General features: G+C 71.4%; 91 protein-coding genes, 5 tRNA genes, 3 pseudogenes and 1 riboswitch (1 of these 100 cut by a window edge). Of the genes and pseudogenes, 28 read left to right on the forward strand and 71 right to left on the reverse strand.

Going from position 1 to position 111,295, the window contains the following annotated elements; genetic code table 11:
- Positions 1–296, forward strand: the final stretch of a protein-coding gene (locus KCH_RS12750; protein ID WP_035871778.1) for an ABC transporter ATP-binding protein. 1,603 nt of this gene lie to the left of the window's left edge; 296 of the gene's 1,899 nt are visible here — the last part of the coding sequence; its start codon lies off the left edge, out of view; its stop codon occupies positions 294–296.
- A gap of 7 nt (positions 297–303) precedes the next feature.
- Here the strand turns inward: KCH_RS12750 and KCH_RS12755 are convergent, their stop codons facing one another.
- On the reverse strand, positions 304–1,353 hold the full coding sequence (locus KCH_RS12755; RefSeq protein ID WP_084223542.1) for an EamA family transporter: 1,050 nt from the start codon (positions 1,351–1,353) through the stop codon (positions 304–306).
- A 104-nt stretch (positions 1,354–1,457) separates the two neighbouring features.
- Here KCH_RS12755 and KCH_RS12760 point away from each other — a divergent pair, with 104 nt between their 5' ends.
- The 3 genes from KCH_RS12760 (at position 1,458) to KCH_RS12770 (ending at position 4,234) form a co-directional block, all read left to right on the forward strand.
- On the forward strand, positions 1,458–2,006 hold the full coding sequence (locus tag KCH_RS12760) for a MarR family winged helix-turn-helix transcriptional regulator (RefSeq protein WP_035862700.1): 549 nt from the start codon (positions 1,458–1,460) through the stop codon (positions 2,004–2,006).
- A 172-nt stretch (positions 2,007–2,178) separates the two neighbouring features.
- Positions 2,179–3,081: an RNA polymerase sigma factor SigJ gene (gene sigJ / locus KCH_RS12765; protein WP_244305310.1), complete on the forward strand. Its 903-nt coding sequence runs from the start codon at positions 2,179–2,181 to the stop codon at positions 3,079–3,081.
- 82 nt (positions 3,082–3,163) lie between these two features.
- Complete coding sequence (locus KCH_RS12770; RefSeq protein ID WP_035871781.1) at positions 3,164–4,234, forward strand: NAD(P)/FAD-dependent oxidoreductase; 1,071 nt, start codon at positions 3,164–3,166, stop codon at positions 4,232–4,234.
- Between the two features lie 103 nt (positions 4,235–4,337).
- On the opposite strand, the gene lepA is transcribed toward KCH_RS12770, so the two are convergent.
- Complete coding sequence (lepA, locus tag KCH_RS12775) at positions 4,338–6,206, reverse strand: translation elongation factor 4 (protein ID WP_084223546.1); 1,869 nt, start codon at positions 6,204–6,206, stop codon at positions 4,338–4,340.
- A gap of 102 nt (positions 6,207–6,308) precedes the next feature.
- Between lepA and KCH_RS12780 the strand changes: the two genes are divergently transcribed.
- The 3 genes from KCH_RS12780 (at position 6,309) to KCH_RS37210 (ending at position 8,300) form a co-directional block, all read left to right on the forward strand.
- Entirely contained in the window at positions 6,309–6,614 is a 306-nt protein-coding gene (locus tag KCH_RS12780; protein ID WP_035862701.1) for an antibiotic biosynthesis monooxygenase family protein, read from the forward strand.
- 174 nt (positions 6,615–6,788) lie between these two features.
- The gene (gene rpsT / locus KCH_RS12785; protein WP_035862702.1) at positions 6,789–7,052 is read left to right on the forward strand and encodes a 30S ribosomal protein S20; all 264 of its coding nucleotides are present in this window, start codon (positions 6,789–6,791) and stop codon (positions 7,050–7,052) included.
- A 609-nt stretch (positions 7,053–7,661) separates the two neighbouring features.
- Entirely contained in the window at positions 7,662–8,300 is a 639-nt protein-coding gene (locus tag KCH_RS37210) for a hypothetical protein (RefSeq protein WP_157032027.1), read from the forward strand.
- A 67-nt stretch (positions 8,301–8,367) separates the two neighbouring features.
- Here the strand turns inward: KCH_RS37210 and holA are convergent, their stop codons facing one another.
- Positions 8,368–9,363, reverse strand: a complete 996-nt coding sequence (holA, locus tag KCH_RS12795; RefSeq protein ID WP_035862705.1) for a DNA polymerase III subunit delta — start codon at positions 9,361–9,363, stop codon at positions 8,368–8,370.
- A 151-nt stretch (positions 9,364–9,514) separates the two neighbouring features.
- Here holA and KCH_RS12800 point away from each other — a divergent pair, with 151 nt between their 5' ends.
- Positions 9,515–9,778 (forward strand): hypothetical protein, encoded by a 264-nt coding sequence (locus tag KCH_RS12800; protein WP_084223548.1) that lies wholly within the window; start codon positions 9,515–9,517, stop codon positions 9,776–9,778.
- 128 nt (positions 9,779–9,906) lie between these two features.
- On the opposite strand, the gene KCH_RS12805 is transcribed toward KCH_RS12800, so the two are convergent.
- The 12 genes from KCH_RS12805 to KCH_RS12860 all read right to left on the reverse strand — a co-directional run bounded on the left by KCH_RS12805 (position 9,907) and on the right by KCH_RS12860 (position 24,546).
- Positions 9,907–12,690, reverse strand: coding sequence for a ComEC/Rec2 family competence protein (locus KCH_RS12805; protein WP_063750143.1), 2,784 nt, complete (start codon positions 12,688–12,690; stop codon positions 9,907–9,909).
- Positions 12,691–12,968: 278 nt separating this feature from the next.
- A complete protein-coding gene (locus KCH_RS42485; protein WP_167574045.1) occupies positions 12,969–13,613 on the reverse strand; it encodes a ComEA family DNA-binding protein in 645 nt (214 codons plus the stop codon).
- 637 nt (positions 13,614–14,250) lie between these two features.
- Complete coding sequence (locus KCH_RS12815; protein WP_035862708.1) at positions 14,251–15,174, reverse strand: DegV family protein; 924 nt, start codon at positions 15,172–15,174, stop codon at positions 14,251–14,253.
- A 117-nt stretch (positions 15,175–15,291) separates the two neighbouring features.
- Positions 15,292–16,062: a hypothetical protein gene (locus tag KCH_RS12820; protein ID WP_035862710.1), complete on the reverse strand. Its 771-nt coding sequence runs from the start codon at positions 16,060–16,062 to the stop codon at positions 15,292–15,294.
- A gap of 488 nt (positions 16,063–16,550) precedes the next feature.
- On the reverse strand, positions 16,551–19,424 hold the full coding sequence (gene leuS, locus KCH_RS12825; RefSeq protein WP_035862713.1) for a leucine--tRNA ligase: 2,874 nt from the start codon (positions 19,422–19,424) through the stop codon (positions 16,551–16,553).
- Positions 19,425–19,844: 420 nt separating this feature from the next.
- Positions 19,845–21,137 carry an NsdA family TPR-like regulatory protein gene (locus KCH_RS12830; RefSeq protein WP_035862715.1) on the reverse strand — a complete coding sequence of 431 codons (1,293 nt, stop codon included), beginning with the start codon at positions 21,135–21,137 and terminating at the stop codon, positions 19,845–19,847.
- A gap of 92 nt (positions 21,138–21,229) precedes the next feature.
- Positions 21,230–21,302 (reverse strand) — tRNA-Ala (locus KCH_RS12835).
- A 158-nt stretch (positions 21,303–21,460) separates the two neighbouring features.
- Positions 21,461–21,533: transfer RNA gene (locus tag KCH_RS12840), tRNA-Ala, on the reverse strand.
- 38 nt (positions 21,534–21,571) lie between these two features.
- Positions 21,572–21,644: transfer RNA gene (locus tag KCH_RS12845), tRNA-Ala, on the reverse strand.
- A gap of 144 nt (positions 21,645–21,788) precedes the next feature.
- Positions 21,789–22,436 carry a histidine phosphatase family protein gene (locus KCH_RS12850; protein ID WP_035871787.1) on the reverse strand — a complete coding sequence of 216 codons (648 nt, stop codon included), beginning with the start codon at positions 22,434–22,436 and terminating at the stop codon, positions 21,789–21,791.
- A complete protein-coding gene (rsfS, locus tag KCH_RS12855; protein ID WP_035862717.1) occupies positions 22,433–22,870 on the reverse strand; it encodes a ribosome silencing factor in 438 nt (145 codons plus the stop codon). The genes KCH_RS12850 and rsfS overlap by 4 nt, the downstream gene beginning before the upstream one ends.
- A gap of 260 nt (positions 22,871–23,130) precedes the next feature.
- The gene (locus tag KCH_RS12860) at positions 23,131–24,546 is read right to left on the reverse strand and encodes a LytR C-terminal domain-containing protein (RefSeq protein WP_035862720.1); all 1,416 of its coding nucleotides are present in this window, start codon (positions 24,544–24,546) and stop codon (positions 23,131–23,133) included.
- A gap of 168 nt (positions 24,547–24,714) precedes the next feature.
- Here KCH_RS12860 and KCH_RS39530 point away from each other — a divergent pair, with 168 nt between their 5' ends.
- A complete protein-coding gene (locus KCH_RS39530) occupies positions 24,715–25,023 on the forward strand; it encodes a hypothetical protein (protein ID WP_035862721.1) in 309 nt (102 codons plus the stop codon).
- A gap of 259 nt (positions 25,024–25,282) precedes the next feature.
- Here KCH_RS39530 and nadD read toward each other — a convergent pair whose 3' ends face one another.
- The 3 genes from nadD to KCH_RS12875 all read right to left on the reverse strand — a co-directional run bounded on the left by nadD (position 25,283) and on the right by KCH_RS12875 (position 26,651).
- On the reverse strand, positions 25,283–25,948 hold the full coding sequence (nadD, locus tag KCH_RS12870; protein ID WP_035862724.1) for a nicotinate-nucleotide adenylyltransferase: 666 nt from the start codon (positions 25,946–25,948) through the stop codon (positions 25,283–25,285).
- A gap of 100 nt (positions 25,949–26,048) precedes the next feature.
- Positions 26,049–26,198, reverse strand: a complete 150-nt coding sequence (locus tag KCH_RS42490; protein ID WP_167574047.1) for a hypothetical protein — start codon at positions 26,196–26,198, stop codon at positions 26,049–26,051.
- A 240-nt stretch (positions 26,199–26,438) separates the two neighbouring features.
- Positions 26,439–26,651 (reverse strand): hypothetical protein, encoded by a 213-nt coding sequence (locus KCH_RS12875; protein WP_035862726.1) that lies wholly within the window; start codon positions 26,649–26,651, stop codon positions 26,439–26,441.
- Between the two features lie 284 nt (positions 26,652–26,935).
- Between KCH_RS12875 and KCH_RS12880 the strand changes: the two genes are divergently transcribed.
- Positions 26,936–28,006 carry a M48 family metallopeptidase gene (locus KCH_RS12880; protein ID WP_035862728.1) on the forward strand — a complete coding sequence of 357 codons (1,071 nt, stop codon included), beginning with the start codon at positions 26,936–26,938 and terminating at the stop codon, positions 28,004–28,006.
- 27 nt (positions 28,007–28,033) lie between these two features.
- Here KCH_RS12880 and KCH_RS12885 read toward each other — a convergent pair whose 3' ends face one another.
- From KCH_RS12885 to folC, 21 genes and pseudogenes are all read right to left on the reverse strand, one after another.
- A complete protein-coding gene (locus tag KCH_RS12885) occupies positions 28,034–29,095 on the reverse strand; it encodes an SCO2583 family membrane protein (RefSeq protein WP_035862731.1) in 1,062 nt (353 codons plus the stop codon).
- Positions 29,096–29,200: 105 nt separating this feature from the next.
- The gene (locus KCH_RS12890; RefSeq protein WP_035862733.1) at positions 29,201–29,767 is read right to left on the reverse strand and encodes an SCO2584 family spore wall biosynthesis protein; all 567 of its coding nucleotides are present in this window, start codon (positions 29,765–29,767) and stop codon (positions 29,201–29,203) included.
- A gap of 71 nt (positions 29,768–29,838) precedes the next feature.
- Positions 29,839–31,154: pseudogene (locus KCH_RS12895) on the reverse strand (glutamate-5-semialdehyde dehydrogenase).
- A gap of 72 nt (positions 31,155–31,226) precedes the next feature.
- On the reverse strand, positions 31,227–31,685 hold the full coding sequence (locus KCH_RS12900; RefSeq protein ID WP_035862735.1) for a hypothetical protein: 459 nt from the start codon (positions 31,683–31,685) through the stop codon (positions 31,227–31,229).
- Positions 31,686–31,765: 80 nt separating this feature from the next.
- Positions 31,766–32,902: a glutamate 5-kinase gene (proB, locus tag KCH_RS12905; RefSeq protein WP_035862737.1), complete on the reverse strand. Its 1,137-nt coding sequence runs from the start codon at positions 32,900–32,902 to the stop codon at positions 31,766–31,768.
- A 200-nt stretch (positions 32,903–33,102) separates the two neighbouring features.
- Positions 33,103–34,563 carry a GTPase ObgE gene (gene obgE, locus KCH_RS12910; RefSeq protein WP_035862739.1) on the reverse strand — a complete coding sequence of 487 codons (1,461 nt, stop codon included), beginning with the start codon at positions 34,561–34,563 and terminating at the stop codon, positions 33,103–33,105.
- Positions 34,564–34,665: 102 nt separating this feature from the next.
- Positions 34,666–34,923, reverse strand: a complete 258-nt coding sequence (rpmA, locus tag KCH_RS12915) for a 50S ribosomal protein L27 (RefSeq protein ID WP_014135732.1) — start codon at positions 34,921–34,923, stop codon at positions 34,666–34,668.
- Positions 34,924–34,962: 39 nt separating this feature from the next.
- Positions 34,963–35,280, reverse strand: coding sequence for a 50S ribosomal protein L21 (rplU, locus tag KCH_RS12920; RefSeq protein ID WP_035862741.1), 318 nt, complete (start codon positions 35,278–35,280; stop codon positions 34,963–34,965).
- Positions 35,281–35,516: 236 nt separating this feature from the next.
- Entirely contained in the window at positions 35,517–37,706 is a 2,190-nt protein-coding gene (locus tag KCH_RS47185; RefSeq protein WP_425268763.1) for an Rne/Rng family ribonuclease, read from the reverse strand.
- Positions 37,691–38,731, reverse strand: a complete 1,041-nt coding sequence (locus tag KCH_RS47190; protein ID WP_425268764.1) for a hypothetical protein — start codon at positions 38,729–38,731, stop codon at positions 37,691–37,693. Before KCH_RS47190 ends, KCH_RS47185 begins: the two co-directional genes overlap by 16 nt.
- A gap of 663 nt (positions 38,732–39,394) precedes the next feature.
- Positions 39,395–40,168: a TIGR03936 family radical SAM-associated protein gene (locus KCH_RS12930; RefSeq protein ID WP_035862744.1), complete on the reverse strand. Its 774-nt coding sequence runs from the start codon at positions 40,166–40,168 to the stop codon at positions 39,395–39,397.
- A gap of 133 nt (positions 40,169–40,301) precedes the next feature.
- On the reverse strand, positions 40,302–40,913 hold the full coding sequence (locus KCH_RS37220; protein ID WP_157032030.1) for a hypothetical protein: 612 nt from the start codon (positions 40,911–40,913) through the stop codon (positions 40,302–40,304).
- Between the two features lie 111 nt (positions 40,914–41,024).
- Positions 41,025–42,953 carry a TIGR03960 family B12-binding radical SAM protein gene (locus tag KCH_RS12940; protein ID WP_035862745.1) on the reverse strand — a complete coding sequence of 643 codons (1,929 nt, stop codon included), beginning with the start codon at positions 42,951–42,953 and terminating at the stop codon, positions 41,025–41,027.
- Between the two features lie 84 nt (positions 42,954–43,037).
- Positions 43,038–44,237, reverse strand: coding sequence for a rod shape-determining protein RodA (gene rodA, locus KCH_RS12945; RefSeq protein ID WP_035862748.1), 1,200 nt, complete (start codon positions 44,235–44,237; stop codon positions 43,038–43,040).
- Positions 44,234–46,471, reverse strand: a complete 2,238-nt coding sequence (gene mrdA / locus KCH_RS12950) for a penicillin-binding protein 2 (protein WP_035862749.1) — start codon at positions 46,469–46,471, stop codon at positions 44,234–44,236. The genes rodA and mrdA overlap by 4 nt, the downstream gene beginning before the upstream one ends.
- A gap of 21 nt (positions 46,472–46,492) precedes the next feature.
- The gene (gene mreD / locus KCH_RS12955; RefSeq protein ID WP_035862751.1) at positions 46,493–47,140 is read right to left on the reverse strand and encodes a rod shape-determining protein MreD; all 648 of its coding nucleotides are present in this window, start codon (positions 47,138–47,140) and stop codon (positions 46,493–46,495) included.
- Positions 47,140–48,075, reverse strand: coding sequence for a rod shape-determining protein MreC (gene mreC, locus KCH_RS12960; protein WP_035862754.1), 936 nt, complete (start codon positions 48,073–48,075; stop codon positions 47,140–47,142). Before mreC ends, mreD begins: the two co-directional genes overlap by 1 nt.
- Positions 48,076–48,154: 79 nt before the next feature.
- A complete protein-coding gene (locus KCH_RS12965) occupies positions 48,155–49,180 on the reverse strand; it encodes a rod shape-determining protein (RefSeq protein WP_035871794.1) in 1,026 nt (341 codons plus the stop codon).
- A gap of 347 nt (positions 49,181–49,527) precedes the next feature.
- On the reverse strand, positions 49,528–49,941 hold the full coding sequence (gene ndk / locus KCH_RS12970) for a nucleoside-diphosphate kinase (protein ID WP_035862756.1): 414 nt from the start codon (positions 49,939–49,941) through the stop codon (positions 49,528–49,530).
- A gap of 84 nt (positions 49,942–50,025) precedes the next feature.
- A complete protein-coding gene (locus KCH_RS12975) occupies positions 50,026–50,379 on the reverse strand; it encodes a DUF4233 domain-containing protein (protein ID WP_035862758.1) in 354 nt (117 codons plus the stop codon).
- A gap of 6 nt (positions 50,380–50,385) precedes the next feature.
- Positions 50,386–51,777, reverse strand: a complete 1,392-nt coding sequence (folC, locus tag KCH_RS12980) for a bifunctional tetrahydrofolate synthase/dihydrofolate synthase (protein WP_035871798.1) — start codon at positions 51,775–51,777, stop codon at positions 50,386–50,388.
- Between the two features lie 157 nt (positions 51,778–51,934).
- Here folC and KCH_RS12985 point away from each other — a divergent pair, with 157 nt between their 5' ends.
- Entirely contained in the window at positions 51,935–53,488 is a 1,554-nt protein-coding gene (locus KCH_RS12985) for a chitinase (RefSeq protein ID WP_035862760.1), read from the forward strand.
- 60 nt (positions 53,489–53,548) lie between these two features.
- On the opposite strand, the gene KCH_RS12990 is transcribed toward KCH_RS12985, so the two are convergent.
- Positions 53,549–54,067 carry a hypothetical protein gene (locus KCH_RS12990; RefSeq protein WP_035862762.1) on the reverse strand — a complete coding sequence of 173 codons (519 nt, stop codon included), beginning with the start codon at positions 54,065–54,067 and terminating at the stop codon, positions 53,549–53,551.
- A 276-nt stretch (positions 54,068–54,343) separates the two neighbouring features.
- On the reverse strand, positions 54,344–56,983 hold the full coding sequence (locus KCH_RS12995) for a valine--tRNA ligase (protein WP_035862764.1): 2,640 nt from the start codon (positions 56,981–56,983) through the stop codon (positions 54,344–54,346).
- 146 nt (positions 56,984–57,129) lie between these two features.
- On the opposite strand from KCH_RS12995, the gene KCH_RS37225 reads away from it, so the two are divergent.
- Together KCH_RS37225 and KCH_RS37230 are read left to right on the forward strand one after the other, a co-directional pair.
- Entirely contained in the window at positions 57,130–58,092 is a 963-nt protein-coding gene (locus KCH_RS37225; RefSeq protein WP_051653018.1) for a hypothetical protein, read from the forward strand.
- Positions 58,093–58,135: 43 nt separating this feature from the next.
- Entirely contained in the window at positions 58,136–58,945 is an 810-nt protein-coding gene (locus KCH_RS37230; RefSeq protein WP_051653019.1) for a hypothetical protein, read from the forward strand.
- 106 nt (positions 58,946–59,051) lie between these two features.
- Here the strand turns inward: KCH_RS37230 and clpX are convergent, their stop codons facing one another.
- From clpX to KCH_RS13030, 5 genes are all read right to left on the reverse strand, one after another.
- Positions 59,052–60,338 (reverse strand): ATP-dependent Clp protease ATP-binding subunit ClpX, encoded by a 1,287-nt coding sequence (clpX, locus tag KCH_RS13010; protein ID WP_035862767.1) that lies wholly within the window; start codon positions 60,336–60,338, stop codon positions 59,052–59,054.
- Between the two features lie 278 nt (positions 60,339–60,616).
- A complete protein-coding gene (locus KCH_RS13015) occupies positions 60,617–61,279 on the reverse strand; it encodes an ATP-dependent Clp protease proteolytic subunit (RefSeq protein WP_035862769.1) in 663 nt (220 codons plus the stop codon).
- A 44-nt stretch (positions 61,280–61,323) separates the two neighbouring features.
- Positions 61,324–61,953 (reverse strand): ATP-dependent Clp protease proteolytic subunit, encoded by a 630-nt coding sequence (locus tag KCH_RS13020; RefSeq protein WP_035871808.1) that lies wholly within the window; start codon positions 61,951–61,953, stop codon positions 61,324–61,326.
- Positions 61,954–62,177: 224 nt separating this feature from the next.
- Positions 62,178–63,575 carry a trigger factor gene (gene tig, locus KCH_RS13025; RefSeq protein ID WP_035862772.1) on the reverse strand — a complete coding sequence of 466 codons (1,398 nt, stop codon included), beginning with the start codon at positions 63,573–63,575 and terminating at the stop codon, positions 62,178–62,180.
- Between the two features lie 202 nt (positions 63,576–63,777).
- A tRNA-Pro gene (locus KCH_RS13030) sits at positions 63,778–63,851 on the reverse strand.
- 151 nt (positions 63,852–64,002) lie between these two features.
- Between KCH_RS13030 and KCH_RS13035 the strand changes: the two genes are divergently transcribed.
- A tRNA-Gly gene (locus KCH_RS13035) sits at positions 64,003–64,076 on the forward strand.
- 130 nt (positions 64,077–64,206) lie between these two features.
- On the opposite strand, the pseudogene KCH_RS46000 reads toward KCH_RS13035, so the two are convergent.
- The 3 genes and pseudogenes from KCH_RS46000 to KCH_RS13055 all read right to left on the reverse strand — a co-directional run bounded on the left by KCH_RS46000 (position 64,207) and on the right by KCH_RS13055 (position 67,523).
- Positions 64,207–65,200, reverse strand: a pseudogene (locus KCH_RS46000) (M23 family metallopeptidase).
- Between the two features lie 2 nt (positions 65,201–65,202).
- Positions 65,203–65,358, reverse strand: a riboswitch (cyclic di-AMP (ydaO/yuaA leader).
- 371 nt (positions 65,359–65,729) lie between these two features.
- A complete protein-coding gene (locus KCH_RS13050) occupies positions 65,730–65,924 on the reverse strand; it encodes a hypothetical protein (RefSeq protein ID WP_035862776.1) in 195 nt (64 codons plus the stop codon).
- A gap of 387 nt (positions 65,925–66,311) precedes the next feature.
- The gene (locus KCH_RS13055; protein ID WP_425268765.1) at positions 66,312–67,523 is read right to left on the reverse strand and encodes a PP2C family protein-serine/threonine phosphatase; all 1,212 of its coding nucleotides are present in this window, start codon (positions 67,521–67,523) and stop codon (positions 66,312–66,314) included.
- A 172-nt stretch (positions 67,524–67,695) separates the two neighbouring features.
- Here KCH_RS13055 and KCH_RS13060 point away from each other — a divergent pair, with 172 nt between their 5' ends.
- Positions 67,696–68,949 carry a GNAT family N-acetyltransferase gene (locus KCH_RS13060; protein WP_035862779.1) on the forward strand — a complete coding sequence of 418 codons (1,254 nt, stop codon included), beginning with the start codon at positions 67,696–67,698 and terminating at the stop codon, positions 68,947–68,949.
- 69 nt (positions 68,950–69,018) lie between these two features.
- Here KCH_RS13060 and KCH_RS13065 read toward each other — a convergent pair whose 3' ends face one another.
- On the reverse strand, positions 69,019–69,504 hold the full coding sequence (locus KCH_RS13065; protein WP_035862781.1) for a ribose-5-phosphate isomerase: 486 nt from the start codon (positions 69,502–69,504) through the stop codon (positions 69,019–69,021).
- 70 nt (positions 69,505–69,574) lie between these two features.
- A complete protein-coding gene (locus tag KCH_RS13070) occupies positions 69,575–70,171 on the reverse strand; it encodes a biotin transporter BioY (protein ID WP_035862783.1) in 597 nt (198 codons plus the stop codon).
- A 277-nt stretch (positions 70,172–70,448) separates the two neighbouring features.
- Between KCH_RS13070 and KCH_RS13075 the strand changes: the two genes are divergently transcribed.
- Positions 70,449–71,849: an amino acid permease gene (locus KCH_RS13075; RefSeq protein WP_035862784.1), complete on the forward strand. Its 1,401-nt coding sequence runs from the start codon at positions 70,449–70,451 to the stop codon at positions 71,847–71,849.
- Positions 71,850–71,906: 57 nt separating this feature from the next.
- On the opposite strand, the gene KCH_RS13080 is transcribed toward KCH_RS13075, so the two are convergent.
- Entirely contained in the window at positions 71,907–72,542 is a 636-nt protein-coding gene (locus tag KCH_RS13080) for a mycothiol-dependent nitroreductase Rv2466c family protein (RefSeq protein ID WP_035862786.1), read from the reverse strand.
- 191 nt (positions 72,543–72,733) lie between these two features.
- Here KCH_RS13080 and pepN point away from each other — a divergent pair, with 191 nt between their 5' ends.
- Entirely contained in the window at positions 72,734–75,301 is a 2,568-nt protein-coding gene (pepN, locus tag KCH_RS13085; protein WP_035862788.1) for an aminopeptidase N, read from the forward strand.
- 73 nt (positions 75,302–75,374) lie between these two features.
- Here pepN and KCH_RS13090 read toward each other — a convergent pair whose 3' ends face one another.
- The 5 genes from KCH_RS13090 to acnA form a co-directional block, all read right to left on the reverse strand.
- Entirely contained in the window at positions 75,375–76,313 is a 939-nt protein-coding gene (locus KCH_RS13090) for a carbohydrate ABC transporter permease (protein ID WP_035862791.1), read from the reverse strand.
- Positions 76,314–76,326: 13 nt separating this feature from the next.
- Positions 76,327–77,259, reverse strand: coding sequence for a carbohydrate ABC transporter permease (locus KCH_RS13095; RefSeq protein WP_035862794.1), 933 nt, complete (start codon positions 77,257–77,259; stop codon positions 76,327–76,329).
- A gap of 76 nt (positions 77,260–77,335) precedes the next feature.
- Entirely contained in the window at positions 77,336–78,742 is a 1,407-nt protein-coding gene (gene ngcE, locus KCH_RS13100; RefSeq protein ID WP_035862796.1) for an N-acetylglucosamine/diacetylchitobiose ABC transporter substrate-binding protein, read from the reverse strand.
- Positions 78,743–79,113: 371 nt separating this feature from the next.
- Positions 79,114–80,427 (reverse strand): glycoside hydrolase family 18 protein, encoded by a 1,314-nt coding sequence (locus KCH_RS13105; RefSeq protein WP_035862798.1) that lies wholly within the window; start codon positions 80,425–80,427, stop codon positions 79,114–79,116.
- 164 nt (positions 80,428–80,591) lie between these two features.
- On the reverse strand, positions 80,592–83,237 hold the full coding sequence (gene acnA / locus KCH_RS13110; protein WP_035862800.1) for an aconitate hydratase AcnA: 2,646 nt from the start codon (positions 83,235–83,237) through the stop codon (positions 80,592–80,594).
- Positions 83,238–83,542: 305 nt separating this feature from the next.
- Here acnA and KCH_RS13115 point away from each other — a divergent pair, with 305 nt between their 5' ends.
- The 4 genes from KCH_RS13115 to KCH_RS37240 all read left to right on the forward strand — a co-directional run bounded on the left by KCH_RS13115 (position 83,543) and on the right by KCH_RS37240 (position 86,150).
- Positions 83,543–84,061: a SigE family RNA polymerase sigma factor gene (locus KCH_RS13115; protein WP_051653020.1), complete on the forward strand. Its 519-nt coding sequence runs from the start codon at positions 83,543–83,545 to the stop codon at positions 84,059–84,061.
- Positions 84,062–84,119: 58 nt separating this feature from the next.
- Positions 84,120–84,983 (forward strand): hypothetical protein, encoded by an 864-nt coding sequence (locus KCH_RS13120; RefSeq protein WP_035862802.1) that lies wholly within the window; start codon positions 84,120–84,122, stop codon positions 84,981–84,983.
- A gap of 82 nt (positions 84,984–85,065) precedes the next feature.
- Positions 85,066–85,470 (forward strand): type II toxin-antitoxin system VapC family toxin, encoded by a 405-nt coding sequence (locus KCH_RS13125; RefSeq protein WP_035862804.1) that lies wholly within the window; start codon positions 85,066–85,068, stop codon positions 85,468–85,470.
- Between the two features lie 152 nt (positions 85,471–85,622).
- Positions 85,623–86,150, forward strand: coding sequence for a hypothetical protein (locus tag KCH_RS37240; protein ID WP_051653021.1), 528 nt, complete (start codon positions 85,623–85,625; stop codon positions 86,148–86,150).
- A 25-nt stretch (positions 86,151–86,175) separates the two neighbouring features.
- On the opposite strand, the gene argF is transcribed toward KCH_RS37240, so the two are convergent.
- The 3 genes from argF to KCH_RS39545 all read right to left on the reverse strand — a co-directional run bounded on the left by argF (position 86,176) and on the right by KCH_RS39545 (position 91,635).
- The gene (gene argF / locus KCH_RS13135; protein WP_035862807.1) at positions 86,176–87,177 is read right to left on the reverse strand and encodes an ornithine carbamoyltransferase; all 1,002 of its coding nucleotides are present in this window, start codon (positions 87,175–87,177) and stop codon (positions 86,176–86,178) included.
- Between the two features lie 136 nt (positions 87,178–87,313).
- Positions 87,314–89,929, reverse strand: coding sequence for a polynucleotide kinase-phosphatase (locus tag KCH_RS13140; RefSeq protein ID WP_035862810.1), 2,616 nt, complete (start codon positions 89,927–89,929; stop codon positions 87,314–87,316).
- The gene (locus KCH_RS39545) at positions 89,926–91,635 is read right to left on the reverse strand and encodes a 3' terminal RNA ribose 2'-O-methyltransferase Hen1 (protein ID WP_084223552.1); all 1,710 of its coding nucleotides are present in this window, start codon (positions 91,633–91,635) and stop codon (positions 89,926–89,928) included. Before KCH_RS39545 ends, KCH_RS13140 begins: the two co-directional genes overlap by 4 nt.
- A gap of 101 nt (positions 91,636–91,736) precedes the next feature.
- Between KCH_RS39545 and dapD the strand changes: the two genes are divergently transcribed.
- Positions 91,737–92,726, forward strand: a complete 990-nt coding sequence (gene dapD / locus KCH_RS13150; RefSeq protein ID WP_425268766.1) for a 2,3,4,5-tetrahydropyridine-2,6-dicarboxylate N-succinyltransferase — start codon at positions 91,737–91,739, stop codon at positions 92,724–92,726.
- A gap of 222 nt (positions 92,727–92,948) precedes the next feature.
- Here the strand turns inward: dapD and KCH_RS37245 are convergent, their stop codons facing one another.
- From KCH_RS37245 to KCH_RS13180, 6 genes are all read right to left on the reverse strand, one after another.
- Entirely contained in the window at positions 92,949–93,800 is an 852-nt protein-coding gene (locus tag KCH_RS37245) for a DUF6099 family protein (RefSeq protein ID WP_051653022.1), read from the reverse strand.
- Between the two features lie 200 nt (positions 93,801–94,000).
- Positions 94,001–94,327, reverse strand: coding sequence for a nucleotide pyrophosphohydrolase (locus KCH_RS13160; protein WP_035862813.1), 327 nt, complete (start codon positions 94,325–94,327; stop codon positions 94,001–94,003).
- Positions 94,324–95,676: an AAA family ATPase gene (locus tag KCH_RS13165; protein ID WP_157032032.1), complete on the reverse strand. Its 1,353-nt coding sequence runs from the start codon at positions 95,674–95,676 to the stop codon at positions 94,324–94,326. Before KCH_RS13165 ends, KCH_RS13160 begins: the two co-directional genes overlap by 4 nt.
- Positions 95,677–95,774: 98 nt before the next feature.
- On the reverse strand, positions 95,775–96,605 hold the full coding sequence (locus tag KCH_RS13170; RefSeq protein WP_035862815.1) for a putative RNA methyltransferase: 831 nt from the start codon (positions 96,603–96,605) through the stop codon (positions 95,775–95,777).
- Positions 96,606–96,720: 115 nt separating this feature from the next.
- Positions 96,721–97,134, reverse strand: coding sequence for a hypothetical protein (locus KCH_RS13175; RefSeq protein WP_035862817.1), 414 nt, complete (start codon positions 97,132–97,134; stop codon positions 96,721–96,723).
- Positions 97,131–97,367 (reverse strand): toxin-antitoxin system HicB family antitoxin, encoded by a 237-nt coding sequence (locus KCH_RS13180; RefSeq protein WP_035862820.1) that lies wholly within the window; start codon positions 97,365–97,367, stop codon positions 97,131–97,133. Before KCH_RS13180 ends, KCH_RS13175 begins: the two co-directional genes overlap by 4 nt.
- A 479-nt stretch (positions 97,368–97,846) precedes the next feature.
- Here KCH_RS13180 and KCH_RS47195 point away from each other — a divergent pair, with 479 nt between their 5' ends.
- Together KCH_RS47195 and KCH_RS13185 are read left to right on the forward strand one after the other, a co-directional pair.
- On the forward strand, positions 97,847–98,224 hold the full coding sequence (locus tag KCH_RS47195; protein ID WP_425268767.1) for a TniQ family protein: 378 nt from the start codon (positions 97,847–97,849) through the stop codon (positions 98,222–98,224).
- Between the two features lie 279 nt (positions 98,225–98,503).
- Positions 98,504–99,400: pseudogene (locus KCH_RS13185) on the forward strand (ISAs1 family transposase); the annotation flags it as partial.
- 811 nt (positions 99,401–100,211) lie between these two features.
- On the opposite strand, the gene KCH_RS39555 reads toward KCH_RS13185, so the two are convergent.
- Positions 100,212–101,324 (reverse strand): TniQ family protein, encoded by a 1,113-nt coding sequence (locus KCH_RS39555; protein ID WP_157032033.1) that lies wholly within the window; start codon positions 101,322–101,324, stop codon positions 100,212–100,214.
- 264 nt (positions 101,325–101,588) lie between these two features.
- On the opposite strand from KCH_RS39555, the gene KCH_RS13190 reads away from it, so the two are divergent.
- On the forward strand, positions 101,589–102,977 hold the full coding sequence (locus tag KCH_RS13190) for an IS1380 family transposase (RefSeq protein WP_035862832.1): 1,389 nt from the start codon (positions 101,589–101,591) through the stop codon (positions 102,975–102,977).
- A 312-nt stretch (positions 102,978–103,289) separates the two neighbouring features.
- Here the strand turns inward: KCH_RS13190 and KCH_RS13195 are convergent, their stop codons facing one another.
- Entirely contained in the window at positions 103,290–103,625 is a 336-nt protein-coding gene (locus KCH_RS13195; RefSeq protein ID WP_051653024.1) for a hypothetical protein, read from the reverse strand.
- A 25-nt stretch (positions 103,626–103,650) separates the two neighbouring features.
- Here KCH_RS13195 and KCH_RS41280 point away from each other — a divergent pair, with 25 nt between their 5' ends.
- On the forward strand, positions 103,651–103,794 hold the full coding sequence (locus tag KCH_RS41280) for a hypothetical protein (RefSeq protein ID WP_244305314.1): 144 nt from the start codon (positions 103,651–103,653) through the stop codon (positions 103,792–103,794).
- 96 nt (positions 103,795–103,890) lie between these two features.
- A complete protein-coding gene (locus KCH_RS13200; protein ID WP_035862833.1) occupies positions 103,891–106,053 on the forward strand; it encodes a GmrSD restriction endonuclease domain-containing protein in 2,163 nt (720 codons plus the stop codon).
- A gap of 130 nt (positions 106,054–106,183) precedes the next feature.
- Here KCH_RS13200 and KCH_RS37250 read toward each other — a convergent pair whose 3' ends face one another.
- The 3 genes from KCH_RS37250 to KCH_RS13215 form a co-directional block, all read right to left on the reverse strand.
- On the reverse strand, positions 106,184–107,527 hold the full coding sequence (locus KCH_RS37250; RefSeq protein WP_051653025.1) for a restriction endonuclease subunit S: 1,344 nt from the start codon (positions 107,525–107,527) through the stop codon (positions 106,184–106,186).
- Positions 107,524–109,971: an N-6 DNA methylase gene (locus KCH_RS13210; RefSeq protein WP_051653026.1), complete on the reverse strand. Its 2,448-nt coding sequence runs from the start codon at positions 109,969–109,971 to the stop codon at positions 107,524–107,526. The genes KCH_RS37250 and KCH_RS13210 overlap by 4 nt, the downstream gene beginning before the upstream one ends.
- A gap of 231 nt (positions 109,972–110,202) precedes the next feature.
- Positions 110,203–110,457 carry a hypothetical protein gene (locus KCH_RS13215; protein ID WP_035862835.1) on the reverse strand — a complete coding sequence of 85 codons (255 nt, stop codon included), beginning with the start codon at positions 110,455–110,457 and terminating at the stop codon, positions 110,203–110,205.
- Positions 110,458–110,568: 111 nt separating this feature from the next.
- Between KCH_RS13215 and KCH_RS13220 the strand changes: the two genes are divergently transcribed.
- Positions 110,569–111,295, forward strand: a 727-nt coding sequence (locus tag KCH_RS13220) for an IS5 family transposase (protein WP_035862081.1), incomplete at its 3' end; no start/stop codon positions are given.

Genomic DNA, 111,295 nt, shown 5'->3' on the forward strand with positions numbered 1-111,295 from the left:
TCGCCCGGGCCTTCCTGGCCCAGCCCTCGATCCTGGTGCTGGACGAGGCGACCAGCTCCGTCGACACCCGTACCGAGGTGCTGATCCAGCGGGCGATGGCGGAACTGCGCACCGGCCGCACCAGCTTCGTGATCGCCCACCGCCTCTCCACCATCCGGGACGCCGACGTCATCCTGGTGATGGAGAACGGTTCGATCGTGGAGCAGGGCAACCACGACGAGCTGATCGCCGCCGACGGCGCCTACGCCCGGCTGTACCAGGCGCAGTTCGCCCAGGCGGTGGCCGAGGTCGACTGACCTGCCGTCAGTTCGCCGCCCGGCCGACCGGCTCGGCGCCCAGGGGGAGGTCCGCACCGCGGGCCTCCCCCTCGCGTATCGCGGCGGGAGCGAGGGGCTCGGTGGTGCCGAGCGCGGGGGCGGCGGCTGCGGGGGAGGCGCCGCCGACGGCCGGGCTGCCCGCGCTGGTCGGAGCGGCGGAGGTGGCCGACGTGGCGACCACGGTGGTGGCGGGACGGCGGGCCGGACGCTGGCCGAGCAGGGTGGAGCTGAGGGCGAGAGCCATGCCCAGCAACTGCAGCGCGGTGAGGGACTGGCCGAGGGCGGCCCAGCCGATCACCGCCGCCGACACCGGGCTGAGCAGGCCCAGGAAGGCGACCGAGGTGGCGGGGAGGCGGCCGATGCCGCGGAACCAGACCCAGTACGCCAGGGCCGTGTTGGCCACCGCGAGGTAGCCGTACCCGAGCAGGTTGGCGCCGTCGAGCGCCGGCGGGGCACCCTCCACCAGCGCGGCGACCGGGAGCAGCAGCAGACCGCCCGCGGTGAGCTGCCAGCCCGTCAGGGCGAGCGGGCCGACGCCCTCCGGGCGGCCCCAGCGCTTGGTGAGCACCGTGCCGGCGGCCATCGCCCCGGCCCCGGCGAGGCCGGCGAGCACGCCTATGGCGTCCAGCCGGGCGGTGGCGCGCAGCACCACCAGGGCCACGCCGAACACGCCGACGGTGCCCGCGAGCAGGGCCCGCCGCCCGAACCGCTCCCCCAGCAGCGGCACGGCCAGCCCGGCGGCCAGCAGCGGCTGTATCGCGCCGAGGACGGCGGCCACGCCGCCGGGCAGGCGGTAGGCGGCGACGAAAAGCAGGGCGAAGAAGACGCCGATGTTGAGCGCGCCCAGGACGGCGGAGCGCCACCACCAGGAACGGCTGGGGAGCCGGCGGGTGACGGCCAGCAGCACCAAGCCGGCGGGCAGGGCGCGCAAGGTCGCGGTGAGCAACGGCCGGTCCGCAGGCAGCAGTTCGGTCGTCACGGCATAGGTGGAGCCCCACGCGAGCGGGGCGAGCGCGGTGAGAGCTACGGTTCGCATGGGAGATAGCTTAGCGTCAAGCTACTTGCTGTCGAGTCAATTAACGGGAGGAATCTCGGTTCTCGCCCACTCACTCCCGAACCGCCCTGTGCCACACTGGCCAGATGGACCGACTGGACCTTCGCAGCGCCGCGCACGACCCGGTGGACACCATCGCCGACCAGTGGCGGCACGAGCGCCCCGACCTCGCCGACCGGACCGAGGCGATGGCCGCGTTCGGCCGCGTGCACCGGCTCTCCCGCGCGGTCGGCGACCTGATGGAGCAGGCCTACGCGCCGTACGGGATCGGTCGCGGCGAGTTCGACGTCCTGGCCACGCTGCGCCGCGCCGGGGAGCCGTTCTCGCTGTCGCCGCGCGAGCTGACCGCCACCCTGATGCTCACCACCGGCGGGATGACCGGCCGTCTGGACAAGCTGGAGCGGGCCGGCCTGGTCACCCGCTCCCCCGACCCGAACGACCGGCGCGGTCTGCGGATCACCCTCACCGACTTCGGCCGCGAGACGGTCGACCAGGCGGTGGCCGCCGGCACCGCCGTCCAGCAGCGGATCATCGACCGGCTCGGCGAGCAGCGGCTGACCGAGCTGAACACCCTGCTCAGGGACTTGCTGCACAGCGTGGAGACCACGCCGCATCCCGCCTCGGCCCGCCCCTGATCCTTCCCCTCCGGCCTCCCGCCCCGACCGAAGCGCACCCTCGCCCGACGCGTGCCCTCGCCCGACGCGCGCCCCAGCCGCCCGCGCTCGACGCCGAGACCTGACCGCCCGCGCCTGACGGCCGGTCAGGACCGGCTGCCGCCCCGGCCGTTCGGCGCGCTACCGTGGATGCGTGCCCGAACCGACCACCCTCGACACCGCGCCGTCCGGCCCCGTGGACGCCTTCCAGGCCGAGCGCCGCTACCTGGGCTCGATCGCCTACCGCCTGCTCGGCTCGGTGGCCGACGCCGAGGACGTGCTGCAGGAGGCCTGGCTGCGCTGGCAGTCCGCCGACCGCTCGGGCATCGCCGAGCCGCGCGCCTACCTGACCACGGTGGTGACCAGGCTCTGCTACGACCAACTGGGTTCGGCCCGGGCCCGCCGCGAGGCGTACTTCGGGGAGTGGCTGCCGGAGCCGTTGCTGACCACCGAGGACTCCCCCGCCGAACTGGCCGAGGTCGGCGAGGCGGTGTCGGTGGCGATGCTGGCGGTGATGGAGCAGCTGAGCCCGGCCGAGCGGGCGGCGTTCGTGCTGCACGACGTGTTCGCGGTGGGCTTCGAGGAGATCGCCTCGGCGCTGGACCGCTCCCCCGAGGCGACCCGGCAGCTCGCCTCCCGGGCCCGCCGCCGGGTGCGTGACGGGGGCCGGCGCAGCACGGTCGACCCGGCCGAGCACCGTCAGGTGGTGACGGCGTTCATCTCCGCCGCGACCGGCGGCGACCTGGCGGCGCTGATGGACGTGCTCGACCCCGAGGTGGCCTGGCACTCCGACGGTGGCGGCATCGTCAGCGCGGGCCGCCGGCCGGTGCTCGGCGCGATCCACGTGGGCCGGCTGGTACGCAAGCTCTCCCAGCGCTTCATGGGCCCGGAGCACCCGCTGGTGCCGGCGCTCGTCAACGGCGAGCTGGGCGCGGTCTGGTATGCGGAGCCGGGCGTGATCGGCGGCGTGGTCGCCTTCACCGTCGCGGACGGCCGGATCACCGCCGCGTACGCGATGGTGAACCCGGAGAAGCTCGCCCACCTCTCGGGGGCGTGACCCGGCTCACGGTCACACTTCCGCGGGCTGCGTCGTCCCCCTTCCGTATCCGCCACCGGCGGAGTCCGTGAAGGAGGACGAGATGACCGGCAAGCACATCGTGGTGATCGGCGCGGGCTACGCGGGGCTGTCCGCCGCTGCCGGGATCGGTCGCGGCCCGGACCGGGTCACCCTGATCGCCCCGGAGCGGCGCTTCGCCCACCGGGTGCGCCAGCACGAGATCGCCGCCGGCCGCAGGGTCTCCCGTCCCGAGATCGCGCACGTGCTTCGCGGCCGCAAGGTCGCCCACCGGGCCACCCGGGTCGTCGAACTCGACCTGGCCGGGCGGAAGGTGGTCACCGAGGACGGCGAGCGGATCGCGTACGACACCCTGGTGTACGCGCTGGGCAGCCGGGTCGCCTGGAGCGGCGTGCCCGGCGCGGCCGAGCACGCGTACTCGGCGGACCGCGCCGAGGAACTGCACCGCCGGATCGCCGACGCCGCGGCTCCCGGGACGATCGCGGTGGTCGGCGGCGGCGCGACCGGCATCGAGCTGGCCGCCGAGTTGGCGGAGGCCCACCCCGGTTGGCAGGTCCGCCTGGTGGCGTCCGGCCAGGTCGGGGGCTGGCTGTCGGCCCGCGGCCGGGCGCACGTCCTGGCGGTGCTCGGCCGGCTCGGCGTCCGAGTGGACGAGGCGCACCAGGTCACCACCGTCACCACCGCCGGACTGGAGACCTCGGCCGGCCCGGTCCGCGCCGAGGTGGTGGTGTGGGCCGGCTCGCTGGAGCCGCACCCGCTGGCCGCCGAATCCGGCCTGGCGGTCACTGGGAGCGGCCGGGCCGTGGTGGACGACCACCTGCGCTCGGTGTCGCACCCCGAGGTGTACGTGATCGGGGACGCCGCCGCCGTCGAGGTGCCCGGCGTCGGGCAGCTGCGGATGGCCTGCGCCACCGCCCAGCCGCAGGGCCGCTACCTGGGCAGACTGCTCCGCGGACGCACCGACAAGCCGTTCTCCTACCGCTATGCCGTCCAGTGCCTGAGCCTGGGCCGCGGGGAGGCGCTGGTCCAGCTGATCCACGGCGACGACTCGATGCGGCCCGGGGTGGTGACCGGACTGGCCGGGCGGCTGGTCAAGGCGGCGATCGTCACCGGCCTGCCGCTGTCGCTCCGCTGACCCCCCGTCGGCCGCCACGCCCGGACCGCAGGGCTGCCGCCGGAAACGGCACCGGGCCGGGACCCCGTGTGGGGATCCCGGCCCGGTCGGGCGGCCGTGGGAGTTACTTCTTTTCCTTCGGCGTCTCGGCGTCCGTCGACAGCGCGGCGATGAAGGCCTCCTGCGGGACCTCCACGCGGCCGACCATCTTCATCCGCTTCTTGCCTTCCTTCTGCTTCTCCAGCAGCTTGCGCTTACGCGAGATGTCACCGCCGTAGCACTTGGCGAGAACGTCCTTGCGGATCGCGCGGACCGTCTCACGGGCGATCACCCGGGAGCCGATCGCGGCCTGGATCGGCACCTCGAACTGCTGACGCGGGATCAGCTTCTGCAGCTTGCCGGCCATCATCACGCCGTAGTTGTAGGCCTTGTCCTTGTGCACGATCGCGGAGAACGCGTCCACCGCGTCGCCGTGCAGCAGGATGTCGACCTTGACCAGGTTGGCGGTCTGCTCGCCGATGGGCTCGTAGTCCAGCGAGGCGTAGCCGCGGGTCTTGGACTTCAGCTGGTCGAAGAAGTCGAAGACGATCTCGGCCAGCGGCAGGGTGTAGCGCAGCTCCACCCGGTCCTCGGAGAGGTAGTCCATGCCCTGCAGGTTGCCGCGGCGGGACTGGCAGAGCTCCATGATCGCGCCGACGAACTCGTTGGGCGCCAGGATGGTGCCGCGCACGACCGGCTCGTACACCTCGGCGATCTTGCCGGTGGGGAACTCGCTCGGGTTGGTGACGGTGTGCTCGGTGCCGTCCTCCATGATCACCCGGTAGATCACGTTCGGGGCGGTGGAGATCAGGTCGAGGTTGAACTCGCGCTCCAGGCGCTCCCGGATGATCTCCAGGTGCAGCAGGCCGAGGAAGCCGCAGCGGTAGCCGAAGCCGAGCGCGACCGAGGTCTCCGGCTCGTAGACCAGCGCAGCGTCGTTCAGCCGCAGCTTGTCGAGGGCGTCACGGAGCAGCGGGTAGTCCGAGCCGTCCAGCGGGTACAGGCCGGAGAACACCATCGGGCGCGGGTCCTTGTAGCCGCCGAGCGCCTCGGTGGCGCCCTTGTTCTGCGAGGTGATCGTGTCACCGACCTTGGACTGCCGGACGTCCTTCACACCGGTGATGATGTAGCCGACCTCGCCGACGCCGAGGCCGTCGGCGACCTTCGGCTCGGGCGAGATGACGCCGATCTCCAGCAGCTCGTGGGTAGCGCCGGTGGACATCATGGCGATCCGCTCACGCTTGGTGAGCTGGCCGTCGACCACTCGCACGTAGGTGACCACGCCGCGGTAGGCGTCGTACACCGAGTCGAAGATCATCGCGCGGGCCGGGGCGTCCTTGATGCCGACCGGGGCGGGGATCTTCTCGACCACGTGGTCGAGCAGGTCCTCCACGCCGAGGCCGGTCTTCGCGGAGACCTTCAGCACGTCGTCCGGGTCGCAGCCGATGATGTGCGCGATCTCCGCCGCGTACTTCTCGGGCTGGGCGGCCGGCAGGTCGATCTTGTTGAGCACCGGAATGATGGTGAGGTCGTTCTCCAGCGCCAGGTACAGGTTGGCGAGGGTCTGCGCCTCGATGCCCTGGGCCGCGTCGACCACCAGGATGGTTCCCTCGCAGGCCGCGAGGGAGCGGGACACCTCGTACGTGAAGTCCACGTGGCCGGGGGTGTCGATCATGTTGAGGATGTGTGTCTTGCCCGCGTTCTCACCGGTCCGCGGCGCCCACGGGAGGCGGACGGCCTGGGACTTGATGGTGATGCCGCGCTCGCGCTCGATGTCCATCCGGTCGAGGTACTGGGCGCGCATCTGCCGGGGGTCCACCACGCCGGTGATCTGCAGCATCCGGTCGGCGAGCGTCGACTTGCCGTGGTCGATGTGGGCGATGATGCAGAAGTTGCGGATCACCGCCGGGTCAGTACGGCTGGGCTCTGGCACGTTGCTGGGGGTCGCGGGCACCTTGGTCCGATTTCTGATCCGATCAATATGGTTCCGTCCATCCTCCCATGCCCGAGGCCGACCGGTCTTTCCGCCCGGGCGGGCATGCGGCACGATCACCGCATGATCCTGGAAAGCGCCCTGCTCGACGTCCGCCCCGGCCAGGAGGACGGCTTCCTCGCCGCCTTCGCCGAGGCCCGCCCGCTGATCGCCTGCCAGCGGGGCTTCCGCTCGCTCGAACTGCGCCGCTGCCTGGACGACGGACGCACCTCGCGCTTCCTGCTGCAGGTCGGATGGGAGACCCTGGAGGACCACACCGAGGGCTTCCGCCGCTCCCCCGAGTACGGGCGCTGGCGCGAGCTGCTGCACCACTACTACGACCCGTTCCCGCTGGTCGAGCACTACGGCGAGCCGCTGATCACCGCCTGACGGGCCACCGGCCGCCCTGCGGCGGCCTTGCTCGGCCCTCCGGTTTGGGCCGGTCGGGGCGGCCCTGGTAGCGTGGGCGGCTGCACTCCGCCCTCGGCATGCCCTCTCAGCAGGTCGAGCGGCACTCGGTGCAAACCCGTTGAACTGCCGATTCACACAGACTGAGGCTCTTTCGTGGCGAACATCAAGTCCCAGATCAAGCGCAACAAGACCAACGAGAAGGCGCGCCTGCGCAACAAGGCCGTCAAGTCCTCGCTGAAGACCGCTCTGCGCAAGGCCCGCGAGGCCGCTGCCGCCGGTGAGAACGAGAAGGCCGTCGAGCTGGCTCGCGCCGCCTCCAAGGCCCTCGACAAGGCCGTCAGCAAGGGCATCATCCACAAGAACCAGGCCGCCAACAAGAAGTCGGCGATCACCAAGCGCGTCAACGTCGCTGCCTGATCCTGGTCCTTCCCGTACGGCCCGGCCGTACGACCCGGTGCTCCGGCACCACCCTCGGACGGCGTGAATAAGCGGCCCTCTACCCGCCACCGCCGACCGTCCGCTCCCGGGAATCCGGCCCTCTACCCGGATTTCCGACGAGCCGCACGACCCGTACCGCACGCGGCCTGCGTTCGCCACGCGGGTGCGGTACTCGATGAACCAACGGAGGCCCCCGTTCGGGGCGCTTCCCCAACTGCCCGCCCGGTCCCCACCGGGCGGGCAGTTCGCGTTTCCGGCGGGTCCGGTCTCTCCGTGCCGACCGGCCGCGGTGCTCAACCGCCTTGAGCGGAAAGGGGATCGGCGCGAACGGCAGGGCGGGGTAGGGTGCGGGGGTGCCTGACACTGCCCGTGCCTGACCAACTACTCGGGGGAACGATGTCGACTCCGCCGCCGCATCAGCTCCAGGGCCACCGCTCCACCAGCAGCTTCTCGCGCAATCCCGGCAGCTCCCGCAGCTCCTCGACAGCGGGCAACGGAGCGGGCCGGGTCACCAGGATCGGGCCCGACGGACCGATGGGCGGCGGATCCGAGCCGGGCGGAGACGGGCCGGGCCCCGCCGGGGAACGGGTGGGGCGGAAGCTGTGGTGGGCCATCGGCGGCGCGCTGGTGGCCTCCGCGGTGTGGGCGGCGGCCGTCCTGATGGTCCCCTCGCTGGTCCACGACGACTCGACGCCGAACAGGCCGCCCCTGGCCGGCTACCGCGTCGTCGACGACCTGTGCACCACCGCCCGGCTGACCGCCTTCGGCCAGCTGTATCCGACCCCGTCGGGCAGCCCCTACCACTATTCGACGCACCACCGGGCGCTGGACGAGATGTACTGCAGCCAGTACCGCAAGAAGGTCGGCGGCGACCAGGACTACTACACGCTCTACCTGCAGGTGCAGCTCCATCACGAGGTGGACCCGCGCCCGGAGTTCGAGGCGCAGCGCGAAGGCCTGGCCCAACGCCACTACCAGATCAGCCCGGTGGCCGGCCTCGGCGACGAGGCGTACGTCGGCTACCTCGACGACCCCGGCCAGGGCGCCCCCGACCAGCACTACCTCACCCAGGTCCTGTACGTCCGCCAGGGCGGCATGACCTGCTACACCAGCTGGTCCGCCTCCTACCAGGACGGCAGGGGCGGCGGCCCCGACCGCGAACAGGTCCGCACGGCACTCCTGTCCGACACCCGCGAACTCCTGCGCGCCCTCGGCGGATCGGCCTGACCCTCGCTGCCGCTGCCGGGCGCCCGAACACTCCTTGCCCGGGGTTCCGTGAACAGGATTCCCGAGGTCAGTAGGGGCGGGAGCCGGCCCGGGACGCCCGGGCCACCGCGACCACGGCACGTTCCAACGCGTACGCGGGGTCGTCGGAGCCGCCCTTGACGGCGGCGTCGGCCTCGGCGACGGCGGTGAGGGCGGCGGCCACGCCGTCGCCCGTCCAGCCGCGCATCTGCTGGCGGACCCGGTCCACCTTCCACGGCGGCATGCCCAGTTCACGGGCCAGGTCGCCGGGGCGCATGTTGCGGCCCGCGGTGGCGAGCCGGCCGATGCTGCGCACTCCGGAGGCGAGCGCGTAGGTGATGCCGGTGGGCGGCTGGCCGACCGCCAGCGCCCAGCGCAGCCGTTCCAACGCTTCGGCGGCCCGGCCGGTGACGGCGAGGTCTGCCACTTCGAAGCCGGTCGCCTCGGCCCGGCCGCTGTAGTACTTGGCGACCGCCGTCTCGTCGATCGGCCCCTCGATGTCCGCTGTCAACTGGCTGCAGGCGGCGGCCAGTTCGCGCAGGTCGCTGCCCAGCGAGTCGAGCAGCGCCTGACAGGCCTCCGGGCTGGCGGCGCGGCTCAGGGTGCGGAACTCGTTGCGGATGAACGCCAGCTTCTCGCTCGCCTTGGTGAGCTTGGCGCACTGGACCTCCCGCGCGCCCTTCTTCTTCGCCGCGTCCAGCAGCCCCTTGCCCTTGGCGCCGCCCGCGTGCACCAGCACCATGATCACTTCTTCGGCGGGCGACTCCAGGTACGCCTTGACCTCCTTGACCGCATCGGCCGAGAGGTCCTGCGCGGCCCGGACCACGATCACCTTCCGCTCCGCGAAGAGCGAGGGCGTGGTGAGCTCGGCCAACTGACCCGGCTGCAGCGCCCCCGGCGCGAGGTCGCGCACGTCGGTCTCCGGATCCGCCGCCTTCGCCGCCGCCACCACCTCCGCGACTGCGCGGTCGAGCAGCAGCTCTTCCTGGCCGACCGCAACGGTCAGCGGGGCGAGCAGGTCGTCGGGTGCACTCTTCCTGGCCATCGCCTACCAGGATCGCACGCCGTGCCGACACCCCTGCCCCGGCAGCTCCCCGTGCCTTCTCATCCGCTCGTCCCGTCCGGCCGACGCTCCGGGCCGGATCGTGAGGTGGGGTCGCCGCAGCACCGCCTTCCGGGCTGGGCAGAATGTTGGCGTGATCAAGAACAATGACCGTCAATTGCTCGTCCTTCCCGACCGTGACGCGGCGGAGGAGATCGCCGAGGAGTTGAGTGCGCGCTGGCCCGAGCTGGGCGACGTCGAGGTGGTCCGCGACTCCCTCGCCGGGGAGGACGACGCCGAGGACGCCCAGTGGATCGTGGTCGTCGAGGCCCCCGAGGACGACGGCTGGACGCCGCGACTGCTGACCGAAATCGACCGGCTCGTCGCCGAGCAGGACGGGTGGCGCGAACAGGACTGACCCGCCCACCGAACTCCGTTGGTCCCCGCCCGAGCGAGGCGCACCCACCCGCTCGGACGGGCGCTCTGCACCCGGCCGTCCGGACCGCGACCGCCCCGGCGACGGCCCCTGCTTCGGGTGCCGTGGCATCAGCCGTGGGAGGAGCGCAGGTGCGAGGCCACGGCCAGGGTTCGTACATCCCCCAGCACCGCGATGTCCCCCGCCCGGTCGGTGCGGACCACCGTCGCCCCCAGCGCCTTGAGCCCCGCCACCGTCTGCGGGGCCGGATGCCCGTACGGGTTCCCGGTGCCGCAGGAGATCAGGGCCAGCCGCGGACGGAGCGCAGCCATCAACGCCCAGTCCTGGTTGGCCGATCCGTGGTGCGCGACCTTCAGGACGTCCACCCGTCCCAGCCCGGGTGGACCGGGGCCGCCACCGCGCTGGTCGACCGGGTTGGCGGCACTCACCGCCTCCGTTCCCGTCCTGACTGCATGCCTGGCGCTCAGCACCGCCCTTGACGCCGTATCAACCGGCGCGGGCGGACCTCGCTCGTCCGGACGCGGGGTCGGTGGCAACCCGAGGGTGAGCAGCGCGGCCTGGGCCGGGGGCTCCAGGTCGCCCAGCAGCGCCACCCGGATCGGAGCCGTCGGTGGGCCGAGGCTGGCGATGATCGCGATGCTGGAGTTGTTGGGTCCGGTCGCGTCGGGGGCCTGCGACGAGGACGGCCACACCACTTGCCAGCTGAGCTCCGCACCGGCGGTGCGACGCTCGCCTCGCTGGGCCCGCAGCACCGGCACCCGGTCGTCGGCCGCCCAGCGCAGCACCCGGCTGTGCTCGCCTTCCGGTTCGTCCGAGGTGGTCACCTCGATCGCGCCGACCGAGCGGCCGCGCAGCACGCCCGGGATGCCCTCGGCGTGATCCGCGTGGAAGTGCGTGAGGATCAGGACCGGCACCCTGGTCACCCCGAGTTCCCGCAGACAGTCGTCCGCCGACCTGGGATCGGGCCCGGCGTCCACCACCACTGCGCTGCCCGGCTCGACCGGGAGAACGGTCATGTCCCCCTGCCCGATGTCGCACATCGCCAGCCGCCAGCCTTCGGCGGGCCAGCCGGTTGCCAGCCGGGTGACGGCCGGCGGGCGCAGCAGGATCACCGGCAGCAGTACGGCGACGGCGAGCACGGACCACACTCTGGGCCGCCGGTTCCTCGGCCGCCGCCCGCCCAGCAGCGGCGGCAGCGCCCAGACCAGCGCGACGATCGCCACGACCAGCAGGGCCGAGCCGAACAGCCCGCCGGGCCAGGCCAGTTCGGCACCGGGCAGTTCGGCGCCCCGCCGCGCGACGGTGGCCAGCCATCCGACGGGAAGCGCGGCGAGGTCCGCGAGGAACTCCGCGGCCCCCTTCGAGAGCGGGGCGACCGCGAGCGCGCCGAACCCGAGCAGGGTTGCGGGTGCGACCGCGATCTCCGCGAGCAGGTTGCAGGGCACTCCGACCAGGCTGACTCGCGGTGCCAGCAGGACGGTGACGGGTGAACAGAAGGCCTGCGCCGCCGCAGTGGCACCGACCGCGGAGGCGAGGTGGTGCGGCCAGTGACGCGCCCGCAGCGCGGCCGTCCACCTCGGGCCGAGGATCAGCAGCCCCGCCGTCGCGAGCGCGGAGAGCAGGAACCCGTAGGAGCGGGCCAGGTACGGATCCACCAGGATCAGGATCAGCACGGCGCCGGCCAGGGTGGGCACGCCCCGTCTCGGTCTGCCGGTAGCGAGGGCCAGCAGTCCGATCAGACCGGTGGCGGCGGCTCTGAGCACGCTCGGATCGGGTCGGCAGATGGTGACGAACGCGAGGGTCAGCCCGGTACCGAGGAGCGCCGTCGTGCGGAAGGAGAGCCCGAGCAGCCCCGCCAGTCCGCCGCGCCCGGGGGCGTCCGGGTCGCTCGGAGTGCCTCCGACCAGCACGGCCAGGATGATCGCCAGATTCGCTCCGCTCACTGCCACCAGGTGGCCGAGGTCGGTGGCGCGGAAGGCGTCCGCCAGATCGTCCGGAAGTCTCGTCACATCGCCCACCACCAGCCCGGGGAGCAGTCCGCGAACATCGGGCGACAGGTGGTCGCAGGCGTCGCGAAGTCCCTTGCGGAGCTGGGCGGCCAGGCGCTGCGGGAGGCTGGGCGGCGCGAGGATCCTGGGCTGCCCCTGCGGGGCGAGCAGGGCCGCAGAGTCGGTCCGGGTCGGCCCCGTCGAGCCGCCGCCTTCGGCCGGGCTCTCCGATCGTTCCGGCAGCACCTCGGCCTGGACCTCGAGCCGGGTGGAGGGGATCAACTGCTGCCACTGGTCCGCGTCCTGGGTGCGGACCAGCAGCGTGACGGGCGTTCTGGTGACGGTGGGGACCGCGTCCGGCTGCCCGGTGTCGGCCGGTGGGCGGACGCGGGTGACGAGGGCGGAAATGGTGAGAGTCGGCTGGGAGAGGGCGCTGCCGCGGGTGTGAGCCCCGTGCAGCTTGGGATCACCCGTGATGGTCGCTTCAACGGTGATCTCCGGGTTGGTTCGCCCACCCTCTGCGCGGGACGAACCGTCGTCCCGCGCCGCCGGCCGATCCGGACCGCCTGGGGAGTCCGGCTCTCCCCGGGCGGGCGGCCTGTCCGGATGGGCCAGGGCCGGCAGCGGGCCCCGGTGCAGGTCGGCAGTGTGGAGGACGGTGGTGGTCGCTGCTGCTGCCGCGGTGAGCAGGACGGCGGCGGTGAGTCGGTGAATCGAACGGCTGGGTCCTTTCGAGGTGAGGAGACCGAAGGCAGTCATGCCGCTCACCAGGGCGCACAGGAGCAGCGCCGGATGGTGTCTCGCTTCCAGACCGAGAACGGTGGCGGTGACCAGCCAGGCGGTGATTGCCGGAAGGAGGAGCCGGTAGTCGGTCCGGTCGGGGACGGCGGAGGGCGGGGCCGGCATGACGGCACCTCCTTTCGGTGTGCGCTCGTTGGTCGATTTGTTGATTTGGAGGCTGACGGGTCGATGGTGCAGCGGGGCGCCTCAACTCGGATGGTGCGAACGGCAATCCATCCGGGCGGGCATGGTGCGGGTGGCAGCGGGACGGCCCTCGGACAGAGCAGCGCGCGAGCGGTGGGCTCCTGGCGGATCCACGGGCAGGAGCTTCGCTCAGCAGGTCGGTGAGCTAGAGCATGGGGCAACCTCCGGGCGGGAAACGCGACATTGCGCGGATCAGAGGATCAGAGGGTCAGGAGCTGCTTGAGGTCCTCGTACTTGCGGGGACCGATGCCGGGGACATGGCGGAGTTGGTCGACGGATTGGAACGGGCCGTGCGTCAGGCGGTACTGCAGGATGCGCTGGGCCAGGGCCGGGCCCACGCCTGGCAGTGAGTCGAGTTGTTCGGCGCTGGAATGGTTGAGGCTGACGGGACCGGCGGGTGCGGCAGGGGCACCGCCGGCGAGGTTTTCGGCACCTACGAGAATCTGTTCTCCATCGGTGAGTTGGCGGGCGAGGTTGAGGGAGCTGGTGTCGGTCCCGGCGAGCGGGCCGCCGGCGGCGGTCAGGGCATCGGCGACCCGTGAACCTGCGGGGAGGGTTCGTAGGCCGGGGTGCTGGACCTTGCCGGCGATGTCGACGACCAGGGACGGTCCGGCTGGGTGGTGTGCGGGCGCTCCTTCCGTGGCGGGGTCGCTGGTGGACTCGGTGATGGAGATGGCGGGGACGGAGACGGGGTGCGGTCGGCCGAGCCAGAAGTGCTGCGCGGCGTAGCCGATGGCGAGAACGAGCAGGACGGTGAGGCCGAGGACGGCCCGGCGGTCGAGGGCGAAGGCCGCGGGAAGGCGGAACCGCAGTGGTAGGCGCGGCTGGTCGGTGTGGTGGGACACGGGTGGGGGTTCCGGAACTGACGTGGCGTCGGGCCAGGGCAGGTCCGGATCCGACTGGTGGTCGGCCCAGGTGCCCGGCGGGGAATCGGGTGCGGTCTCCGGCGGCGAGTCCGGGCCGGGTGCCGCAGCGGGTGGATCGCGCTCCGGAACGGTGCCGGGCTGACGACTGGGCCGCCCGAACTCCGGTTCGGTGGCCCTCGGAACGGCCACGTCGGCCGAGCGGGTCGGCGCCCCGTACCGCGCGAGAATGCGGGCCGAGGACAGTGCATGAGGTGGATCGGGAGCGGGTGTCGCCCGTGTCACCGCCTGCTCCGGTTCGGCTGCAGCGCAGACGCCCCCTGAGGTCGCGCCTGCCATCGCATCTGACATCGACTCGGATCGCGGCACGCCGGCCAAGGTCTCGACGGCCGGCTCGGAGTGTTCGTGATCGATGGGCACAGCGGGCGGGAAGAGCCGGCCGAGGCGGGCGCGCGTGGTGACGATGGCCTGACGACGGCGGGCCTGGGGTGTGGTGATGGTCCTCATGGCGAGGACAGTAGGGCGAGCCTGACGCGGACTCAGGAAATGTGCCCGCCCCTGTGGACAACCCGGGCCTGTGGATAACTCTCGTAGCTCGGACGAGTGAGTTTGGTAACGCTCAACCTGCGGAAGCAACGATCGGCGACACCACGACGGCCAGCAGGCCGGGCCCGACGTGCGCGCCGATGACCGCGCCGACTTCGCTGACGTAGAGCTCCTTCAGCGTCGGTACCCGCTCGCGCAGCCGTTCGGCCAGTGCCTCGGCCCGCTGCTCCGCGGCAAGGTGGTGGACGGTGATGTCCACCGGGCGATCCCCCGCGTGTTCGACGGCGATCTCTTCGAGCCGGGCAATGGCCCGGGAAGCTGTGCGGACCTTCTCCAACGGCTCGATCCGGCCGCCGGTCAGGTGGAGCAGGGGCTTCACGGCCAGCGCGGAGCCGACCAAGGCCTGGGCGGTTCCGATCCGGCCGCCGCGTCGAAGGTGTTCCAGCGTGTCGACGTAGAAGAAGCCGCTGGTGACCTCAGCACGTCGTTCGGCGGCGGAGGCCACCTGCTCCAGATCCGCCTCGGTGTTGTGGCTGGCATCGGCTTCGAGGCCACCGGCAGCCGCCGCCGACCAGGAGGCGTCCAAGGTTTCGGCGAGTTCGGCAGCGGCCAGCACACAGCTGCCCAGCGCCATGCCGACCAGTCGGCTGTCGACCACCCGCACGGGGATCGGCGCGGTGGCGGCTGCCAGGTGGGCCGCCTCCGCGGTGCCGGAGAGTTCCGCCGAGATGTGGATGGAGACGATTCCTCGGGCGCCGGCCTCGGCGGCCGCCCGGTAGGCGGCCGTGAACGTTTCGGGACTGGGCCTGGAGGTCGTCACCCGGTGCTTGGCTCGCAGGGCTTCGGCGACGTCTGTGGGTGAGATCTCGACGCCTTCCGCGAAGACGTCGTCACCGACCGCGACGCTGAGCGGTACCACCTGGATGCGGTGCCGGTCCACCGCTTCTTGGGGCAGATACGCGGTGGAATCCGTGACAAGTGCGAGGTGGCCGAGCATGAGGCGGAGGTTACCCGCCGCAGCGCCAGGATGACAGTGCCCGTCCTGTGGTGGTTTGACCTCCGCGACAGCGGGTAACTCTCACCGCACGGACAGCGACCGCCTCGTGACGCGGGGTCAGGGGCGGTTGGGTCCCGCCGGGTTCGGCTTGCGCAGGCGGTCGGCGAGGCGGGAGAGCGGTTCGGCGGCCAGACCGAGCAGTTCCTCGGCGGTGGTCTGGCGGCCGGACCCGAGGCCCTTGGGGCGATCGGCGGGGCCGTCGGCGGAGGCGGTCGCACTGCGGGCATCGGCAGGCGCGCCGGCAGCGGACTCGGAGCGATCGGCGGCGGGCTCGGCAGGGGTCCAGTGCCGCAGAGCTCCGGCCTCGTCCCGGCATTCTTCGCTGAGGCGGGCGAGTTCGTCGTCGGCGAAGCGGCGCATGCGGTCCTGGGCGGCCCACCGCAGGGAGTCCGCGGAGTGCGTGATGCGCTCGGCGCGCTCCCGAAGTTCGGGGAGCTTGGCGGTGACTCGGCTGCTCATCGGCTCGCGTTCCAGCAGGCGCAGTTCGGCATCGAGTTCGGCGGCGTGGGAGTCGAGCCGGGCCAGGAGCTGGAGTGCGTCACCGAGCTGGCTGTCCTGCGGGAGGCCGCTCTGCAGGACCTGGCGGGTCGAGTCGAGCGCGGTGCGCAGGGAGAGCCGGAGGCCGGCGATCCGGCCCTGGTCGCCGGGCTTGGTGATGCTCTTCGCCTTGAGGGCGGCGTTCTCCACCGCCCGCTGGGCGTTGGAGCTGTGCCGCTCGACCTTGGTGGCCACGGCCTTCGCCGCCTTGACCGTTCCGACCACCGCCATCACCAGCAGCGTCACGCCGAGCAGCGCGACCAGCGCCAGAACGACACCGAGCGCTTCCATCGGGAGCCCACCTTCCGCCCGTGACCGGCGGCGGTCCGCCGAGTGCGGCCCGCCCTGTCCACCGGTCTCCACCGTAGCTCGGCCCGGCAGTGGACAGCAGGCCTTCAACCGTCCGAAGAGAGGAGATCAGGGACAGCTCAGGGATTTCCCCCAAGCGATCTCCCGGAGACCGCCAGGACCTTCACCGCACCGTCGGTGCCCCTACGAAGAACGGAGCCACCTTGTTCGAGTTCCTTCTCCTCCCCTACTCCCTCTGCCGAGTGCCCCTTCTGGAAGGCACCCTTCCAGAAGGTGCCCGCCGCACCGATCCGGTCCAGCGCACCGATCCGGCCCGACGCGTCAGTCCCGACCGACGCACCGACGCCGCCCGGCCCCTCCGGCTCGCGGGGCACTCGGCCGGGCCCTCCCTGCCGACGGCGAAGGGCCGGCCACCCCGCGCTCGGGACGACCGGCCCTGCCGAACTGACGGCACCTCAGCAGAGGCAGCGTCAGCCGGTGACGATGTTCACCAGCTTCGGAGCGCGGGCGATGACCTTGCGCACCTCCGCGCCGCCGACGGCCGCGACCACGGTGGGGTCGGCCAGGGCCAGTGCCTCCAGCTCGGCATCCGAGATGGACGGCGAGACCTCCAGGCGGGCCTTGACCTTGCCCTTGATCTGCACGACGCAGGTCACCGTCTCGTCGACCACGTACGCCGGGTCGGCGACCGGGTAGTCGGCGAAGGCCAGCGACTGCTCGTGGCCCAGGCGGCGCCACAGCTCCTCGGCGATGTGCGGCGCCAGCGGAGCGATCAGCAGGACGATCTGCTCGGCGACCGAACGCGGCGTGGAGCCGCGCTTCACCAGGAAGTTGTTCAGCTCGATGGCCTTGGCCACCGCCGTGTTGAACCGCAGCGCGGCCATGTCGCCGCGGATGCCGTCGATGGTCTTGTGCAGCGCGCGCAGCGTCGCCTCGTCCGGCTCCTCCTCGGTCACCACCAGCTCGCCGGTGACCTCCGAGACGATGTTGCGCCACAGCCGCTGCAGGAAGCGGTAGGAGCCGACCACGGCGCGGGTGTCCCACGGGCGGGAGACGTCCAGCGGGCCCATCGCCATCTCGTACAGGCGCAGGGTGTCCGCACCGTACTCGTCGGAGATCTCGTCGGGCGCGACGGCGTTCTTCAGCGACTTGCCCATCTTGCCCGCCTCGCGGCGGACCTGCTCACCCTGCCAGTAGTACTGGCCGTCGCGCTCCTCGACCTCCGCCGCGGGCACCGGGAAGCCGCGGGCGTCGCGGTAGACGTCGGCGGTGATCATGCCCTGGTTGAACAGCTTGTGGAACGGCTCGACCGAGGACACGTGGCCCAGGTCGTGCAGGACCTTGTGCCAGAAGCGGGCGTACAGCAGGTGCAGCACGGCGTGCTCGGCGCCACCGACGTACAGGTCGACGCCGCCGGCCGGCTTGTCGGCGGTCGGGCCCATCCAGTACGCCTCGTTGGCGGGGTCGACGACCGAGCCGGAGTTGATCGGGTCGACGTAGCGCAGCTCGTACCAGCAGGAACCGGCCCAGTTGGGCATGGTGTTGGTCTCGCGGCGGTACGTCTTCACACCGTCGCCCAGGTCCAGCTCGACGTTGACCCAGGCCTCGTTGCGGGACAGCGGGGTCTTCGGCGAGGAGGTGGCGTCGTCGGGGTCATAGGTGTGCGGCGAGTAGTCGTCGACCTCGGGGACCTCGACCGGCAGCATCGACTCGGGCAGCGCGTGCATCGCACCGGTCTCGTCGTAGACGATCGGGAACGGCTCGCCCCAGTACCGCTGGCGGCTGAACAGCCAGTCGCGCAGGCGGAAGTTGACGGTGCCTTCGCCGATGCCCTGCTCGGCCAGCCAGGCGGTCACCCGGGCCTTGGCGTCGACCACCGACAGGCCGTTCAGCGACAGGCCGTCACGCTCGGAGTTGATCAGCACCGAGTCGTAGGTGTCGAAGGCGTCGTCCCAGGTGTGCGGGTCCTCGCCACGGCCGTCGGTGGGCCGGACGACGCAGCGCATCGGCAGGTTGAACGCCTGCGCGAAGGCGAAGTCGCGGCTGTCGTGCGCCGGAACGGCCATGATCGCGCCGGTGCCGTAGCCCATCAGCACGTAGTCGGCGATGAACACCGGGATCTGCTCGCCGCTGACCGGGTTGGTCGCGAAGGCGCCGGTGAACACGCCGGTCTTCACCTTGGCGTCGGCCTGGCGCTCCACGTCCGACTTGGCGGCGGCGGCCGCCCGGTACGCGGCGACGGCGTCGGCCGGGGTCGCAGCGCCGCCGGTCCACTCCTCGCGGGTGCCGGTCGGCCACGCCGCCGGGACGATGGTGTCGACCAGGGCGTGCTCGGGGGCCAGCACCATGTAGGTGGCGCCGAACAGGGTGTCGGGGCGGGTGGTGAAGACGGTGACGGTGTCGCCGCCGACGCCGAAGTCCACCCGGGCGCCCTCGGAGCGGCCGATCCAGTTGCGCTGCTGCAGCTTGATCGCCTCGGGCCAGTCCAGCAGGTCCAGGTCGCTGATCAGCCGGTCCGCGTAAGCGGTGATGCGCATCATCCACTGGCGCAGGTTGGACTTGAACACCGGGAAGTTGCCGCGCTCGGAGCGGCCGTCCGCGGTGACCTCCTCGTTGGCCAGCACGGTGCCCAGGCCGGGGCACCAGTTGACCGGCACCTCCTTGGAGTAGGCCAGCCGGAACTCGCCCAGCACCTCGTCGCGCTCGACGCCGGTCAGCTCGGCCCAGGCACGGCCGCCCGGCACCGCGCGCTCGCCGGACTCGAACTGGGCGACCAGCTCGGAGATCGGCCGGGCCTTCTCCGCGTCCTCGTCGTACCAGGAGTTGAAGATCTGCAGGAAGATCCACTGGGTCCAGCGGTAGTACTCGGGGTCGATCGTGGAGATCGAGCGGCGCGAGTCGTGGCCCAGGCCCAGCCGGCGCAGCTGGCGGCGCATGTTGGCGATGTTGTCCTCGGTGGACACCCGCGGGTGCACGCCGTGCTGCACCGCGTACTGCTCGGCCGGCAGGCCGAAGGCGTCGTAGCCCAGCGTGTGCAGGACGTTGTACCCGTTCATCCGCTGGTAGCGGGCGTACACGTCGGTGGCGATGTAACCCAGCGGGTGGCCGACGTGCAGGCCGGCGCCCGACGGGTACGGGAACATGTCCATGATGAAGCTGTGGGGCTTCGCGGCGACGTTCGACCCGTCGGCCAGCGGACCGGTCGGGTTGGGGGCGTTGAACGTCCCCTCCTTCTCCCACAGGTCCTGCCAGCGGGACTCGATCTCGGCGGCCAGCGCGGCGCCGTAGCGGAAAGGCTCGGTGGCGGCTTCGGCCGCGCCGGAAGCGGGGGTCGTCTCGCTCATGGTCCTTCAGGCTCCATCGTCATCAGTCAGCGAACAGGCCGTAGAAAGCAGAAAACCCCTCCACAGGAGGGGACGCCACGCCGACTCCGGCACCCAAGCCGGTCCTGGTCAGCGCGGCCGGCTAAGAAGCAGGCGCACAGTTCGCATGGGCTCAGGGTACCGCACCCCTTCAAGGCCCTTTCGCGTCACCGCGTCAATCCCCCTGCTGCACGCGCCGCCACACACCCGGCGACACCCGCCGACGCTCCCCCACCCACTCCCACGCCGCTCACGACCGCAGCCCCGCCCACGCCAACACCTACGCCCACACCCGCAGCCCCGCCCACGCAATCACCCGCGCCCACAGCAGCACCACCCCCCGCAGCCGACGCTCCGTCCGCTCTCCGGCCCGCGCCGTCCGGCCGGCCGGACGGACCTGCGCTACGCCTCCGCGCGCATCGCGGTGTCGAACTCGCGCAGCGCCCGCGCCACCCGGGCGGACTGCATGCCGGCGGCGAGGTGTCGTGCCCGGTCGGCGGTGTGCTCGGCCTCCTTGCGTTCGCCGGTCCGGCGGTAGGAGTCGGCGAGGCGCACCATCAGCAGCGCCTTGACCCGGGCGCGTTCCGCGGTAAGCGCCTCGATCGCGCTCTGCAGCAGCCCGCGGGCCTGCTCGTGCTCGCCGAGCAGCAGGTACCCCTCGCCGACCATGCCCTCCAGGTCGGCGCGTTCCTGGGTGTGCCCGTCCAGGCCCTCCAGCACCCGGAAGGCCCGCTCGGCGACCGCCTCGGCGCTGATCTGCTCCCCCTTGCGTCCGTGTGCCCGGGCGATCCGCCCGAGTTGCAGCGCGCGCTCACGGGGCGTCAGCACCCCGTCCGCGGCGCGCAGCGCGGTGGACAGCATCGCCACCGGATCCAGGCCCCGCCCACCGGAGTTGTACGTCGCCTGGACGGCGAGGCAGCCGACCACGCCGACGCCGAGCCGCGGGTCCCCGGAGACGTGGGCGGCGCGCAGGGCGGCGACGAAGGCGCGCTGCGCGGCGGCGTCGTTGCCCAGGTCGTAGTTCGCCCAGCCGACCAGGCGGGCCAGTCTGCTGGCGGCCCCGTACAGCTCGCGGCCGAGTGGTTCGTCGTAGCTGCCGAGCTCCAACAGCTTGCCGACCATCGCGAGTTCGGCCTTGGCCAGGTCGAGGATCAGGCCGCCGCCGTAGGCCCGCTCCAGGCGCTGCTTGGAGTCGTAGGACAGCCGCAGGTCGGCCAACTGCTCGGGGGCGATGCGCAGTGCGCCCTCGCCGCCGGTGACGGGCGGCGGCGGGGAGGCCCAGTGCCGGGCCGCCTGCTCCAGTTCGTCGCCGCGGAACAGGTCGGTCAGGCGCACCGGGGCCCCGTCCGTGCCGGCCTCGCGCAGGGCGGTCTGGGCGGTGTCGGCGGTCCACGGGTCGGTCAGCAGCCGCGGCGAGAGCATCTTCGCGCCGCGGTTGGAGCCCATCTGCCCCCAGAGCTGCTCGTACGTGACGGCGATGCCGACGCTGCGGCCGAGGACCTCGCAGACGGTCTGGTCGTGCGGGGAGCGCGGCACCATGCCCCGGTCGCGCCACTTGTAGGGCGCGGTCGAGCTGATCGCCATGCCCGCCGGCAGCACCGCGTTCACCTCGCGGGCCAGCCGCTCCGGGCTCCATCCGAGCTGGTGGAGTATCCGGGCGAGCTCGTCGTTCCGTTTTCGCACCAGATCGGCCATGGCACGACGGTAGCGGCCCCGTGCCCCGAGCGGCAGAGAAGTGGGGTGAACGCTCGAAGGCCGCCCCTCGCGGGACGGCCTTCGGACTGCTGTGGAGCTAAGGAGAATCGAACTCCTGACCTATTGCATGCCATGCAATCGCTCTACCAACTGAGCTATAGCCCCATGCTTTTACTGCTGTCACCTGCGGTTTCCCTTGGCGACATCGACAACTGTACACGGTTGGCGGTCGAGTCCCTAATCCGTTTCGAGCGCCCCACGAGCGGCCCCGGGAACGCCGAAGGCCGCCACCCGTCTCGGGTGGCGGCCTCGCGGAACTGCTGTGGAGCTAAGGAGAATCGAACTCCTGACCTATTGCATGCCATGCAATCGCTCTACCAACTGAGCTATAGCCCCGCAACACTGACGACCACTCACGGACCATCGGTGCGGAGTGGAGCTAAGGAGAATCGAACTCCTGACCTATTGCATGCCATGCAATCGCTCTACCAACTGAGCTATAGCCCCGCAGTCCCGCGACTCTCGCCCCCGGTTTCCCGTCTGCGTTCCTCGCTGCGAACGAGGAAGACTCTAGCTGGTCAGAGCCGGAACTGTGAAATCCGGGTCCGGAGACCCCTGGGTGGAGCCCCGGGCGTCACCCCGGGCCTCGCCTCAGGTCTCGTCGCCGATGACCGGCTGCGGGAGCGTGCCCGCGTTGTGCTCCTGCAGTCGCCAACCGCGCGCGTCCTGGCCGAGCACCGACCAGCAGCAGTTCGAGAGACCGCCGAAGCGCTCCCACAACTCCGGTTCCATGCCCAGCAGTCGGCCGATCATGGTGCGGATGGTGCCGCCGTGGCTGACCACCACGAGGGTGCCGCCCTCGGGCAGTTTGTCGACGGCTTCGAGCACCACCGGGACGGCCCGGTCGGCCACCTCGGTGGCGAGTTCGCCGCCGCCGCGCCGGACCGGCTCGCCGCGCGACCAGGCCTCGAACTGCTCCGGGTACCGCGCCCGGATCTCGGAGTTGGTGAGCCCCTGCCACTCCCCCGCGTACGTCTCGCGAAGGCCCTCGTGGTGGTGCACCTCCAGGCCGGTGAGCAGGGCCAGTTCGGCGGCGGTGCGCCGGGCCCGCGTCAGGTCGGAGGAGATCAGCAGGTCGGGCCGGAGCGCGGCGAGCAGCCGGGCCGCCCGCTGCGCCTGGAACACGCCCTGTTCGGTGAGCTCGACGTCAGTGGTGCCCTGGAACCGCGATTCGAGGTTCCAGGACGTCTGGCCGTGCCGCCAGAGGACGATGCGCGGCCCCGCCGCCGACCGGCTCAGAGGTCGCCGCCGGAGACGGCGTTGCCGGCGGCGTCGGTGACGGCGTTCTCCGGACGGTTGCGGGTCGCCAGCGCGTCCTCGGGCAGCGGGACCTCGGGGCAGTCCTTCCACAGGCGGTCGAGCGAGTAGAAGGAGCGCTCCTCGGAGTGCTGGACGTGCACCACGATGTCCAGGTAGTCGAGCAGGATCCAGCGGCCCTCGCGCTCGCCCTCGCGGCGCACCGGCTTGGTGTCGAGCTTCTCGCGCAGCTGGTCCTCGATCTCCTCGGCGATCGCCCGGACCTGGCGGTCGTTGGCGGCGGAGGCGATCAGGAAGGCGTCGGTGATCGACAGCACCTCGCTGACGTCGAAGGCGATGATGTCGTGCGCCAGCTTGTCGGCCGCCGCCTGCGCGGCGACGGTGATGAGTTCCTGGCTTCGGTCGGTGACGGTCACGATGCTCTTCCGGATCGGCTGTGGGGATACCCTCCCAGGATCTCACGAACGCGCCGGAGCCCCGGAGCGATTTCCGCCCCGGGGCTCCGACCCCCCGCAACCGTGCCGCGCCCGGCCACCGGGGACCACGGTCCGCCCGCACCCGAGCCGCCGCACGGGCCGACCCACCGCACGGGCCGACCCACCATGCCGGCCGACCCACTCGCACCGGCCCGCCCACCCCGCAGCCCACCGCGCGGGCCGGCCCGTACGCAGCGCGGTTACTGCGACTTCTGCGGCGGCTGGTAGTCCTTGCCGATCACCAGCACCAGGTCCGCGTTCTGCGATTCGGTGACCTTCTTCACCACGGAGTCCGGGAGCCCCAGGCTGGTCGCCAGGGAGAGCGCCGCGGGGTGCTTGGCGTCGTCGGTGTAGCGGATCTCCGAGGTCGCCTGCACGGCGGCCTTCGCGGTGGACGGCAGCGGGTCCATGCCCGCGTTGATGACGACCACCTGGGCGGCGGCCGCCTTGGGGTCGTCCCCGGAGGCGTTGACCACGGTGACGCGGGTGCTGCCGCCGGTGCCCTTGGCCTTGCCGATGGTGCCGCCGAGGATGTCCTTCACCTGCTTGCCAGTGGTGGCGTCGTCCAGGGTGCCGTCCGGCTTGGTGGTGAGCGCGGTGGTGGTGAGGTGGCCGGCCTTGGCCTGCTTGGCGAGGTTGACCAGGACGCCGGCCAGGGCGTTCTCCGGCAGCGACGGGTCGGCGACCGAGTTCATCCGGTGCACGTCGTCGGTGGCGTCCGCCATGGTGACCGGCATCGCGGTGATCACCGCGGCCATCACCTGCCCGAACCGGGCGAGTTGGGCGTCCCGGCTCTCGTTGGGGGCCTGCAGGGTGGCGTAGTCGACGGCGGCCCGGCCGGTCAGCAGGACGTCCTTGCCGACGGGGGCGAGCACCTTGCCGTCGGGCTTGTTGTTCTCGCGCACCTCGGCGTTGGTGTCCACCTTGATGCCGCCGAGCTGGGAGACCAGCAGCAGCAGGTAGGGGGTGTCCAGCCGCCAGGTGCCGGCCACCTTGGCGCCGAGCACGGAGGACAGGCCGTCGCGAGTGGAGGAGGCGCCGATCGCGTCCAGGGCCTGGCCGACGGTGGTGGTGGAGGTGTCGCCGTTGCTGGGCAGTTGCAGGGTGTCGGGGAGCAGCAGCACGGTCGCCTTCTGCCCGCCCTGGTCGTCGACCAGCAGTGCGGTGGTGACCTTGCCCTGCGGGTCGCGCAGGTGCACGACGTTGACGTACCGTCCGCCGGCCGCCTTGCTCGCGTCGTTGGCGTCGTCGAACTTGCCGGTCCACCACAGGTAGCCCAGCGCACCGGCCGCGAGCACCGCCAGGACGACCAGCAGCGCGATCAACCGGTTGCGCAGCCGTCGCCGCCGCTCGGCCCGGACCTCGCTGCGGGACTCGGCGAACTTCAGCCAGTCGATGGCGTCCTCGGACTCCTCCGTCTCCTCGTCGACGAAGTTGAACTCACCGGTGGTGTACGAGTCGTCCGCCCCCGCCTTGGCCCGGGCGGACGAGGCCGCGGCCCGCCCGCCGACCAGCTCGGACGGCTCCTCGGGCTCCGGAACCGGCGCCGCAGCGGGCGCGGCCGCCCGTCCCCGGGAGGCCGTCCCGGCGGCGGTCGGCGCCGCGACCGGACTCACCGCCGGCACCCCGCGCCCGGCGGCCCCGGGCTGCGGCGGAACCCGCTCGTCCTCGGTCGCCCGGTCACCGGCCGCCGGCCCGCCCGGAGTCTGGCCCGGTCCCTGCGGCTGCTGCTGGTAGAAAGCCTGCGCGGGCTGCTGCTGCCCGTAGTAGGTGTCGTACCCCTGGTGCTGCCCGTACGGGTCGGCGGCCGGCTGCTGCTGTCCGTACCCGCCCGGCTCGAACCCCTGCGCCTGCTGGCCGCGCTGCGCGTACCCGGCCTGCTGCCCGTACCCGGACTGCCCACCGCCGTAAGGGTCCTGGGTGTACGCCCCGGGCTGCTGCGCCGCGCCCTGCTGGTCGTACCGGCCGTACGCATCGGCCTGGCCGTACGCCTGTTGCTGCTGCCCGTACCCGGGCTGCGCGTGCCCCGCCTGGGCGTGCCCCGCCTGCTGCCCCTGGCCCGCCTGCTGCCCGTGGCCCCCTGCTGCGGGTAGCCCGGCTGCTGCCCGTACCCGGACTGGCCGTAGCCGGACCGGTCGTACCCGGGCTGGTCGAACGACTGCTGCTCGTAGGGCTGCTGCTCGAACGAGTGCTGCTGGTACGGCTGTTGCTCGTAGGGCTGCTGCTCGTACGGCTGCTGCTCCTGGCCCTGCGGAGGGTAGTAGCCGGGCTGCGGCTGGTAGGGCGGTTGGGGCTGGCGGCCGTACCACTGCTCGTCGTCGGAGTTTCCGGTCATGCCGTCCCTCCCGGGGATCAAGGCCGGGCCGACGCGTACAGCGCCCGCTTGTGGATGTAACGGACCACGCCGTCCGGCACCAGGTACCAGATGGGTTCGCCCTTGGCGACGCGCATCCGGCAGTCGGTGGAGGAGATGGCGAGGGCGGGGACCTCCACCAGGGAGACGCCGCCGACCGGCAGTCCGGTGTCGGAGAGAGTATGGCCCGGACGGGTACAGCCGATGAAGTGCGCGAGGTCGAAGAGTTCCTCGGAGGAGCGCCAGGAGATGATCTGGGCGAGGGCGTCGGCGCCGGTGATGAAGAAGAGTTCGGCGTCGGGGTGCAGGGCCCGCAGCTCGCGCAGGGTGTCGACGGTGTAGGTGGGGCCGTTGCGGTCGATGTCGATCCGGCTGACCGAGAACTGGGGGTTCTCGGCGGTGGCGATCACCGTCATCAGGTAGCGGTCCTCGGCCGGCGAAACGTCCCGGTCGGACTTCTGCCAGGGCTGCCCGGTGGGGACGAAGATCACCTCGTCCAGGTGGAAGGCGCTGGCCACTTCGCTCGCGGCCACCAGGTGTCCGTGGTGGATGGGGTCGAAGGTGCCGCCCATCACTCCCAGCCGCCGTCGCCCACGCGGCGCACCGGCCGGCGCGGGGGTGCCCGGCGCGGTGTCCGTCCCGGGGGTCTCGACCTGCTCTCTCATGGCGCCACACCTTACGCGACCCGGGTGGCCCGGGGGTTCCGCCCGTTCGCGGCCCCGGGCACTCCGTGCCCGCCGCCCCGGGGGCGGCGGTGCGGCCGGGTCAGCGGTCGCGGTTGAAGCGGGTGGTGACGAACAGCAGCAGCAGCAGGATGAACAGCGCCGCGCCGCCCGTCAGGAACGGGTTGAGGCTGTCGTGGTTTCCACCCTCCTCGGCGAGGCGGGTGAGGGCGGGCAGGGCAGCAGAGGTCATGATCGGCGGGACCTTCTCGGCTCGGTGAGGGACCAGGCGGTCACGGACCGTGCGGCCCGCGGGCTCATCGTACGGGGGCCTGACACGCAACCGCTCGGCGGCCCACCGCGTCTGACCACCCGTGAGCCGTCCCCGGCCGTCGGGCCGTCGGGCCCTCGGGCTCTCGCCCCTCGGCCTCATGGTCCCGGCGGCCGCCGGGTGCGGGGTCCGGCCCGCGGCCCGGGTGGCACGAGTCCGGGTTCAGCCCCGGTCGCCGGCCTCGACGCGGGCCTGCTCGCGCTCGGCCTCGCGCTGCGCGTCGCGCTTGGCGCCGTCGCGGCCGGCCCGGGCGAGTGCCCAGACCATCAGGCCGACTCCGACGAAGGAGGCGATCAGGATGATCCTCAGGAACAGGCCGGGGCCGTTCTCGCTGGAGATCGGTCCGGCGAGCTGGACCAGGTCGGCAGGGGACATCACGGGGCTCCTTTTCGGTACGGCACAGCCAGGGTAGACCCGTTTACCGCCGCCCCCGCCGCGCACCCCGCCGGACCTGCCGGACCTGCCGGACGTGCCGGACCTGCCGCACCCCGCCGGGACCTGCCGCGGCCCGCACCCGGCACGCACGCCCCGACCGGCCGCCGCGCCCGACGGCGTACCGTGTCGCCCGGGGACGAGTACGGACACAGCGACGTTAAGAGGAAAGCAGCGGGGGCCGGCCACGGGAGCCGGTGCCGGCGTCGATCCAGGAGAGGTACTCAATGACCGACATGACCAAGGGCACCGCGCCGAGCCGCCGCCGCCAGCGGTTCCCGGAGATCTCCACCCGCGCCTGGGAGCACCCGGCGGACCGTTCCGGCCTGGTGGCGCTGCGCAAGCTGAGCGGCTTCGACGAGATCCTGAAGAAGCTGGCCGGCCTGGTGTCCGAGCGCAGCGTGCGGCTGCTGTTCCTGGCCACCGCGGTCAAGGCGTCGGAGCGTCAGTTCCCGGAGCTGCACGACATGGTGCGCGACGCGGCGTACGTGCTGGACCTGGAGAAGGTCCCGGACCTGTACGTCACGCAGGACCCGGCGGTCAACGCCATGTGCATCGGCATGGACTCCCCGGTGATCGTGGTCACCACCGGCCTGGTGGACCTGATGGACGAGGAGGAGCTGCGCGCGGTGATCGGCCACGAGGTCGGTCACGCGATGTCGGGGCACGCGGTCTACCAGACCATGCTGCTGATCCTCACCAACCTGGCGGCCCGGATCGGCTGGCTGCCGCTGGGCAACCTGGCGATCACCGCGCTGATCACCGCGCTCAAGGAGTGGTTCCGCAAGGCCGAGCTGTCCAGCGACCGGGCCGGCCTGCTGGCCGGTCAGGACCTGCAGGCGTCGATGCGCGGCCTGATGAAGCTGGCCGGCGGCGCGAACATGGCCGAGATGAACGTGGACGCGTTCCTGGAGCAGGCCGCGGAGTACGACAAGGCCGGCGACCTGCGCGACAGCGTGCTGAAGCTGCTGCAGGTGCTGCCGCAGACCCACCCGTTCGCGGTGGTGCGGGTGGCGCAGCTGAAGAAGTGGGCGGAGAGCGAGGAGTACCGCTCGATCATGGCGGGCGCGTACCCGCGCCGCGGCGACGACCCGGACACCTCGGTCGGCGCGCAGTGGAAGGCCGCCGCCGAGTCGTACTCGCAGACGGTGAAGGAGAGCAAGGACCCGCTGATGGGCCTGCTGCGCGACCTCACCAACGGTGTCGGCACGGTCGGCGGCAAGCTCCGCGACACCTTCACCGGCGCCGGCCGCACCAACGGCAGCAGCGGCAGCAACGGCAGCGGCGGCGAGCAGTAGCAGCGGCGGCGGGGCGTTCGGGCCGGGTCAGCCGGTGATCGGTCCGAGCGCTCCGCAGCTCTGCCAGGCCGGCCGGGCGTGGTCGGTCGGGTTCACGGCCGGCGGGGTGCTGGACCGGACGCCCGCGGCGGTCGCCAGGATCGGCTGCAGGTAGTCGCTCTGCACGGCGCCGCAGTTGGTCGGCCCGGCCTGGACGTCGGAGTCGACCACCCGGACGCGTCCGGCGTCCAGGTCGGCCCGGTCGATGTCGATGCGCACCGCGCGGCGCACCGCGTACAGGCTGACCGAGGGGTCGCTGGTGGTGCCGGCCGGGCGCAGGGCGTAGACCAGGGTGTCGTCGGCGGTGAGCTCCAGCGTGTTGGGGTCGCTCTCGGCGACCCGGGCGCTGCCCGCGACCTTCACGGTGTCGGAGGCCAGCGCGATCTGGCCGGGGTCGAAGCGCACCATCCAGCCGGTGGCGTCGTGGTGCTGGTCGTCGCGCGGCGCGTTGACGCTGTCGTCGAACTGGGCGAGTTCGCCGGCCGTGATCAGCTCGCGGACCAGGCCGGTCTCGTTGGCGGTCAGGACGGCGGGGTTCAGCTCGGAGGCCACCAGGTAGTGCTGGAGGGCGTCCAGGGCGCGCTGCACGTCGGCCGCGGAGAAGTGCGCGGTGGACGAGGCGCTGGGCAGGCCGAAGCCGGCCGCCCCGTCCGCGTAGCCGGCGGGCAGCGCGGCGAACGGGTGGGCGGCGTCGGACACGGCGCCGACCGTGCCGGACGGGCTGAGCGGGGTGACGGCGGCGGTCAGCTGCGCGCCGCTGGGAGCGGCGACCTGGCCGCGCGGCGAGCTCACGCCGAAGTAGACGGCGGCGGCGAACGCGATCGCCACCAGCAGCAGGAGCGCCACCGCCTGTCGGGGCAGCGAGCCGAACCAGCCCCAGCCGCGCATCCTGGTGGCCCGTCCGAACGCGCCGGCCAGCCGCTCCTGCGCGGACAGCTCCTGGATCCGGGCAGCCTTCACGAACGATTCGTCGAAGACGACGGACTGGAACTCGTCGTCGTTCGAACCACCCTCGGGCGTGCCCTCGGGAGGTTCGCGCGGGTCACCCATGACACCAGGGTAGGCTCGGCCGCCGCCCGCGACGAGGGGCGCGGAGGCAACGGGAGCGCCACGGGGAGCGGGCGCACCGGCCCGCCGGAACGGCCGGCGTGGCCGTCAGCCCGCCGGGACGGCCGCGAGCACCGAGGGCGGCGCCGACGGCGCGGTGCCGGGGCTGCTGCTCCCGCTGGACGGCCGGGCCGGCGACTCGGGGGCGCTGCCGACGCCCCGGTACACGGCGGCGACCGCCAGCGCGACCACGCCGAGGCCCATCACCACGGCCAGCACCCACGCCACCGGCCGGTGCCAGCGCTGCTGGGCGACCGAGCCGCCGCGCAGCGGGTCGAAGGCGCGCAGCGGCGTGCGGCGGGTGCGCCGGTGCTGCCGGTCGCCGCCGGACCACGGGTCGGGGTAGAAGCGGTCCTCGTCCAGTCCGCCGGGCTGCGGGCGCAGCTCCAGTGGCAGCACCTCGCTCCCGGAGGTGAACTCGTAGCTCCGGGCGGCTCCGGCCTGTTCCGGCTCGAACCTGGTCTCGGCGGCGGCGAGTTGCCGCTCCCGGGCGCTCGGTTCGTGCACGGCGGCGGAGCGGACGAAGCTCTCGTCGAAGACCACGGTGGCGAACTCGTCGTCCGCACCGTGGTCGGCGCCGTCGGAGTACGGCGAGCCCCCCACATCCTCAGCCACGGATTCAATGTATTACCGGCCGGGGCTTTTGTCTGTGGGTCGGGCCGATCGGGTCCGGCCGGTTTCCGCGGTCAGCCTTCGAGGCCGCCGACGGTCTGCCGGGCCTCGCCGCGGACGTGGCCGTCGCCGGTGACGATGTACTTGGTGCTGGTCAGTTCCGGCAGTCCCATCGGGCCGCGGGCGTGCAGCTTCTGGGTGGAGATGCCGATCTCCGCGCCGAAGCCGAACTCGCCGCCGTCGGTGAACCGGGTGGAGGCGTTGACGGCGACCGTGGTGGAGTCGACGAGCTGGGTGAAGCGGCGCGCGGCGGCCTGCGAGGTGGTGACGATGGCCTCGGTGTGGCCGGACGACCAGCGGCGGATGTGGTCCACGGCGGCCTCCAGCGAGGGCACCACGGCGGCCGCCAGGTCCAGCGACAGGTACTCGGTGCCCCAGTCCTCCTCGGTCGCCGGGACGGCCGTCACGCCGGTGCCTTCGGCGGCCTTCAGCACCGCGTCGTCGCCGTGCACGGTGACGCCGGCCTCGGCGAGGGCGGTGAGCGCGAGCGGCAGGAAGACGTCCGCGACGTCCTGGTGCACCAGCAGGGTCTCGGCGGCGTTGCAGACGCTGACCCGCTGGGCCTTGGAGTTCAGCAGCACGCCGACGGCCATCGCCAGGTCGGTCCGCGCGTCCACGTACACGTGGCAGTTGCCGGTGCCGGTCTCGATCACGGGGACGGTGGAGCCCTCCACCACGGTGCGGATCAGCGAGGCGCCGCCGCGCGGGATCAGCACGTCGACCAGGCCGCGGGCGCGCATCAGCTGCTGCACCGACTCGCGGCCCTCCCCCGGCACCAGCTGGATCACGTCGGCCGGCAGGCCCGCCCGGCGACCGCCGCGCGCAGCACCTCCACCAGCGCCGTGTTGGAGCGGTACGCGGAGCCGGAGCCGCGCAGCAGCACCGCGTTGCCGGACTTCAGGCAGAGCGCCGCGGCGTCCACCGTGACGTTCGGCCGGGCCTCGTAGATGATGCCGACCACGCCCAGCGGCACCCGCACCTGCCGGACGTCCAGGCCGTTGGGCAGGGTGTAGCCGCGCACCACCTCGCCCACCGGGTCGGGCAGCCCGACCACGCTGCGGACGTCGGCGGCGATCGCGGCGATCCGGTCCTGAGTGAGCGTCAGCCGGTCGATCACCGACTCGGCGGTGCCCGCCTCGCGGGCCCGGGCGACGTCCTCGGCGTTGGCGGCGGTGATCTCCGCGGACCGGGCGACCAGCGCGTCCGCGATCGCCAGCAGCGCGGCGTCCTTCACCGAACGCGGCACTGGGGCCAGGGCGGCGGCCGCCTCCCGGGCACGGCGCGCGGCGGCGAGGACGGGGCTGTCGGCGGTGGCGGTGAGGTCGCTCATGGCACCAAGCCTAGCGAGACCCCCGGCCCGTCCCGCCGCACATTTCGCCCGCTGAGACGTCGCTCCGGGGCGTCAGTACGGGTAGACCCCGCCCAGCCGCGGCGGCGGACCGGCGAAACCCTCCGCGACCCGCTTGTGGTACGTCGGACGGTCCACCACCTCCAGCCCGACGATCTCCCAGGCCGGGAGCTTCGCGCTGACCCGGTGCTCGCCCCACAGCCGCAGCGCGATCGCCGCCGCGTCGTGCAGGTCCCGGGCCTCCTCCCAGTACCGGACCTCGGCGTGGTCGGCGGCGTAACGGGCCGTCAGGAAGAACGAGTGGTCGTGCGCCAGCTTCTCCAGCGCCGTCCGCAGCTCCGGCAGCGGCGTCGCCGCCCCGGCCACGCTCAGCACCACGTGCCACAGCCGGCCCTGCTCCGGCTCCTGCACGTTCTCCGGCTCCTGCTCCTCGACGCCCCGGCCGCCCTCGATGCTGGTGAGCCGCCGCTCCGGCCTCCGGCCCGGCAGCGCTTCCTCCCGCCTGCGAACCACCGACGGCCTCCCATTCAGCGTGTCGCGCGGGCCCCCCGGCCCGCTGCTCCCACCCCCCGTACCGGCCCCGCCGCCCGCGCTCAGCCGCGCAGCACGACCAGGTCGTCGCGGTGGACGACCTCGCGTTCGTACGCGGCGCCGAGCTCCTGGGCCAGTTCTCGCGTGGACCGGCCGAGCAGACGGGGCAACTCCCTCGCATCAAAGTTGACCAGTCCGCGGGCGACGATGTGACCGTTTTCGCCAAGAAGGTCGACCGGATCCCCGGCGACGAACTCCCCCTCCACCCCGGTCACCCCGGCCGGGAGCAGCGACTTCCCGCCGTGCACCACGGCCGCCACCGCGCCGTCGTCCAGGGTCAGCGTGCCGCGCGGCGAGGACGCGTGCTCCAGCCACAGCAGCCGGTCCGCGGAGCGGCTGCCGGTCCGCAGGAACAGCGTGCCGGTGGGCCGGCCGGCCAGCGCGTCGGCCGCCTGGCTGGCCGCCGTCAGCACCACCGGGATGCCCGCGCCGGTGGCGATCCGGGCCGCCTCCACCTTGGTCACCATGCCGCCGGTGCCGACGCCCGCCCTGCCGGCGCTGCCGACCTCCACGCCCGCCAGGTCCTCCGGGCCGCGCACCAGGTCGAGCCGGCTGGAGCCGGGCTTCGACGGGTCGCCGTCGTACAGGCCGTCCACGTCGGACAGCAGCACCAGCAGGTCGGCCCGCACCAGGTGCGCCACCAGCGCCGCCAGCCGGTCGTTGTCGCCGAACCGGATCTCGGCGGTGGCCACCGTGTCGTTCTCGTTGACGATCGGCATCGCACCCATCGTCAGCAGCTGCTCCAGGGTCCGGAACGCGTTGCGGTAGTGCGCCCGCCGGCTGGCGTCCTCGGCGGTCAGCAGCACCTGCCCGACCCGCACCCCGTACCGCGCGAAGGACGCGGTGTAGCGGGCCACCAGCAGCCCCTGCCCCACGCTCGCCGCCGCCTGCTGCCGGGCCAGGTCCTTCGGCCGCTTCTCCAGCCCCAGCGGGGCGAGGCCGGCCGCGATCGCCCCGGAGGAGACCAGCACGATCTCCGGCGCGTCCTTGCCCGCCCGCGACTTCGCCAGCGCGTCCACCAGGGCGTCCACCCGGTCCGCGTCCAGCCCGCCGGCGGCGGTGGTCAGCGAGGACGACCCGACCTTCACCACGATCCGCCGCGCCGAGACGACCTCCTCGCGGAGCAACTGACCCACCATCAGTCCGACCCTTCCGACACGACGTCCTGTACGCCCGAAATGTAGCGAGCCGGATCACGGGTCACGAAATCCGCACGAAGCGTGAGACAGCGCGGGCGGGCGGCCCGGGGAACCGCGCGCGGCGGCAGGCAGCCGACCGCGAGGTCGCGACCCTGGCAGTGACCTGCTCGTGATCGCGACCTCGCGGGCAGCCGCTCCTGCTACTGCTCCAGCTGCTCGCGGCCGGAGCTGAGCGCCTCGAAGTCGAGGTACTCCTGCTCCGCCGCGTCGCGGCCGCGCTGGCGCTCGCGGCGGCGGTCGACCGCGGGCCGCTGGGTCTCCATGCGGTGGTCCTCGCCGCGGCGGCCGAGCATCTCCGCGCCGGCGGCCATGCTGGGCTCCCAGTCGAAGACGACGGCGTTCTCGTCGGGGCCGATGATGACGGTGTCGCCCTCCTTCGCGCCGATCTTCCAGAGCTGCTGCTCGACGCCGAGGCGGGCGAGCCGGTCGGCGAGGTAGCCGACGGCCTCGTCGTTGGCGAAGTCGGTCTGGCGGACCCAGCGTTCGGGCTTGACGCCGCGGATGCGGTACGCGCCGTCCTCCTCCTCGATGGTGAAGCCGGCGTCGTCGACGGCGGTCGGCCGGATGACGATGCGGGTGTTCTCCTGGACGGGCTTGGCGGCGCGGGCGGCGGAGACGATCTCGGCCAGGGCGTAGGAGAGTTCGCGCAGGCCCTTGTGGGCGAGCGCGGAGACCTCGAAGACCCGGTAGCCGCGCTCTTCGAGGGAGGCGCGGGTGAGGTCGGCGATGTCCTGGCCGTCCGGGACGTCGATCTTGTTGAGGGCGACCAGTCGCGGCCGGTCCTCCAGGCCGCCGTACTGGGCGAGTTCGTCCTCGATGGTCTCCAGGTCGGTGAGCGGGTCGCGTCCCGGCTCCAGGGTGGCGCAGTCGAGGACGTGGACGAGCACCTCGCAGCGCTCGACGTGCCGCAGGAACTCGAGGCCGAGGCCCTTGCCCTGGCTGGCGCCGGGGATCAGGCCGGGCACGTCGGCGATCGTGTAGACGGTCGAACCGGCGGTCACCACACCGAGGTTGGGGACCAGGGTGGTGAACGGGTAGTCGGCGATCTTCGGCTTGGCGGCGGAGAGCACCGAGATCAGCGAGGACTTGCCGGCGCTCGGGTAGCCGACCAGCGCGACGTCGGCGACGGACTTGAGCTCCATCACGATGTCGCGGGCCTCGCCGGGCTCGCCGAGCAGGGCGAAGCCGGGGGCCTTGCGGCGGGCGGAGGCGAGCGCGGCGTTGCCGAGGCCGCCGCGGCCGCCCTGGGCGGCGACGAAGGTGGTGCCGTGGCCGACCAGGTCGGCCAGCACGTTGCCCTTGCGGTCGAGGACGACGGTGCCGTCCGGGACGGGCAGGATCAGGTCCTGGCCCTCGGCGCCGGTGCGGTGGCCGCCGGCCCCGGGCTTGCCGTTGGTGGCCTTGCGCTTGGGCGAGTGGTGGTACTCGAGCAGGGTGGTGACCTGCGAGTCCACCACCAGCGTCACCGAGCCGCCCTCGCCGCCGTTGCCCCCGTCGGGGCCGCCGAGCGGCTTGAACTTCTCGCGGTGCACGGAGGCGCAGCCGTGGCCTCCGTTACCCGCGGCGACGTGCAGTTCGACGCGGTCCACGAAGGTGGTCATGTGTGCCTCCAGTGCAACGAGGAAAAAGGGGTCCTGCAGGTAAAGCGCGAAGGGTGGGCCCGGATAGTCCCGGCCCACCCTTCACTGCGAGTCTGTACAGACTCAGGCCTCGACGGCCACGATGTTGACGACCTTGCGGCCGCGACGGTTGCCGAACTGCACGGCACCGGCGGTCAGCGCGAACAGGGTGTCGTCGCCGCCACGGCCGACGTTCGCACCCGGGTGGAAGTGGGTGCCGCGCTGGCGGACGATGATCTCGCCGGCGGAGACGACCTGACCGCCGAAGCGCTTCACGCCGAGGCGCTGGGCGTTCGAGTCACGACCGTTGCGAGTGGAACTCGCACCCTTCTTGTGTGCCATCTGGCTATCCCCTTTCTAGGAAGACCGCAGTAAGTGTGATTACTTGCTGACCGAGTCGATGCTGGTGATGCGCACCGCGGTGTACTTCTGGCGGTGGCCCTGACGACGGCGGTAGCCGGTCTTGTTCTTGTAGCGCAGGATGACGATCTTGTCGCCCTTGGTCTGGTCGACGACCTCGGCGTGGGCCTTCACGCCACCGAGCACCCACGGGTCGGAGGTGACGGACTCACCGTCGACGACGAGGATGGTCGAGAGCTCGACCGAGTCACCCGGCTTGGCTTCGATACGGTCGATCTCCAGCACGTCGCCCACGGCAACCTTGTGCTGGCGGCCGCCGGCGCGAACGATCGCGTACATGCGGTACCTACTTTCCTAACTCGGTCGGAACTCCGGATGCCAGCAGCCTGGGTATGGACACAGGCCGCCTCCCCCGGAAAAGAGCCGTGACCGGCTCCCACCCGGGAGGTGAGGTGCTCAGGAGCATGGCGTCAACACGCCGAGGGTCAAGAATACGGACCGGTCCATCCGAAGACAAACCGGGCCGTGCACGGGGCCGGAACCACCGCGGTTGCGGCGGTTCCGGCCCCGGGGGCTCACTCTGCGGCGCCGTCACCTTCGGCGGCCGCGGCCTTCTTGGCCGCCGCGCTCGTCCGCTTGGTGGCGGTCTTGCGGGCGGTGGTCTTCTTGGCGGCCGCGGCGGTGGTCTTCTTCGCCGCGGTCTTCTTGGCCGCCGTGGTCTTCTTCGCGGTGGTCTTGGCGGCCGTCTTGCGGGCGGCGCGCTTCTTCGGCGCCGCCTCCTCGACGGTCTCCTCGGCCTCGACCCCGGCCTCGGCCGGCTCGGCGGCCTCGGCTCCGGTCTCCTCCGCGGCGACGGCCTCGGCCGGCTCGGCGGCCGGCGCCGGCTCCGCGGCGGACTTCTCCGCGGCGCTCAGCGCGGCCTCCATGGCGGCCTCGGCGCGGGCCTGCAGCACCACGATCTCGGCCTCGCCGGACGCGCCGGCCGGAGCGGTGGCCTTGCGCACCGCGCGCCGCCGGGTGCGGCCCGCCGGGGCCGCGGTCGGCGGAATCTCCACCAGGCTCGGCTTCTCCTCGGCGACCGGCTCGGCCGCCGCGGGCTCCTCGACCGCGACCGGCTCGGCCACGACGGCCTCGGCGGCCTCCACGACCTCGGCCGGCTCCTCGATCGGCTCCAGCTCCTCGGCCTCGACCGGCTCGACGCCCTCGACCGTCTCCACGGTCTCCGCCTCGGCCTGGCCGGCCCCGCCGCGGCCCCGGCGACGGCGCTTGCCGCCGCCCTCGCCCGCACCGGTGGCGGCGGCCGCGGCGGTGCCGCCGCCGTGGCTGTGCGGCTGGTCCATGTGGACGATCACGCCGCGGCCGTTGCAGTGCACGCAGGGCTCGGAGAAGGACTCCAGCAGGCCCTGGCCGACCCGCTTGCGGGTCATCTGGACCAGGCCGAGCGAGGTGACCTCGGCCACCTGGTGCTTGGTCCGGTCCCGGCCCAGGCACTCCAGCAGGCGGCGCAGCACCAGGTCGCGGTTGGACTCCAGCACCATGTCGATGAAGTCGATCACGATGATGCCGCCGAGGTCGCGCAGCCGCAGCTGGCGGACGATCTCTTCGGCCGCCTCGATGTTGTTGCGGGTGACGGTCTCCTCGAGGTTGCCGCCCTGGCCGACGAACTTGCCGGTGTTGACGTCGACGACGACCATCGCCTCGGTCCGGTCGATCACCAGCGAACCGCCGGAGGGCAGCCAGACCTTGCGGTCCAGCGCCTTCATCAGCTGCTCGTCGATCCGGTACGTGGCGAACACGTCGACGTCCGAGGTCCACCTCTGCAGGCGCTCGGTGAGGTCGGGGGCGACGTTGGAGACGTAGTCGTGGATGGTGCTCCAGGCGTCGGCGCCGCTGACGATGACCTTGGTGAAGTCCTCGTTGAAGATGTCGCGGACCACCCGGACCGTCATGTCGGGCTCGCCGTAGAGCAGCGCCGGGGCGTTGCCGGAGGCGGCCTTCTTCTGGATCTCCTCCCACTGCTGCTGGAGGCGCTGGACGTCGCGGGTCAGCTCCTCCTCGGAGGCGCCCTCGGCGGCGGTGCGGACGATCACGCCCGCGTCGTCCGGGACGATCTTCTTGAGGATCTGCTTGAGGCGGGCCCGCTCGTTCTCCGGCAGCTTGCGGGAGATGCCGGTCATCGAGCCCTCGGGCACGTACACCAGGTAGCGGCCGGGCAGCGAGATCTGGCTGGTCAGGCGGGCGCCCTTGTGGCCGATCGGGTCCTTGGAGACCTGGACCAGCACGGACTGGCCGGACTTCAGCACCGACTCGATCCGGCGCGGGCCGCCGTGTCCGCCGAGCGCGCCGAAGTTGACCTCGCCGGCGTACAGCACGGCGTTGCGGCCCTTGCCGATGTCGACGAACGCGGCCTCCATCGACGGCAGCACGTTCTGGACCTTGCCCAGGTACACGTTGCCGACGTAGCTGGTGGCCTGCTCCTTGTTGACGTAGTGCTCGACGAGCACGCCGTCCTCGAGCACGCCGATCTGGGTGCGGGTGCCGGTCTGGCGCACCACCATGACCCGCTCGACGGACTCGCGGCGGGCCAGGAACTCGGCCTCGGTGATGATCGGGACGCGGCGGCGGCCCAGCTCGCGGCCCTCGCGGCGGCGCTGCTTCTTGGCCTCCAGGCGGGTGGAGCCCTTGATGGACTGCACCTCGTCCGGGTCGAATGCGGGCTCGGTGGAGCGGCGCCGCGGCTCGCGGACCTTCACCACGGTGCGCACGCCGTCCTCGGTGGTCTCGCCCTGCTCGGCGCCCTCGCCGCTGCGGCGGCGACGGCGACGGCGGCGGCGCGAGGAGGACAGGCCGGCGGCCAGGTCGTCCTCGCCGTCGTCCTCGCCCTCGTCGTGGGCGTCCTGGGCCTCGGGCTCCTCGTGGGCGTCCTCGGTGTCGGCCTCGACGGCCTCGGCGGACTCGTGGGCGTCCTCGGCGTCACCACGGCGGCGGCGACGGCCGCCCCGGCGGCGGCGGCGGGACGGACGGCCGTCCTCCTCCCACTCCGACTCCTGCTCCGGGCCGGCGGCGGGCGCCTCGACCTCGGCCGGGCCTCGACCTGCACGGCCTGGGCGGGCTGGGCGGGCTGCTGGACGGCCTTGGCCGGCTTGGCGGGCTGCGCGGCGGCCTTCCCGGCCTTGGTGCCCTTCCCGGGCTGCTGGACGCGCACCGCGGTGCGCACCCGGCGGCGGCGGCCGACGCCGCTGTACTCGAACTCGTCGTCCTCGGGCTCGTCCTGCGGGGCGACGGCCTGGGCCGGCTCGGCCTTGGCGGCGGGCGCGGCCTTGGCGGGCGCGGCCTTCGCGGCGGGAGCGGCTGCGGCGGGCTCCTGGAACACCGGGGCCTGGAAGATCGCGGTGGAGGGGCGGACGGCACGGCGGCGGGCGCGCGGCGGCTCGGCGGCCACGGGCTCCTCGACGACCGGCTCGGCCGCGGGCTCCTCGACGGTCTCCTCGGCGGCGGGCTCCTCGGCCACCGGCTCCTCGACCGGCGCGGGGCTCTGGGCGGGCGCGGAGACGCGCTTGCGCGCCCGGCGGGCCCGAGCGGGCTTCTCCTCCGCGACCGGCTCGACGACCGGCTCGACGGCCGGCTCCTCGACGGTCTCCTCGGCGGCGGCCTCCTCGGCCACCGGCTCCTCGACCGGCGCGGGGCTCTGGGCGGGCGCGGAGACGCGCTTGCGCGCCCGGCGGGCCCGAGCGGGCTTCTCCTCCGCGACCGGCTCGACGGCCGGCTCGGCCGCGGGCTCCTCGGCCACCGGCTCGGCGGCGGCGGGGTGGTGATCTCCGGCGTGCCGGCCGGGGACTCGGCGCGCTTGCGGGTGCGCCGGGCCCGGACGGGCTTCTCGGCGGCCGGCTCGGCCGGGGCCTCGGCGGCCGGCGGCTGCTCGGCGCTCGCCGGGGCGGCGACGACGGTCTCGGCGCTCTCGCCGGCGGCGCCCTGCGGGGAGCCGGCCGGGCGGGAGACCGCCCGGCGACGGCGGCGCGGCGGGGCGGCGGAGGTGCCGTCGTCGGTGTGGTCGGCCGCAGCGGACTGCGGTTCGGTGTTTTCGAGCATGCGGGTGTGTCTCCCGTCAGGCCCCCGGGCTCCGCATCCGGGCACGACGTGCCACCGCTTTCACCAGCCGGCCGCGCCTGTTCGGGCGGTTCCGGCTCCCACGGTGCCGTCGTTCGGACGCGAGGCCGCACAGGGGCTCGTAGTCTCGCTCGACCCCCGCACGGCGCGGGGAGTCGAAAAGTCTTCTGGTCTGACCAGTCTTCTCAGTTTTCAAGGGCCGGGCCGAGGGTGGCCGGGCCTGCGCACTGACGACGCTCGCTCCCCTGGGGAGCCGCGGAGGCCGGGGAGCCGCAGGCCCGGAGCTGAACTCCGTGCCTGCGCTCCCGCCCACTCGGCGGACGGCGGTTGCGCGCGGCGGGGCGGCCTACCGGCCGACCTCGGCCGCGGCGCGGTCGAGCGCCAGCGGGTCGGTCACCGTGCCGGTCTGCTCGTCGAGCGGCCCCTGCGCCAGCCTGGTCACCTCTGCGGGGACCGGCGGCGCGAGGTCGGCCGTCGAACGGAGACCGGACAATACGTCGTCGGGTCGTACGGCGGGTGTGGCGTGTCGTACTACCAGGCGCAGTATCGCACAGGGAGCACCCGTACGAACATCGTCCGCACCGTCGGTGAGTGTGTCGTCACCGATCCCGACCTGCGGGGCGCCGTCCGGGAGGAGTTCCAGGGCGGCGACCGCGGCGCGCGCGTCGAAGGTGCGCAGGCCGTTCTTGGTCATGCGCTGGACCTCGACCGACTCGGCGGCGAGGAAGGTGGCGGCGGCCTTCGCGGCCTGCTCGGGCTCCACGCCGGCCAGGCGCAGCAGCCACTCGGAGGCCTCCAGCCGCTCCACGAAGTTGCTGGTGCGGACCTCGACGGCGTCGGTGATGTCCAGGCCGGGCGGCAGCGACTCGTCGAGCTGGCGGCGCAGGGCCTCCGGGTCACGGGTCGCGGCGAGGCCGATCTCCAGGTACTCGGCCTCGCTGGCGGTGCCGGTCGGGGCGGCGTTCGCGTAGGAGACCTTGGGGTGCGGGGTGAAGCCCGCGGAGTAGGCCATCGGGACGGCCGAGCGGCGGAGCGCGCGCTCGAACGCCCGCTGGAAGTCCCGGTGGCTGGTGAAGCGCAGACGGCCGCGCTTGGTGTAGCGCAGACGGATGCGCTGCACCGTCGGCGCGGGCGGCGGTCCGTCGGGCGTGCGGCGTGCCAGGGAGCTCAGTCCTTCGTCAGTGTGTCCCCGTCCGGCCTCGCACCGCTTGCGGCTCCGGCCGGACTCTGTCGTTCCAAGGGTACGCGGTGGCTCAGCCCAGCAGTGCCCGGCGTACCTCCCGGGCGACCCGGCGGATCTCCGCCTTGACCGGCCACCACACCTCGCGGCGCACCCACCGGCACGGGCGCACCACGGTGAACCGCCAGATCCGGCCGCCGATCCGCCACGCCCACACGAACGCCAGCCACAGCGCGCGCAGCACCGGGAACAGCACCGGCCGCCACAGGCCGTAGTGGAACGCCTTGCCGAGCGGCACCAGCACCCAGCGCCACAGCGCCCGGAGCGGCACCGCCACCAGGTAGTACGCCAGCCAGGCCACCGCCTTGCCGAAGCCGACCGCGACCGCCCGCACCCCGCGCCCGATCGGCGCCAGCACGTAGCGCCAGAGCCCTTCCAGGGCCGGCCGCAGCACCCAACGCCACAGCCAGGCCAGGGGTATGACGACCAGCCACCGCAGCAGCGGCTCCAGCAGGTACCGCCAGAGCATCCGCAGCGGCCACAGCAGGACCTTGTCGCACAGCCATCCGATCCCGCGGGCGAGCAGCACCACCAGCTCCCACAGCAGTCGCAGCGGCACCACGACCGCCACCACCACCGGCCGCACCACCGCCACCAGGCATCCGCCGCCCTGCTGCTCCGTCACTTCCACTCCCCGCTCGTCGGTCGACCGATGGTAGACCGGTCGGTTTCCGGGACGGAGCGCACCGCCCCCGCCGCACGGGGTGCGACGGGGGCGGTCTGCGCCGAGGGGGCGTCAGTTGTTGACGACCGTCAGGGGGAGCAGCTTCTTGCCGGTGGGGCCGACCTGGATGTGGGTGTCCATCTGCGGGCAGACGCCGCAGTCGAAACACGGGGTCCAGCGGCAGTCCTCGACCTCGACCTCTTCGAGGGCGTCCTGCCAGTCCTCCCAGAGCCAGTCCTTGTCGAGGCCGCTGTCGAGGTGGTCCCAGGGGAGGACCTCCTCGTAGGTGCGCTCGCGGGTGGTGTACCAGTCGACGTCGACGCCGGTGCCGGCCAGGCCCTTCTCGGCGGAGGCCATCCAGCGGTCGTACGAGAAGTGCTCGCGCCAGCCGTCGAAGCGGCCGCCGTCCTCGTAGACGGCGCGGATGACGGCGCCGATGCGGCGGTCGCCGCGGGAGAGCAGGCCCTCGACGATGCCGGGCTTGCCGTCGTGGTAGCGGAAGCCGATGTTCTTGCCGAACTTGCGGTCGCCGCGGATCGAGTCGCGGAGCTTGGTCAGCCGCTCGTCGGTGGCCTCGGCGGACAGCTGCGGCGCCCACTGGAACGGGGTGTGCGGCTTGGGGACGAAGCCGCCGATGGAGACCGTGCAGCGGATGTCGTTGGTGCCGGTGACCTCGCGGCCCTTGGCGATGACGTTCTTCGCCATGGTGCCGATCTGCAGCACGTCGTCGTCGGTCTCGGTGGGCAGGCCGCACATGAAGTACAGCTTCACCTGGCGCCAGCCGTTGCCGTACGCGGTGGCCACCGTGTTGATGAGGTCCTCCTCGGACACCATCTTGTTGATGACCTTGCGGATCCGCTCGGAGCCGCCCTCGGGGGCGAAGGTGAGGCCGGAGCGGCGGCCGTTGCGGGACAGCTCGTTGGCCAGGTCGATGTTGAAGGCGTCGACCCGGGTGGACGGCAGCGACAGGCCGACCTTGTCCTCGGCGTACCGGTCGGCGAGGCCCTTGGTGATGTCGGCGATCTCGGAGTGGTCCGCGGAGGACAGCGACAGCAGGCCGACCTCCTCGAAGCCGGTGGCCTTCAGGCCCTTCTCCACCATCTCGCCGATGCCGGTGATGCTTCGCTCCCGCACGGGGCGCGTGATCATGCCGGCCTGGCAGAAGCGGCAGCCGCGGGTGCAGCCGCGGAAGATCTCCACCGACATCCGCTCGTGCACGGTCTCGGCGAGCGGGACCAGCGGCTGCTTCGGGTAGGGCCACTCGTCGAGGTCCATGACGGTGTGCTTGGACACCCGCCACGGCACGCCCGGGCGGTTCGGGACGACGCGGCCGATCCGGCCGTCCGGCAGGTACTCGACGTCGTAGAACCGCGGGATGTACACACCGCCGGTCTTGGCGAGGCGCAGCAGCAGCTCGTCGCGGCCGCCGGGGCGGCCCTCGGCCTTCCAGGCGCGGACGATGTCGGTGATGTCGAGGACGGCCTGCTCGCCGTCGCCGATCACGGCGGCGTCGATGAAGTCGGCGATCGGCTCGGGGTTGAACGCGGCGTGGCCGCCGGCCAGCACGACCGGGTCGTCCATGGTGCGGTCCGCGGCGTTCAGCGGGATGCCCGCCAGGTCGAGCGCGGTCAGCATGTTGGTGTAGCCGAGCTCGGTGGAGAACGACAGGCCGAACACGTCGAACGCCTTGATCGGGCGGTGCGCGTCGACCGTGAACTGCGGCACGCCGTGCTCGCGCATCAGCGCTTCGAGGTCGGGCCAGACGCTGTAGCTGCGCTCGGCGAGGACGCCCTCGCGCTCGTTCAGCACCTCGTAGAGGATCATCGTGCCCTGGTTGGGCAGCCCGACCTCGTAGGCGTCGGGGTACATCAGCGCCCAGCGGACGTCGCAGGCGTCCCAGTCCTTGACGGTCGAGTTGAGCTCGCCACCGACGTACTGGATCGGCTTCTGGACGTGCGGGAGGAGGGCCTCCAGGCGTGGGAAGACCGATTCGACAGTCATGCGCAAGGACCTTTACGGCAGAAAAAGCAGTGACCCTCAAGGGTAGCCGAGCCCCGAGGGTCACTGGTTCGCACCGGAGTGCCGCTATATCGCTATCGGTCGCTGGGAGCGCACGGACTGCAGCAGTCCGATCGCGATCCACACCGCGAACATCGAGGAACCGCCGTAGGAGACGAACGGCAGCGGGATGCCGGCGACCGGCATGATGCCGAGGTTCATGCCGATGTTCTCGAAGGCCTGGAAGGCGAACCAGGTGACCGCGCCGGCCGCCAGGATCGTGCCGAACAGGTCGGTGGCCTGACGCGCTATCCGGCAGGCCCGCCACAGGATGACGCCGAGCAGGCCGATCATCACCAAGGCCCCGACGAAGCCGAGTTCCTCGCCGGCCACGCTGAACACGAAGTCGGTCTGCTGCTCGGGCACGAACTGGCCGGTGGTCTGGGTGCCGTGGAACAGCCCCATGCCGAACAGCCCGCCGGAGCCGATGGCGATCCGGGCCTGGGCGGTGTTGTAGCCGACGCCGGCCGGGTCGAGCGCCGGGTTGGCGAACGCCGCGAAGCGGTCGATCTGGTACTGGTCGAGGATGCCGAGCTGCCACACCGCGAGGGCGCCGGCCGCGCCGCCGGCCAGCAGGCCGAAGGTCCAGCGGTTGGCGGCCCCGGAGGCCATCAGCACGCCCAGGGTGGTGACGGCCATCACCATCACCGAGCCGAGGTCGGGCATCAGCATGACCACGGCCATCGGGAAGGCCGCGACCCCCAGCCCCTGCAGCACGCTGCGGGTGGGCGGGAACTCGCGCTCGCCGGCGTCCACCCGGGCGGACAGCACCACCGCCATGCCGAGCACGATCGCCAGCTTGGCGAACTCGGCGGGCTGGATGGAGAAGCCGCCGCCGAACTGGATCCAGGAGTGCGCGCCGTTGATGGTGGAGCCCAGCGGGCTGAGCACCGCGAACAGCATCAGGATCACGGCCAGGTAGACGAACGGCACCGCGGTGCGCAGCCGCCGGGTGCCCAGCACGATCACCGCGACGCACAGGCCGACGCCGATCAGCAGGTTGGTCAGGTGCCGGTACAGGAAGTACTGCGGGTCGCCGTGGGTCAGCGAGTCGCGGCCGCGGGTGGCGGACCAGACCAGCAGCGAGCCCATCAGCGACAGCGCCAGCGCCGCCAGGATCATGATCCAGTCGAGCCGGCGCAGCGGGGAGTCCTTGGCCAGCGCCCGCGCCAGCGAGGAGCGCCGCGGGGAGAGCCGGACGGTGCGGTACGAGCCGTAGGAGGTCATGACCGGCCCCTTCCGTGGCTGCCGCCGCTCCGGTTGGGCTCCAGCGCGGCCAGCGCCACGGTGGTGGCCGGGTCGGCCTGCGCGGGGCGGGCCGGGTCCAGGAAGGACGCGTTGCCCTCGTAGGTGTACGAGGCCGGGACGATCGCGGTGCCGTCCGGGTTGAACTTGGGCAGCTGGGCCTGCGGCTGCGGGAGCAGCGCCTTGCCGTTGTCGATGTTGCCCTTGTCGTCGACGCCGTACAGCGCCTGGTAGATCCGGCGCACGGAGTCGCCGGAGCCGCCGGAGCCGGTGCCGCCCTGGCTTATCGTCATCACGACCGCGTAGTCCTTGCTGTACGTCGTCAGCCAGGAGGTGGTCTGCTTGCCGGCGACCTCGGCGGTGCCGGTCTTGGCGTGCAGTTCGATCTTGCCCTGCGGCCAGCCGGCGCCGGTGAACTTCCAGGCGGCGGTGCCGCTGGTGATGACGCCGGCGGTGGCCTGGTCGATGTAGTCGAGCAGCTGGCCCTGGGCCGGGATCTTGCCGTCCTCGTGCGGGGCGATGTCGCGCACCAGGGTGCCGTCGGGGCTGACGACCGCCTTGCCGATGGAGGGCCGGTACAGGGTGCCGCCGTTGGCGAGCGCCGAGTAGATCCGGGCCATCTGCAGCGGGGTGACCAGGGTGTCGCCCTGGCCGATCGCGAAGTTGACCATGTCACCGGCGCGCATCTGGTTGCCGTCGGCGCAGTTCTCGCGGGCGATCTCGTCGGTGTACTCGTGGCCGCCCTTGGCCGCCTGGTCGCACCAGGACTGCTTCATGGCGTCGTAGTACGACTGCTTCCACTGCCGGTCCGGAACCCGGCCGGCGACCTCGCCGGGCAGGTCGATGCCGGTCTTGGCGCCGAGGCCGAACTCGTGGGCGGTCTTGAAGAACCAGTCCTGGGCGTCCTTCTTGGGCTTGAGGCCGCCGTCCTTCATCCACTGGTCGTAGGCCAGGCCGTAGAACACCGTGTCGCAGGAGACCTCCAGGGCCTTCTCCAGCGTGATGTCGCCGAACTGCTCGGACTCGAAGTTCTTGAACTCGCGGCCGCCGATGACCAGCGACTTCGGGCACGGGTAGCGCCCGTTGAGGTCGTAGCCGGCCTGCACGGCGGCGGTGGTGGAGATCACCTTGAACGTCGAGCCGGGGGCGGACTGACCCTGTATGGCGCGGTTGATCAGCGGGTAGTTGGAGTCCTTGCTGTTCAGCGACTCGTAGTCCTTGGCGGAGATGCCGCCGACCCACAGGTTGGGGTCGTAGGTGGGGGCGCTGGCCATCGCGACGATCCGGCCGGTGTGCACGTCCATCACGACGGCCGCGCCGGAGTCGGCGATGTAGTTGCGGCTGGTCTCCTTGTCGTAGACCTTGCGGGCCTCGACCATGGCCTGGTTGAGCTGGTCCTCGACCACCTTCTGCACCCGGGCGTCGATCGAGGTGACCAGGTTGTTGCCGGGCTGCGCGGGGGTGTTGCCGGCGCTGCCGATCACCCGGCCGAGGTTGTCGACCTCCAGTCGGTCGACGCCGGTGGTGCCGCGCAGGTCGTCGTCGTAGACGGACTCCAGGCCGGCCCGGCCGATCTGGTCGGACGGCAGGCGGCGCTCACGGCCGCTCTTGTCGGCGGTCTTGGTGACCTCCTCGTCGGTGACCGGCGAGAGGTAGCCGAGGACCTGGGCGGCGCTGGCGCCCTCGGCGCCGGTGTAGCGGCGCAGCGCGGTGGGCTGGGCGGTGACGCCGGGGAAGTCCTCGCGGCGCTCCATTATCTGCATCGCCTGCTGGGTGGTGGCCTGCTGGGTGACCGGGATCGGCTGGTACGGGGAGCCGTTCCAGCAGGGCTGCGGGGTCTTGGCGTCGCACAGCCGGACCTTGTTCCTGACGTCGTCGGCGGGCACGCCGAGGACCTCGGCGAGCCGGGTCAGCACCGCCTTGCCGTGGTCCTTCTGCTGCATCAGCGCGGTGCGGGACACCGACACCACGAGCTTGGTCTCGTTGCCGGCCAGGATCCGCCCGGAGGCGTCCAGGATCTCGCCGCGGACCGCGGGCTCCACCACCTCGCGGATGTGGTTGCCCTGGGCCTTGGCGCTGAACTCCTTGCCGTTGCGGATCTGCAGGTACCACAGCCGGCCGCCGAGGGTGGCCAGCAGCGACAGCACCAGGACCTGCAGCACCACCAGCCGGATCGTCACCCGCCGGCTGCGGCCGGTCTCGGGAATGTTGCTCACGTGCGCGGGCTCCGTCCCGACTCAGGGGCGCTTGGCGAGGCCGAGCGCGCGCTTCTTCTTGAACGAGGGGGTGGGCGAGGCCGACCGCGTGGTCCGGTAGCGGGCCAGCGCGCCGAGGCCGGAGCCGCCGTCCGCGCCGCGCACCGTCTCGTTGACCACCCGGTCGCCGTCGAAGCGGCGGGCCAGCAGCATCACCAGCGGCACCGTGAACGGGGCCAGCAGCACGTCGTACAGCAGGGCGCTGAACACCAGGCCGGTCAGGCCGACGTGCCGGGCCGCGGTGTCGCCGACCAGGGCGCCGACGGTGGCGTACAGCAGGGTGGAGACCACCGCGGCCACCGCGACCACGCCGATCGCGGAGACGGCGGAGCGCTGCCGGCCGGCCTCCGGGCGGAGCAGGCCGGCACCGTAGCCGACCAGGCACAGCACCAGGGCGTAGCGGCCGACGGCGTGGTCGGACGGCGGGGCGAGGTCGGCCAGCAGGCCGGCGGCGAAGCCCACCAGGCAGCCGCCGGTGGAGCCGTACACCAGGCCGAGGCCGACCACCACCAGCATCAGCAGGTCCGGGGTGGCGCCGGGCAGTTGGAGCCGGCCGAGGATGCTGACCTGGATCACCAGGGCGAGCACCAGCAGGACGGCGGGCAGCAGGATCCGAGACGGACGAAACATCAGTTCCTCCCGGTGGTGGGCGGTGCGGCGGCGATCGGCGCCTGCGGGTTGCCCGCGGCGCCGGCGGAGGCGGCGGGGACGGGCGGCAGCACCGCGTCGCGCGGGTCGGTGCGCGGCGGGACGACCACCACGCCGACCAGGTCGAGGCGGGTGAACTGCACGTACGGCTCGACCAGGATGGTCTTGGTGAGCTGGCCCGGGGTGGCCTGCACCTCCTTGACGGTGCCGACCGGGACGCCGGGGACGAACGGGCGGCCGCTCTGCGAGCCGAAGGTGACCAGCCGGTCGCCGGCCTTCACCTGGGCCCGGCCGTTCAGCAGTTCGATCCGCATCGGGGAGGCGCCCTGCCCGGCCGCGAAGCCGATCTCGTTGTTGCCCTCCAGTCGGACGCCGGCGGTGAAGCCGGGGTCGGAGGCCAGCAGCACGGTGGAGGTGGTCGGGGCGACGGTGGTGATCCGGCCGACCAGGCCCTGGCCGTCGATGACGGTCATGTCGCGGGTCAGGCCGTCGTCGCTGCCGGCGTCGATGGTGATGGTCCAGGAGAAGCCCTGGGCGGCGCCGATGGCGATCACCTGCGCGGCCTTGACGGTGTAGCCGCCGGTACCGGCGGTGCGCAGCATGTCGTCGAGCTGCTTGGTGCGGCCCGCGGCGGCGTCCGAGGAGGCCAGCTTCTGGCGCAGGTCGGTGTTCTCGCGGGTGATCTGGTCCAGCCGCTGCTGGTGGGTGCTGGCGTCGCGGATCGCCCGGATGTAGCCGGCGACGGGGTCGACGGCGCCGGCGGCGGCGTTCTCCACCGGGCCGAGCACGGAGGCGGCCACCCGGCGCGGGGCGCCGAGCGGCGAGTCCTGGCCGCCCTTGATGTCGACGGTGATCAGGGCGAAGGCGACCGCGACCAGCAGAACCAGCAGTAGTCGACTCTCTCTGGTGTCCCTCACGGTGCCGGTGCCGCCCCTTCGTGCTGAGTGTCCTTCAGCCGGTCCATCAGCTCAGTCCGTTGTTCAGTTGGTTGTCTTCTCAGCGACGCGGCTGGGCGTCGAGTACCTGCTGCAGTGCCTCGAACTCCTCGACGCACTTGCCCGCCCCCAGGGCCACCGAGTCGAGCGGGTTCTCCGCGATGTGCACCGGCATGCCGGTCTCGCGGCGCAGCCGCTCGTCCAGGCCGCGCAGCAGGGCGCCGCCGCCGGTGAGCACGATGCCGCGGTCCATCACGTCGCCGGCCAGCTCCGGCGGGCACTGGTCGAGGGTGGTCTTCACCGAGTCGATGATCGAGTTCACCGGCTCGTCGATGGCCTCGCGGACCTCGGCGGCGGAGATCACCACGGTCTTCGGCAGGCCGGAGACCAGGTCGCGGCCGCGGATCTCGGCGTGCTCGTCCTTCTCGCCCTCCAGGCCGAACGCGGAGCCGATCGACATCTTGATCTGCTCGGCGCTGCGCTCGCCCAGCAGCAGGCTGTACTCCTTCTTGATGTGCTGGACGATCGCGTTGTCCAGCTCGTCGCCGGCCACCCGGAGCGACTGGGCGGTGACGATGCCGCCGAGCGAGATCACCGCGACCTCGGTGGTGCCGCCGCCGATGTCGACGACCATGTTGCCGGTCGGCTCGTGCACCGGCAGGCCGGCGCCGATCGCGGCAGCCATCGGCTCCTCGATGATGTGCACCTGGCGGGCGCCGGCCAGCATGCTGGCCTCCACCACGGCGCGGCGCTCGACGCCGGTGATGCCGGAGGGCACGCACACCACGACCCGCGGGCGGGCCAGGTAGCGGCGGCGGTGGATCTTCAGGATGAAGTAGCGGAGCATCCGCTCGGTGATCTCGAAGTCGGCGATCACGCCGTCCTTGAGCGGGCGGATCGCCACGATGTTGCCGGGGGTGCGGCCGATCATCTGCTTGGCCTCGGCGCCCACCGCGAGGATCCCGCCGGTGTTGGTGTTCACCGCGACCACCGACGGCTCGTTCAGCACGATGCCCTTGCCCCGGACGTACACCAGTGTGTTCGCGGTGCCGAGGTCGATCGCCAGGTCCCGGCCGAGGAACGACAGGTTGTTCGCCATGGGATGTCGAGTGCCTTCCCGAGTATCGGATCAAGGGCGGGGAGTGAGAGCCGGCCGCGCGCGCCCGGGCAGGGCTGACGGCGGCTGAGCAGCCGCTCCGGGCCCGTGAGTTGGGGTCCATCGTAGTCACGGCGGGCGGTTCGGGCGGCGGGCACGGCGTGCCGCCCATTCTCCGGGGACCGATCGGCTTCTCCTGGGATTGGGACGCCGTGTCGGGCAGGAGGGTTCCGTGATTGTGGGGATGAAAGCCCAGTTGGGCGAAGTGCCCCTGCCGGAGCAGGGGCACTCGGACGTGCGGAATCCTCACCGGATCCGCACGCGTGCGCCCGGGAGCGTCACGCGTGCGACGGGAAGAAGATCTTGATCTCGCGCTCGGCCGACTCGGGCGAGTCCGAGGCGTGGATCAGGTTCTCGCGGGTGATCGTCGCGTAGTCGCCGCGGATGGTGCCCGCGCCCGCCTGCAGCGGGTCGGTGGCGCCGGCGAGCGCGCGGATGCCCGGGATCACGTTCTCGCCCTCGACGATCAGCGCGATCGACGGGCCGGAGGTCATGAACTCCAGCAGCGGCTCGTAGAACGGACGGCCGACGTGCTCGGCGTAGTGCTGCTCCAGGGTGCCGCGGTCGAAGGTGCGGAGTTCCATCGCGGCGAAGCGCCAGCCGGCCTTGCGCTCGATCCGGCTGATGATCTCGCCGGCCAGGCCGCGCTTCACGGCGTCGGGCTTGAGCAGGACGAGAGTGCGCTGGGACACGGGGCGGCTCCTGAGGTCGTGGGTGGTGCGGTGTGTGCACCTGACACTACCCCGGCCCGACGGCCGCCCCGTTCCGCAGTCTGCTCAGGCGGCCGCGGGGGCCGCCTGCTCGGCGGCGGCGCGCTGCGCCTTGAACTCGTCGATCTTGCGGCCGTAGTGCACCGAGCACCACCACAGGGCGCCGAACACCACGCCGAAGGCGTACATCGTCGGCAGCACCAAGCCGCTGGCCAGCACGCCGAGTTGCAGCGCCCAGCCGACCCAGACCGCGCCGGGCCGGGTGATCGCGCCGCAGAGCAGCACGCACAGCAGGATGGCGACGCCGCTGACCGCCCAGATGGTGCCGGTGCCGACGTCGGTCAGCTTCATCGCGACCAGGCCGGCGAACATGATCAGCAGGGCCTCGCCGATCAGGGTGGAGGAGCACAGGGTGCGCATCGGCGGTTACTTCCTTCCGAACAGCAGGCGCGCCTCGCCCACCGTGATGACCGAGCCGGTGACCAGGACGCCGGCGCCGCCGAGGTCCTCCTCCTCGGCGAGGGTGACCGCGGCGTCGATGGCGTCGTCCAGCCGGGGTTCGACCTGCACCCGGTCCTCGCCGAACACCTCGACGGCCAGCGCGGCCAACTCGTCGACGGGCATCGCGCGGTGGGTGGAGTTCTGGGTGATGACGACCTCGGCGAGGATCGGCTCGAACGCCTCCAGCAGGCCGGTGACGTCCTTGTCGCCGCTGGTGCCGATCACGCCGACCAGCTTGGTGAAGCCGAACGCCTCGCCGAGCGCGTTGACGGCGGCCTGCGCGCCGTGCGGGTTGTGCGCGGCGTCCAGGATCACGGTGGGGCTGCGCCGGACGACCTCCAGCCGGCCCGGCGAGGAGACGCCGGAGAACGCCTGCCGGACCTTGTCCTCGTCCAGGTGCTCGGCGCCGCCCTGGCCGACGCCGAAGAACGCCTCGACGGCGCTCAGCGCGAGGGCGGCGTTCTGCGCCTGGTGGTCGCCGTGCAGCGGCAGGAACAGGTCCTGGTACTCGTGGCCGCCGAGGCCGCGCAGGGTGACCAGCTGGCCGCCGACGGCGACCTCGCGGCGCAGCACGCCGAACTCCATGCCCTCGCGGGCGACCGTGGCGTCCACCTCGACGGCCCGGCGCAGGATGGTCTCGGCGGCGTCCAGCTGCTGCTGGGCGACCACGGCGAGCGCGCCCGGCTTGATGATCCCGGACTTCTCGACCGCGATCTCGCCGGTGGTCTCCCCGAGCTTGTCGGTGTGGTCCAGGCCGATCGGGGTGATCACCGAGACCTGGGCGTCGATCACGTTGGTGGCGTCCCAGGAGCCGCCCATGCCGACCTCGACCACCGCGACGTCCACCGGGGCGTCCGCGAAGGCCGCGTACGCCATGCCGGTCAGCACCTCGAAGAAGGACATCGCGACCGGCTGCGCCGCGTCGACCATCCGCACGTAGGGCTCGATGTCGCGGTAGGTCTCGACGAACTTCTCCGGGCTGATCGGCGCGCCGTCCAGGCTGATCCGCTCGGTGACCGACTCCACGTGCGGGGAGGTGTAGCGGCCGGTGCGCAGCTCGAAGGAGCCGAGCAGCTGCTCGATCATCCGGGCGGTGGAGGTCTTGCCGTTGGTGCCGGTGATGTGGATGGACGGGTAGGAGCGCTGCGGCTGGCCGAGGATGTCCATCAGCGCCTCGATCCGGTCGAGCGAGGGCTCCAGCTTGTTCTCCGGCCAGCGGGTGGCCAGTTCGGCCTCGACGGCGCGCAGTTCGGAGTCGGTGCCGCCGGCGTCGGCGGGACGGACGGTGTAGGGGTTGGGCTCGGCCTTGTCGCTCACCACGCCAGTCTAAGGACTCCGCACGCCCGTCCCCGACGGCCACCCCGGGGAGCCGCGAACCGGCCCGGGCCCTCTTGACACCCGAATTGGTCCAGTCCACCGTGTGACTCGCTCCCCGCACCGCACCCCCATCGACACTCCCCCACATGGAGATGGCATGCGTGCACCACATCGCCCCGCGCGCGACGCGCGGGCCCTGCTCGCCGTCCTGCTGGCATCCGCCCTGGCCCTGGTCGGCATGGTGCTGACCGGCACCGGGACGGCCACCGCCGCCGACGTGGACGTGATCCGGAACGGCGACTTCTCGGCCGGCGACCACCTCGCCCCGTGGAGCTGCGGCCCGACCGTCACCGCGGTGAACAACGCGGCCACCGGCTGGGACCTGCAGGGCACGCCGGCCGGCGCGGACTACGCCAACTGCAGCCAGCAGGTCACCGTGCTGCCCAACTCGACGTACACCCTGACCGCCGCGGTGCAGGGCACGTACGTGTTCCTCGGCGCCACCGGCACCGGCGGCACCGACCCGTCCACCTGGAGCTCCAACACCGGCTGGAACACGCTCACTTCGACCTTCACCACGGGCGCTTCCACCAACTCGGTGCAGGTGTGGTTCCACGGCTGGTACGGCCAGTCCGCGTTCCTGGTGGACAAGGTCTCGATGGTCGGCCCGGGCACCGGTTCGCCCAGCCCGTCCGCCTCGGTGACCACCTCGGTGTCGCCGAAGCCGTCCGGCTCCGGCTCGCCGTCCCCGTCGGCCTCGACGTCCACCTCGGCGTCGCCGTCGCCCAGCAGCTCGGGCACCACTCCGCCGCCGCCCGGGCCGAAGCACAAGCTGACCGGCTACTGGCAGAACTTCTACAACGGCGCGACCCCGCAGCGGATCAGTGACGTCCCGGCGGCGTACGACATCATCGCGGTGGCGTTCGCGGACGCCACCGCCACCCAGGGCGCGATCTCCTTCACCCTGGACCCGGCGCTGTCGACCAAGCTGAACGGCTACACCGACGCCCAGTTCAAGGCCGACATCGCGGCCAAGAAGGCGGCCGGCAAGAAGGTGATCATTTCGGTCGGCGGACAGAACGGCACCATCTCGGTGGCGAGTTCGGCCGCGGCGGCCAACTTCGCCAACTCCGCGTACAGCCTGATCCAGGCCTACGGCTTCGACGGGATCGACATCGACCTGGAGAACGGCGTCAACGCCACCTACATGGCGCAGGCGCTGCACACCCTGGCCGGGAAGGTGGGCGCCGGGTTCGTGCTCACCATGGCCCCGCAGACCATCGACATGCAGTCGACCGGCACCGAGTACTTCAAGCTGGCGCTGGCCACCAAGGACATCCTGACCATCGTCAACATGCAGTACTACAACTCCGGCGCGATGCTCGGCTGCGACGGCGGGGTGTACTCGCAGGGCACCGAGAACTTCCTCACCGGCCTGGCCTGCATCCAGTTGCAGGGCGGCCTCGACCCGAGCCAGGTCGGCCTCGGGGTGCCCGCCTCCACCAGTGCGGCGGGCGGCGGCTACACCAGCCCGGCGACCGTGAACGCGGCGCTGGACTGCCTGGCCGCCGGCACCAACTGCGGTTCGTTCAAGCCCGCCAGGACCTGGCCGGGCATCGGCGGCGCGATGACCTGGTCCACCAACTGGGACGCCCTCGCGGGCGGCGGCATCGCGAACACGATCGGCTCCCACCTGCACGCCATGCCGTAGCGGCGGGACGGCCGGCCCGGCGCGGGGAGCTCCCCGCGCCGGGTCAGCAGTGACGATCCGTCACGTCGTGCAGCGGGGTGTGGGCAGCCGGCCGGCGTGCCGGCGGCGGAGTTCGGCGGCGATCTCGTCGGCCTCGCCCTCGGGCAGCAGCGGCAGCATCATCGCGACCGCCTGCACCAGGCCGCCCAGCAGGTAGGTGGTGTCGGGCGTGCCGGCGACCAGGGCGCGGACGGCGGTCACGTCGCCGGCGGCCACGGCCTCCAGCAGCAGCGCGGCGCCGGCCGCCTCCTCGTCGACGGCGACCTCGGCGGTGCCGTACGGGGCGCGCCGGGCGAGGCCGCGCAGCACCCGGTCGGCGACGTCGGGGGCGTAGGCCTTGCGCACGGCCTCGGCGGCGACCCACACCAGCAGGGTGGTCACCTCGCGCTCGGCGTTCTCGGCGAGCAGCAGGTCGAGTTCGGTGTCGAAGGCGAGCTGGTTTCCGTGCCGGAATGCCAGCAGCAGGGTCGCCGCCCGGGCCTTGGCCGCCTCCACCTCTTCCGTCGGAAGTTCGTCGGCCAACTCCCTGGTCACCACCATGTGCGCGTCCTCCGTTCGCTGCCCCGCCCGAATGGGAACTTCGCCCACCGTACACATCCGATGTACGAAGTCGACTGAACACGACCGGCCGTCGGCAGAATGCAATCCCTTTGCCGCTGTCCGTCAATTGCCGGGAATGGCGCGCGAATAGCCGGAGCGAAACCGTTACGACGACGCGCGGCCAAGGGAATTGACAAGCCGTCGGCGCGGAGTCGGGAAATGCCGAAGGGCCGCCGCCCCCGGAGTGCGGGAGCGGCGGCCCTTCCTGACGCGCGGTCAGCCCTGCGGCAGCGCCGCGAGCTGGGCGGTGATCCGGGCGATGTCGGCCTCGGCGGCCTCCAGCCGGACCCGGATCTTGGCGACCACCTCGTCCGGCGCCTTGGCCAGGAAGGCCTCGTTGCCGAGCTTGCCGGTGGTCTGCGCCTTCTCCTTCTCGGCGGCCGCCAGGTCCTTCTGCAGGCGCTTGCGCTCGGCGGCCACGTCGATGGTGCCGGACAGGTCGAGCGACACCGTGGTGCCGGCGATCGGCAGCGAGGCGGTGGCGTGGAAGCCCTCGTCCGGCAGCGTCAGCCGCAGCAGCGAGCGGATCGCCGCCTCGTGCACCTCCAGCCGGTGGCCGGCCAGCTCCAGCTGGGCCGGGACCTTCTGGGTGTCGCGCAGGCCCTGGGCGTCGCGGAACCGGCGGATCTCCGCGATCAGCTGCTGGAGCTGGGCGATCTCCGACTCGGCGTCGGCGTCCCGGTAACCGGAGTCCTTCGGCCACTCGGCGATCACCACGGACTCGGCGCCGGTGAGCGCCGTCCACAGCGCGTCGGTGACGAACGGGACGATCGGGTGCAGCAGGCGCAGCGTCACGTCCAGCACCTCGCCGAGGACGCGGCGGGCGTGGTCGGCCTGCGCGCCGCCCTTGCCGAGGGTGGTCTTGGACAGTTCGAGGTACCAGTCGAAGACCTCGTCCCAGGCGAAGTGGAACAGCGTGTCCGAGACCTTGGCGAACTCGTAGTCCTCGTACAGCGCGTCGACCTCGGCCACGGTGGCGTTCAGCCGGGACAGGATCCAGCGGTCCGCGGCGGTGAGCTCCTCGGGGGCCGGCAGCGGGCCCTGGACGGTGGCGCCGTTCATCAGCGCGAACCGGGTGGCGTTCCAGATCTTGTTGCAGAAGTTCCGGGAGCCCTTGACCCAGTCCTCGCCGATCGGCACGTCCGCGCCGGGGTTGGCGCCGCGGGCCAGCGTGAAGCGGACCGCGTCGGTGCCGTAGGCGTCCATCCAGTCCAGCGGGTCGACGGCGGTGCCGGACGACTTCGACATCTTCTTGCCGAACTCGTCGCGGACCAGGCCGGTCAGCGCGACCGTCTTGAACGGGATCTCGCCGTCCATCGCGTACAGGCCGAACATCATCATCCGGGCGACCCAGAAGAAGATGATGTCGTGGCCGGTGACCAGGACGTCGGTCGGGTAGAACTTCTCCAGCTCGGGGGTCTTCTCCGGCCAGCCCAGTGTGGAGAACGGCCACAGGCCGGAGGAGAACCAGGTGTCCAGGACGTCCGGGTCCTGCTCCCAGCCCTCGCCGGTGGGCGGCTCCTCGTTCGGGCCGACGCAGACGACCTCGCCGTCGGGGCCGTACCAGACCGGGATCCGGTGGCCCCACCAGAGCTGGCGCGAGATGCACCAGTCGTACATGTTGTCGACCCAGTCGAAGTAGCGGCGCTCCAACTCCTTCGGGTGGATCTCGACCCGGCCGTCGCGGACCGCGTCGCCGGCGGCCTTGGCCAGCGGCTCGACCTTGACCCACCACTGCAGCGACAGCCGCGGCTCGACCACGGTGTGGCAGCGCGAGCAGTGGCCGACCGCGTGGTCGTAGGGGCGCTTCTCGGCGACGATCCGCCCCTGCTCGCGCAGCGCGCCGACCACGGCGGAGCGGGCCTCCAGCCGGTCCAGGCCGAGGAACGGGCCGTGCACGGTGATCACGCCGCGCTCGTCCATCACGGTCAGGTTCGGCAGGTTGTGGCGCTGGCCGATGGCGAAGTCGTTGGGGTCGTGCGCCGGGGTCACCTTGACGGCGCCGGTGCCGAACTCCGGGTCGACGTGCTCGTCGGCGACGACCGGGATCTCACGGTCCGTCAGCGGCAGCTTGATGGTCCGGCCGACCAGGTGCGCGTAGCGCTCGTCGCCCGGGTGGACGGCCACCGCGGTGTCGCCGAGCAGCGTCTCGGCGCGGGTGGTGGCGACCACGATCGAGTCCTCGCCGTCGCCGTAGCGGATCGAGACGAGCTCGCCGGGGAGGTCCTTGTGGTCCACCTCGACGTCGGACAGCGCGGTCAGGCAGCGCGGGCACCAGTTGATGATGCGCTCGGCGCGGTAGATCAGGCCGTCGTCGAAGAGCTTCTTGAAGATGGTCTGGACGGCCTGCGACAGGCCCTCGTCCATGGTGAAGCGCTCGCGCGACCAGTCCACGCCGTCGCCGAGGCGGCGCATCTGGCCGAGGATCCGGCCGCCGTAGTTCTCCTTCCACTCCCAGACCTTCTCGACGAAGGCCTCGCGGCCCAGGTCGTGCCGGGACAGGCCGGACTCGGCGAGCTGCTGCTCCACCTTGTTCTGGGTGGCGATGCCCGCGTGGTCCATGCCCGGGAGCCAGAGCGCCTCGAAGCCCAGCATCCGCTTGCGGCGGGTCAGCGCGTCCATCAGCGTGTGCTGGAACGCGTGGCCCAGGTGCAGCGCGCCGGTGACGTTCGGCGGCGGGATGACGATGGTGTACGCGGGCTTCTCGCTCTTCGCGTCGGCGGTGAAGTAACCGCGCTCCACCCAGCGCTCGTACAGCACGCCCTCTACCTCGGCCGGGGCGTAGGTCGTCGGGAGGGTGGCTGCTTCGTCCCCGGGCCTGGAGCTCGCGGGGCGCTGGTTCGTCGTGTCGGTCACGACGCACAGTTTACGGAAGCCGGGACGGCAGGTGTGACCCGACAGTGCGGTGGCCACTCGGGCGCGCTGGGGGGGCTGTACGGTAGCGTGCCCGCATAGTCGACCGGACGGGGCCGCGCACTGAGGCGGCGGGGGAGAAAAGACATATGTACGGCCAGGGCCAGGGACCGCAGCAGTATCCGCAGGGGCAGCCGCAGCAGCCGTACGGCGCTCCCCCGCCGCAGCCCGGCTACGGCGCCCCGCAGCCGCCGGCCGGCCAGCCCGGGTACGGCGCCCCCCAGCCGCCCGCGTACGGCGCTCCGCAGCCGCCGGCCTACGGCGCCCCCCAGCCTCCCGTCGGCCAGCCCGGCTACGGCGCGCCCCAGCCGCCGGCCCCGCAGCAGGGCTACGGCTACCCGCAGCCGCCCGCGCAGCCGCAGCAGCAGTGGGGCGGCGCGCCCCAGGTGCCCGGCCAGCAGGGCTACGGCGGCTACCCGGCGCCGCCCGCCCCGTCCAAGGGCAAGGGCGGGATCATCGCCCTGGTGGCGGTCCTGGTGCTGGCGGCCGGCGGCGGCGTCGCCTACTGGGCGCTGAGCGGCTCCAAGGGCTCGGACACCGCGGGCAAGTACAAGCTGACGGTGCCGGAGAGCGTGGCCGGCTACACCAAGAAGTCGTCCTCCGAGAAGGGCGAGCTGAAGGGTCTGGAGGGCGTCGGCACCTTCGAGGGCTCGCTGACCGCGACCTACCAGAAGACCCCGACCGACGTGGCCAGCTTCAGCGGCAGCTGGGGCAGCGTCCCGGACCCGGGCAAGGCGCTCGACACCGCCATCCAGAAGCTCAACGAGGGCGACAGCGGCGACGGTTCGGACAAGCCGAACTGGAAGCAGGAGCCGGCCGACGTCGACGCGGGCGACTCGAAGGACCCGGGCGCGGTGCTGCGCTGCGGCGTGGTCTCCCAGGAGTCCGGCAAGACCACGCTGGGCGTCCCGATCTGCCTGTTCGCCAGCCACTCCACCATCGGCGTGGTCGCGTTCGTCTCGATGGACAGCACCGGCAAGGCCACCGTCACCACCTCCGACGCCGCGTCCCGCACCCGGCAGATCCGCGACGCCGCGACCGTCGCCAAGTAGCCCCCACAGCAGCGCATTTCACGCCCGAACGGAGCAACTCCCCGTGTCCGACAACCAGTTCGGTCCGCCGCAGCCCGGCTTCGGCCCGCCGCAGGACGGCGCGATACCCCCGCAGGGCGCGCCCGCCGCGCCGCAGGGCGGCTACGGCTACCCGGGCGCCCCGGCGCCCCAGCAGCAGGCCTGGGGCGGCGGCGCGGTGCCGCCGCAGGGCTTCCCCAACCCGGGCGGCTACCCGCCCGGCGTGCCGATGCGGAAGAAGTCGCGCAAGGGCCTGTGGATCGGCCTCGGCGTGGTCGCCGCGGTGATCCTGGGCGGCGCGGGCGTGGTCGGCTACCTGATCTACGACACCACCGCGGACACCGGCAAGAACAAGATCGTCCTGCCGCAGTCGTTCCACGACATGACCAGCGACCCGGAGGACGAGGACGCGAAGCGCCTGTCCAGCGGTCTGCAGGACGGCCTCGCCGAGGACAAGTCCTCGTTCACCCAGGCCGAGCCGGTCTCCACCATCTACCGGTCCTCGGACGAGCAGAAGATGCTGCTGGTGTCCGGCATGACCGGCCACGTGCTGTTCCCGTCGAAGCAGGTCGACGCGGCGTTCAGCAGCTTCACCGCGGGCGGCGCCGGCGGCGTCAGCGACCGCAGCGACATCGACCCGGGCCCGCTCGGCGGCCGGCTGTCCTGCGGCACCACCGACATCGCCGGCCAGCACGGCGGCATCTGCGTCTGGGCCGACAGCTCCTCCGTGGTGGTCGTCCTGGAGCTGGACGGCTCCAGCGACAAGGGTGTCACCAAGGACAAGGTCGTCGCCGACACCCAGGAGCTGCGCAAGCTCTCCGAGGTTCCCAAGTAGCCTCCGCCGCACGGCGGTCCGCGTCACGCGGACCCGAAACGGCCGAAGGGGCCCCGCACCGTTCACCGGTGCGGGGCCCCTTCGCTGTCGCGGGGTTGACGGAGCGTCAGGCGCTCTTCTCCCGGCGCTCGCGCTTGATCATGTCGCGCGGGACCAGGGTGGGGATGGCGTGCTTGGAGACGACGTCCCCGGTGACCACCACGCGGGCGACGTCCTGCCGGGACGGGACCTCGTACATCACGGACATCAGCACCTCCTCCATGATGGCCCGCAGACCGCGCGCGCCGGTGCCGCGCAGGATCGCCTGGTCGGCGATCGCCTCCAGCGCGTCCCGGGTGAACTCCAGCTCCACGCCGTCCAGTTCGAACAGCTTGCGGTACTGCTTCACCAGCGCGTTCTTCGGCTCGGTGAGGATCTGCAGCAGCGCCTCGCGGTCCAGGTTGTGCACGCTGGTGATGACGGGCAGCCGGCCGATGAACTCCGGGATCATCCCGAACTTCACCAGGTCCTCCGGCATCACCTGACGGAAGTGGTCCGAGGCGTCCTGCTCCCGCTTGGAGCGGATGGTGGCGCCGAAGCCGATGCCCTTGGCGCCCGCCCGGCCCTCGATGATCCGCTCCAGGCCGGCGAACGCACCGCCCACGATGAACAGCACGTTGGTGGTGTCGATCTGGATGAACTCCTGGTGCGGGTGCTTCCGGCCGCCCTGCGGCGGCACCGAGGCGGTGGTGCCCTCCAGGATCTTCAGCAGCGCCTGCTGCACGCCCTCGCCGGAGACGTCCCGGGTGATCGACGGGTTCTCGCTCTTGCGGGCGACCTTGTCGATCTCGTCGATGTAGATGATCCCGGTCTCGGCCTTCTTGACGTCGTAGTCGGCCGCCTGGATCAGCTTCAGCAGGATGTTCTCGACGTCCTCGCCGACGTAGCCCGCCTCGGTCAGCGCCGTGGCGTCCGCGATGGCGAACGGCACGTTCAGCATCCGGGCCAGGGTCTGCGCGAGCAGCGTCTTGCCGGAGCCGGTCGGGCCCAGCAGCAGGATGTTGGACTTGGCCAGCTCGATCGCGTCGTCCCGGCCGGAGCCGGAACGGCCGGCCTCGCCGGCCTGGACGCGCTTGTAGTGGTTGTAGACCGCGACCGACAGCGCCTTCTTGGCGAGGTCCTGGCCGACCACGTACTGGTCCAGGAACTCGTAGATCTCGCGGGGCTTCGGGAGTTCCTCGAAGCGCACCTCGGAGCTCTCGGCGAGCTCCTCCTCGATGATCTCGTTGCACAGGTCGATGCACTCGTCGCAGATGTACACGCCTGGCCCGGCGATCAGCTTCTTCACCTGCTTCTGCGACTTGCCGCAGAACGAGCACTTGAGCAGGTCGCCACCGTCTCCGATGCGTGCCACGAGGTGCTTCCCCTTCGCCAGGGGCCCCGCGGGGGTCGGGGCCTGGTGCTGTGAGACCGGCTGCGCCGTCGGCGGTCGGTCTGGTATCCGACGGTACTCTGCCGAGCCGCTGTTTCCGCCGACTTCGACCGGTCTGCCCTACGCCCTGGGCGAATTGATACCGAACAGATGCCGTCGCGGGCGCATGACCCGACAGCCATTGTGCCGGGGCGGAGGCCCCGACCGGAACGCCCCGGGGCGGGGCGTACGTCACGTACGCACCGCCCCGGGGCGAGGGTTCAGTCGGTGAACGAGTTCTTCCGGGTCGAGATGATCTGGTCGACCAGGCCGTACTCCAGCGCCTCTTCGGCGGTCAGGATCTTGTCGCGCTCGATGTCCTCGCGGACCTGCTCGACCTCCTTGTTGGAGTGCTTGGCCAGCATGTTCTCCAGCTGCTCGCGCATCCGGAAGATCTCCTTGGCCTGGATCTCCAGGTCCGACACCTGGCCGCGGCCGGTCTCGGTGTACGGCTGGTGGATCAGCACCCGGGCGTTCGGCAGCGCCATCCGCTTGCCGGGGGTGCCGGCGGCCAGGATGACCGCGGCGGCCGAGGCGGCCTGGCCCATGCAGACCGTCTGGATGTCCGGCTTCACGAACTGCATGGTGTCGTAGATCGCGGTCAGCGCGGTGAACGAGCCGCCCGGGGAGTTGATGTAGACCGAGATGTCGCGGTCCGGGTCCATCGACTCCAGGCAGATCAGCTGCGCCATGATGTCGTTCGCGGAGACGTCGTCCACCTGCGAGCCGAGGAAGATGATGCGCTCCTCGAACAGCTTGGCGTACGGGTCGTACTCGCGGATGCCCTGCGAGGTGCGCTCGACGAACCGCGGGACGATGTAGCGGCCCTCGGCCCGCATGTCCTCCAGGCGGGCCTTGGCACCGGACAGGCTGGGGATGTTCATGTTCTCTGGTCCTCCGAAGCGTGCGGTCTGGGTTCCGATGCCGGTCAGCCGGCCAGGCCGGCGCCGGTGCCGCCGCCGCCGGGGACGTCCGCGGCGCTGTGCATGATGTCGTCGATCAGGCCGTACGCCTTGGCCTCCTCCGGCGTGAACCAGCGGTCACGGTCGGAGTCCGCGGTGATCTGCTCGAAGGACTGGCCGCTGTGGTGGGCGATCAGCTCCGACATCCGCTTCTTGGTGCGCAGCAGCTGCTCGGCCTGGATCCGGATGTCGGTGGCGGAGCCGCCGAGGCCCGCGGAGGGCTGGTGCATCAGGATGTTGGCGTTCGGCAGCGAGAAGCGCTTGCCCTTGGCGCCCGCGGTCAGCAGGAACTGGCCCATCGAGGCCGCCATGCCCATCGCGATGGTGACCACGTCGTTCTTGATGTACTGCATGGTGTCGTAGATCGCCATGCCCGCCGAGATGGATCCACCCGGGGAGTTGATGTAGAGGTAGATGTCCTTCTCGGGGTCCGCCGCGAGCAGCAGGAGCTGGGCGGTGATCTTGTTGGCGATGTCGTCGTCGACCTGCTGGCCGAGGAAGATGATGCGCTCGTTGAGCAGCCGGTTGTAGACCTGGTCGCCCAGGCCGCCGCCCACGTCGCCGCCGGCGGCGTGCGGTGCCATCGGGCCAGGCATCTGCATCTGCGGGAACGTCACTTAGCCACCTGCTCAGTCGATCTGCGTGTGTGTCGCTGTCCACCGACCCTAACGCGCAGGCCCCGCCGCTGAATCCCCCACGCAGAACTGTTCGCTGTGAGCGCAGGGTGAGCAGGCCGAACGAGGAACGGGCCCGGGCACCGTGCGGTGCCCGGGCCCGTTCCCGGTCTGACGCCCCGTCGGAATCCCGACGGTCAGGAGGCTCAGGCCTCCTTGGTCTCCTCGGCGGCGGCCTCGTCGGCGACGGCCTCCGCCGCGGCCTCCTCGGTGGCCTCCTCGTCGTCCTCGAACGAGACGACCTCACCGTTGGTGTCGGTGACCTTGGCGGCCTCGACGACCAGGGCCAGCGCCTTGCCGCGGGCGACCTCGCCGACCAGCAGCTGCACCTGGCCGCCCTGGACGACCTGCTGGGCGAACTGGTCCGGGGTCAGGCCGGAGCCGGCGGCGCGACGGATGAGGTGCTCGGTGAGCTCCTCCTGGTTGACGCCCAGCTCCTCGTTCTTGACGATCTGGTCCAGCACGAACTGGGTCTTGATGCCCTTCTTCGCCTGCTCCTCGGTCTCCTTCTCGAAGTCCTCGCGGGACTTGTCCTGGGAGGCGAGGTAGGTGTCGAGGTTCAGGCCCATCGGCTCCAGCTGGTGGTGCTCCAGGTTGTGCTTGCGGGTGCCGATCTCGTCCGCGAGCAGCTTCTCCGGGTAGTCCATCTCGACCCGGCTGAGCAGCTCGTCGAGGACCTTCTCCTGGGCCTGGGTGGCCTGGTCGAACTCCTTCATCCGCTCGAGGCGCTTGCGCGAGTCGCCGCGCAGCTCCTCCAGGGTGTCGAACTCGCTCGCCAGCTGCGCGAACTCGTCGTCCAGCTCGGGGAGTTCCTTCTCCTGGACGGTGGTCACGGTGACGGTGACCTCGGAGTCCTTGCCGACCTGGGTGCCGCCCTTGAGGGTGGTGGTGAAGGTCTTGGACTCGCCGGCCGACAGGCCGACGACGGCCTCGTCGATGCCGTCCAGCAGACGGCCGGAGCCGATCTCGTAGCTCACGCCGGTGGCGGTGCCGTCCTCCGGCACCTCACCGTCGACCTTGGCCTCCAGGTCGATGACCACGACGTCGCCCTCGGCGGCGGCGCGCTCGACGTCCTTCACGGAGCTGAAGCGCTCGCGCAGCTGCTGCAGCGACTTCTCGATGTCCTCGTCGGTGACCTCGACCGGGTCCACCACGACGGCGATCTCGGCGAAGTCCGGCAGGGTGACCTCGGGGCGCACGTCGACCTCGGCGGTGAACTTCAGGTCACCGCCGTCGACCAGGTTCTCGACACCGGCGATGTCCGTGATGTCGGGCTGGCCCAGCACGTCGATCTGGCCCTCGTCGACGGCCTGCGTGTAGAAGCGCGGAAGCGCGTCGTTGACGGCCTCCTCCAGCACAGCGCCCCGGCCGAAGCGCTGGTCGATGACCCGGTTCGGGATCTTGCCCTTGCGGAAGCCCGGGACGGTGACCTGCTGGTTGATCTTCTTGTACGCCGCGTCGAGGCTGGGCTTGAGCTCCTCGAAGGGCACCTCGACGGTGAGTCGAACCCGGGTCGGGTTCAGAGTCTCGACGGCGCTCTTCACGGTTGGGTCTCCTAGGGGGCTTGCGGTCAGGGCGATAGGCGGTTGGGGCTGAAATGCTGTCCGTACTACCGCCAGCGGTCCATCCTACCGGTACCACGAAAGCGACTCTGCCCGGCACCGGGTCCTGGCCGGCGTGACCTTCAACGCCCGCGCCCCGCAACGACAACAGGGCCCCGCCCACCGACGAGACCCTGCCGCACGGTCGGGGTGACCGGATTCGAACCGACGGCCTTCCGCTCCCAAAGCGGACGCGCTACCAACCTGCGCCACACCCCGTGGTGCCGAGCAGAAGAGTACACGTCGGCCCGCCTCCGACCGGGGCGATATCCGCGAGCCGACAACGCGGAAGGAGTGTGCAATCCACCGACCCGACCAGGTACGCTGATCGAGTCCCCGCCACCGCGGTACGCGGTGCGGGTACTCCTTTGCGGGTGTAGCTCAATGGTAGAGCCCCAGTCTTCCAAACTGGTCACGCGAGTTCGATTCTCGTCACCCGCTCCACGCGGCCGACGGCCCCGACTGCCCATGCAGTCGGGGCCGTCGCCGTTCCCGGCCTCCGGGCCCGCCGCCCGGGCAGCCCGAAGGCCCCGGACAGCGGGGCTGTCCGGGGCCTTCGAGGGGTGGGCGACGATCAGACGTTGACGCCGTGGGCCGCCAGGTAGGCGACCGGGTCGATGTCGGAGCCGTAGTCCGGGGTGGTGCGGATCTCGAAGTGCAGGTGCGGGCCGGTCACGTTGCCGGTCGCGCCGGAGAGACCGATCTGCTGACCCGCCGTCACGGACTGGCCGGCCGAGACGGAGATCGAGGAGAGGTGCGCGTACTGGGCGTACTTGCCGTCGGCCAGCTTGATGACGACCTGGTTGCCGTAGGCGCCGCCGTTGCCGGCGGAGACCACGGTGCCGGCGGCGACGGCCTTGAGGCTGGTGCCGGTGGCGACCGGGAAGTCGATGCCGGTGTGGTAACCGCTGGACCAGTTGGAGCCGGCCACCTTGTAACCGGTGGTGACCTTGCCCGGCGCCGGGGCGACGTAGGCGGAGGAGCTGGTGCTCGCCGCGGCCGTCGTGGTGGCGGCGGTGGTGGTGGAGGCCTTCGGGGCCGCCTGCTGGGTCTTGGCGGTGCCGGTGGTGGCCGTCTTGGCGGTGGTCGACTTGGTGGTGTCGGCCTGCTTCGGGCGGCCTTCGGCGCGGCGGCCTTGGCGGCGGTGTCCGAGGAGGTGGACGCGGCCGGGGCCTTGGCGGCGGGGCGGCGGCCTGGCCGTTGACGGTCAGGTGCTGGCCCGGGTAGATGAGGTTGGGGTTGCCGCCGACCACGGAACGGTTGTCCTGGTACAGCTTCTCCCAGCCGCCGTCGACGTGCTGGGCGTCGGCGATCTTGGACAGGGTGTCGCCGGCGGCGACCCGGTAGCTGTGCGCGGCGGCGCGCTGGGCGCCGTCGGTGTGGTCGGCGACCGGCTTGGCGTCCACCGAGACGTTGGACCACTGCTGGGCGCCGCCCTGGTGGTCGGTGGTGTGCGCGGACGCGGCGGTGACCGGGAGGCCGACCGCGGCGCCGGCCACGCCGGTGGCGATGGCGATCCGGACGATGGTGGTCAGGCGCGGCTTGCGGTGCTTGCCCTGAGCGGACATGGAGCATTCCTCTCCGACGCCTGCGAGGTGAGCTGTCGGGTTCGGGCGAGAGTTGCCCGGCCGCAGAACTGCGGCTTCACCCCAAGCCGTTCCCGGCGTGTCCCGGGCCCGGCGTCCTACCTGTGGTTCCCCCGCTCCTGCCGTGGCGTGGTATCTGGTCGGCACCGGACGACGGCAGGACTAGGCGTTCCGTCAGGTGGCCCGCCCGGACCATGGCCGGGCTGCGGAGGAAGCAAAACCCACGGCTCGCGAAGCTGGCAAACGCCGATCGGCCCCGTTCCCAAGATCGGGAAGGGGCTGACGGTCCACCAGGTCACGCTGCGCCCACCGGCTCGCTGCGGTGTGCGTACGGGATCATGACGGTGCGCCTACGAACCCCGCACGGTGGGCGACTTCGGCCACCGTGCGCGTTCGGGCGCGGACCTGGCGTGACCTTGCGGGTGACCCTGGTCACCCGCGGGCAGGCCGAATGGACGGTGCGAGGGAGCCTCCCGCCCGTCGTGGCGTGCCGCCGGGAGCCGACGGGGCGTCAGCCCGCGATCGACGCGATGGCCTTGGACACCGAGGTGAGGAACTGCTGGATCGGACCGGCCATGGTCGACTGGCTGAGCATGAAGCCGAACAGGGCGGCGACGATGGCGTGCCCGGTCTTCAGCTGCTTGTTGCGAATGAAGATCGCGACGATGATGCCGAACAGGACAAGCGCGGAGACGGAGAAGGCCACCGGGACTCACTTCCTCGATTCGTGGCGGGGGTTCGGGTGGAAACCGTCGATGGCTCCCAGGCGGAAACCGGCCCCTGCCCCCCGTGTCCCCACCACTCCATCCGGACTCAGTGTGGTCGCTCGTGCGGACTGCGTAAAGGACTTGCCCGGTTGCCCGGGCCCCCAACCCGCCTGGTAGGACTGATTTTCGCCGACCGCGACGATAGCAACCGGGTTCTGACGACCCGTCGGCGGGCAGTGCTCCGCCCCGGCTCGCGCGGCAAACCGGCAGGCAGATCCGGGAGCGGCCCACGAGCCGGGCGGCGCGCCGGAATTGGCCGAAGATCAACGCCCGGGTTTGACACTCCGTGGGCACTCCGCGCTCACCGCGCCTGCGCACGGCGGGGTTCAGCGGCGCCAGACCAGCAGCACCGCTCGGTCGTCGTTGACGTGCTTGGCGACGGTGTCGATCAGCCGGACCGCGGCGCCGGCCCGGATCGGCCCCGGGGCGGCGGCGATCAGCCGGTCGGCCTCGCCCATCAGCCGGTCCATGCCCTCGGCGAGGTCGCGGCCGGGGATCTCCACCATGCCGTCGGTGCACAGCATCAGCACGTCCCCGGGGCCGAGCACGCCGCGCACCCCTTCGAACTTGGCCTCGTCGTAGACGCCGAGCAGCGGGCCCTCGGCCTCCTTGACCTCCCAGTGCCCGGCGCCGGCGAGCCGGTGCATGCCGGGCAGGTGCCCGGCGGAGAGCAGTTCGTACTCGCCGGTGTCCAGGTCGACCACCAGGTGGACGGCGGTGGCGAAGCCCTCCGCCCAGTCCTGGCGCAGCAGGTAGCCGTTGGCGGCGGGCAGGAAGTCGTGGGCGGGCAGCGAGCCGAGCAGTCCGCCGAAGGCGCCGGAGAGCAGCAGGGCGCGGCTGCCGGCGTCCATGCCCTTGCCGGAGACGTCGGCGAGGACGGCTTCGAGCATCCGGCCGCCGGGGCCGGTGCGGGCGGCGACCATGAAGTCGCCGGAGAAGGACTGGCCGCCGGCCGGGCGCAGCGCGGTGTCGGTGTGCCAGCCGTCGGGCAGCCGCGGGACGCGGCCCTGGACCCGGATCCGCTCGCGCAGGTCGAACAGCATGGTGGAGCCGCCGCGCCAGGGCACGCCGATCCGGCGGCGGAACTGGGCGACCAGCAGTCCGGCGACGCCGACCGCGCCGACCACCAGCGCGGATCCGGGGGTGACGCCGTGCGTGTAGGCCTCGGGCGTGGCGCTGGCGACGCGCTCCCCGGTGTGCACCAGGGACTCGGTGACCAGCCCGGCGACCGCGACGGCGTACAGCAGCACCAGGGTGCCGGGGCGCAGCAGCAGCGCGCCGGCCAGCACCGGCAGCACCAGGGCGGTGGGCGGGGCCCAGTCCGGCAGCAGGATGTTCAGCAGCACCAGGACGGGCACCGCGAGGGCGAGCGCGGCGAACGCCCACCAGTCGGCGCCGTCGCCGCGGAAGTAGTCGACCCCGGTGCGGCGCAGCCTGCGCCGGGCCCGGTACAGCGCCGCGCGCAGCCGGGCCGTCACGGGCTCGCGGGACGGTCCGCCGTCCCGGCCCGTCGCACTGGGACGCGCGCTGCCGGCCATGGGGACCGACCTTATCCACCGTCGGTGCGCGCGTCGACGGCCCGGGTGGCACCGAGTGCAACGAAGTCGGCACGCTCCGGTGGGTTTCGGCCGCGCGCGCCGGATCCGGGGGCGCGCCGGGGGCGCGACAAATCGGTCGCGCGGGCCCGGACCGGGTGATAGGCAGGGCCTCATGACGATTCGACACCCCGAGCTGACCGTACGGACGTTGCGCGCCGAGGAGTGGGACACCTGGTACGACGTGCTGGACGTGGCCTTCGGCGGGGGCGGGGAGGCGCCCGAGGAGCGGGCGCTGTGGCACGAGTTGACGGAGGTCGGGCGTTCGCTGGCGGTCTGCGAGGGCGAGCGGATCATCGGCACCGCCGGGGCGGTCGGCTTCCGGCTGGTGGTGCCGGGCGGCGCGGTGCTCCCGGCGGCGGGCGTGACGATGGTGGGCGTGCTGCCCACCCACCGGCGGCGGGGCGTGCTGACCGCCCTGATGCGCCGTCAGCTGGACGACGTGCGCGCGGCCGGCGAGTGCCTGGCGGTGCTGACGGCCTCCGAGCCGCCGATCTACGGCCGGTTCGGCTACGGGCAGGCCACCCGCAAGGCGGTGGTGTCGATGGCCCGCGGCCGGGTGAAGGTGCACACCCCGGAGCAGCGCGGCGAGTTGGTGCTGCGGCTGGCCGATCCGGTGGCCGAGCTGGGCCGCTGCGAGGAGCTGTACGCCCGCCTGGCGACCCGCCGTCCGGGCACCCTGGTGCGGCAGCCCGGCTGGGAGAAGGTCCCGGTGCTGGACGCGCCGGGCTCCCGCGGCGGCTTCTCCCCGCTGCAGTCGGTGCTGGCGGAGGACCCGGAGACCGGCGAACTGCTGGGCTACGCCCGGTACGCGGTGAAGGGCGGGTGGGACGAGCGCGGCGCGGCCGGCGTGGTCCGGGTCCGCGCGGTGCAGGCGGAGCAGCCCTGGGTGTACGCCCGGCTGTGGGAGTTCCTGCTGGACCTCGACCTGACCGAGCGGGTGGAGGCGTACAACCTGCCGGTCGACGACGCGCTGCTGCACCTGGTGTCGGACGTCCGGCACCTGACGCCGCGTCTGGTCGACGGCATGTTCGTGCGGCTGGTGGACCTGCCGAAGGCGCTGGAGGCGCGCGGCTGGGCCCTGCCGGTGGACGTGGTGCTGGAGGTCACCGACGCGTTCTGCCCGTGGAACGCGGGCCGTTGGCGGCTGACGGCGGCGCCGGGCAAGCCGGCCTCCTGCGTGCCGACCGACGAGCCGGCCGATCTGGAGCTGGACGTCCGGGAGTTGGGCTCGGTCTACCTGGGCGGCGGCTCGCTGGCGGCGCTGGCCGCGTCCGGCCTGGTGCGGGAGGTGCGGCCGGGCGCGCTGGAGCCGGCCTCGGCGGCGTTCCGTTCGGGGCTGGAGCCCTGGCTGCCGCACAACTTCTGACCGGCCCGCGCCGGAACGGACGCGCCCGCCGGGCAACTGCCGGGCGGGCGCGGTGCGTTGCGGGCCGGATCAGCCCTGCGGGTGGTGGGCCGGGACGGGCGGCAGCTCGCCGGTGGTCTCGTACTCGGACAGCATCTCGATCCGGCGGGTGTGCCGGGGCTCGCCGCTGTACGGGGTGTTGAGGAAGATCTCGACGAACTTGGTGGCCTCGTCCAGGGTGTGCATCCGGCCGCCGACCGAGATCACGTTGGCGTTGTTGTGCTCGCGGCCGAGGGCGGCGGTCTGCTCGCTCCAGGCCAGCGCGGCGCGGACGCCCTTGACCTTGTTGGCGGCGATCGCCTCGCCGTTGCCGGAGCCGCCGATCACCACGCCCAGCGCCTCCGGGTCGGCGGCGGTGCGCTCGGCCGCCCGCAGGCAGAACGGCGGGTAGTCGTCCTCGGCGTCGTAGATGTGCGGGCCGCAGTCGACCGGCTCGTGCCCGGCCCCCTTCAGCCACTCGACGAGGTGGTTCTTCAGTTCGTATCCGGCGTGGTCGGAGCCCAGGTAGACGCGCATGGACACGAGTGTGACATGCCTCCGGGCCCGCACCCCGGCAGGGGCGGCGGGCCCGGTTGCGGACGGGTCGTCAGCGGCGGCCGACCAGCTTCCAGGTGAGCGGGAGGGCGCCCATCGCGAGCACCATCTTCAGCGCGTCGCCGACCAGGTACGGGTACATGCCGAGGCTCGCGGCCCGGGCCAGCGGGACGTCCAGGGCGAAGGCCAGGTACGGCACGCCGACCGCGTAGATCACCAGGCTGCCGAGCGCCATCGCGCCGGCGGTGTACAGCGGGCTGCGGTCGGCGCCGCGGCGGGCCAGCGCGCCGGTGAGGGCGGCGGCCAGCACGAAGCCGATCACGTAGCCGAAGGTGGCCAGGCCGGCGCCGGAGCTGCCCTCGGCGAACCAGGGCAGGCCGGCCGCGCCGGCGGCCAGGTACAGGCCGAGCGCGGCGGCGCCGCGGCGGGCGCCGAGCGCGGTGCCGACCAGCAGCGCGGCGAAGGTCTGCCCGGTGACCGGCACCGGCGAGCCCGGCACCGGGACGGACAGCTGGGCGGCGAGGCCGGTCAGGGCGGCGCCGCCGGCCACCAGGGCCAGGTCGCGGGCCCGCGCGCCGATCCGGGTGGACGCCTGCGGCAGCAGGTCGGCGAGGACGGCGGTGGACGGTATCGACGCGGCGATGGCCATGGCTGCTCCCGGGGTTCCGATGGGGTGATCACTGCGAACCTACGCCGCGTCAGGTCTCCGCCGCCGCGTCGGGCGCGACAAAGCCGACCGGCCCCGCCTTGTCGGGTCCGGCCTGTGACCAAGCCCTCACTGCGTGCACTCGGTGGTGCGGCGGTCACTGTCCGTCGGACGGGCGTCCGGATGCCGGTCCCGGTTGGGGCGTTCACGTCATCTGCCGAATAGTGGACAGACCCTTCCGAAATGGTCGGGCACCCGCACAGTCTGGAAAACCCTCCGCATGACCCGAACACCCTCCTCCGCCACGGCGTCCGCCGCGCCGGACGCCGCCGGCACCGCCGAGGACTCCGGCCTGGCCCACGGACTCAAGCAGCGCCACCTGTCGATGATCGCGCTCGGCGGCGTGATCGGCGCCGGGCTGTTCGTGGGCTCCGGCTCCGGGATCGCCGCCGCCGGTCCGGCCGTGGTGCTCGCCTTCGCCGCCTCCGGGCTGCTGGTGATGCTGGTGATGCGGATGCTCGGCGAGATGTCCGCCGCCCGTCCCGCCTCCGGCTCGTTCTCGGTGCACGCCGACCGGGAGATCGGCCCGTGGGCGGGCTTCACCGTCGGCTGGCTGTTCTGGATCCTGCTGTGCGTGGGCGTCGCGGTGGAGGCGATCGGTGCGGCCGGCATCGTCTCCGGCTGGCTGCCCGCGGTGCCGTCCTGGGCCTGGGTGGCCGTCTTCATGGCGTTCTTCTGCCTGACCAACCTGGCGGCGGTGCGGAACTTCGGCGAGTTCGAGTTCTGGTTCGCCGCGATCAAGGTGCTGGCGATCAGCGCCTTCCTGGTGATCGGCGTCCTCGCCGTGCTCGGCCTGCTGCCCGGCACCCCCTCCCCCGGCGCCGGCAACCTGACCGGCCATCACGGCTTCCTGCCGAACGGCGCGAGCGGCCTGGTCACCGGCCTGCTCGCCTCGGTGTTCGCGTACGGCGGCCTGGAGACCGTCACCATCGCCGCCGCCGAGTCCGAGAACCCCCGGCGCAGTGTGGCCGTCGCGGTGCGCACCGCGATGTGGCGGATCGCCCTGTTCTACGTCGGCTCGATGGCCGTGATCGTCACCCTGGTCCCGTGGGACGACCCGTCGGTGGTCCGGCCGGGCCCGTACGTCGCCGTGCTGGGCACCCTGGGCATCCCGGGGGCGGCGCAGCTGATGAACGTGGTGGTGCTGATCGCGCTGCTCTCCGCGATGAACGCCAACATCTACGGCTCGTCCCGGATGGTGCACTCGCTGGTCGCCCGCGGCCACGGCCCGCGCGCGCTGGCCCGGCTGTCCGGCGGCGTTCCGCGCCGGGCGGTGCTGGCCTCCTGCGCGTTCGGCTTCCTGGCCGTGCTGCTGTCCTACTGGTGGCCGGAGACGGTGTTCTCCTGGCTGCTCAACATGGTCGGCGCCGCGGTCCTGGTGGTCTGGGCCTTCATCGCCGTCGCCCAGCTCCGCATGCGCCGCCACCTGCCCGCCGCGCAACTCCCGGTCCGGATGTGGGCGTTCCCGTACCTGACGTACGCGGCGCTGGCCGCGATGGGGTTCGTCCTGGTGCTGATGACGCTCGACTCCGCGAACCGCATCCAGCTGTACTTCACCGCCGGGCTGACCGTGGCGCTGGCCGCTCTGGGCCTGCTGAAGAACCGTCGGCCGGCGTCCTGAGACGCACGGAACCCCGCGGCCCGGGAGCGGGTCGCGGGGTCCGGTGCCGTACCGGGCCTACTCGAACGAGGGGCCCGCGGTCCGCGTCCGCTTGATCTCGTAGAAGCCGGGGGTGGACGCCACCAGCAGCGTCCCGTCCCAGAGCCGGGCGGCGGCCTCGCCGCGCGGGGCCGGGGTGACGACCGGTCCGAAGAAGGCGATCCGCTCGCCGTCGGGCCCGTCGACCGCGATCACCGGGGTGCCGACGTCCTCGCCGACCAGGCCGATGCCCTCGGCGTGCGAGGCGCGCAGCTTCTCGTCGTACGCGTCGGTGTCCGCGGCGTCCGCGAGGTTCGCGGGCAGGCCGGCGGCGGTGAGGGCGGCGACCAGGGTCTCCCGGGTGTTGGGCAGGCCCTGGTTGTGGAAGCGCAGTCCGAGCTCGGTGTAGAGCCGGCCGAGCACCTCCTCGCCGTGCGCCTCGGCGGCGGCGACGAGCACCCGGACCGGGCCCCAGCCGGCGGCCAGCATCTCGCGGTACTGCTCGGGCAGGTCGTCCCGCTTCTCGTTGAGGACGGACAGGCTCATCACGTGCCAGCGGACGTCCACGGGGCGGAGCTTCTCGACCTCCAGCATCCAGCGGGAGGTCATCCAGGCCCACGGGCAGATCGGGTCGAACCAGAAGTCGGCGGTCTTGCGGCTGTCAGCGGTGCTCACGGGCGGCGTCCTTCGGTGCGGCGGGCGGGAGTCGCGGGGGGCGGCGCCCCCCGGAGAGCTGCAACCCGGGGCCGGGCGCGGTGATTCCTCAAGCGGTGCAATGGCACAGCCGGGGCGGCGTGAAAGGATGCCCCCGATGGGGTGCCATGAACACTCCGAAAGCCGTGTGTTCCGTACAGAGGAGTACCGCCGTGCCGGGCAAGAACCTGAGCCGTGAGGAGGCCCGCGACCGGGCCGGGATCATCCGGGTGGACAGCTACCGCGTCCACCTGGACGTGAGTGCGGCGGCCGACCCCGGCCGGCCCACCTTCCGTTCCACCACCCGGATTTCGTTCGACTGCAGCGCGCCGGGCGCGTCGAGCTTCGCCGACCTGCTGGCCCCCGAGGTGGTCTCCGTCGAGCTGAACGGCCGTCGGCTGGACCCGGCCGAGGTGTTCGACGGCGCCCGGGTCGCGCTGCCGGAGCTCGCCGCCCGCAACGAGCTGACGGTGGTCGCCGAGTGCGCCTACAGCCGCACCGGCGAGGGCCTGCACCGCTTCGTCGACCCGGCGGACGGCGAGACCTACCTGTACACCCACTACGAGCCGGCCGACGCCCGCCGGGTGTTCGCCGACTTCGAACAGCCCGACCTGAAGGCCCCGTTCAGCTTCACGGTGACCGCCCCGGCGGCCTGGGACGTGTACGCCAACGCCGTGCACGAGCGCATCACCGAGGACGGTGACAACCGCACCTGGGAGTTCGCGCCGACGCAGCCGATCTCCACCTACCTGACCGCCGTGGTGGCCGGCCCGTACCACGTGGTGCGCGACCACTACTCCCGCGAACTGCCCGACGGCAGCGTGCTGGAGATCCCGCTCGCCGCCACCTGCCGCCGCTCGCTGGCCCCGTACTTCGACGCGGACGAGATCCTCACCGTCACCAAGCAGGGCCTGGACTTCTTCCACGAGGAGTTCGACTACCCGTACCCGTTCGGCAAGTACGACCAGTGCTTCGTCCCCGAGTACAACATCGGCGCGATGGAGAACCCGGGCTGCGTGACCTTCCGCGAGGAGTTCATCTACCGCTCGAAGGTCACCGAGGCCGCGTACGAGGCCCGCGCCAACGTGATCCTGCACGAGATGGCGCACATGTGGTTCGGCGACCTGGTCACCATGAAGTGGTGGGACGACCTGTGGCTGAAGGAGTCCTTCGCCGACTTCATGGGCTCCTTCGCGCAGATCGAGGCCACCAAGTACCGCGCCGCCTGGATCACCTTCGCCAACCGCCGCAAGGCCTGGGCGTACCGGCAGGACCAGTTCCCCACCACCCACCCGATCACCGCGGACATCCGCGACCTCGAGGACGCCAAGCTCAACTTCGACGGCATCACCTACGCCAAGGGCGCGTCCGTCCTCAAGCAGCTGGTCGCCTACGTCGGCCGGGACGCGTTCTTCGAGGGCGCCCGCCGCTACTTCAAGAAGCACGCCTTCGGCAACACCGTCCTCGGCGACCTGCTGGACGCCCTGGAGGAGACCAGCGGCCGCGACCTGCGCGCCTGGTCCGCCGCCTGGCTGCAGACCTCCGGCGTCAACACCCTCACCCCCGAGGTCACCTACGACGCCGAGGGCCGGATCACCGAACTGGCGATCCGTCAGGACGGCGAGGTGCTGCGCCCGCACCGGATCGCGGTCGGCCTGTACGACCGCGCCGAGGACGGCGCGCTGCGGCGCACCGACCGCTACGAGCTGGACGTCACCGGCGCCCGCACCGTGGTCGCCGACGCGGCCGGCCGCTCGCTGCCCGCGCTGGTGCTGCTCAACGACGACGACCTGACGTACTGCAAGGTCCGCTTCGACGAGCGCTCGCTGGAGACCCTGCGCACCGGCCTCGGCGACCTGGCCGGCGAGACCGGCCTGGCCCGCGCGCTGGCCTGGTCCGCGGTGTGGAACCTGACCCGCGACGGGCTGATGCCCACCCGCGACTACCTCGACCTGGTGCAGCGCTTCGCCGGCCGGGAGTCCGACATCGGCGTCCTGCAGTCCCTGCACCAGCAGGCCGGCACCGCGCTGGAGCTGTACGCCGACCCGGCCCGCCGCGGCGAGTACGGCACCGCGCTCGCCGAGGTCGCCCTGCGCGAGCTGTCGCTGGCCGCGCCCGGCAGCGACCACCAGCTGGCCTGGGCCCGCTTCTTCGCCGAGACCGCCGAGCGCGCCGACCACCTGCAGCTGCTGCGCGGCCTGCTGGAGGGCACCGGCCGGATCGACGGCCTGACGGTCGATCAGGAGCTGCGCTGGAGCTTCTGGCTGGCCCTGGCCACCCACGGCGCGGCCGACGCCGAGGAGCTGTCCGCCGAACTGGCCCGCGACAACACCGCCAGCGGCCGCCGCCAGCACACCCAGTGCCTGGCCGCGCGGCCCACCCCGGCCGCCAAGGCCGCCGCCTGGAGCGCCGTGGTCGACTCCGACGAGCTGCCCAACGCCCTGGTCGAGGCGCAGATCGCCGGCTTCAACCAGGCCGGGCAGCGCGAGCTGACCGCCGCCTACGCCGAGCCGTACTTCGCGATGCTGGAGTCGATCTGGGCCGAGCGCTCGATCGAGATCGCGATGCGGATCGTCGGCGGCTTCTTCCCCCGCTACCGGACCACGCCCGCGACGCTGGCCGCCACCGACGCCTGGCTGACGGGCCATCAGGACGCCGCCCCCGCGCTGCGCCGGCTGGTCCTGGAGTGCCGCGACGACCTGGCCCGCGCGCTGCGCGCCCAGGAGTGCGACGTCCAGTAGCGGCGCCCGCGCGACGGCCCGGCCCCCGCTCCGATCGGAGCGGGGGCCGGGCCGTTCTGCCGTACGGGGAGCGCTACTTGAGGGTGGCGGAGGTCAGACCCGCCTGGACCTGCCGCTGGAAGGACAGGTAGACCACCAGCACCGGCAGCATCGCGATCGTCATGCCGGCGAACAGCGCCGGGGCGTCGCTCTTGTAGCCGGACTGCAGGGCCAGGTTGACCAGGCCCTGGGCGAGCATCGAGTGGTCGGCCTCGCCGGCCGTGGTGGGCTGCATCAGGGTGACCGGCAGGATGTACTGGTTCCACTGGCCGAGCACGTTGAAGATGCCGACGCTGATCAGACCGGGCTTGGCCATCGGGATCATGATCTGGAAGAACGTCCGGGTGTGCGAGCAGCCGTCCAGCATCGCCGCCTCGTGCACCGCGCTGGGCAGGGTGCGGAAGAACGAGTACATGAAGAACACGGTGAACGGCAGCGAGTAGGCGACGTACACCAGGATCAGGCCGGCGTAGCTGTTCAGGCCCAGGTACGGGGAGATCTCACCGAGGTTGCGGACCATGAAGAACAGCGGCACCAGGGCCAGGTACACCGGGAACATCGCGCCCGCGACGAACAGGTAGTAGATGAACCGGTTGCCCTTGAACTCGTAGCGGGCCAGCACGTAGGCGGCCATCGAGCCGAGCAGCATGGTCAGGGTGACGGAACCCAGCAGCACGATGACCGTGTTGAGGAAGAAGCCGCCGATGCCCTTGGACCAGGCCCGGGAGAACGCGTCGAAGTGGAAGGCGGCCGGCCAGCTCCACGCCGAGCCGTTGATCTGCGCGTCGGTCTTGAACGAGCCGAGCACCACCCAGGCCAGTGGCAGCACGATCAGGACGGCCCAGATGGCCAGGAAGCCGTGCGAGAAGACGTTCAGTACGCCGCCGCCGTCGGCGAAGCGCTGGTCCTTGCCCGGCTTGGGCCTGGTACCGCGCTGACCGGGGACGCTCGCGGTCTTGTCGAGAGTGGTCATGTCCGGTCCCCGCTCAGTACTCGATCTTGTCGCGCTTGGTGGCCCACAGCGAGACGACGGTCAGGATGAGGGTGAAGAAGAAGATCACCACACCCATCGCACAGGCGTAGCCCGCCTCGCCGTTGCGCAGGAAGCTGCGCATCAGGTAGGTCGAGATGAGCTCGCTGTGGTGGTCGGGGCCGCCGCCGAAGTAGGCGCCCGGGGTGATCGAGGCGACCAGCGCGAAGGCGTCCATGGCGACGATGGCGAGGTACACCCAGGCGGTCTGGACGGTCTCCCAGAGCAGCGGCAGCGTGATCTTGAAGAAGGTCTGGCCGCGCTTGGCGCCGTCCAGCAGGGCCGCCTCGTAGATGTCCTTCGGGATGCCCTGCATGGCGGCCGAGAACAGCACCAGGTAGAAGCCGACGCCGGACCAGACCAGCACCGCGAGGACGCACCAGAGCACCAGGTCCGGGTCGGACAGCCACTGCACCGGGTCGCTCGCGGAGACCAGGCCCAGCTTGATCAGCACGCCGTTCGCCAGGCCGGAGCCGTCGGTGCGGTACACCGCGCCCCACAGCACCGCGAGGATGGCGATCGACAGCACCTGCGGGAAGAAGAACACGACCTTGTAGAAGCCCGCGCCCTTCACGCCCTGGACGCCGCCGGTCCCGCCGCGGCCGCCGACGTTCAGCATGAAGGCGAAGAACAGCGCGATCAGGATGGTGACGACCGGGAGCAGGATCAGCAGCAGCAGGTTGTGCCAGAGGGCACCGGCGAAGACCTCGTCATCGAGGAGCCTCGTGTAGTTGTCCAGGCCGACGAAATCCATCTCCTGGCTCGCCCCGGACCAGTTGGTCAGGGAGTATCCGAAGGTCTGCGCGTACGGCCAGAGCACCAGGCCGACGTACAGCACGATCGGAAGGAAGAGGAACCCCACGATGAAGGGGTACTTGCCGTGACGCATGGTCACTTCTCCTGTCCGTCAGGAAAGACGCACCGGGGGCGGCTCGGCGCCCCCGGTGCGGTGATCGAGTGACCGATCAGGCGGTCTTGTTCTTGGTGGCCGACTCCTTGGCCCGCTTGATCCACTCGGCGGGAGTGATGCGCTTGGCCATCAGCTCGCCCGAGGCGTTCTGCAGGTCCTCGTCGAACTTCGAAGCGGTGTTCGGGTACTGGTAGTTGAAGGTGTGGTCGCCCGCCGCCTTCAGCGCCACCACGGTGGACGCGGTGCCCGGCTTCAGCTGGACCTCGGGGCCCACGCCGTCCTTGAGGCAGGTGAGGCTGTTGGCGGTCTGGGCGAACTTGCCCGAGGCCTCCTTGGTCAGCATCATCCGCAGGAACTCCAGGCCGCCGGCCACGTTCTTGGCCTTCGAGGGCACGATGAACGGCTCGCCCGCGCCGGCCCGGATCGCCTCGAACGGCAGCTTGTCGCCGGGCAGCGACGGCATCGGCAGGAACTTCATGTCGAAGTCGGCCGGGGTGGTGGGCAGCTGCTCGTTCTCCAGCCAGGAGCCGGACGGGATGAACGCGGCCTTGTACTGGTTCCACGCGGTCTGCGACTCGATGTGGGTCATGCCGTTGGTGCCGGTGAGCAGGAAGTCCTTGTCCACGATCTGGAAGAACGCCTCGACGGCGGTCTTCACGGCCGGGTCGTCCCACGCGGCGGCGTCGAGCGAGTCGATCCGCTTCATGAGCTCCAGGCCGCCCTGCTTGGCGATCATGTCCATCATGACGACGTTGATGTAGTACGGGTACTTGCCCTGGTGCGCGACCGGGGCGATGCCCTTGGCCTTGATCTGCTCGCACAGGGTGATGAACTCGGCCCAGGTCTTGGGCACGGTCCAGCCGTTGTCCTTGAACAGCTTGCCGGAGTACCACCAGCCGAAGACGGTGTACACGTAGGACAGGTTGTAGACCTTGCCCTTGACCGTGCCGGAGTCGATGGTGCCGGGCAGCAGCACGTCGCGGATCTTCTTCGACGGGTCGTCGATGTACGGCGCGTCCAGCAGCGGGGCCAGGTCGGTCAGCTGGTTGGAGTCCGCGAGGACGTCCAGCTTCATCTGCTTGGCGCCCGAGTCGTCGATGACGTCCGGCGGGGAGCCGGCGTTGAAGCGCGGCTGGAGCTTGCCGGTGACGTCCTTGTCGGCCTGGTGGTTGATCTTCGCGCCGGGGAACTGCTTCGAGTAGATCGCCTCGAACGCCTTGGCGTACTCGTTGCCGTAGCCGCCGTCGAAGATGAAGACCTCGAGGCCGTCGGCGTCCTTGACGCCGAACGGGTTCTTGGCGTCGCTCAGGTTGTAGCCGCCGGCCGCCTTGGTGCCCTTGTCGGAGCTCCCGGTACCGCCCGCGCAGGCCGCGAGCAGCGAGCTGCTGCCGGCCGCCAGGACGGTGATCGCGGCCGCGCGCTTGAACAGGTCGCGGCGGTTGTACTCAGTTGCAGAGCCCATGCGTGCCCTAACCCCTCAGTTCCAGAAGATGTGAGCCCGAGCTGACGAATCGTCAACTACCTTGGCCCGAAAGGTGCCCAGCGGCGAAGATGCCGGTCAGAGGCTGTGTTCTTGATGCGCAAAGGTATAGTCCACTGCTCATCTGATCAGCAATAGCCCGCCGGTCCGATAACAAACCTGACAGTCAAAGCGTTGTCGGCGGTGCAGCATGTGCAATGTGCAGGAACCCTACGTATTACGTGTCCGCGCCAGCCGTGAGCGTGAATCTAGCGCGCTCATGTTCGTTTGAACATAGAAACGCGCAGCTTCGCGCATCACGGTTCGGGAACCGTGCTGCCGAAACTGCGCGTGGAGGAGCTTCCGACGGTATCTCAGCCGTCCCGAAGTCCCTTGTCCAGAGCGGCGATCATGCTGCCCCGCTCGTCGTCGCCGTCCAGCGACCAGACCATCACGCCGCCCAGGTCGTTCTCCCGCACGTAGCGGGCCTTGGCGGTCGCCGCCTCCGGGGTGTCGTACGTCCAGAACTCGGTGCCGTCGTACTTCCAGCTCGCCCCGTGCGCACGGTCGTTGAAGACCTGGCCGGGCAGCTCCTTGATCTGCTTGTAGGACAGCGTGCCGCCGCGGGCCAGGCCGGTGGCCGACTGGTACAGGCCGTTGCCGCGCGGGCCGGCCGGCACGCCGGTCCAGCCGAAGCCGTACAGCGGGACGCCCACCACGGCCTTCTTCGACGGCAGTCCGCGCTCCGTGTAGGTGCCGACCAGCCGGTCCACGCTCAGCCGCAGCCCGGTCGGATCGTTCGGGTCCGAGTACAGGTTGGACTCGTGGTTGGTCGGGCCCTTGGTCTCCCACGGGCCGTGCAGCTCGTAGGCCATCAGGTTCAGCCAGTCCACCGACCCGGCGACCTTGCCGATCTCGAACTTGTCGATCGCGGACTCGCCGGCCGGCACCGCCGCGGTCAGCAGGTAGTGCGGGCCCTTCTTGCCGGACAGCGCGTCCAGCTGGGTGCGGAACTCCCGCATCAGCAGGGTGAAGTTCCGCCCGTCCTCGGGGCGCACCACGTTGCCCTCGTCGCCGGGGCTGCCCGGGTACTCCCAGTCGATGTCGATGCCGTCGAACACCCCGGCGCCCGCGCCCGCGCCGCCCTCGGCGGAGCCCAGCTGCGGCAGGTCGCCCTTGAGGTACAGGTCGATGCAGGAGGAGACGAACTTCTTCCGGGAGGCGTCGGTGAGCGCCGCGTCCGAGAAGTGCTTGGACCAGCTCCAGCCGCCCAGCGAGATCACCGCGCGCAGCTGCGGGTTCTTCGCCTTCAGCTTGCGCAGCTGGTTGAAGTTGCCCTTGAGCGCCTGGTCCGGGGCGTCGGCCACGCCGTCCACCGACTCCTCGGCGCCCACCGGCCGCTGGTAGTCGGCCCAGGCGTCGCCCTGGCCGGCCGCGTTCGCCTCGAAGCAGGTGCCGTCGGCGGAGACGTTGCCGAAGGCGTAGTTGAGCACGGTCAGCCGGCCGGCCTGGCCGCTGTCCTGGACCTTCTTGGCGGAGAACCCGCTGTAGATGCCCCACTGGGTGAAGTAGCCGACCCGCTGGCCGTTCAGGTGCGGGCGCTTCTCCTGGGCCTGCGCGGTGGCCGGGGAGACGAGCAGCGCGCCGAGCGTCGCGGCGGCGAGGAGTGCCGAGGTGCGTCTGGTCATTCCGTGAATCTCTCCGATTCAGCGTCAATTGGTATGGACCATGTGCTGAGGGAGAGGTGTAGTCCACGTGTGGGGGCCGGCACAAGGGGATGGCCGGATCCGTGCCAAGAAATGGCAAAGGCCGCACCGCCCCTCGCGGGACGGTGCGGCCTTCCGACGCTTCGTCAGCCGATCAGGCTGCGCAGCACGTACTGCAGGATGCCGCCGTTGCGGTAGTAGTCCGCCTCACCGGGGGTGTCGATGCGAACGACCGCGTCGAACTCGACGTCGCCGGCCTTGACCTTGACGGTCTTCGGGGTGCGGCCCTCGTTCAGCTCGGTGACACCGGTGAACTCGAAGGTCTCCTCGCCGGTCAGGCCCAGCGAGTCGGCGTTCTGGCCGGCCGGGAACTGCAGCGGCAGGACGCCCATGCCGATCAGGTTCGAGCGGTGGATGCGCTCGTAGGACTCGGCGATGACGGCCTTGACGCCGAGCAGCGCGGTGCCCTTGGCCGCCCAGTCGCGGGACGAGCCGGAGCCGTACTCCTTGCCGGCCAGGACCACCAGCGGGATGCCCGCGGCCTGGTAGTTCTGCGAGGCGTCGTAGATGAACGACACCGGCGCGTCGGCCTGGGTGAAGTCGCGGGTGTAGCCGCCCTCGGTGCCCGGCGCGATCTGGTTGCGCAGGCGGATGTTGGCGAAGGTGCCGCGGATCATGACCTCGTGGTTGCCACGGCGCGAGCCGTAGGAGTTGAAGTCACGCTTCTCCACACCGTGCTCGGTGAGGTACTGCGCCGCCGGGGTGCCCGGCTTGATGTTGCCGGCCGGGGAGATGTGGTCGGTGGTGACCGAGTCGCCCAGCTTGGCCAGGACGCGGGCGCCGGCGATGTCGGTCACCGGGCTCGGGGTCTTGGCCATGCCCTCGAAGTACGGGGGCTTCCGGACGTAGGTCGACTCGGCGTCCCACTCGAAGGTGTTGCCGGTCGGGACCGGGAGCGACTGCCAGCGGTGGTCGCCGGCGAAGACGTCCTGGTAGCCCTTGTCGAACATGGCCTCGTCGATGGAGCCGGCGACCGCGTTGGCGACCTCCTGCTCGGACGGCCAGATGTCGGCGAGGAACACGTCGTTGCCGTCCGCGTCCTGGCCCAGGGCGTCACGGGTGATGTCGATGTTCATGTTGCCGGCGAGGGCGTAGGCGACCACCAGCGGCGGGGACGCCAGGTAGTTCATCTTGACGTCCGGGTTGATCCGGCCCTCGAAGTTGCGGTTGCCGGAGAGCACCGACACGACCGCCAGGTCGGACTCGTTCACCGCGGCGGAGACCTCCTCGGGCAGCGGGCCCGAGTTGCCGATGCAGGTGACGCAGCCGTAGCCGACCAGGTTGAAGCCCAGCTTCTCCATGTACGGGAGCAGGCCGGCCTTCTCGTAGTAGTCCATGACGACCTTGGAGCCGGGCGCCAGGGTGGTCTTGACCCAGGGCTTGACGTGCAGGCCCTTCTCCACGGCCTTCTTCGCCAGCAGGGCGGCGCCCAGCATGACGGAGGGGTTGGAGGTGTTGGTGCAGGAGGTGATCGAGGCGATCACGACCGCGCCGTTGTCGATCTCGTAGGACGAGCCGTCGGGGGCGGTGACGGCGGTCGGCTTCGAGGCCTCGGCGGAGTAGGTCGGCAGCGCCTCGGCGAACTTCTCGGCGGCCTCGGCCAGCACCACGCGGTCCTGCGGGCGCTTCGGGCCGGAGATCGACGGGACGACGGTGGAGACGTCCAGCTCCAGGTACTCGGAGTAGACCGGCTCGACCGACGGGTCGTGCCAGAGGCCCTGCTCCTTGGCGTACGCCTCGACCAGGGCGAGCTGCTGCTCGTCGCGGCCGGTGAGCTTCAGGTAGTTGATGGTCTCGGCGTCGATCGGGAAGATCGCACAGGTCGAGCCGAACTCCGGCGACATGTTGCCGATGGTGGCGCGGTTCGCCAGCGGGATCGAGGTGACGCCCTCGCCGTAGAACTCGACGAACTTGCCGACCACACCGTGCTTGCGCAGCATCTCGGTGATGGTGAGCACCAGGTCGGTGGCGGTGGTGCCGGCCGGCAGCTGGCCGTTCAGCTTGAAGCCGACCACGCGCGGGATCAGCATCGAGACCGGCTGGCCCAGCATCGCGGCCTCGGCCTCGATGCCGCCGACGCCCCAGCCCAGCACGCCCAGGCCGTTGACCATGGTGGTGTGCGAGTCGGTGCCGACGCAGGTGTCCGGGTACGCCTGGCCGTTGCGCACCATGACGGTGCGGGCCAGGTGCTCGATGTTGACCTGGTGGACGATGCCGGTGCCGGGCGGGACGACCTTGAACTCGTCGAACGCGGTCTGGCCCCAGCGCAGGAACTGGTAGCGCTCCTTGTTGCGGCCGTACTCGATCTCGACGTTCTGGACGAAGGCGTCCGGGGTGCCGAACTTGTCGGCGATGACGGAGTGGTCGATGACCAGCTCGGCCGGCGCCAGCGGGTTGATCTTGGACGGGTCGCCGCCCAGCTCCTTCACGGCCTCGCGCATGGTGGCCAGGTCGACCACGCACGGCACGCCGGTGAAGTCCTGCATGATCACGCGGGCCGGGGTGAACTGGATCTCCTCGGACGGCTCGGCCGTCGGGTCCCAGCCGCCCAGGGCGCGGATGTGGTCGGCGGTGATGTTCGCGCCGTCCTCGGTGCGGAGCAGGTTCTCCAGCAGGACCTTGAGGCTGTACGGCAGCCGCTCGGAACCCTCGACGGCGGAGAGCTTGAAGATCTCGTACGACTCGTCGCCCACCTGCAGCGAGCTGCGGGCGTCGAAGCTGTTCGCGGACACGACTGACTCCTTCTTGGTCCACCCGGTGATAAGGTAAGCCTTAGCTAACCCGACTGCCGCCGCTTACCGGGCCGATGATGGAAGGCCCGCCGAATGCGGGACCTGCGCCTCTCGGCAAGTATCTTGACGTCAAGATAAAGTCTAACGCGGAATGTATCTCGATGTCGAGATAAACCATAGTGCATGGCTCCGTCCAAACTTCACCGGCACATCCTGTAACGCAACCGCAGCCCCGGCACGTCTGTCTTCAGTACCGGACGGCGCCGCGACCGGCCGGCGGACGCGGCACGTGACAAGGGGTGCGGATGGCGGTGGGGCGACGACGGGCCGAGGAGCGGCGCGAGTTCGAGGAGTTCGCGCACGCCCGCGGCACCGCGCTGTTCCGCACCGCCCTGCTGCTCTGCGGCGACTGGCACCTCGCCGAAGACCTCACCCAGACCGCGCTGGCCCGCATCTACGCCTCCTGGGGACGCGTCCGGCAGGCCGACAACACGGTCGCCTACGCCCGCACCGTGCTGCTCCGCTGCTACCTCTCCCACCGGCGGCTGCGCCGCAGCAGCGAGCTCCCCGGCCTGGACTTCCTCCCCGAACAGGCCGCCCCCGACCAGGACCCGGCCCTGCGCGTCGCCCTGCTCGCCGCGCTCGCCGAACTGCCGCCCAAGGACCGCGCCGTCCTGGTGCTGCGCTACTGGGAGGACCGCAGCGTCGAGGAGACCGCCGCCGAACTCCAGCTCTCCCCCGGCGCCGTCCGGGTCCGCGCCCTGCGCGCCCTCACCCGGCTGCGCCGCCGACTCGCCCCCCAACTGGACACCCTCGTCCCGTGACCGCGCCCCTCCCCACCACGACCCGACCCGCGGGCCGTCAGAAAGCGAGCGACCCCCGATGCCCGAGCAGGAGCTGAGCGACGTCTTCGAGCGGGCGGTCGGCGACGCCGCGCCCGACCTCGGCCTGCTCGTCACCGGGGCCACCGCCCGAGGCGACGCCATCCGGCTGCGCCGGCGGGCCACGCTCACCGGCGCGGTCGCCGCCGTCGCCGGACTGGCCGTCGCCGGCGGCCTGCTGCTGCACCCCGGGCCGCCCGCCACCGCCGTCTCGCCCGGCACCGGCGACCTCGGCGCCCCGCCGGCCTCCGCTGCCCCCTCGGTGCAGAGCACCCTGCCCTCCGACCGGGTGCCGCTGACCGGCTCCGCCGCGATGGTGACGCTCCGCGAGCTGCTCCGGCCCCAACTGGTCGTCGACAGCTGGGACGGCGACGGTTCCCCCTCGGACGCCGAGGTGCGCACCACGATCACCGTCCGCCTGCTCGACCGCGACAGCGGGCACACCGGCACCCTCCAGATCCGGGTGGCCTCGCCCCGACCGCAACAGCCACCCACCGGCGGCTTCGACTGCAAGGGGCACCCCGACACCGACCAGTGCGTGCCGATCAAGGGCAAGGACGGCGAGCGCGGCACGGTCTACCTCCGGCAGGACGAGTCGCAGCAGATCAGCTACCTGTCGGAGCTGGTCCGGCCCGACGACGTACAGATCCTCATGCTCGCCACCGGGACCGACGGGAACGAGCCGGTGGTGACCCGGGCCGAGATCTCGAACTGGGTGCTCAGCCCGGGCTGGCAGCCCGTCATCGACCGGAAGGCCGCCGAGGACGCCGCCCGGCGGATGGAGACCGACCCCGCGGTCAACCCCAAGCAGCGGCCGGACGCGAGGATCAAGGCGGCGGGCGCGTCCGCCGTCGCCACTCCGTAGCGGCGGCGCGGCGGTGGTCCTCCCGCAGCTCGGGCGGCCACCCGCGTGCCGGGGCGACGGGGCGGCGGGCTACCGTGGGCGGGTGATCGTGGTGGACGCTTCTGCGGTGGTGCTCTCGCTCGCCGACCAGGGACCGCGGGGGGCCGCGGCCCGGGCCGCGCTGGCCGCCGACCCGGACTGGGTCGCGCCCGAGCACGTGCTGATCGAGGTGATGCAGTCGCTGCGCGGCCTCTACCTCGCCAAGGAGGTCACCGCCGAGCAGGCGGCCGAAGTCGCCCGCCGACTGCCGGAGCTGACGATCCGCAAGGTGGAGATCGCCCCGCTGCTGGGCCGGATCTGGGAGCTCAAGGACAACCTCACGCCGGACGACGCCGCGTACGTCGCGGTCGCCGAGCACTGCGGCGCCCCGCTGATCACCGCCGACCTGCGGCTGATGCGCGCCAGCGGGCCGCGCTGCGAGATCCGCGGCATCACCGCCGCCGGCTGACGCCCCGCCGGATCCCCGCACCCGGACCTCTGCCCGACCGGGCGTTCTCGTACGGGTGACTGCGGGCCCGGCTGCGGCACGGCGGCGTGCGCGGCGGGGCGCGGGGCGGCCACCGTGGGCGTGTTCCCTGACGGCCCGTCGGAAGGTCCGCGATGCCCCTGTCCTCCGCCACCGGTGCGCTGCTGGTGCCGCTCGCCCTGCTGCCGATCGGCCCGCCCGAGATCCCCGCCGCGGCTCCCGACCAGGTGGTCGATGCCCCCTTCGACCGGGCGGACGGCATCGTCCCGGCCCGGGCGGTCACCCACGCCCCCGACCTGGTCCCGTACGGCGCGCAGGCGCGGGTCACCGTCCACCGGGCGGGCGGCCGGACCACCGTCTCGGTGGAGCTCACCGGGGCGGCCGCGTCGCACGAGTTCCCGGCGCACGTGCACACCGGCTACTGCGGCACCGACCCGGCGGCGTCCGGACCGCACTACCAGCAGGTGGCGGGCTCGGACGCCGCGGACAACGAGGTGCGGATGACGCTGCGCACCGACCCGGACGGGGCCGGGCGCGCCTCGGCGACCGTCCCGTGGGAGTTCCGCGCCGACGAGGCGCACTCGGTGGTGCTGCACGCCGGCCCCGGCGCCGGGGCGCACGCCGCCGCCGACCGGGCGGCCTGCGTGGACGTCGACTTCTGAGCCCGCTCCGGCTGCTGACCCGGGGTCAGGAGCCGAGGGTGGCCACCATCACGGCCTTGATGGTGTGCAGGCGGTTCTCGGCCTGGTCGAAGACCACGGAGTGCGCCGACTCGAAGAGCTCGTCGGTGCACTCCAGCTCGGCCATGCCGGTCAGCTCGAACATCTGCCGGCCCACCTCGGTGCCGAGGTCGTGGTACGCGGGCAGGCAGTGCAGGAACTTGACCGCCGGGTTGCCGGTGGCGCGCACCGTGTCCATCGAGACCTGGTAGGGCTTCAGCAGCGCGATGCGCTCCGCCCAGACCTCCTTGGGCTCGCCCATCGACACCCACACGTCGGTGTACAGGAAGTCCGCGCCGGCCACGCCCGCCGCGACGTCCTCGGTCAGGGTGATCCGGGCGCCGCTGGTCTCGGCCAGCGCGTGGGCGGCCTTCTGCACGTCGTCGGCGGGCCAGAGCCGAGCGGGGGCGACGATCCGGATGTCCATGCCCAGCAGCGCGCCGGTGACCAGCAGCGAGTTGCCCATGTTGGAGCGGGCGTCGCCGAGGTAGACCAGGGTGGTCTCGGCGAGCGGCTTGGTGGAGTGCTCCTGGACCGTGAGCACGTCGGCCAGCATCTGGGTCGGGTGCCACTCGTCGGTCAGGCCGTTCCAGACCGGGACGCCGGCGTGCGCGGCCAGCTCCTCGACGATCGCCTGGCCGTCGCCCCGGTACTCGATGCCGTCGAACATCCGGCCCAGCACCCGGGCGGTGTCCTTGATCGACTCCTTGTGGCCCATCTGCGAGCCGGCCGGGTCCAGGTAGGTGGTGGACGCGCCCTGGTCGTGGGCCGCCACCTCGAACGCGCACCGGGTGCGGGTGGAGGTCTTGGCGAAGATCAGGGCGATGTTCTTGCCCCGCAGCCGCGGCTGCTCGGTACCGGCGTACTTGGCGGCCTTCAACTGCGCGGCGAGGTCGACCAGGTGGCGGAACTCCTGGGGAGTGAAGTCGAGCTCCTTGAGGAAGTGCCTGTTCCGGAGGTTGAACGCCATACCGGTCTCCTGGGTCGGTCAACGGACTGAGACGGGAAGTGTATACGAGTGATGGAATAGTCATGCAAACGCCCGGCCGGGGACCGCCGTCCTGGCGGCCCCGGCCGGGCGCGCTGCCCCGCCGGTCACCCGCCGGTCACAGCCGGGGGTCGACCGGCTCCGACTCCAGGGCCAGCACGGCGAACACCGCCTCGTGCACCCGCCAGAGCGGCTCGCCGGCCGCCAGCCGGTCCAGCGCCTCCAGGCCGAGCGCGTACTCGCGCAGGGCGAGGGAGCGCTTGTGACCGAGGGAGCGCTGCTTCAGCCGGTCCAACTGCCGGGTGTAGTCCGGGCCGTAGATGATCCGCAGGTACTCGCGGCCGCGGACCTTCAGGCCGGGCTGGCCCAGCCGCCCGGTGGCGTCCCGGTGCGGAGCCTCGACCGGCTTGACGACGACGCCCTCGCCGCCCGCGCCGGTCAGCTCCTCCCACCAGGCCACGGCGGCGGCCACCGAGGACTCGTCCTCCGTGTCGACCAGCATCCGCCCGGTGCGGTGCAGCACCTGGGCAGCGCCCGCCTCCTCGGCCTGCTGCCGGTCGGCGGCCACCAGCCGGTCGATCAGGTCGAGGTGCTCGGTGTGCGGGCGCAGCGCCAGGTTGGCGCCCTCGGCGGCGAGCAGCTGGAACGGGGCCAGCCGGATGCCGTCGAGCCCCTCGGTCGGCCAGCAGTAGCGCCGGTACGCCTCGGTGAAGGCCAGCGCGTCGGCGGCGCGCTCCTGCTGGCGGTCCGTCAGCTCCGCCACGTCCAGGCCGCGGGCGGCGGCCGCGGCGAGGGCGTCGATCGCAGCGGGCAGGGCGGCGCCGGCGGCCGCGCCGACCGCGGCGTACTGGCGGCGCAGCAGTTCGACGGCCTTCAGCGACCAGGGCATCAGCTCGGCGTCCAGTAGCAGCCAGCCGGTGCCGAGTTCCTCGAACAGGCCGGCCCGCTCGGCGGCGGAGCGCAGCCGGTCGAGGATCGCGCCGGTGAGCTGCTCGTCGGAGAGGAAGGCGCGGCCGGTCCTGGTCCAGATCGCGCCCGGGCCGGGCAGGCCGAAGCGCCGGTCCAGGGCGGCGTCGTCCCGGGCGGCCAGGACGACGGCGCGCGAGCCCATGTGCTTCTCCTCGCAGATCACCTGCCGCATCCCGTCGTGCCGGTAGGCGAGGAACGCCTCCTCGGGGTGCTCCAGGAAGCCTTCGCGGCGGGACGTCGGCGAGGGCGCCATGGTCGGCGGCAGGTAGGCGAGCAGCCGCGGGTCGAGCGCGAAGCGGCTCATCACCTCCAGCGCGGCGGCGGCGTTCTCCTCCCGGACGGCGACGTTGCCGAGCCGGGCGGTCTCCACCACGCGGCGGCCGGCCACGTCGGCGAGGTCCAGCGGACGGCCCTCCCGGCCGCCGGGCGCGTCCGCGCGCAGCGGGCGGACCGGCTCGTACCACTCCTGCTCGGCCGGGACGGCGACGATCTCCCGCTCCGGGTAGCGCAGCGCGGTGAGGCTGCCGCCGAAGACGCAGCCGGTGTCCAGGCAGATGGTGTTGTTGAGGAAGCTGGCCACCGGCACCGGGGTGTGGCCGTAGACCACCAGGGCGCGGCCGCGGTACTCCTCGGCCCACGGGTAGCGCACCGGCAGGCCGTACTCGTCGGTCTCGCCGGTGGTGTCGCCGTACAGCGCGTGCGAGCGGACCTTGCCGGAGGCCCGGCCGTGGAACCTCTCTGGCAGGCCGGCGTGGCAGACCACCAGCGCGCCGCCGTCGAGCAGGTAGTGGCTGACCAGGCCGCGCATGAACTCCCGCACCCGGGCCCGGAACTCGTCGCTCTCGGCGGACAGCTGGTCGATCGACTCCTGCAGGCCGTGCGAGACGGTGACCTTGCGGCCGCCCATCCAGCGGCCGAGCTTGTTCTCGTGGTTGCCGGGGACGCAGAGGGCGTGGCCGGACTCGACCATGCCCATCACCAGGCGCAGCACGCCCGGGGTGTCCGGGCCGCGGTCGACCAGGTCGCCGACGAAGACCGCGGTGCGGCCCTCGGGGTGCGCGGCGTCCACGGCGCGGCCCTGCTCGTCGCGGACGAGCGCGTAGCCGAGCCGGCCGAGCAGGGTCTCCAGCTCGGAGCGGCAGCCGTGGATGTCGCCGACGATGTCGAACGGGCCGGTCAGGTGCCGCAGGTCGTTGTAGCGCTTCTCCGGGACGATCTCGGCGCGCTCGATCTCCTCGACCCCGCGCAGCACGTGCACCTTGCGGAAGCCCTCGCGCTCCAGGCCGCGCAAGGAGCGACGCAGGTCGCGCTGGTGACGGGGTATCACGTGCGGCGGCAGCTGCCGGTCCGGCCTGGCCCGGTTGCGTTCGGCGCACACCTCGCCGGGGACGTCCAGCACGATGGCGATCGGCAGCACGTGGTGCTCGCGGGCGATCGCGACCAGCGCCCGGCGGGCGTCCTGCTGGACGTTGGTGGCGTCGACCACGGTGAGCCGGCCGGCCGCGAGCCGCTTGCCGACGATGTAGTGCAGCACGTCGAACGCGTCGGCGGAGGCGGACTGGTCGTTCTCGTCGTCGGAGACCAGGCCGCGGCAGTAGTCCGAGGAGATCACCTGGGTGGGCAGGAAGTGCTTCCGGGCGAAGGTCGACTTGCCGGAGCCGGTACTGCCGATCAGCACGACCAGCGAGACGTCGGTGACGGGGAGGCGCCGGGCGCGCGGGGTGCCGGACTCCGGGGTCCCGACCTCCGGGGTTTCCGTGGTCATCGGTTGGCGCTCCCTTCCAGGGCGGGGTCGTTCGACGGGCTGTCGGTGCGGTCGGCGATTGCTGCCGCGGCGGCGGTTGCTGCTGCCGCGGCGGTAACGGGTTCGGTGCCGGTAACGGGTTCGGCGGTGGTGGCGGGCTCGGCGAGGCGGAAGTGGGCGAGCTGGGTGGGCGCGCCGACCTCGGGGTCGACCGGGCCGACCGGCTCGAACGCGACCGTGTAGCCGTAGCCGTCGGCCACCTGCTCGGCCCAGGCGGTGAACTCGGCGCGGCTCCACTCGAAGCGGTGGTCGCCGTGCCGCAGGTGCCCGGCGGGCAGGCTCTCCCAGCGCACGTTGTACTCGGCGTTCGGCGTGGTGACCACGACGGCGGCGGGGCGGGCCGCGCCGAACACGGCGTACTCCAGCGCGGGCAGCCGGGGCAGGTCGAGGTGCTCGATCACCTCGCACAGCACGGCCGCGTCGTAGCCCTTCAGCCGGGCGTCGGTGTACGTCAGTGCGCCCTGGACCAGCCGCACCCGGCTGGCCTGACGCTCCGACATCCGGTCCAGGCGCAGCCGGCGCGCGGCGATCGTCAGCGCCCGGGAGGACACGTCGACGCCGAGCACCTCGGACACCCGGGGCTCCTTGAGCAGCGCACCGACCAACTCGCCCTGCCCACAGCCCAGGTCGAGCACCCGGGCGGCGCCGGTGCGGGCCAGCGCAGCCAGGATCGCCGTCCGCCGCTGGGAGGCCAGCGACTCGCTGCGCCCGGCGTCGCCGTCGGCCGGCTCGGAGGCGACGGCTTCGGCGGAGCCTCCCGGCACCGGCTCCTCGGCTGCCTGCGGCGGAGTTGACGCCGCGTCGGCCGCGAGGGCGGTGGTCGTCGGGTCGGTGTCGGTCACCTCCTCCGGGGTGTCGGGGACGGCGTTGTCGAGTTCCTCGGCCTCGCGGTCGTCAGCCTCGGCCAGTCGGGCCATGGCGAGGCGTTCCATCGCTAGCCTGGTCAGCGACCAGCGGCGGGACAGGTAGCGACGGGCGATCAGGGCCCGTTCGGGGTGGTCGGCCAGCCAGCCCTGACCGGCCGCCAGCAGCTTGTCGACCTCGTCGGGCGCGACCCAGTAGTGCTTGGCGCCGTCCAGCACCGGCAGCAGCACGTACAGGTGCTGGAGCGCGTCGGCGAGCCGCAGGGTGCCGGTGAGTTCGAGCCGCACGTACCGGGAGTCGCCCCACTCGGGGAAGGACTCGTCCAGCGGGACGGGCGTGGCTTCGACCTGCCAGCCCAGCGGGGCGAACAGCCGCTCCACCAGGGCCGGCCCGTCGCCGGCCACCGGGACGGCGGGCAGTTCGATCCGCAACGGCAGGGCGCGGCCGGGCAGTTCGGGGCGGTGCGTGCACTCGCCCTTCATCGCGGACCGGAACACCGTGCGCAGCGCCACCGCGAGCAGCGAGGACGCGGCGTACGGCCGGTCGTTGACGTACTCGGCGAGCGCGAGGTCGGGCGATCCGGAGCGGCCCTTGCCGCGGCCGTGCCGCAGCAGCGCCGCGGGGTCGACCTCCAGCAGCAGCGCGGCGGTGCACGTCCGTTCCCCGGACTCGGGGTAGAAGACGTGCGCGGTTCCGTGCGCGGTGGGGAAGCGCTGCACCTTGTCGGGGTGCTTGTGCAGCAGGAAGCCCAGGTCGGAGGCAGGATGCTCGGCTGCGCCGGTGGTGGAGATCGATACGAACACCCGGTCGAGTATGGCCGGAGGGGTTGTCCGGGGGCATCAGGTTTTGTCCGTCCGGTGAGCGTGTTGGTCAGCCCTTGCCCCGATTGGTTAACGTGCGGGATGTGACTGCTGAGACCTCCACTTCCGCAAGCGGTGCGGTGGCCGCCGGCCTGGCGACCATCGCCGCCGACGGCACCGTCCTCGACACCTGGTTCCCCGCGCCCGAACTGGCCGCCTCCCCCGGCCCGTCGGGCACTGTCCGGCTGAGCGCCGAGGAGGCCGAGCGGGCGCTCGGCCCGGGCGCCGCCGAGGCGCTGCGCGCCGACGGGCGGCGCGGCGTCGAGGTGGTGGCGGTGCGCACCGTGATCTCCTCGCTGGACGAGAAGCCGCTGGACGCGCACGACGTCTACCTGCGGCTGCACCTGCTCTCCTCCCGTCTGGTGAAGCCGCACGGCCAGAACCTGGACGGCATCTTCGGCCTGCTGGCGAACGTCGCCTGGACGTCGATCGGCCCGGTGCCGGTCGGCAACGTCGAGCAGGCCCGGCTGGCGGTGCGCGCCCAGGGCGGGCAGCTCGCCGTGTACGGCATCGACAAGTTCCCGCGGATGACCGACTACGTGACGCCGAGCGGGGTGCGCGTCGCGCACGCCGACCGGGTCCGCCTGGGCGCGCACCTGGCCGAGGGCACCACCGTGATGCACGAGGGCTTCGTCAACTTCAACGCGGGCACCCTGGGCACCTCGATGGTCGAGGGCCGGATCAGCGCGGGAGTCGTGGTCGGCGACCACAGCGACATCGGCGGCGGCGCGTCGATCATGGGCACCCTGTCCGGCGGCGGCAAGCAGGTCGTCTCGGTGGGCGAGCGCTGCCTGCTGGGCGCCAACGCCGGCATCGGCATCTCGCTGGGCAACGACTGCGTGGTGGAGGCGGGCCTGTACGTCACCGCCGGCACCCGCGTCACCGCCCCGGACGGCACCGTGGCGAAGGCGGTGGAGCTGTCCGGCCAGGACAACCTGCTGTTCCGCCGCAACTCGCAGTCCGGCGCGGTCGAGGTGATCGCCCGGACCGGCTCGTGGGGCGGTCTGAACGCGGATCTGCACGCGCACAACTGATCTCCTTCCCGGTCCGGTCCGGTCGGCGGTCGCACCGCGGCCGCTGCGGTGGTCCGGGTGCGCCCTCCCCCCGCTCGGCGCTGTAGCCGAGCGGGGGCCGGGCTCGCAAACTCGGCTCACCCCTGGGGCTTACCGCGCGCGGGGGTTGGCCCGCTACGGGTGGTCCGGGGTGACCGCGCGCGGCGGGGACTCGTTGGACGGGCGGCGTCGACACCCGGCGCTTCACACCGCACCACCGAGCTGAAGGGGCCCCCTCATGTCCGAGCCCTGGACCGAGCCGCCCGCACCGGGCACCGCCACGGGCGGCGCGCCCGTCACCACCAAGTCGCTGCTGGAGCAGATGCAGGAGCTGCTCGCCTCGATCAACACCGACCTGGCCGGACTCGACTCCGACCTGCGGGAGTCCGAGCCGCGCAGCGGGCCGGACGGCTCCGCCCTCGGCTGAGCGCAGGAGGCCGGAATCGGCGGGCCCAGCGGGACCACGAGCCTCGGCTCGCCCCGCCGGGCCCCGCCCGGCGGCGCGCCGCCCTCCGGCACCGCTCCGCCCCCGGGCACGGCCCCGCTCCCCGCCGGCCCAACTGCCGTCTCCGCGCCGTCCGGTGACGTTCCGTCGCCGGTCGCCAGCCGCTGCTCGCGCAGCAACTCGGCCACCAGGTCGCGGCATTCGGAGTTCGCGTCGAGCCCGTCGATGCAGCTCCAGTACAGGCTCTCGGTGTCGGCGCCGCAGGCCAGCACCACCAGATTCTCGCCGGCCTCCTCCAGCAGCCCGGCGAGCTCCACCAGCACCGGTTCCAGCTCACCGAGTTCGGTGAGCCGCCCGACCGGCGCGGGTGCGGGCCCGGGCCCGTCGGGGTCGGCCCGGCCCGTCTGCCGCAGGCAGCTCGCGGTGTGCGCGCCGGCCTCGGACAGCAACTGCCCGAGGGTGGCGAACTCCTCGCCCTCGAGGTCGGCGATCCGCGCCCCGACGGCCTCGGTGACCAGCCCGGACTGCCGGGCCCCGTGCAGGATGTCCGCCGTGGCCCGGGCCTCGGCCAGGTCGTGCCGGACGGCCTTGATCAGTCGCAGTGCCTCCACGGTGTGCTCCCCTCGTTCCCGCCGCCGTCCGTCGGCGGTCGGTCAGGGGCTCAGCGTGCCGCCGCCGGCCGGGCGTTCCCAGCGGATTCGCCGCGCCTGTGGACAACCCCGCCCTGTGGAAAACCCGGGTCCTCCGCAGGAGGGAAATTCGGACGAATCTCCCGCCCGCCGGGAAACGGTCGGCCGCGCCCCGACCGGCGTCAGGGCGCCGGGAACCGGCTCTCGTTGCGCTCGATCTTCTCCGCCAGCGCCCGCAGCGGGTCCACCTCCAGCACGGTGCACAGTTGCAGCAGGTAGGCCAGCACGTCGGCGACCTCGTCGCGGACCCGGTGCGCCGTGTCCGGGTCGGCCATCACCGCGCCAGCCTGTTCGGGCGTCAGCCACTGGAAGACCTCCAGCAGTTCTCCGGCCTCGACGGTCAGCGCCGAGGCCAGGTTCTTCGGGGTGTGGAACGGCTGCCAGTTCCGGGCGGCCGCGAACTCGGCCAGCCTCCGCTGGAGTTCGGGCACCGTCAGTTCGTCGCTCATTCCCCCAGGTCTACCACCGCGGTCTCGCCCCGCGCGGCGCCCTGGACGGGCACCCGGGCGGCGGGTTCGGCGCGGCGCAGCAGGCTGTGGCCGGTGGCCGGGTCGCGGCGGCACTCGACCAGGTCGACGCCGTCCGCGCCGAGCGCCGGGCCCGGGTCCTGGAGGGTGGCGAGCAGCCGGATGTCGCCCTTGCCGGTGACTTCGCGGGCCAGTCGCAGCAGCGCGGCGATCTGGTCGACCGCCAGGCCGGCGCCGAGGTCCTCCGCGAGCAGCACCAACTGGCGGTGCGCGTCCGGGACTTCGGCGGCCGGGTCGACGTCGATCACGTCGGCGCCGGTGAGCAGGACGGCGGCGAAGGCGAGCAGCCGGAGCATGCCGTCGGAGGCCTGGTCGGCGCCGGTGCGGCCGAGCACGCCCTCGTCGAAGACGGCGATCAGCCGCTGCTGCGCGCCCTCGCCGCGGCGGGCGACGTCCAGGCCGAGCAGCGGGTGCGGGGCGGCGGCCTGGACGGTGCGCAGCAGCCGGGCCCAGCGGCGCTGGCACTCCTGCTTGAGGCGGCCGAGGACGGCGGAGATGTTGGCGGCGGTGCCGAGCAGCCGGGCGTGCGGTTCGGGCCGTGCCCAGCCGCGCATCGCGGCGGGCACCGGGTGCAGGGCGAACACTTCGCGCAGCGAGGTGAGCAGCTGTTCGGAGGCGGCCAGCACCTTGCGTTCGCCGTTGGACGATCCGGCTACGCGCAGCGGGAGTTGGGCGGTGATCAGGCTGCTGCTGGACAGGGGTGCGCGGATGTCGCCCTGCCGGGAGTCGTTGTGCCAGGTGACGTTGACGCGGCCGCGGGCGAGGTCCTGTTCGCCGGTCTCCATCAGGGTCCGGCCGTCCAGGGTGAGCCATTCGCGGGCGATCCGGACCCGTTCGTCGGTGCGCACCACCACTTCGAGCCGGATCGATCCGACGGCGGAGCGGACGGTGCAGCCCAGGATGATCGCGTTGCGTCCGTGCGGCACGCAGCCGGCGAGTCCGCCGCGCACGGGGACGGCGAGCGGGCCGCCGGGGGCGCCGGTGCCGTCCAGCGAGGGTCTGATCTCCTCGCCGAGGGCGAGCCGGGAGAGCACGCCGAGCGCGTCCAGCGCGTTGGACTTGCCCGCCCCGGACGGGCCGTGGAGGACGGTCAGCGGCGACAGCGGCAGGGTGGCGCGGCGGTAGGACTTGAAGGACGTCAGCCGCAGCTCCTCGACGGTCGGGCGCTTCACCTGGGTGGCGGGCTCCGCGGGCGGGCGCCGGCCCGGGAGGGCGGAGGAGCGGTCGGACGGCCCGACCGGGGGCGGGGCCAAGGGGGCTTCGCTGGTCACTCCGTGCACTCTAGGCCCGCACTGAGCTGGAGAAACGTCTCTCCTGACGCCCTTTCACCCCTTCGAGTCCCAACCGTCGCGGGCCCCCTGGCGGTGTGTCACTCGTACGCGGTGATCCGCACCGAACCGGTGACCTCGACCGGCTCGGGCAGCGCGTCCAGGGCGGCGGCCAGCGCGGCGGGGTCGGTGTGCCAGGCGCTCGGGCCCATCCCGACCACGGCGGCGGCGTCCGTCCGGGACAGCCGCAGCGCGAACTCCACCTCCGTGCGCCCCACCGGCGTGAACCACGGGCCGAGCTTCTCCTCGATCCGCCGGTCCTTGTCCTCGTCCACCGACAGCAGGCCCAGCGTGCCGACCAGTTCGCGCAGGTGACGGGAGGTCGGGGCGGCCACCAGCAGCCGGCCGCCGGGGCGCAGCACCCGGCGCATCTCCGGGCCGTTGCGCGGGGCGAACACGTTCAGCAGCACGTCCGCCGCGCCGTCCCGCAGCGGGAGCGGACGCCACGCGTCGCACACCACCGCGCCGATCCTCGGGTGCGCCTTCGCGGCGCGCCGCAGCGCGTACTTCGACAGGTCCAGGGCGGCGCCCGCCGCGCCGGGCCGCGCCTCCAGCACCCGCGCCAGGTAGTGGCCGGTGCCCGCCCCCAGGTCGGCCACCAGGCCGGTGTCCGCGGCGACCTCGGCCGCGGCCCCGGCGAGCGCCCGCTCCAGCGGGCCGTAGTGGCCGGCCGCCAGGAAGGCGCTGCGGGCGGCGACCATCTCCGCGGTGTCGGCGGTGCCCGCCTTCGCGTCGCCGGCCAGCAGGCTGACGTAGCCCTGCCGGGCCTGGTCGAAGCCGTGGCCCTGCGGACAGCGCAGCGTGCGGCCGTCCAGCGTCAGTGGGCGGGCGCAGTGCGGGCAGACCAGGTAGGGCTCGATGTCCTGCAGCAACTCGGTCGCATCCTCGCGGGATCGTCAGGGGCCGGGGGAACGTCGAGGGTATCCCGGCTGCGGACGCCTCGTCGCTCTCCCTGCCCCTGACCTGCGGTCCGACCGGTCCGGCGGCTCACTCGTCGCCGTCTTCGCCGACCTCTTCCTCCTCCGCCTCGTCCACCACCCACATGGCGAGCCGCTCCGAGACCCCGGTGATGCCGAGCTTGCCCTCCCGGATCGCCCGGGCCAGGCTGCGCACCTCGCGCGCGGTGGTCGCCACCCGGCAGCCGCTGGCCACCAGGTACGCGTACGCCACGGCGGTGGCGAACAGCTCGTTGTTGCGCTCCAGCGCGGGGACCCGGATCAGCTGGTGCATCAGCGCGGCCGCCCGGTCCTGCGGCTCCGGGTAGACGGCGATGTCGAAGATCTCGGCCTGGTGCCTGGTGATCGCCGCGAGCAGCGATCCGTAGTCGGTGACCTGCGGGTCACCGGGCGTGTACTGCTCGGCGGTCATGAGCAGCCACGAGAGGTCGACCTCAAGTTTCAACGGCGCACGTCCTGGAGTTCGCTCGGCGACCCGAACTCGGCGAGGAACGCCGCCTCGTGCTCCTTCATGAACTGCGCCGCGGCGTCCACGAAGTTGCGCCCCGCCTCGCCCATGTCCTGCTGCACCAGGCGCTCGATGTACTGGTTCATGCTGATCCCCTGCTGTTCGGCCCGTTCCCGGGCCATCTCGGCGGTGGTCGCATCCACCCTGACGTTCAGCTGCTTCTTGGCCATACTTCACGCTAGCGCCGAGGTGCTAGCACAACAAGGGCGCAAACCGGCCGCTCCCCCACTCCCCCCTTGTCGGACGGCGCGAAAGACTTCAGTAGCGCAAGATTCATTTCACTAGGTTCTTCAGTTCCGCGCGGAAGATTTCAGTGGGCGACTCCCGGTTACAGGGAGTGTTCGATCTTCGATGTGGGCTGGCTGGGATCCTGTGAGGCGCGAACTCGCAAGATGAGGGTGCCCAGCCAGCCAAGCCGTCACTCGTCGCGACTGCCGGCCCGCGGCGGCGGCGACCTCTCCCTCAGAGCGGCTGACTTCCGCTCCCCTTCCCTGGCCCGGAGAGCCTCTTCTGAGCCGACTCGATGCCGTGGCGCTTGACTTTGGCGTGACCCGAGACCAAGCCGCCCAGGCCACTGGCGTCATAGCTGCGGGCGATGCGCCCGCCCAACTGCCTCTCGACTCCGCGCGCACCCCCGTCTTCGGCCTGGATGACTAGACCGCGGCTCAGATTGAAGCCGCGACAGGGCTTTCGGTCGGGCGAAGCCCGGGACCGCACCTTGAGCCGCTTTGCGGGGACGGCGCTACCCACAAACCTGGCGCATGCTGATCCGTCCTCCCGGCGCGAGGTCACGGCCGAGGCCTGGATCGACTACGGGGCACTCCGCTTCTGTCCAGCCTGCGTCGCTGCCGAAAGCGGACGATGGCCCTTGGCATGGCCACTGCCCTGGGCCTGCTCCAGCCTGGTTCACAAGTGCTACTTGGCACCGCCTGTCCCGTTTGCCGCAAGCAGGTACGGGGCCAGCGAGGTCAACCTCGCGCGCGGCGCTCGTGGCCGTGCGACCCAGGGGAGCGCGGCACTGACCTGACTCAACGGTGTCCCGGGCAGGGCTTCGGCGTTGTCGCATGACGTCCGGTTCGTGACGGTCCAGCTTGAGGGGAGCCAGGAGCGCAACAGGCACGGCTTCCAAGATCATGGAGTTCTCGACGCCCCGTGATCCGACTGGAAGACCGTGCCTGCCGACGCATCATCGCTGATCCCGCCTGCTCTTGACCAGCTCCGCGAGTGTCCCGAGGTCGTGCCGGGGGAGGTCCCGGGGCTGCTGGAGCGACTGGCGGAGGTGCCGGACCCGCGTGACCCGCACGGAGTGCGACACGCCCTGGCCGTCGTCCTCGCGCTGACCTCGTGTGCGGTTCTGGCCGGGGCCACCTCGCTGCTGGCGGTCGGCGAGTGGATCAGCGATGCGCCGACGCACGTTCTTGAGCAGCTCGGCGTCCGTCCCGATCCGCTGCTGCCCCGGCGTCTCCTGCCCGCCGAGACCACGGTCCGCCGGCTGCTGGCCCGCATCGACGGCGACGCGCTGGATGGGGCCGTCGGCCGCTGGCTCGCGGACCGCCGCCCGACGACAGGAACCGGCGCTGACCCGCGTGCTCTGGCAGTGGACGGCAAGAGCCTGCGCGGAGCCGCCAAGGCCACCGGCCGCAAGATCCACCTGCTCGCCGCGCTGGAGCACATCACCGGACTGGTCCTCGCCCAGCTCGACGTCGGCGAAAAGACGAACGAGATCACCTGCTTCCAGCCGCTGCTCGACACCGTCGCCGACCTCGCCGGATTGGTCGTCACGAGCGATGCGATGCACACCCAGCGCGAGCACGCCGAGTACCTCCTGGACCGCAACGCTCACTACATCGTGATCGCCAAGGGCAACCAGAAGAACCTCCGCAGGCAGCTCAGATCCCTTCCCTGGAAGGACATCCCGCTCCTGGGCCGCACCCGTGACACCGGCCACGGCCGCTCCGAGATCCGCCGAATCAAGGTCGCCACCGTCAACAACCTGCTGTTCCCCGGCGCCCGACAAGCGATCCAGATCAAGCGCCGCCGCACCGACCGCAAGTCCGGCAAGACCACCATCAAGACCGTCTACGCCGTGACGAGCCTGGCAGTCGAGCAGGCCACCGCGGCCCAGCTCGCGAAGCTGGTCCGCGACCACTGGCACGTCGAGGCCCTGCACCATGTCCGGGACACGACCTTCGCCGAGGATGCTTCCCAGCTGCGGACCGGCAACGCGCCGCGTGCGATGGCGACCTGGCACAACCTGGCCATCGGCGCCCTGAAGCTCGCCGGCGTCACCAACATCGCGGCCGCGCTCCGTCGCAACGCCCGCGACCACACCCGGCCCCTCGCTCTCCTCGGCCTCACGTGATCACAAAACGGACGTCGCCCGACTACGCCGAAGCCCTGGTGTCCCGGGCGTTTCCGGGACGCAGAGGCGACACCGTTGCGGGATCCCGAGCTGTATCGCCTTCAACGGCTAATTTTCGCTCGCCTTCAGGCTGAAGATGAGGCTTCTCGCAATCGGGCCCACGCCGACTTCCAGGACCTGTCGGAGATCGCCGCCATGGCCCTGTTCCTAGCAACTCCAACGTATTTGGCCGGCACCAATCCCGTGGCGTACGATTCCTTCTCCGCTTTTCCCGGAAGTACTTCGCGAAGCACGGCAGGCCCATGAGGGAGAAGGATCGGCCTTACCCAGGGACGCTAGTTCTCACCAGATGCCTGCGCGTGGCGGCTTGGACAGTTTTCGCAGAAGCCCCACTGCGTGCTTCACTTGCATTTACCGATCTCAGAAATCGCCCAGCCGATCTACCTGTTCGACCTCTCCGTTTTTCCTGGATCACGTGACTACCCATCCAATCCAGGGAGCGAATCAGGCCGATCGTAGAGGCCGTACGAGGAAACGTCGAATTCCCTCGGGCGTGGCCCACTTGACCAGCGAACGACTCATTTGCAGATTTTCTGCATCCGTCTACTGAGTTGAAAACTGGCTGCGGACAGAGTGCCAGCCTTCTTGCCACTCACATAGTTCGACGCCGGGCGAGTCTGCCATAGTCACCCGACCCCAAAGATAGACGAAGAATTGGATAGAGGCGCTCGCTTGCCAGCAGGAAGGACCAGATGTCGTTATCGTTCCATGGGTAATCGGGGTACTGGCGCGGGGAGTCCGCTTCCTCGTCCCACAGGAGCCATCGGGCTGCCTCGTCCATGTCCCTATGGGCGGCCAGCTGTCCTGCGATACGGACCAGGCCAGCCATTTCAAGCCCTCGGGAGGAGTTGAAGTATTTTCTGTGGCGGGCACGTGAAGGGAAGTCGTTTCGTACGATTCTGTCCGCCCCGGCAAGGTGGCTTAGATCGGCGTGCCGTGAAGCCAGTTTGAGCAGAACTTTGAAGTCATTCTCAGCAGACCGCTCCTGTTCCTGCCCCGGGCCGTCCGCAAGTGGCCAGCCATCGAGCCGTGCTTGAATTTCCAGCAGGAGGCAATCTCGCGTAAGACGTATTGGAAGTTCCTTCAGCGGCTTTCCACACCAGGAAGGAGCGACGTATTCTGCCGCAGAAGGCCGTCGGAGGCTGGAGCCCACTGGCGCCGGTCCCGCACACAGACCTGGGCTGGTGTTGCGAAATCTCCAAGGCTGGATTGCTGCCCCGCAGGTGGTGCATTCTCGGATCAGGTAGCAGGAATGCTTCAGACAGAGCACCGACCACGGCCTGCACCAGCGAAGGGGCCAACGATTATCCGTCTCGGCCAGACACTTCGGGCAAACTCCGGCCAGCTCCCTGGTGGAGCGAAAACTGTTCCTTCCATCCACATGGATCCACCGATCCAGTATTCGGTGGCCTTTGTCGTCAACGTGCAAGGGGCTGAGCGTCATCGCAAACACTTCATCGAGGGTTAGCCCGGAAGCGGAGCTCACGTTGGCCGCCTGGGAAGCGTCAAGCTGGGCAGTGAAGTAGCCAAGGCTCCTACCGGGATTGCTTCCGGTTTCCAGACCGAGCAAAGACATAGTCTGCTTGCGACCAATTTCATAGGTCACTGCTACGTGCTCGACCCAGCTGTGCAGTGATTCGCCTGCCAGCGGCAGCGGCACCGAGGCCAATCGCCGAGGCACCCCCAACGTCATCTCCTGCGGCATGGTGACCCTTCTCCCGTGTCTGCCGATCGCAATGTGCCTGGGCACCGTGGCACGGGATAAGGCTGGTCAGCGACTCCGTCCGATCAGCCGCTCGCGGCGGACGGGACCAGAAGTTACCGAAAGGATGCGCGGCGAACGCTTCAGCCTGGATCCACCGATCGGTGACCGCGTGACGCTGGCCCTATGAAGAAGGCGTGCCTTGTGACCTGCAAGGATGGGAGTTCTCTACGCTTCCAACCAGCAGCAGGACAAGGCACGCCGTAAGTGAAATCTTCCCACAGTCCCGCGGTGACCTTCGCCGCGTTCGATGACCCGAACCTGCTCGCGCACGGCGGGCTGGCCCCGGCGGTGCGCCTGGCCGAGCGGTGCGGCCTCCCGGAGCTCGTCCGGGACAAGGTCCGCCTGTCCGGCGCGGGCAACGGGGCCGGGGCTGCGCCGGACGCGAAGGTCATGTCGCTGGTCGCGGGCATGCTCGCCGGCGCGGACAGCATCGACGACATGGGCGTGCTGCGGCACGGCGCGATGGCGAAGGCGTTTCGCGGGGTACGCGCCCCGTCCACCCTCGGCTCGTTCCTGCGGGCGTTCACCTGGGGACATGTGCGCCAACTGGAGTCCGCCGCGCGGGCGTTCACCTGCAATCTGGCCGCGCACTGCAACCTGCTGCCCGGATCCGACCAGGTCGTCCACCTGGACATCGACTCCAAGGTCAAGCAGGTCTACGGGGCCGCCAAGCAGGGCGCCGAGCACGGATACACCAAGGTCAGGGGTCTGCACTTCCAGATCGTGACCGCCTCCACTCCGCTCGCGGCGCCGGTGATCGTCGCCTCCCGCCTGCGCAAGGGCTCGGCCGGCTCCGCCAAAGGCGCCGCCTCACTGATCGCCGAGGCCATCAGGGCCGTTCGGGCCATGGGCGCCACCGGCACGGTCATCGTGCGCGCCGACTCCGCGTTCTTCTCCCACAAGGTCGTGGCCGCCTGCCGCCGCGCCAAGGCCCACTTCTCCCTCGCCGTCGCCCAGCGCAAGAAGATCCGCGAGACGATCGCCGCCATCGGCGAGGACGCCTGGACGGCGATCAAGTACCCGAAGGCGATCTGGGGCAGGGACGAGCAGCGCTGGGTCTCGGATGCGCAGGTCGCCGAGGTGGAGTACACCGCGTTCGCCGGCAAGGCCAAGCGCTACCGCACCACCGCCCGGCTCCTGGTCCGCCGCGTCAGACGCCTCAACGACGCCCATGTCCCGGACGGGCAGGGCGAGTTGTTCAAGGTGTGGCGCTTCCACGCGGTGTTCACCGACAGCCCCTACCCGCTGGTGGAGGCGGAGCGGTACCACCGCGCGCACGCCATCGTGGAGCAGGTCCTCGCCGACCTGGAGGACTCCGCGCTCGGGCACCTGCCCTCGGGCAGGTTCACCGCGAACGCGGCCTGGCTCACCCTCGCCGCACTCGCCCACAACCTCACCCGCGCGGCCGGCGCCCTCGCCTCCGCCTTCCATGCCAAAGCCCGCACCGGCACCATCCGCCGCCAACTCCTCGCCGTCCCCGCCAGGTTGGCGGCCGGTGGGCGCACCCTGACCTTTCACCTGCCCCAACACTGGCCGTGGCGGCAGGAGTTCACCGACCTGTGGACAACGGTTGGCTGCCGCCTGCGGACCTGACCACCCCGCCGCCCCGCCCGCCCCACGACCAAGAACCTCGGAGACCCCGCCACCGGGACGGCCACCCGGCGACCACCCACGCCCACCAGCGGAAACCCACTCCGAAATCACCTGAAATCACTCACCCGGAATCGACCCGGTGGATCCAGGTTCAGTAGTGGGACGATTAAGGACCTCGGTGTGGACGCACTGCTGCAACAAGCAACTGCCGGCGCTGGCGAACAGCCACCGTGCGCTGGCGTGCACCGCCCTGAACACGCCATCCACGCCGACCGAGGCGTTCGTAAGGGCCGCAGGGCCGAGATCGCGCAGTCACATGGCCTTGTTCGCTTTCACCTGATCCTCGACGACGGCGTGGGCACGGGCCAGGGCGTCGAGCCACTGGGCTTGGTGGGAGCCGGCGATGCACCGCATGTGCCGGTTGTTGGTCGCGGTGATCTGGTAGCGCCAGCGGATGTGCTTCTCGAACGCGGTCAGCTTCTTCTCGTCACGTCTGGAGGGGCGTTCTCTGCGGACCAGCAGCCGCGTGCCCTCGGGCCAGCCGGGACGAGCGTTCAGGCCAGTCAGCTCGGCGATGTGCGCGGCTGCCTGGTCGAGGGTGTCGCGGGGCCAGGCACCGGCGGGCAGCTGGGCAATGGGCCTTCTCATTCACTTCCCCGGGGAACAGCCCACCATGCTGCGGTCGACTTTTGAGCTGGCCGAGCAGGACACGGGTTTGACCATCCGCGACCTCGCGAACGAACTCGCCTGGAAGCCGGCGCGGGTACGGGAGTTGCTCGGGATGCCAGACAGCCGGCCGGTGCTTCGTCTCGTCTGAGCATGACCGCTGTGGGTTGCTACGAAGGCGTCTGGAATGTCCGAGCCCCCGCGTAGAGTCCGTACCCGGTGCCGATAGTCAAACAGGGGAGGGTGCGTGCACGACGGTGGGGAAGCACAACTGGTAGACGGGCGCGGCCAGACGGTCAGTCAGCTCTTCAAGGACGTCCGGTACGGGCTGGAGTACTACCAGAGGGAGTACACCTGGACCCGCCGGAACATGCAGGAGCTTCTGGACGACCTGTCCAACCGCTTCCTTGACCAGTGGAAGTCCGGGCATGAGCGCGCTGACGTGCGCTTCTACCGGCCGTACTTCCTCGGGTCGATCGTGACCTACGAGAGTGACCGCACATACCTGGTCGATGGCCAGCAGCGGTTCACCTCGCTGCTGTTGCTGCTCACCCACCTGCGTGGGCTCCTCGGAGTGGACGAGGACCTGGAGGAGGACGCGACCGAACTCGACCGCCTCATCCGCTCGCGGCAGTACGGCCAGCGGTCCTTCACACTGGACGTCCCGGAGCGGGACGCCTGTATGGAGTCGCTTCTGAAGGGGCGCGACTTCGTCCTGCCGTCGGCTGCGTCGCTGTCGGTGAAGAACCTGTGGGCCCGTGGGTGCGATCTCGCCGAGGACTTCCCCGCGACTCTGCGGGGGGAGCCGCTGCCCTACTTCGTCGATTGGCTGCTCCACCGGGTCTGCCTCGTCGACATCCGCGCCCATGACCGGGACAACGGGTGGGAGATCTTCGAGACCATGAACGACCGGGGCGCGCGGCTCACGCCGCTCGACCTCCTCAAGGGCTTCCTGCTGTCCCACTCCGGTCAGAACTACGGCGAGCTCAACAAGGCATGGCGGGACATGCTGTCGGGGCTGACGAACGCCGGCGCCCATCCCAGCGACTTCATCAAGACCCTCCTTCAGGCGCGCTACGTTCAGCCGGACACCCCGGACCTCGACAAGATCGACGGATCGTTCCACGAGTGGGTCCGTGAACACGCAGAGTTGCTTGAGCTCACGCGCCCCGATCAGTTCCGTCGGTTCATCACCGATGTCCTCGTTCCCTCCGCCGAGAGGTACTCGCTCATTCAGAGGGCTACGGCGGAGCACGTCGCTGGTCTCGAGGCGGTCCGGTACAACGCGGACAACGGTCTCACCGCTCAGTTCACCTTGCTGACTGCGGCGATGAGGCCGGAGGACGACGAGGACACCTTCATCGCCAAGGCCCAGTTGGTGGCTCGCTTCCTGGACCTAATGCTGGCTCGCCGCATGGCGAACAGCGCGCCGATCCAGAACGTCGAGGTGCTCCCCGAGATCACGCGGTTGGTGCCCCTGGTGCGGGACGCGACGACCGTCGAGGAGCTCTCCCAGCTCCTGGGCCGGGAGGCGGCCCAGATCGACATCGACTTCTCGGGGATCAATACCTTCAAACTCCGCAGCGACAACCGCAAGCAAGTGCGTTACCTCCTCGCGCGGATGACCGCTTTCGTCGAGGGCGGGAACGGAAACCCGGACCGCACCGCGGAGTACCTCGGTCTCGAGGCGGGCGCGCGCCCTCACGAGATCGAGCACATCTGGGAGAACCACTACGACCGGCACAAGGAGGCCGGCAGCGAGGAGCAGTTCCGCAACCAGCGTGACCAGCTCGGCGCTCTCCTTCTGCTCCCGAAGTCGGACAACGCGAGCTACCAGGACGCCGTCTACGAGCGGAAGGTCGGGTTCTACCGGCGACAGAATCTCCTGGCGGCTCTCCTGCACCCCGAGTCCCACGAGCGCAATCCCCGGCTGAGGCGGTTCATCGAGGCCCACGACCTGGCGAAGCTCGCGAAGCCGTACGGCGACTCGTTCCCGCCCTCAGCGATCAAGGAGCGGCAGCGTCTGTACCGGCGTCTGTGCGAGCTGCTGTGGGACCCGGCAAGTCTGGGATTCATCCTGCCCGCTGGCCAGACAGCAAAGCGGGCCGCTTCCACGCGCGCGCACTACGGGATCACCCCGGCCCAGCTGATCGCCGTCGGGCTGCTCAAGCCCGGCGCCCGGATCAGCACGACCGGCAAGAGGGAGACCCAGTACGCTGTTCTGCTCGAGGACGGACGCGTGAAGCTGGACAACGGCGCTGTCTACGACGCCCTGTCAACCGCGGGGCAGATGGCACTGAATATCACGTCGTGCAACGGGTGGAGCACCTGGCAGGTGGAGACCGAGAACGGCACCGAGAAGCTGATCAAGATTCGACAGCGGGCACTCGAGCGCGGGCTCATCACCTGACCGGCAGCAACCCCCTCTGCCGCGGCCGGGCACAGAGTCGTCAAGACGTCTGTGCCCGGCCGCAGCAGTATCCGGCTGCGCTGGCGGTGGCCCGTGGGGCCCGAGGCCGGCCGCCGGAACGGTGTGGGTTTCAGGTCACGCCGTCGCTGATCATCTCTTCCAGGTGCCGCCTGAGCTTGGCTTCCTCCTGGAGGACCTTCTCCCTGGCTTCTCGCACCTGGGTCTGGACAGCTACCCACACGTCCGCCAACTTCTCCTGCTCAGGAAGCGGCGGAAGCGGAACGGCGAGTTCACGTACGTCGGTGCTGTTGATGGTGGCAAGGTTGGTGGTCTTCTTTGCCCGGCGCCGGAAGTGGCTCCTCGCCGGGGCCGTCTGCATGTAGGCGAGCAGGTACTCGGGGAGCAGTTGGTCCCGGTCCGTCCGGACGCGAAGAACGTGGTTCTGATGGACGCAGCCGGGGATCTGGCCGGCCCACAGCGCGGGGCGTCCGACAAGCTCGGCGCTGTTGCCTTCGCACAGGAGAACATCGCCCGCCTGGAGAAGGAACGGGTCCACTGACCCCGGCGGGACCTCGATCTGCTTGATCTCAGTCAGATCGAAGTAGCCATCCTGGACGTTGGCCACGCGCAGGTAGGGGCGTGCGTTGGGGCCGGGGCGGTTGGCGGGGCTCTTCTGCAACCCGTAGGACACGACGGCAAGCTCGCCGAGGGGACGGATGGGGTAGTCGCTGGTGAGTTCGGTCGACACGCCCCGGGCTGTGTGGACCGCCGCGGGCACCGACCACGCCCCGAGCCGACCGCTGTCCACGACGAAGGGGAAGCGGATCGGGGCGGCATCCGAGGCGGACAGGCCTAGGAACCGGGTGATCTCCCGGATGCCTTCCGCCGGAGCGGTCTGCGTGATGGTTCGTGCTTCCGCGATCCGCTTGAGCGCCTCCTGCTCGGCGAGGACGATCCGCTCCTGCTCAGCAAGGCTCGGAACGGGGATGGTGAGGGTCTCGAACAGCTCGGGTGCCACGCGCTTGCGTCCGCTGTGTCCGACGACGAGGGCTTCCACCTGGCTGCGAAACACCTCGGTGCGGCACAGCAGACGCATGTACTCGGGCAGCAGGTGCCCGGGCGAGCGCACGTCGTAGATCGGGTATTCGGCGCTGAACGCCAGACTCCCGTGTTCCTCGGGCACGACACCGATGGCGCCGTTGCGGACATCGATCTTGCTGAACACCACGTCCCCAGGACGCGCGGCGAACGAGCGTCCCTTCAGCGCGGCATCGGCCGGCCTCAGGGACATGCTGCCGTCGAAGTGGATGCTCCCGAGGCGCAGGCCGCCCGGGTTGGACTCGCTGCGACGCACGGCCACGTCGCCGATCGGGCGAAGCTCCTGCGGCGGGCGGTGCCAGGTTCGGGCGAGGATGTGTTTGACGTCCCATCGCTCCAGGACGTGGGACGCCGTGACGCGAATGACCGCGCTCACAGGGTCGGCTCCTGTTCCTGGGCGTCGTCGAGCGCGAGTTTTGCCTCCACCTGTTCGCGGTAGCCGTCCGGATCGGCCTGGAACTTCCGGAGCCCCTCCAGGATCCCCGGCAGGTCGTTGGCCACACCGCCGCCGGTCTCCCCGGTTCCCGTGATGCCTGCGGCCTTGGCTTCCGCCATGAAGACGGGGTAGCTGAAGCGCTGCTTGGCCAGGTGCCTGACCATCGCGTCCTTCTTGCGCTCCAGTTCGGCCTCCTCGCGCGCGTGCTGACGGGCCAGCTCCCTGCTGCGGGCCTTGTCATCCTCGGTGACCGCCGCCTTCAGCAGACGCTTCTTCACCGTCAATTCCCGGCTCCCCGGCGGGCCTGCTGCTTCCAGCCGACTGATCTCGTCGATCAGTGGCGCAAGGTCCTCTCGGTCGTACGTCTGCGAGCGCCGCAGTAGGGCCTCCAGTGCTTCCCGCTCCGGTGCGAGGTCCTCCTCGACTTCCCTGGCCGCCTGCTCCTTGAGCTCGGCGAGCTGGTGCGCCTCCTCCTCGGTGAAGCGCGTCAGGAACACCAGGGAGGTCTTCACCGTCGCCTTGGAGCTCGCGAAGACCTCCTGCGGAACGGACACCACGGCCGTCAGCTTGGCGTGGTCTTCCACGTACTCCCGAAGCCACGACATCGAGGGGTTGTTGAGGATCCCGTCGGGCAGGACGATGCCCATGCGTCCACCCGGCTCGAGCAGCCTGATGCAGCGCTCGACAAAGAGCGTCTCGGTACTGCGCGACGGGCGGACCTTGGCCGCGTCCAGGGGGCCCGCAATCGGGTCCCGGCCGATGTCGAAGAGCTCTATGATCGGCCGACTGCGCTTCTCGGCCTCCTTCATGCGTCGCTGGGACGACAGCCAGAGGTCACCGAGCTTCGCCCCGTACTCGTCCACCAGATGCGGGTCGCTCAGCGCGCTGGTCTGGGCTGTCGAGCCAACGAGCTGGTCCTTCGTCACCGTGGCACCGAACGGAGGGTTGCTGAGCACCACCTGGAAGGAGCCTTCGTAGACGTCACGGATGTCGAGCAGGCCGTCGTGGTGGTAGATGCCGCTGTGCCCGTCACCATGCATGATCATGTTCATCTTGCTGGTACGTGCGGCCCTGGTCTCCGCATCGACCCCGCGGATGCAGTCCCGTGCTGCCCGGTGCAGGCGCCCGTTCTCGTTTTGAACGTCGAGGTCCTGGTTCAGCTCGGCGTAAGCCTCGTCGATCTTCTCCAGCAGGATCTCCTGGCTCCACTTCTCAGCCTTGGCCTGCTGTTCCAGCTCAGCCCGACGGGCCGCCTTGCTGCTTTGCACGTCGTGCTCGATGCTCGCGCGCACGCGGCCCAAGGCGGTGATGAGGAAGCCCCCGGTGCCGGCCGCAGGGTCGATGACCCGCTCGCCCTCCTGAGGATCGAGCACGTCGACCATGAAGTTGACCAGCGGCCTCGGGGTGAAGAACTGCCCCAGATCACCGCGGAAGGTGTCGCCCAGGAAGCGTTCGAAGGCCAGGCCCTTGACGTCCTCCCCGGTGTCGGAGAGATTGAACTTCTCCAACTTTTTGACGATCGTCTCCAACGTCGCCATCGAGATATTGAGGACATCCCGCGCCCCGAACAGTTGATCCCTCTTGTAGTAGTCCTTCGTGATGTCGAAGAGCTTCTCGAGGACCTTGCTGGGATCCTCGCGCAGGAGATTGTTCTTGGCCACGTCGCGCAGAGTGTCCGTGGTGAAGACCTCTCCCCGTCCTGACCGTTCGAAGGCCATCTTGATGAAGAGGATCTTGGAGATCTCGTCGAAGGCCGCGCCCGGGTCCATCTTGTGGTTGTCACGCAGGATGCAGTGGCAGTCGAACAAGAGGCGCTGGAACTCGTCGCGAGTGAACGCCTTTGTGGACCTCCGGATCTCCGCCAGTCGCTTCTCGTTCTTCAGCTCGGATGCCTTGGGCACGCTGGCGATCTCCACGCTCTCACCCGGGAAGCCGGGTGAGAGCTTGAAGTAGGAGGTCGTCTTGCTGTTGTGGAGCACGAGGAACTCGACGCCAGCGCTGCGAGCATAGCTCTCGCCCTGCTCGTAGTCGGCCCGGCGGATCGGGACGTTCTCCGCCTTGGTCTCGACCACCATGACGTAGTTGCGATTCTCCGAGAGTGCCTGGGGGGATTCGGCGACCACGATGTCTGCGCGGACAGACTTGCGACCTGAGGCGGCGCGGGCTTCCTGACGCATCTGACCGAGGTCGTAACCCCACTGTGTGTGCATGCGGTGGATGAACTCTTGCCGGACGAGTTCCTCGGGCTTGGCGAGCAGCCATGTCTGCTTCAGCGGAGCCCAGACCCAGTTCCCGTCACGATGCAGCGGTTCATGGCCGTCCCGGTAAGGGCTCGCAGGGGCGACCTTCGGCTTGCGTCCCGCTGCCACGGTCGACTTCGACATCCTGCTCCTTGTTGTCTGAACTGCTACACGGCGACGCCAACGATGGTCGGCTCGGTAAGCCGCTCGAGTGCACCTAGCTGGCGCTGGGCCGACGGCGCGTCATCGCCAGCGATCTTCGTTGGGGCCGCCAGCAGGGTCAAACCGTCCCGCCACAGGATAACAATCGGCGGGGAACGGCCCGGCCAGACGCATTCAGCGCTTGGCCGGGCCTGCTGTGCCGACGCAACAGCGTCATACAGTCAACGAGCCCGGTGCCTGCACCGCACGATCGAGTGCGTCCACGGCCGCCCGGTGCCATTGCCTGCGGAGCACGGGATCACGATCGGCGATCCGCCCGAAGCGCGTCTCGTACGGCTCCAGGGACGCGCGGACGGTCCGGTACAGGTCGGGGTGGCGGCGCACGAGCTCTTCGTTCGCTGCCTGTGCTGCGCTTGCGGCGACCTTCGCCCCGGGTGCCACCTGGTTCGCGATGGCGATTACGTCCATGGTGCTTTGAGAGGACGTTAAGTCCGTTTCTGGATGATCTGGTGTCGCCCGTTCGTGGGTACGGAGGCTTTCGAGCCGACTCGCGTGTCGTGTGCATGATGGGGTCGGGGCATGGAACGGATGCCGTACTCAACAGACTTGTCCGACGGGCAATGGGCCTTGATCGAGCCGCTGGTCACCGCCTGGAAGAAGGAGCGGGTGTCGCGATCGGCGACCGGAGACCCGGGCTCCTGTGACCTGCGCGAGGTCGTGAACGCCCTGCTGTACCAGAACCGGACGGGCTGTCAGTGGCGGCTCCTGCCGCACGACCTACCTGCCTGGTCGGCGGTGTTCTACTACTTCACCCTGTGGCGCCAGGACGGCCTTGACCAGCGGATCCAGGAGATCCTGCGCTGCCAGGTGCGTGAGCGGGCCCGCCGATTAGAGGACCCGTCCCTGGTGATCATCGACACTCAGTCCGTCCGCGCGGCGGCCGGCGTGCCGAAGGAGACCACGGGGCTGGACGCAAACAAGAGGACGCCCGGAAGGAAGCGGGGACTGGCCGTCGACGTGCTGGGCCTGATCATCGGCGTGGTGGTCCTGGCCGCGAGCGCACACGACAACGAGGCCGGCATCGCTCTGCTGGACCAGGCGGCCGAACGGTGCGGGATGCGTCTGGAGAAGGCCCTGGTCGACCAGGGCTTCAAGGACGCCGTGATCATCCACGGGGCGGTGAAGGACATCACCGTCGAGGTGGTCCGGCGCAACCCCGACGACGCGGGCAAGGGGTTCGTCCCGCAACCGAAGCGGTGGGTGGTCGAGCAGGTCAACGGCACCCTCATGCTCCACCGGCGCCTCG

This window comes from Kitasatospora cheerisanensis KCTC 2395 (genome assembly GCF_000696185.1).
GTDB lineage: Bacteria > Actinomycetota > Actinomycetes > Streptomycetales > Streptomycetaceae > Kitasatospora > Kitasatospora cheerisanensis.

Bases quoted from the DNA above. Each gene is read 5' to 3' on its own strand.
- leuS (WP_035862713.1), bottom strand. From the start codon at position 19,424: ATGAGCGAGACGACCCCCGCTTCCGGCGCGGCCGAAGCCGCCACCGAG.
- KCH_RS13195 (WP_051653024.1), bottom strand. From the start codon at position 103,625: ATGAGAAGGCCCATTGCCCAGCTGCCCGCCGGTGCCTGGCCCCGCGAC.
- KCH_RS12780 (WP_035862701.1), top strand. From the start codon at position 6,309: ATGATCCTGGAAAGCGCCCTGCTCGACGTCCGCCCCGGCCAGGAGGAC.
- KCH_RS12875 (WP_035862726.1), bottom strand. From the start codon at position 26,651: ATGTCCCCTGCCGACCTGGTCCAGCTCGCCGGACCGATCTCCAGCGAG.
- KCH_RS39555 (WP_157032033.1), bottom strand. From the start codon at position 101,324: ATGCCGCAGGAGATGACGTTGGGGGTGCCTCGGCGATTGGCCTCGGTG.
- obgE (WP_035862739.1), bottom strand. From the start codon at position 34,563: ATGACCACCTTCGTGGACCGCGTCGAACTGCACGTCGCCGCGGGTAAC.
- KCH_RS12880 (WP_035862728.1), top strand. From the start codon at position 26,936: ATGACCGACATGACCAAGGGCACCGCGCCGAGCCGCCGCCGCCAGCGG.
- rodA (WP_035862748.1), bottom strand. From the start codon at position 44,237: ATGACCTCCTACGGCTCGTACCGCACCGTCCGGCTCTCCCCGCGGCGC.
- KCH_RS12770 (WP_035871781.1), top strand. From the start codon at position 3,164: ATGACCGGCAAGCACATCGTGGTGATCGGCGCGGGCTACGCGGGGCTG.
- KCH_RS13090 (WP_035862791.1), bottom strand. From the start codon at position 76,313: ATGACCACTCTCGACAAGACCGCGAGCGTCCCCGGTCAGCGCGGTACC.
- KCH_RS13055 (WP_425268765.1), bottom strand. From the start codon at position 67,523: ATGGCCGGCAGCGCGCGTCCCAGTGCGACGGGCCGGGACGGCGGACCG.
- KCH_RS41280 (WP_244305314.1), top strand. From the start codon at position 103,651: ATGCTGCGGTCGACTTTTGAGCTGGCCGAGCAGGACACGGGTTTGACC.
- KCH_RS13105 (WP_035862798.1), bottom strand. From the start codon at position 80,427: ATGACCAGACGCACCTCGGCACTCCTCGCCGCCGCGACGCTCGGCGCG.
- KCH_RS13215 (WP_035862835.1), bottom strand. From the start codon at position 110,457: ATGGACGTAATCGCCATCGCGAACCAGGTGGCACCCGGGGCGAAGGTC.
- KCH_RS12760 (WP_035862700.1), top strand. From the start codon at position 1,458: ATGGACCGACTGGACCTTCGCAGCGCCGCGCACGACCCGGTGGACACC.
- KCH_RS12975 (WP_035862758.1), bottom strand. From the start codon at position 50,379: ATGCGCACCCTGTGCTCCTCCACCCTGATCGGCGAGGCCCTGCTGATC.
- nadD (WP_035862724.1), bottom strand. From the start codon at position 25,948: ATGAGAGAGCAGGTCGAGACCCCCGGGACGGACACCGCGCCGGGCACC.
- rpmA (WP_014135732.1), bottom strand. From the start codon at position 34,923: ATGGCACACAAGAAGGGTGCGAGTTCCACTCGCAACGGTCGTGACTCG.
- KCH_RS12830 (WP_035862715.1), bottom strand. From the start codon at position 21,137: ATGGCCGATCTGGTGCGAAAACGGAACGACGAGCTCGCCCGGATACTC.
- KCH_RS13060 (WP_035862779.1), top strand. From the start codon at position 67,696: ATGACGATTCGACACCCCGAGCTGACCGTACGGACGTTGCGCGCCGAG.
- KCH_RS12985 (WP_035862760.1), top strand. From the start codon at position 51,935: ATGCGTGCACCACATCGCCCCGCGCGCGACGCGCGGGCCCTGCTCGCC.
- KCH_RS12805 (WP_063750143.1), bottom strand. From the start codon at position 12,690: ATGCCGGCCCCGCCCTCCGCCGTCCCCGACCGGACCGACTACCGGCTC.
- KCH_RS12820 (WP_035862710.1), bottom strand. From the start codon at position 16,062: ATGGAAGCGCTCGGTGTCGTTCTGGCGCTGGTCGCGCTGCTCGGCGTG.
- KCH_RS13160 (WP_035862813.1), bottom strand. From the start codon at position 94,327: ATGAGCGACGAACTGACGGTGCCCGAACTCCAGCGGAGGCTGGCCGAG.
- KCH_RS37240 (WP_051653021.1), top strand. From the start codon at position 85,623: ATGCCCCTGTCCTCCGCCACCGGTGCGCTGCTGGTGCCGCTCGCCCTG.
- KCH_RS13095 (WP_035862794.1), bottom strand. From the start codon at position 77,259: ATGCGTCACGGCAAGTACCCCTTCATCGTGGGGTTCCTCTTCCTTCCG.
- KCH_RS13070 (WP_035862783.1), bottom strand. From the start codon at position 70,171: ATGGCCATCGCCGCGTCGATACCGTCCACCGCCGTCCTCGCCGACCTG.
- mreD (WP_035862751.1), bottom strand. From the start codon at position 47,140: ATGTTTCGTCCGTCTCGGATCCTGCTGCCCGCCGTCCTGCTGGTGCTC.
- KCH_RS13140 (WP_035862810.1), bottom strand. From the start codon at position 89,929: ATGACCACGGAAACCCCGGAGGTCGGGACCCCGGAGTCCGGCACCCCG.
- holA (WP_035862705.1), bottom strand. From the start codon at position 9,363: ATGGCCAGGAAGAGTGCACCCGACGACCTGCTCGCCCCGCTGACCGTT.
- proB (WP_035862737.1), bottom strand. From the start codon at position 32,902: ATGGTGGGTCAGTTGCTCCGCGAGGAGGTCGTCTCGGCGCGGCGGATC.
- KCH_RS13120 (WP_035862802.1), top strand. From the start codon at position 84,120: ATGCCCGAGCAGGAGCTGAGCGACGTCTTCGAGCGGGCGGTCGGCGAC.
- KCH_RS12885 (WP_035862731.1), bottom strand. From the start codon at position 29,095: ATGGGTGACCCGCGCGAACCTCCCGAGGGCACGCCCGAGGGTGGTTCG.
- argF (WP_035862807.1), bottom strand. From the start codon at position 87,177: ATGGCGTTCAACCTCCGGAACAGGCACTTCCTCAAGGAGCTCGACTTC.
- KCH_RS12755 (WP_084223542.1), bottom strand. From the start codon at position 1,353: ATGCGAACCGTAGCTCTCACCGCGCTCGCCCCGCTCGCGTGGGGCTCC.
- KCH_RS13065 (WP_035862781.1), bottom strand. From the start codon at position 69,504: ATGCGCGTCTACCTGGGCTCCGACCACGCCGGATACGAACTGAAGAAC.
- KCH_RS13210 (WP_051653026.1), bottom strand. From the start codon at position 109,971: ATGTCGAAGTCGACCGTGGCAGCGGGACGCAAGCCGAAGGTCGCCCCT.
- KCH_RS47195 (WP_425268767.1), top strand. From the start codon at position 97,847: ATGACTAGACCGCGGCTCAGATTGAAGCCGCGACAGGGCTTTCGGTCG.
- KCH_RS13015 (WP_035862769.1), bottom strand. From the start codon at position 61,279: ATGAACATCCCCAGCCTGTCCGGTGCCAAGGCCCGCCTGGAGGACATG.
- KCH_RS37225 (WP_051653018.1), top strand. From the start codon at position 57,130: ATGTACGGCCAGGGCCAGGGACCGCAGCAGTATCCGCAGGGGCAGCCG.
- ngcE (WP_035862796.1), bottom strand. From the start codon at position 78,742: ATGGGCTCTGCAACTGAGTACAACCGCCGCGACCTGTTCAAGCGCGCG.
- rplU (WP_035862741.1), bottom strand. From the start codon at position 35,280: ATGTACGCGATCGTTCGCGCCGGCGGCCGCCAGCACAAGGTTGCCGTG.
- KCH_RS12940 (WP_035862745.1), bottom strand. From the start codon at position 42,953: ATGACTGTCGAATCGGTCTTCCCACGCCTGGAGGCCCTCCTCCCGCAC.
- KCH_RS42490 (WP_167574047.1), bottom strand. From the start codon at position 26,198: ATGACCTCTGCTGCCCTGCCCGCCCTCACCCGCCTCGCCGAGGAGGGT.
- KCH_RS13020 (WP_035871808.1), bottom strand. From the start codon at position 61,953: ATGCCTGGCCCGATGGCACCGCACGCCGCCGGCGGCGACGTGGGCGGC.
- KCH_RS13180 (WP_035862820.1), bottom strand. From the start codon at position 97,367: ATGGCCAAGAAGCAGCTGAACGTCAGGGTGGATGCGACCACCGCCGAG.
- KCH_RS13115 (WP_051653020.1), top strand. From the start codon at position 83,543: ATGGCGGTGGGGCGACGACGGGCCGAGGAGCGGCGCGAGTTCGAGGAG.
- KCH_RS12815 (WP_035862708.1), bottom strand. From the start codon at position 15,174: ATGCTCGGCCACCTCGCACTTGTCACGGATTCCACCGCGTATCTGCCC.
- KCH_RS12990 (WP_035862762.1), bottom strand. From the start codon at position 54,067: ATGGTGGTGACCAGGGAGTTGGCCGACGAACTTCCGACGGAAGAGGTG.
- KCH_RS13075 (WP_035862784.1), top strand. From the start codon at position 70,449: ATGACCCGAACACCCTCCTCCGCCACGGCGTCCGCCGCGCCGGACGCC.